Source organism: Streptomyces kronopolitis (assembly GCF_050953795.1).
GTDB classification, from domain to species: Bacteria; Actinomycetota; Actinomycetes; order Streptomycetales; family Streptomycetaceae; genus Streptomyces; species Streptomyces kronopolitis_A.
Window position 1 is genome coordinate 7,347,368 of record NZ_CP191850.1, and the last position, 114,677, is coordinate 7,462,044.

The 114,677-nt window shown below is 72.9% G+C and carries 94 protein-coding genes and 1 pseudogene (1 of these 95 cut by a window edge); 41 read left to right on the top strand and 54 right to left on the bottom strand.

Annotated elements, in window-relative coordinates; all coding sequences use genetic code 11:
• Positions 1-40 precede the first annotated feature (40 nt).
• Complete coding sequence (locus tag ACQP17_RS32505) at positions 41-1,024, top strand: MASE1 domain-containing protein (protein WP_433860067.1); 984 nt, start codon at positions 41-43, stop codon at positions 1,022-1,024.
• A gap of 25 nt (positions 1,025-1,049) precedes the next feature.
• Here the strand turns inward: ACQP17_RS32505 and ACQP17_RS32510 are convergent, their stop codons facing one another.
• Positions 1,050-2,111: an ATP-dependent DNA ligase gene (locus ACQP17_RS32510; RefSeq protein ID WP_433859505.1), complete on the bottom strand. Its 1,062-nt coding sequence runs from the start codon at positions 2,109-2,111 to the stop codon at positions 1,050-1,052.
• A gap of 102 nt (positions 2,112-2,213) precedes the next feature.
• Between ACQP17_RS32510 and ligD the strand changes: the two genes are divergently transcribed.
• From ligD to ACQP17_RS32530, 4 genes are all read left to right on the top strand, one after another.
• The gene (gene ligD, locus ACQP17_RS32515) at positions 2,214-3,227 is read left to right on the top strand and encodes a non-homologous end-joining DNA ligase (RefSeq protein ID WP_433859506.1); all 1,014 of its coding nucleotides are present in this window, start codon (positions 2,214-2,216) and stop codon (positions 3,225-3,227) included.
• Between the two features lie 139 nt (positions 3,228-3,366).
• Positions 3,367-4,995: an MFS transporter gene (locus tag ACQP17_RS32520; protein ID WP_433859507.1), complete on the top strand. Its 1,629-nt coding sequence runs from the start codon at positions 3,367-3,369 to the stop codon at positions 4,993-4,995.
• Positions 4,992-6,218, top strand: coding sequence for a PP2C family protein-serine/threonine phosphatase (locus tag ACQP17_RS32525; RefSeq protein WP_433859508.1), 1,227 nt, complete (start codon positions 4,992-4,994; stop codon positions 6,216-6,218). Before ACQP17_RS32520 ends, ACQP17_RS32525 begins: the two co-directional genes overlap by 4 nt.
• Complete coding sequence (locus ACQP17_RS32530; protein ID WP_433859509.1) at positions 6,215-6,658, top strand: hypothetical protein; 444 nt, start codon at positions 6,215-6,217, stop codon at positions 6,656-6,658. The genes ACQP17_RS32525 and ACQP17_RS32530 overlap by 4 nt, the downstream gene beginning before the upstream one ends.
• Before the next feature lie 58 nt (positions 6,659-6,716).
• Here the strand turns inward: ACQP17_RS32530 and ACQP17_RS32535 are convergent, their stop codons facing one another.
• On the bottom strand, positions 6,717-8,267 hold the full coding sequence (locus ACQP17_RS32535; RefSeq protein ID WP_433859510.1) for an AMP-binding protein: 1,551 nt from the start codon (positions 8,265-8,267) through the stop codon (positions 6,717-6,719).
• Between the two features lie 433 nt (positions 8,268-8,700).
• On the opposite strand from ACQP17_RS32535, the gene ACQP17_RS32540 reads away from it, so the two are divergent.
• Both ACQP17_RS32540 and ACQP17_RS32545 read left to right on the top strand, forming a co-directional pair.
• Positions 8,701-10,785, top strand: a complete 2,085-nt coding sequence (locus tag ACQP17_RS32540; RefSeq protein ID WP_433859511.1) for a SpoIIE family protein phosphatase — start codon at positions 8,701-8,703, stop codon at positions 10,783-10,785.
• Between the two features lie 313 nt (positions 10,786-11,098).
• Positions 11,099-12,553: an APC family permease gene (locus ACQP17_RS32545; RefSeq protein ID WP_433859512.1), complete on the top strand. Its 1,455-nt coding sequence runs from the start codon at positions 11,099-11,101 to the stop codon at positions 12,551-12,553.
• A 56-nt stretch (positions 12,554-12,609) separates the two neighbouring features.
• Here the strand turns inward: ACQP17_RS32545 and ACQP17_RS32550 are convergent, their stop codons facing one another.
• Positions 12,610-12,939 (bottom strand): hypothetical protein, encoded by a 330-nt coding sequence (locus ACQP17_RS32550; protein WP_433859513.1) that lies wholly within the window; start codon positions 12,937-12,939, stop codon positions 12,610-12,612.
• 450 nt (positions 12,940-13,389) lie between these two features.
• On the opposite strand from ACQP17_RS32550, the gene ACQP17_RS32555 reads away from it, so the two are divergent.
• The 3 genes from ACQP17_RS32555 to ACQP17_RS32565 all read left to right on the top strand — a co-directional run bounded on the left by ACQP17_RS32555 (position 13,390) and on the right by ACQP17_RS32565 (position 17,127).
• On the top strand, positions 13,390-16,098 hold the full coding sequence (locus tag ACQP17_RS32555) for a SpoIIE family protein phosphatase (RefSeq protein WP_433859514.1): 2,709 nt from the start codon (positions 13,390-13,392) through the stop codon (positions 16,096-16,098).
• Between the two features lie 49 nt (positions 16,099-16,147).
• A complete protein-coding gene (locus ACQP17_RS32560; protein ID WP_433859515.1) occupies positions 16,148-16,543 on the top strand; it encodes an SHOCT domain-containing protein in 396 nt (131 codons plus the stop codon).
• Between the two features lie 353 nt (positions 16,544-16,896).
• Positions 16,897-17,127 carry a hypothetical protein gene (locus ACQP17_RS32565; RefSeq protein WP_189102053.1) on the top strand — a complete coding sequence of 77 codons (231 nt, stop codon included), beginning with the start codon at positions 16,897-16,899 and terminating at the stop codon, positions 17,125-17,127.
• 109 nt (positions 17,128-17,236) lie between these two features.
• Here the strand turns inward: ACQP17_RS32565 and ACQP17_RS32570 are convergent, their stop codons facing one another.
• On the bottom strand, positions 17,237-18,064 hold the full coding sequence (locus ACQP17_RS32570; RefSeq protein ID WP_433859516.1) for an alpha/beta fold hydrolase: 828 nt from the start codon (positions 18,062-18,064) through the stop codon (positions 17,237-17,239).
• Between the two features lie 70 nt (positions 18,065-18,134).
• A complete protein-coding gene (locus ACQP17_RS32575; protein ID WP_433859517.1) occupies positions 18,135-18,467 on the bottom strand; it encodes a hypothetical protein in 333 nt (110 codons plus the stop codon).
• 281 nt (positions 18,468-18,748) lie between these two features.
• Between ACQP17_RS32575 and ACQP17_RS32580 the strand changes: the two genes are divergently transcribed.
• Positions 18,749-19,966: a cytochrome P450 gene (locus tag ACQP17_RS32580; protein ID WP_433859518.1), complete on the top strand. Its 1,218-nt coding sequence runs from the start codon at positions 18,749-18,751 to the stop codon at positions 19,964-19,966.
• A 41-nt stretch (positions 19,967-20,007) separates the two neighbouring features.
• Here the strand turns inward: ACQP17_RS32580 and ACQP17_RS32585 are convergent, their stop codons facing one another.
• From ACQP17_RS32585 to ACQP17_RS32605, 5 genes are all read right to left on the bottom strand, one after another.
• On the bottom strand, positions 20,008-21,207 hold the full coding sequence (locus ACQP17_RS32585; protein WP_433859519.1) for an MFS transporter: 1,200 nt from the start codon (positions 21,205-21,207) through the stop codon (positions 20,008-20,010).
• 78 nt (positions 21,208-21,285) lie between these two features.
• A complete protein-coding gene (locus ACQP17_RS32590) occupies positions 21,286-23,091 on the bottom strand; it encodes a M4 family metallopeptidase (RefSeq protein WP_433859520.1) in 1,806 nt (601 codons plus the stop codon).
• Between the two features lie 475 nt (positions 23,092-23,566).
• Complete coding sequence (locus tag ACQP17_RS32595; RefSeq protein WP_364874143.1) at positions 23,567-23,857, bottom strand: hypothetical protein; 291 nt, start codon at positions 23,855-23,857, stop codon at positions 23,567-23,569.
• A 378-nt stretch (positions 23,858-24,235) separates the two neighbouring features.
• Entirely contained in the window at positions 24,236-24,487 is a 252-nt protein-coding gene (locus tag ACQP17_RS32600; protein ID WP_364874141.1) for a hypothetical protein, read from the bottom strand.
• Positions 24,488-24,670: 183 nt separating this feature from the next.
• Complete coding sequence (locus ACQP17_RS32605) at positions 24,671-25,828, bottom strand: PP2C family protein-serine/threonine phosphatase (RefSeq protein ID WP_433859521.1); 1,158 nt, start codon at positions 25,826-25,828, stop codon at positions 24,671-24,673.
• A 389-nt stretch (positions 25,829-26,217) separates the two neighbouring features.
• Here ACQP17_RS32605 and ACQP17_RS32610 point away from each other — a divergent pair, with 389 nt between their 5' ends.
• On the top strand, positions 26,218-27,144 hold the full coding sequence (locus tag ACQP17_RS32610; protein ID WP_433859522.1) for a DMT family transporter: 927 nt from the start codon (positions 26,218-26,220) through the stop codon (positions 27,142-27,144).
• A 21-nt stretch (positions 27,145-27,165) separates the two neighbouring features.
• On the opposite strand, the gene ACQP17_RS32615 is transcribed toward ACQP17_RS32610, so the two are convergent.
• The 7 genes from ACQP17_RS32615 to ACQP17_RS32645 form a co-directional block, all read right to left on the bottom strand.
• Positions 27,166-28,599 carry an aminobutyraldehyde dehydrogenase gene (locus tag ACQP17_RS32615; protein WP_433859523.1) on the bottom strand — a complete coding sequence of 478 codons (1,434 nt, stop codon included), beginning with the start codon at positions 28,597-28,599 and terminating at the stop codon, positions 27,166-27,168.
• Positions 28,592-29,905 (bottom strand): flavin monoamine oxidase family protein, encoded by a 1,314-nt coding sequence (locus tag ACQP17_RS32620; RefSeq protein ID WP_433859524.1) that lies wholly within the window; start codon positions 29,903-29,905, stop codon positions 28,592-28,594. Before ACQP17_RS32620 ends, ACQP17_RS32615 begins: the two co-directional genes overlap by 8 nt.
• Positions 29,906-29,984: 79 nt before the next feature.
• Entirely contained in the window at positions 29,985-31,094 is a 1,110-nt protein-coding gene (locus ACQP17_RS32625) for an ABC transporter ATP-binding protein (RefSeq protein ID WP_433859525.1), read from the bottom strand.
• A gap of 5 nt (positions 31,095-31,099) precedes the next feature.
• Complete coding sequence (locus ACQP17_RS32630) at positions 31,100-31,945, bottom strand: ABC transporter permease (protein ID WP_189102029.1); 846 nt, start codon at positions 31,943-31,945, stop codon at positions 31,100-31,102.
• Entirely contained in the window at positions 31,942-32,844 is a 903-nt protein-coding gene (locus tag ACQP17_RS32635; protein ID WP_364874129.1) for an ABC transporter permease, read from the bottom strand. Before ACQP17_RS32635 ends, ACQP17_RS32630 begins: the two co-directional genes overlap by 4 nt.
• Position 32,845: 1 nt before the next feature.
• A complete protein-coding gene (locus tag ACQP17_RS32640) occupies positions 32,846-33,979 on the bottom strand; it encodes a polyamine ABC transporter substrate-binding protein (RefSeq protein WP_433859526.1) in 1,134 nt (377 codons plus the stop codon).
• Positions 33,980-34,121: 142 nt separating this feature from the next.
• On the bottom strand, positions 34,122-35,273 hold the full coding sequence (locus tag ACQP17_RS32645; protein WP_433859527.1) for an aromatic ring-hydroxylating oxygenase subunit alpha: 1,152 nt from the start codon (positions 35,271-35,273) through the stop codon (positions 34,122-34,124).
• Positions 35,274-35,614: 341 nt separating this feature from the next.
• On the opposite strand from ACQP17_RS32645, the gene ACQP17_RS32650 reads away from it, so the two are divergent.
• The 8 genes from ACQP17_RS32650 (at position 35,615) to ACQP17_RS32685 (ending at position 43,722) form a co-directional block, all read left to right on the top strand.
• The gene (locus ACQP17_RS32650) at positions 35,615-36,025 is read left to right on the top strand and encodes a hypothetical protein (RefSeq protein WP_433859528.1); all 411 of its coding nucleotides are present in this window, start codon (positions 35,615-35,617) and stop codon (positions 36,023-36,025) included.
• Positions 36,022-37,296 carry an NADH-ubiquinone oxidoreductase-F iron-sulfur binding region domain-containing protein gene (locus ACQP17_RS32655; RefSeq protein WP_433859529.1) on the top strand — a complete coding sequence of 425 codons (1,275 nt, stop codon included), beginning with the start codon at positions 36,022-36,024 and terminating at the stop codon, positions 37,294-37,296. The genes ACQP17_RS32650 and ACQP17_RS32655 overlap by 4 nt, the downstream gene beginning before the upstream one ends.
• Positions 37,297-37,308: 12 nt before the next feature.
• On the top strand, positions 37,309-37,500 hold the full coding sequence (locus tag ACQP17_RS32660; RefSeq protein WP_433859530.1) for a ferredoxin: 192 nt from the start codon (positions 37,309-37,311) through the stop codon (positions 37,498-37,500).
• A gap of 2 nt (positions 37,501-37,502) precedes the next feature.
• Positions 37,503-39,590, top strand: coding sequence for an acetate--CoA ligase family protein (locus ACQP17_RS32665; RefSeq protein WP_433859531.1), 2,088 nt, complete (start codon positions 37,503-37,505; stop codon positions 39,588-39,590).
• Positions 39,568-40,791 (top strand): acyl-CoA dehydrogenase family protein, encoded by a 1,224-nt coding sequence (locus tag ACQP17_RS32670; RefSeq protein ID WP_433859532.1) that lies wholly within the window; start codon positions 39,568-39,570, stop codon positions 40,789-40,791. Before ACQP17_RS32665 ends, ACQP17_RS32670 begins: the two co-directional genes overlap by 23 nt.
• Before the next feature lie 46 nt (positions 40,792-40,837).
• Positions 40,838-42,010 (top strand): acyl-CoA dehydrogenase family protein, encoded by a 1,173-nt coding sequence (locus ACQP17_RS32675; RefSeq protein ID WP_433859533.1) that lies wholly within the window; start codon positions 40,838-40,840, stop codon positions 42,008-42,010.
• A 114-nt stretch (positions 42,011-42,124) separates the two neighbouring features.
• Positions 42,125-43,006, top strand: a complete 882-nt coding sequence (locus ACQP17_RS32680) for a 3-hydroxybutyryl-CoA dehydrogenase (protein WP_433859534.1) — start codon at positions 42,125-42,127, stop codon at positions 43,004-43,006.
• Between the two features lie 29 nt (positions 43,007-43,035).
• Positions 43,036-43,722, top strand: coding sequence for a TetR/AcrR family transcriptional regulator (locus ACQP17_RS32685; RefSeq protein WP_433859535.1), 687 nt, complete (start codon positions 43,036-43,038; stop codon positions 43,720-43,722).
• A gap of 37 nt (positions 43,723-43,759) precedes the next feature.
• Here the strand turns inward: ACQP17_RS32685 and ACQP17_RS32690 are convergent, their stop codons facing one another.
• The gene (locus ACQP17_RS32690; RefSeq protein ID WP_433859536.1) at positions 43,760-44,749 is read right to left on the bottom strand and encodes a D-cysteine desulfhydrase family protein; all 990 of its coding nucleotides are present in this window, start codon (positions 44,747-44,749) and stop codon (positions 43,760-43,762) included.
• A gap of 215 nt (positions 44,750-44,964) precedes the next feature.
• On the opposite strand from ACQP17_RS32690, the gene ACQP17_RS32695 reads away from it, so the two are divergent.
• The 3 genes from ACQP17_RS32695 to ACQP17_RS32705 all read left to right on the top strand — a co-directional run bounded on the left by ACQP17_RS32695 (position 44,965) and on the right by ACQP17_RS32705 (position 49,788).
• Positions 44,965-45,516: a MarR family winged helix-turn-helix transcriptional regulator gene (locus ACQP17_RS32695; RefSeq protein ID WP_433859537.1), complete on the top strand. Its 552-nt coding sequence runs from the start codon at positions 44,965-44,967 to the stop codon at positions 45,514-45,516.
• Entirely contained in the window at positions 45,513-48,131 is a 2,619-nt protein-coding gene (locus ACQP17_RS32700) for an MFS transporter (RefSeq protein ID WP_433859538.1), read from the top strand. The genes ACQP17_RS32695 and ACQP17_RS32700 overlap by 4 nt, the downstream gene beginning before the upstream one ends.
• Before the next feature lie 196 nt (positions 48,132-48,327).
• Positions 48,328-49,788, top strand: coding sequence for an SDR family NAD(P)-dependent oxidoreductase (locus ACQP17_RS32705; protein WP_433859539.1), 1,461 nt, complete (start codon positions 48,328-48,330; stop codon positions 49,786-49,788).
• Positions 49,789-49,905: 117 nt separating this feature from the next.
• Here ACQP17_RS32705 and ACQP17_RS32710 read toward each other — a convergent pair whose 3' ends face one another.
• Positions 49,906-51,930 carry a M3 family metallopeptidase gene (locus tag ACQP17_RS32710; protein WP_433859540.1) on the bottom strand — a complete coding sequence of 675 codons (2,025 nt, stop codon included), beginning with the start codon at positions 51,928-51,930 and terminating at the stop codon, positions 49,906-49,908.
• Between the two features lie 205 nt (positions 51,931-52,135).
• Between ACQP17_RS32710 and ACQP17_RS32715 the strand changes: the two genes are divergently transcribed.
• On the top strand, positions 52,136-52,570 hold the full coding sequence (locus tag ACQP17_RS32715; RefSeq protein ID WP_433859541.1) for a CBS domain-containing protein: 435 nt from the start codon (positions 52,136-52,138) through the stop codon (positions 52,568-52,570).
• Positions 52,571-52,719: 149 nt separating this feature from the next.
• On the opposite strand, the gene ACQP17_RS32720 is transcribed toward ACQP17_RS32715, so the two are convergent.
• A complete protein-coding gene (locus tag ACQP17_RS32720) occupies positions 52,720-53,784 on the bottom strand; it encodes a DUF2332 domain-containing protein (protein ID WP_433859542.1) in 1,065 nt (354 codons plus the stop codon).
• A 92-nt stretch (positions 53,785-53,876) separates the two neighbouring features.
• Between ACQP17_RS32720 and ACQP17_RS32725 the strand changes: the two are divergent.
• Positions 53,877-54,122, top strand: a pseudogene (locus tag ACQP17_RS32725) (methyltransferase domain-containing protein); the annotation flags it as partial.
• A gap of 140 nt (positions 54,123-54,262) precedes the next feature.
• A complete protein-coding gene (locus ACQP17_RS32730; protein WP_433859543.1) occupies positions 54,263-54,703 on the top strand; it encodes a cytidine deaminase in 441 nt (146 codons plus the stop codon).
• A gap of 165 nt (positions 54,704-54,868) precedes the next feature.
• On the opposite strand, the gene ACQP17_RS32735 is transcribed toward ACQP17_RS32730, so the two are convergent.
• A complete protein-coding gene (locus ACQP17_RS32735) occupies positions 54,869-55,561 on the bottom strand; it encodes a transglycosylase family protein (protein ID WP_433859544.1) in 693 nt (230 codons plus the stop codon).
• A 572-nt stretch (positions 55,562-56,133) separates the two neighbouring features.
• Here ACQP17_RS32735 and ACQP17_RS32740 point away from each other — a divergent pair.
• Positions 56,134-57,750 (top strand): FAD-dependent monooxygenase, encoded by a 1,617-nt coding sequence (locus tag ACQP17_RS32740; protein ID WP_433859545.1) that lies wholly within the window; start codon positions 56,134-56,136, stop codon positions 57,748-57,750.
• Positions 57,751-57,834: 84 nt separating this feature from the next.
• Here ACQP17_RS32740 and ACQP17_RS32745 read toward each other — a convergent pair whose 3' ends face one another.
• Positions 57,835-58,323, bottom strand: a complete 489-nt coding sequence (locus ACQP17_RS32745; RefSeq protein WP_433859546.1) for an EF-hand domain-containing protein — start codon at positions 58,321-58,323, stop codon at positions 57,835-57,837.
• Positions 58,324-58,628: 305 nt separating this feature from the next.
• Here ACQP17_RS32745 and ACQP17_RS32750 point away from each other — a divergent pair, with 305 nt between their 5' ends.
• Both ACQP17_RS32750 and ACQP17_RS32755 read left to right on the top strand, forming a co-directional pair.
• A complete protein-coding gene (locus ACQP17_RS32750; protein WP_433859547.1) occupies positions 58,629-59,054 on the top strand; it encodes a hypothetical protein in 426 nt (141 codons plus the stop codon).
• Positions 59,055-59,242: 188 nt separating this feature from the next.
• On the top strand, positions 59,243-59,974 hold the full coding sequence (locus ACQP17_RS32755) for a L,D-transpeptidase family protein (RefSeq protein ID WP_364874089.1): 732 nt from the start codon (positions 59,243-59,245) through the stop codon (positions 59,972-59,974).
• 99 nt (positions 59,975-60,073) lie between these two features.
• On the opposite strand, the gene ACQP17_RS32760 is transcribed toward ACQP17_RS32755, so the two are convergent.
• Together ACQP17_RS32760 and ACQP17_RS32765 are read right to left on the bottom strand one after the other, a co-directional pair.
• Positions 60,074-60,451 (bottom strand): thiol-disulfide oxidoreductase DCC family protein, encoded by a 378-nt coding sequence (locus tag ACQP17_RS32760; protein ID WP_433859548.1) that lies wholly within the window; start codon positions 60,449-60,451, stop codon positions 60,074-60,076.
• A gap of 140 nt (positions 60,452-60,591) precedes the next feature.
• Positions 60,592-61,095: a hypothetical protein gene (locus ACQP17_RS32765; protein WP_433859549.1), complete on the bottom strand. Its 504-nt coding sequence runs from the start codon at positions 61,093-61,095 to the stop codon at positions 60,592-60,594.
• Between the two features lie 337 nt (positions 61,096-61,432).
• On the opposite strand from ACQP17_RS32765, the gene ACQP17_RS32770 reads away from it, so the two are divergent.
• Entirely contained in the window at positions 61,433-62,257 is an 825-nt protein-coding gene (locus ACQP17_RS32770; RefSeq protein ID WP_433859550.1) for an SDR family oxidoreductase, read from the top strand.
• Positions 62,258-62,274: 17 nt separating this feature from the next.
• Positions 62,275-62,778 (top strand): metallophosphoesterase family protein, encoded by a 504-nt coding sequence (locus ACQP17_RS32775; protein WP_433859551.1) that lies wholly within the window; start codon positions 62,275-62,277, stop codon positions 62,776-62,778.
• A 25-nt stretch (positions 62,779-62,803) separates the two neighbouring features.
• On the opposite strand, the gene ACQP17_RS32780 is transcribed toward ACQP17_RS32775, so the two are convergent.
• The 11 genes from ACQP17_RS32780 to ACQP17_RS32830 form a co-directional block, all read right to left on the bottom strand.
• Complete coding sequence (locus tag ACQP17_RS32780; protein WP_433859552.1) at positions 62,804-63,313, bottom strand: mycothiol transferase; 510 nt, start codon at positions 63,311-63,313, stop codon at positions 62,804-62,806.
• 218 nt (positions 63,314-63,531) lie between these two features.
• Positions 63,532-63,972 (bottom strand): hypothetical protein, encoded by a 441-nt coding sequence (locus tag ACQP17_RS32785; protein ID WP_433859553.1) that lies wholly within the window; start codon positions 63,970-63,972, stop codon positions 63,532-63,534.
• A gap of 93 nt (positions 63,973-64,065) precedes the next feature.
• Positions 64,066-65,307, bottom strand: coding sequence for a cytochrome P450 (locus ACQP17_RS32790; RefSeq protein ID WP_433859554.1), 1,242 nt, complete (start codon positions 65,305-65,307; stop codon positions 64,066-64,068).
• Positions 65,304-66,023, bottom strand: a complete 720-nt coding sequence (locus ACQP17_RS32795; RefSeq protein ID WP_433859555.1) for a TetR/AcrR family transcriptional regulator — start codon at positions 66,021-66,023, stop codon at positions 65,304-65,306. The genes ACQP17_RS32790 and ACQP17_RS32795 overlap by 4 nt, the downstream gene beginning before the upstream one ends.
• Positions 66,024-66,326: 303 nt before the next feature.
• On the bottom strand, positions 66,327-69,194 hold the full coding sequence (locus ACQP17_RS32800; protein WP_433859556.1) for a condensation domain-containing protein: 2,868 nt from the start codon (positions 69,192-69,194) through the stop codon (positions 66,327-66,329).
• A complete protein-coding gene (locus tag ACQP17_RS32805; protein ID WP_433859557.1) occupies positions 69,184-71,100 on the bottom strand; it encodes an amino acid adenylation domain-containing protein in 1,917 nt (638 codons plus the stop codon). Before ACQP17_RS32805 ends, ACQP17_RS32800 begins: the two co-directional genes overlap by 11 nt.
• A gap of 1 nt (position 71,101) precedes the next feature.
• On the bottom strand, positions 71,102-73,018 hold the full coding sequence (locus ACQP17_RS32810; protein ID WP_433859558.1) for a non-ribosomal peptide synthetase: 1,917 nt from the start codon (positions 73,016-73,018) through the stop codon (positions 71,102-71,104).
• Positions 73,015-76,191 (bottom strand): non-ribosomal peptide synthetase, encoded by a 3,177-nt coding sequence (locus ACQP17_RS32815; protein ID WP_433859559.1) that lies wholly within the window; start codon positions 76,189-76,191, stop codon positions 73,015-73,017. The genes ACQP17_RS32810 and ACQP17_RS32815 overlap by 4 nt, the downstream gene beginning before the upstream one ends.
• Positions 76,192-76,339: 148 nt before the next feature.
• Complete coding sequence (locus tag ACQP17_RS32820; RefSeq protein ID WP_433859560.1) at positions 76,340-77,635, bottom strand: non-ribosomal peptide synthetase; 1,296 nt, start codon at positions 77,633-77,635, stop codon at positions 76,340-76,342.
• A 98-nt stretch (positions 77,636-77,733) separates the two neighbouring features.
• Positions 77,734-79,041 (bottom strand): MFS transporter, encoded by a 1,308-nt coding sequence (locus ACQP17_RS32825; protein WP_433859561.1) that lies wholly within the window; start codon positions 79,039-79,041, stop codon positions 77,734-77,736.
• A gap of 327 nt (positions 79,042-79,368) precedes the next feature.
• Positions 79,369-79,944 (bottom strand): TetR/AcrR family transcriptional regulator, encoded by a 576-nt coding sequence (locus ACQP17_RS32830; protein WP_433859562.1) that lies wholly within the window; start codon positions 79,942-79,944, stop codon positions 79,369-79,371.
• Positions 79,945-80,035: 91 nt separating this feature from the next.
• On the opposite strand from ACQP17_RS32830, the gene ACQP17_RS32835 reads away from it, so the two are divergent.
• Positions 80,036-81,178, top strand: coding sequence for an agmatine deiminase family protein (locus tag ACQP17_RS32835; RefSeq protein WP_433859563.1), 1,143 nt, complete (start codon positions 80,036-80,038; stop codon positions 81,176-81,178).
• Positions 81,179-81,251: 73 nt separating this feature from the next.
• Here ACQP17_RS32835 and ACQP17_RS32840 read toward each other — a convergent pair whose 3' ends face one another.
• Genes ACQP17_RS32840 through ACQP17_RS32855 form a run of 4 tightly spaced genes read right to left on the bottom strand, consistent with a single transcriptional unit; the run spans position 81,252 to position 86,809 of the window.
• Positions 81,252-82,073 carry a class I SAM-dependent methyltransferase gene (locus tag ACQP17_RS32840; RefSeq protein ID WP_433859564.1) on the bottom strand — a complete coding sequence of 274 codons (822 nt, stop codon included), beginning with the start codon at positions 82,071-82,073 and terminating at the stop codon, positions 81,252-81,254.
• 22 nt (positions 82,074-82,095) lie between these two features.
• Positions 82,096-83,427: an MFS transporter gene (locus ACQP17_RS32845; protein WP_433859565.1), complete on the bottom strand. Its 1,332-nt coding sequence runs from the start codon at positions 83,425-83,427 to the stop codon at positions 82,096-82,098.
• Positions 83,424-85,439: a PEP/pyruvate-binding domain-containing protein gene (locus ACQP17_RS32850; RefSeq protein ID WP_433859566.1), complete on the bottom strand. Its 2,016-nt coding sequence runs from the start codon at positions 85,437-85,439 to the stop codon at positions 83,424-83,426. Before ACQP17_RS32850 ends, ACQP17_RS32845 begins: the two co-directional genes overlap by 4 nt.
• The gene (locus ACQP17_RS32855; RefSeq protein ID WP_433859567.1) at positions 85,436-86,809 is read right to left on the bottom strand and encodes an ATP-grasp domain-containing protein; all 1,374 of its coding nucleotides are present in this window, start codon (positions 86,807-86,809) and stop codon (positions 85,436-85,438) included. Before ACQP17_RS32855 ends, ACQP17_RS32850 begins: the two co-directional genes overlap by 4 nt.
• 338 nt (positions 86,810-87,147) lie before the next feature.
• Here ACQP17_RS32855 and ACQP17_RS32860 point away from each other — a divergent pair, with 338 nt between their 5' ends.
• Together ACQP17_RS32860 and ACQP17_RS32865 are read left to right on the top strand one after the other, a co-directional pair.
• A complete protein-coding gene (locus ACQP17_RS32860) occupies positions 87,148-88,431 on the top strand; it encodes a PAS domain-containing protein (protein WP_433859568.1) in 1,284 nt (427 codons plus the stop codon).
• 190 nt (positions 88,432-88,621) lie between these two features.
• Positions 88,622-89,032, top strand: coding sequence for a hypothetical protein (locus ACQP17_RS32865; RefSeq protein WP_433860068.1), 411 nt, complete (start codon positions 88,622-88,624; stop codon positions 89,030-89,032).
• 137 nt (positions 89,033-89,169) lie between these two features.
• Here ACQP17_RS32865 and ACQP17_RS32870 read toward each other — a convergent pair whose 3' ends face one another.
• From ACQP17_RS32870 to ACQP17_RS32885, 4 genes are all read right to left on the bottom strand, one after another.
• Positions 89,170-89,535 (bottom strand): hypothetical protein, encoded by a 366-nt coding sequence (locus tag ACQP17_RS32870; protein ID WP_433859569.1) that lies wholly within the window; start codon positions 89,533-89,535, stop codon positions 89,170-89,172.
• Positions 89,536-89,823: 288 nt separating this feature from the next.
• Entirely contained in the window at positions 89,824-90,699 is an 876-nt protein-coding gene (locus ACQP17_RS32875; RefSeq protein ID WP_433859570.1) for an HpcH/HpaI aldolase/citrate lyase family protein, read from the bottom strand.
• Positions 90,700-90,704: 5 nt separating this feature from the next.
• Positions 90,705-91,778, bottom strand: coding sequence for an HpcH/HpaI aldolase/citrate lyase family protein (locus ACQP17_RS32880; RefSeq protein ID WP_433859571.1), 1,074 nt, complete (start codon positions 91,776-91,778; stop codon positions 90,705-90,707).
• Positions 91,779-91,989: 211 nt separating this feature from the next.
• Entirely contained in the window at positions 91,990-93,291 is a 1,302-nt protein-coding gene (locus ACQP17_RS32885; protein WP_433859572.1) for a glycosyl hydrolase family 28-related protein, read from the bottom strand.
• A 40-nt stretch (positions 93,292-93,331) separates the two neighbouring features.
• Between ACQP17_RS32885 and ACQP17_RS32890 the strand changes: the two genes are divergently transcribed.
• Positions 93,332-94,063, top strand: coding sequence for a CDP-alcohol phosphatidyltransferase family protein (locus ACQP17_RS32890; RefSeq protein WP_433859573.1), 732 nt, complete (start codon positions 93,332-93,334; stop codon positions 94,061-94,063).
• Positions 94,064-94,135: 72 nt separating this feature from the next.
• Here ACQP17_RS32890 and ACQP17_RS32895 read toward each other — a convergent pair whose 3' ends face one another.
• The 5 genes from ACQP17_RS32895 to ACQP17_RS32915 all read right to left on the bottom strand — a co-directional run bounded on the left by ACQP17_RS32895 (position 94,136) and on the right by ACQP17_RS32915 (position 100,957).
• The gene (locus ACQP17_RS32895) at positions 94,136-94,564 is read right to left on the bottom strand and encodes an adenylyltransferase/cytidyltransferase family protein (RefSeq protein WP_364874023.1); all 429 of its coding nucleotides are present in this window, start codon (positions 94,562-94,564) and stop codon (positions 94,136-94,138) included.
• Between the two features lie 22 nt (positions 94,565-94,586).
• Complete coding sequence (locus ACQP17_RS32900; RefSeq protein ID WP_433859574.1) at positions 94,587-96,128, bottom strand: fibronectin type III domain-containing protein; 1,542 nt, start codon at positions 96,126-96,128, stop codon at positions 94,587-94,589.
• Between the two features lie 91 nt (positions 96,129-96,219).
• Positions 96,220-97,782 carry an oligosaccharide flippase family protein gene (locus ACQP17_RS32905; protein ID WP_433859575.1) on the bottom strand — a complete coding sequence of 521 codons (1,563 nt, stop codon included), beginning with the start codon at positions 97,780-97,782 and terminating at the stop codon, positions 96,220-96,222.
• On the bottom strand, positions 97,779-99,458 hold the full coding sequence (locus ACQP17_RS32910) for a polysaccharide biosynthesis tyrosine autokinase (RefSeq protein ID WP_433859576.1): 1,680 nt from the start codon (positions 99,456-99,458) through the stop codon (positions 97,779-97,781). Before ACQP17_RS32910 ends, ACQP17_RS32905 begins: the two co-directional genes overlap by 4 nt.
• Positions 99,455-100,957: a hypothetical protein gene (locus tag ACQP17_RS32915; protein WP_433859577.1), complete on the bottom strand. Its 1,503-nt coding sequence runs from the start codon at positions 100,955-100,957 to the stop codon at positions 99,455-99,457. The genes ACQP17_RS32910 and ACQP17_RS32915 overlap by 4 nt, the downstream gene beginning before the upstream one ends.
• Positions 100,958-101,109: 152 nt before the next feature.
• On the opposite strand from ACQP17_RS32915, the gene ACQP17_RS32920 reads away from it, so the two are divergent.
• On the top strand, positions 101,110-102,351 hold the full coding sequence (locus ACQP17_RS32920) for a glycosyltransferase (RefSeq protein WP_433859578.1): 1,242 nt from the start codon (positions 101,110-101,112) through the stop codon (positions 102,349-102,351).
• A 37-nt stretch (positions 102,352-102,388) separates the two neighbouring features.
• Here the strand turns inward: ACQP17_RS32920 and ACQP17_RS32925 are convergent, their stop codons facing one another.
• The 3 genes from ACQP17_RS32925 to gmd are packed head-to-tail and all read right to left on the bottom strand — an operon-like array spanning position 102,389 to position 105,080.
• Complete coding sequence (locus ACQP17_RS32925) at positions 102,389-103,516, bottom strand: glycosyltransferase (protein WP_433859579.1); 1,128 nt, start codon at positions 103,514-103,516, stop codon at positions 102,389-102,391.
• Positions 103,513-104,070 carry a DapH/DapD/GlmU-related protein gene (locus tag ACQP17_RS32930; RefSeq protein WP_433859580.1) on the bottom strand — a complete coding sequence of 186 codons (558 nt, stop codon included), beginning with the start codon at positions 104,068-104,070 and terminating at the stop codon, positions 103,513-103,515. The genes ACQP17_RS32925 and ACQP17_RS32930 overlap by 4 nt, the downstream gene beginning before the upstream one ends.
• Positions 104,067-105,080 carry a GDP-mannose 4,6-dehydratase gene (gmd, locus tag ACQP17_RS32935; RefSeq protein ID WP_433859581.1) on the bottom strand — a complete coding sequence of 338 codons (1,014 nt, stop codon included), beginning with the start codon at positions 105,078-105,080 and terminating at the stop codon, positions 104,067-104,069. The genes ACQP17_RS32930 and gmd overlap by 4 nt, the downstream gene beginning before the upstream one ends.
• 177 nt (positions 105,081-105,257) lie before the next feature.
• On the opposite strand from gmd, the gene ACQP17_RS32940 reads away from it, so the two are divergent.
• Complete coding sequence (locus tag ACQP17_RS32940) at positions 105,258-106,202, top strand: GDP-L-fucose synthase family protein (RefSeq protein ID WP_433859582.1); 945 nt, start codon at positions 105,258-105,260, stop codon at positions 106,200-106,202.
• Positions 106,203-106,278: 76 nt separating this feature from the next.
• Here ACQP17_RS32940 and ACQP17_RS32945 read toward each other — a convergent pair whose 3' ends face one another.
• Positions 106,279-107,778 carry a sugar transferase gene (locus tag ACQP17_RS32945; protein ID WP_433859583.1) on the bottom strand — a complete coding sequence of 500 codons (1,500 nt, stop codon included), beginning with the start codon at positions 107,776-107,778 and terminating at the stop codon, positions 106,279-106,281.
• Positions 107,779-108,058: 280 nt separating this feature from the next.
• Here ACQP17_RS32945 and ACQP17_RS32950 point away from each other — a divergent pair, with 280 nt between their 5' ends.
• A complete protein-coding gene (locus ACQP17_RS32950; protein WP_433859584.1) occupies positions 108,059-108,736 on the top strand; it encodes an AIM24 family protein in 678 nt (225 codons plus the stop codon).
• 53 nt (positions 108,737-108,789) lie between these two features.
• On the opposite strand, the gene ACQP17_RS32955 is transcribed toward ACQP17_RS32950, so the two are convergent.
• A complete protein-coding gene (locus tag ACQP17_RS32955; protein ID WP_433859585.1) occupies positions 108,790-109,278 on the bottom strand; it encodes an alpha/beta hydrolase family protein in 489 nt (162 codons plus the stop codon).
• A 153-nt stretch (positions 109,279-109,431) separates the two neighbouring features.
• On the opposite strand from ACQP17_RS32955, the gene ACQP17_RS32960 reads away from it, so the two are divergent.
• The 3 genes from ACQP17_RS32960 (at position 109,432) to ACQP17_RS32970 (ending at position 113,349) form a co-directional block, all read left to right on the top strand.
• The gene (locus ACQP17_RS32960) at positions 109,432-110,181 is read left to right on the top strand and encodes a ribonuclease H family protein (RefSeq protein WP_433859586.1); all 750 of its coding nucleotides are present in this window, start codon (positions 109,432-109,434) and stop codon (positions 110,179-110,181) included.
• A gap of 88 nt (positions 110,182-110,269) precedes the next feature.
• Positions 110,270-110,632 carry a VOC family protein gene (locus ACQP17_RS32965; protein WP_364873996.1) on the top strand — a complete coding sequence of 121 codons (363 nt, stop codon included), beginning with the start codon at positions 110,270-110,272 and terminating at the stop codon, positions 110,630-110,632.
• A gap of 299 nt (positions 110,633-110,931) precedes the next feature.
• On the top strand, positions 110,932-113,349 hold the full coding sequence (locus ACQP17_RS32970) for an ATP-binding cassette domain-containing protein (RefSeq protein WP_433859587.1): 2,418 nt from the start codon (positions 110,932-110,934) through the stop codon (positions 113,347-113,349).
• Positions 113,350-113,388: 39 nt separating this feature from the next.
• On the opposite strand, the gene ACQP17_RS32975 is transcribed toward ACQP17_RS32970, so the two are convergent.
• Positions 113,389-114,677: the 3' portion of an FUSC family protein gene (locus ACQP17_RS32975; RefSeq protein WP_433860069.1), read on the bottom strand. Its footprint extends 895 nt past the window's final position; the window shows 1,289 of its 2,184 coding nt (coding positions 896-2,184); the start codon falls outside the window, past its right edge; its stop codon occupies positions 113,389-113,391.

Sequence of the window (114,677 nt, forward strand, 5' to 3'; positions counted from 1 at the left end):
GCGCCCGGTGCCCGGCCGCCGGCGTTGTCTGATGGCCGGTGTGGTGCGCACCGAGGAACTCCGCCGTCTCGCACCGGCAGCCCTGACGATCCTCGGCCTCGCCGGCGTCTACTACGCGTCCGCACGGATCGGCCTGCTGGAGCAGGTGGTGATCGCCGGCGCCCAGGTCACGCCGCTCTGGCCGCCCACGGGCATCGCGCTGAGCTGTCTGCTCCTGCTGGGCCTGCGGGCCTGGCCGGGCATCGCGCTCGGCACCTTCCTGGTCGTCGCCTCGATCAGCGCACTCCAGCCCTCCGTCATCGGCATCATGGCGGGCAACACCCTGGCCCCCGTGTGCGCCTGCTGGATGCTGCGCAGGGTGGGCTTTCGCACCGAACTCGACCGGCTGCGCGACGGGGTGGCGCTGGTCGGCCTCGGCGCGTTCGCCGGCATGCTGATCAGCGCGACGGTCGGCACCGGAACGCTGCTCCTGAGCGGGGTGCTGCCGGCCGGCGGCTTCTGGAAGACCTGGGCCGCGTGGTGGGTGGGCGACGCGATGGGCATCCTCGTCATCACCCCGCTGCTCCTCGCCTGCCGGACGCTGCGCCGGCCCCGGGACGTGCCCGGCTACCGCTGGGCCGAGGCCGCGATCCTGCTGGCCGGCTCGGTCGGGATCACGTATGTGGCGGTCTCCAGCGAGCTGTCGCTGCTGTTCCTGGTCTTTCCGCTGATCGTGTGGGCGGCGCTGCGCTTCCAGCTGGCGGGCGCGGCCCCGATCGTGCTGCTGGTGTCCGTGCTGGCCATCACCGCGGCGAACGGCCGCCGGGGACCGTTCCAGGGCCAGAGCCTGCTGGAGGCGATGATCAACCTCCAGGCCCTCAACGCGTCCGCGGCGCTCACCGCGCTGCTGCTGTCGGCGATCATCGCCGAGCAGTACAGCATCCGCCGCAAGATCGAGTACGCCTGCCGGGAACTCGCCGAGGTCGTCGACCGCCTCGCGCCGGGGGAGACCCGGCGCCGCTGGCCCCCGGACACCGACCGCTGAGCGGGTCGCGCCCGGCACGGGGACGTCAGTCCCGCAGCAGCTCGCCCAGGTCGTAGTGCACCGGCTCCTCCAGCTGGGCGTAGGTGCAGCTCTCCGGCGTACGGTCCGGGCGCCAGTGACGGAACTGGGCGGTGTGCCGGAACCTGTCGCCCTCCATGTGGTCGTAGGCGACCTCGCACACCCGCTCCGGGCGCAGCGGCACCCACGACAGGTCCTTGCCGCCGCTCCAGCGGCTGGGCCCGCCCGGCATCCGCCGCGAGGCGTGCGCCGCCTCATCGGCCCACTCGCCCCACGGATGCCCCGCGGCGTCCGCCATCCGCAGCGGCGCCAGCTCCTCGATCAGCGCCCGCCGCCTGGCCATGGGGAACGACGCGCACACCCCGACGTGCTGGAGGTGCCCGGCGTCGTCGTGCAGGCCCAGCAGCAGGGAGCCGACCACCGGCCCGCTCTTGTGCAGCCGGTACCCCGCGACCACGCAGTCCGCGGTCCGGGCATGCTTGATCTTGAACATGGCGCGGTCACCGGGCCGGTACGGCAGATCGAGCGGCTTGGCGACCACCCCGTCCAGCCCCGCGCCCTCGAACTGGGTGAACCAGCGGCGCGCCAGCTCCTGATCCGTGGTGGCGGGCGCGGTGTACACCGGGGCACGGGCCGGGCGCAGCGCCTCGACCAGGGCCTCCCGGCGCGCCGCCTGTGGCTCGTGCAGCAGCGTGGCGGAGTCCAGCGCCAGCAGGTCGAAGGCGACGAGCGAGGCGGGCGTCCGCTCGGCGAGGGTGCGGACCCGGGAGTCGGCCGGGTGGATGCGCTCCAGCAGCTCCTCGAAGTGCAGCCGGCCGTCATGGGCGATGACGATCTCGCCGTCCAGGACGCAGCGCCGCGGCAGCTCGGCCCGCGCCGCCGTGACCACTTCGGGGAAGTAGCGGGTGAGCGGCTTCTTGGTACGGCTGGCGATCTCGACCTCGTCGCCGTCGCGGAAGACGATGACGCGGAAGCCGTCCCACTTGGCCTCGTACTGCATGCCGGCGGGAATCCTGGTCACCAGCTTCGCGAGCATCGGGGAGACCGGGGGCATCACGGGCAGGTCCATGCCCCGATCCTGACCGCCGGCGGCGCTTCCCGCGCGCCGGACGCGGGCGGCACACCGCGCTCCCGGCGCGCGGCGCCGCGGCTCGGAACCTAACGTGGAGTCATGGCCGGAGGCGGAGCTGTCGAGCTGGACGTCGCGGGACGCACGGTGCGCCTGTCGAACCCCGACAAGACGTATTACCCCGAGCGCGGCTTCACCAAGATGGACGTCGCGCAGTACTACCTCGCCGTCGCCGACGGGGTGCTGCGGGGCCTGCGCGACCGGCCCACCACCATGCAGCGCTTTCCCGACGGCGTGGAGGGCGAGTTCTTCTACCAGAAGCGGGCGCCCAAGGGACTGCCCGACTGGCTGCCCACCGCCCGGATCACCTTCCCCAGCGGGCGGTTCGCCGACGAGATGTGCCCCACCGAGCCCGCGGCCGTGCTCTGGGCGGCCAATCTGGGGTGTCTGACGTTCCATCCGTGGCCGGTCCGCCGGAACGACACCGAGCACCCCGACGAACTGCGGATCGACCTCGACCCGCAGCCCGGCACCGGCTTCGCCGACGCCGTCCGGGTCGCGCACGCGCTGCGGGAGCTGCTGACCGAGCACGGGCTGCGCGGCTGGCCCAAGACGTCCGGCGGCCGCGGGGTGCACGTCTACGTTCCGCTGCGGCCGCACTGGACGTTCACCGAGGTCCGGCGCGCCGCCATCACCGTGGCCCGGGAGCTGGAGCGCCGGATGCCGGAGCAGGTGACCTCGGCCTGGTGGAAGGAGGAGCGCGGCGAGAAGGTCTTCGTGGACTACAACCAGATGGCCCGGGACCGGACCATCGCCTCCGCCTACTCGCTGCGCGCCCGGCCGCGGGCGACCGTCTCCACCCCGCTGCACTGGGACGAGCTCTCCGACGCGGCGCCCGAGGACTTCGACCTGCGGACCGTGCCCCCGCGGTTCGCGGAACTCGGCGATGTGCACGCCGACATGGCCGACCACGCCTTCGGCCTGGAATCCGTCCTGGAGGCCGCGGACCGGCAGGAGCGGGACGAGGGGCTGGGGGACCTGCCCTATCCGCCCGACCATCCGAAGATGCCGGGGGAGCCGTCCCGGGTGCAGCCGAGCCGGGCCCGCAAGCGCTGACACCGCCGGCGCCGGACAGCCCGACCCGAACGGCCGTACCCGCCCACGCCGCGCGCGACCGCACCGGTCGCGCCGTCCGGGCACCGGGAGCCCCGACCGCCCCTTCCCCGGCATGCGCCCGCCTCCCTCGGACGGGAACATGTCGCACGTGGCGCACGACAGGAACGCACCGGAGGCGACGGCCCGGCGCGCGCCAAAGGCCGGGCGGGACGCGGGGACGGGAGCGGCGCAGCGGACGCTCTCGCTGGCCGCCATGCTCTTCGCGGTGTCGATGACCTTCATCGACCAGACGCTCGTGTCCCTCGCCGCGCCGCGGATCGCCGAGGACCTGGGCCTCACCGCCGCCGGCATCCGATGGGTCGTCAACGCCTATCTGCTGGCCCTCGCGGCGTGCTTCGCGCTGGGCGGGCGGCTGGCCGATCTGCTCGGCCACCGCCGCATCATGCTCGTGGGCACCGTGATCTTCCTCCTCGCCGCCGCGCTGTGCGGCGCCGTGCCGCACGGGGACGCCGCCCTGGCCTGGCTGGTCGTGTGCCGGGCCGGGCAGGGTGTCGGCGCGGCCCTGATGTTCCCCGCGGCGCTCGCCGTGGTGGGCATGGTCGTTCCGGCCGCGCGCCGGAGGCGGTCGCTGGCCCTGTTCTTCGGGCTGTCCGGCGCGCTGACCGCGATCGGACCGGTCCTCGGCGGCTGGCTCACCACCTGGACCTGGCGGGCCGTCTTCTGGGTCAACGTGCCGGTCGCGGTGGTCGCCGTCGTGCTGACACTGCTGGCGCACCTCCCCGACGACGCCCGCCGCGGGAGCCTGGACGGGCGCGGTGCGCTGTTGCTCGCCGCCGGTACGGTCCTGAGCGTGCTGGGCCTCCAGCAGGCCGGCACCTGGGGCTGGGCCGCCCCGGCGACCTGGGCGTGCACCCTCGGCGGGCTGCTGGTGCTGGTGGTCTTCGTCCGCTTCGAACTGCGCACCCGCCACCCGCTGCTCGGCCTGCGGGTCTTCCGCGACCGCGCCTTCGTCGCCGATGTCGTCGTGCTCTTCTTCGCGATGACGGCGTTCGTGCCGGTGTTCTTCTTCGCCTCGGTCTACGCACAGGTCGCCCTGGGCTCCTCGCCGAACGAGGCCGGGCTGTATCTCCTGGTCTTCTTCGCGGGTTTCGGCGTCGCGGCGCAGCTCGGCGGATGGATCCTCGACCGGCACGGCGCCCGGACGGCGCTGCGGGTCGGCACCGCGACGGCCGCCGTGGGCTTCGCGCTGTGGGCGCACGAGATGACGGACCTGTCGCTGAGCGCCCAGTGGCCCTGGATCGTGCTGGCCGGAGCCGGCATCGGACTGCTGCTCGCGCCCGCCTCGACCGACGCCGCCGGCCGGGCGGCCGGTGTGTCCCGCGGCGAGGCCGCCGGCGTCACCCGGACCGTCCGCAGCTACGCCGCCGGCCTGGGCCTGGCCGTCCTGGGCACGGTGCTGGCGCACGTCACCACCGACCGGATCGTCGAGAGCCTCAAGGACCGCGGGCTGTCCACCGCCACCTCCCGCGAACTGGCCCACGGCCTCACCGGCACCCTGGCGGGCCAGGGCGGCCGGCCGCCGTCCGGCGACGCGGCCTCGCGGCTGCCGCCCGAGGTGCTGGACGCGGTGCGCGGGGACTTCGCCGAGGGCAACCGGGCGGTCTTCTACGGCATGGCCGCCGCGCTCGCCGTGGCGTTCCTCTGCGCCCATCTGCACCCCGGGACCCGGCGCGCACCGGACCCGCCCCCGGGCACGGGGCGCACATGAGCCGCGCGGAGATCGACTACGCGGCGGTGTTCCAGGCGCTGCCGGGCGGAGTGCTGCTGCTCACCCCGGAGTTGGTGATCGCCGAGGTGAACGAGTCGCTGCTGCAGCGGGCCGGCCGGGAACGCGACCAGCTGGTCGGCCGCCACCTCTTCGACGCGTTCCCCGACAACCCCGACGACCCCGGCGCGACCGGGATGCGCAACCTGCGGGCGTCCCTGGAGCGGGTCTTGGCCACCGGCCGGTGCGACACCATGGCGCTGCAGCGCTACGACGTCGAACCGCCCGGCCGGCCGGGCGTGTTCGAGGAGCGGTACTGGAGCCCGGTCAACGCACCGGTACTCGGCCCCGACGGAGAGGTGCGGCTGATCGTGCACCGGGTCGAGGAGGTCACCGAGATCGTCCGGGCCGGTGCCCGCCACCACGGCGGCGACCGGGAACGGATGGAGGCCGAGCTGTTCCGCCGTGCCCAGGAACTCCAGGAGGTCAACGACCGGCTGCGGCGCTCCCACGACCGGGAGCGGGAGGTGGTGCTGGCCCTCCAGGACGCGATGCTGCCCGCGCCCCGGCTCGTGGGGCACCACCGGGCGGCGGTGCGCTACCGGCCGGCGGTCGGCGCGCTCAATGTCTGCGGCGACTGGTACGACCTGGCCGAACTGCCCGGCGACCGGATGGCGGTGGCCGTCGGCGATGTCGTCGGCCACGGACTGGACGCCGCCTGCGTCATGGGCCAGCTGCGCAGCGCGCTGAGCGCCGCGACCCGGGTCACCGGGGGACCGGCCCAGGCCCTGGAGGTGCTCGGAATCTACGCCCGGTCGGTGGAGGGCGCCGAGTCCACCACCGCGGTGCAGGCGATCATCGACTGGCCCACGCACACCCTCGCCTACAGCAGCGCCGGCCATCCGCCGCCGGCCCTGCTGCACCCGGACGGCACGGTGGAGCTGCTGGACGGGGCGACCGACCCGCCGCTGGGTGCGCGCCCCGAGCATGTGGCCCGGCCCGAGGCGGAGGTGGCCTTCGAGGACGGGGCGGTGCTGGTCCTGTACACCGACGGGCTGATCGAGCGCCGCCACGAGGACATCGACGCCGGCCTGGCGCGGCTGGCGGCGGCGCTCACCCGGCACCGGGGCGCCGGCGCCGAGGAACTGGCCGACGCGCTGCTGGTGGAGCTGTTGCCGCCCAGCGGCGCCACCGATGACGCGGCCCTCGTCATCCTCCGGCTGTGAGCGCCGCGAAGGGCGGGACGGCGGGCCCCGATCCGTTAGCGCGACTGGAGCAATTCCGGGGGCCGTTCGAGTGGCTGTTCGTAGTGTCTGCGGGGTTTTGGCCGGTGCGCGGTACTCATCGATTGTCCGATTTCCTGCCAAACAGGAGAAACGCAATGCGCAAGTTCATAGGTCGCTCCGTGGCTGCTGCGGCGATTGCCGCCGCCACCGTTGTCCCGCTCGCCGGCATCGCCTCTGCCGCCCCCCAGGCCGACCACGGCCGTAACCACCACCGCCAGAACTGCCACCACCGTGGCTTCGACCGCGGCTTCGACGGCGGTCGCCGCGGTGGTTTCGGCCGTGGCGGCTTCGGCAACTTCGGCGGCTTCGGCCGTGGTGGCTTCGGCTTCGGCGGGCTGTTCGGCTTCCCGTTCGGCTTCGGTCTGCTCGGCATTCTCTGACCGGAAGCAGAACAGACGGGCCGTCGTGGCGCTCAGCTGCGGCGGCCCGTCGCTGCGGTCATCCGGCGGTCCCGGCCTCCTGCTCGGCCTGCCGGCGCAGTTCCTTCTTGTCCGGCTTTCCGGCGTCGGTCAGCGGCAGCGCCTCGACGAACGTCAGCCGTGCGGGCTCGTACATCGCGCCGCGCTCGGTCCGCACCATGGCGCCCAGCTGCGCGGCATCGACGGTGCTCCCCGGCGCCCGGACGACGACGGCGTGCACCCGCTCCATGCGGTCGGCGTCCCGGACCCCGAACACGGCGCTCTGGTGCACCTGCGGGTGGGAGTTGAGCAGGTCTTCCAGCTCCGTGGTGTACACATGGCCGCCGACCACGACGATCATGTCCTTGATCCGGTCGACGATGGTCAGGTAGTTCTCCTCGTCGAGGAAGCCGATGTCCCCGGTGTGCAGCCAGCCGTCCCGCAGCACCTCGGCGGTCAGTTCGGGCTGCTTCCAGTACCCCTGCATGATCATGTCGGAGCGGACGCAGACCTCGCCGTGCTCACCGGCGGGCAGGTCGCGGCCCGCCTCGTCGCGGATCGCCACCTCGACGTCCGGCAGCACCTTGCCCGCGGAGCGCAGCCGGTCGGGGCGCTCGGGGTCGTGGTCCTCCGGGGCGAGCGTGCTGATGCCGCCGGCCTCGTTCTGCCCGTAGCCCTGCATCAGCACCGGGCCGAACATCCGGATCGCGTCGGCTATCCGCGCCGGGGACGCCTGGCAGCCGCCGTACGTCACCATGCGCAGGCTGGAGGTGTCGGTGTGCTGCGCGTCCGGGTGGTCCATCAGCTGGTAGAGCAGCGGCGGCAGCAGGAACAGCTCGGTGATGCGCTCGCGTTCGATGGTGGCGAGCGCGGTCGCGGGGTCGAAGTCGTCGAGCAGGACGACGGTGCCGCCGGCGTGCAGGGTGCTGTCGGCCATCACACCCGCGGCGTGCGCGAGGGTCGTGCAGACCAGCTGCCGGCGCCCGGACTCCGGCTCCTGCCGGAGCACTCCGTGGAACCAGCGGGCCTGTGTGAAGGTCGTGCAGATGCCCTTGGGGTGGCCCGTGGTGCCGCCGGTGTGGCGGATGGTGCACACGTCGTCGAGCCGGGCCCGGCTGGCGAACGGCTCGTCGGACTCGCCGGCCGCCAGCTCCAGCAGATCGGCGCCGCCCTTCTTGGCCGGACCGAGCACGAGCACGTCCGGCACCGGTGCCAGCGCGGTGACCTCGGCGGCCCGCTCGGCCATGCGCGGGTCGACGATCAGGGCGCGGGTCTCGACATCGCGGACGATCGCGGCCTGGGACTCGGCGGACAGCTTGGTGTAGAGGAAGTTGACCCGGGCGCCGAGCAGATTGGCGGCGTAGCGGGCGGCGAGGGTCTCCGGGAGGTTGCCGCTCAGCAGGGTGACGGTGGTGCCGCGGTCGACGCCGCGGGCGCGCAGGGCGCGGGCCAGGCGGTGGACGAGGGCACGGAACTCACCCGCGGTGACGCGACGGCCCTGGTGGACCAGGGCCTCGCGCGTCGGGTCGGCACTAAGGACATCGAGGTTCTCCTCCACGTACGTGCGGAAGGTCTGGGCGGTGCTGGACATGATGTCGGGCTTCCTCCTGACGCCGGCGGGCGCGGTCCTGTGCGCCGTTGCGGTCTCGTGCACTTGGTTGCTGCAGGCAACCAGTTGTTCTCAGCGTAGACCCTGGAGATCAACAACTCAAAGTCGGCAAGGCGCGGGCACCGCCCGTGCGGCCCGCAGGGGGCCGGAATGCGGCCGCGGCCCGCCGTTTCGCCTGCGAACCCGGCCGGAAACCTCACGGTGAATATCGTCAACACGGTCGCCGACCTGCGAACGGCGTCGGATAATGCTCCCTCGCGCACGGGTCGCGGCCAGCCTGCGGATCTCGCTCTCCCTGCAGGTCCGTCCCGTGTCGAGAGATGATGGAGAACAGCGGAAGCACAGTGAGATTCGGCCGATGTACGGAGAGCGCCACGGCTGTCGGTCCGCGTTGACCGGCGGAAGGAGTGCCTGGATGGGTGCGACCGACGCGTTCCCCGAAGGTGCGGCCCGCCTGGGGGCCGCACCGGGGCAGCCTGGCGGCCTGCTGGACGTGCTCGGCGTGGCCGCCGTGATGCTGGACGCGGACGGACGGATCACCCTGTGGAGTCCGCAGGCCGAGGCACTGTTCGGCTGGAGCGCCGAGGAGGCGCTCGGCCGCTCCGCCGCGCAGCTGCTGGTCGGACCGGAGCACTTCGATCTGGTGCTGAACCTGTTCACCGAGGTCATGGCGGGCGGCGAGAGCTGGGCGGGGGTCTTCCCGGTCCAGCTCAAGGACGGCAGCACCCGGCTCGTCGAATTCCGCAACATGCGGCTGCTGGACGAGCGCGGCGAGTCCTACGCCCTGGGCATCGCCACCGACCAGACCGTGCTGCGGCGGGTGGAGCGCGATCTGGCGCTGTCGGTGCGCCTGGTGGCCCAGTCACCGATCGGCCTGGCGGTCCTGGACACCTCGCTGCGCTTCGTCATGGTCAACCCCGCGCTGGAGCGCATCAACGAGCTGCCGGCCGACCGGCACATCGGCCACGAGGTCCGCGAGGCCCTCTCCTTCCTGGACACCGACACCATCGTGGCCAGCATGCGCGAGGTCCTCGACACCGGTACGCCGATGCTCGACCAGTTCACCCTGGGGCGCACCGCCTCCGATCCCCACGCCGACAAGGCCTGGTCGGTGTCGTATTACCGCCTGGAGGACGCCCACGGCCGGGTGCTGGGGCTGGCCACCTCGGTCGTGGACGTCACCGAGCAGCACCGGGCCGCCACCGAGGCGGCCCGCGCGCGCAGGCGGCTGGCCGTCATCGCCGACGCCTCCGCCACCGTCGGCACCACCCTCGACGTCGACCAGACCGCGCACGAACTGGCCGACGTCATCGTCCCCGAACTCGCGGACCTGGCCGCCGTCGATGTCCTCGACGCCGTCCTGGACGGGCGGCGTCCGACCTCGCTCGCCCGTGGCGGCCCGGCCCGCTTCCGGGCGCTCGCCGTCTCCACGGCCTACTCCACCGAGGCCGCCCGCGCCGCCGACCCCACCGGTCAGATCGCCTCCTACGAGGCCGACCGGCTGATCACCCGCTGCGTGACCGAGGCGCGCCCGGTCCTCGTCTCCCAGGTGGACGAGGACGACCTGCCGCACATCGCCGCTGACCCGCAGGGCGCCGCCCTGCTGAAGAAGGCGGGGCTGCACTCCTATCTGGCCGTCCCGCTGATCGCCCGGGGCGAGGTGCTCGGCGCGCTGTCGCTCTACCGCGTGCGCAACCCGGAGCCGTTCGACGAGGACGACGCGGTGCTGGCCGTGGAACTGGCCGCCCGGGCGGCGGTCTGCATCGACAACGCGCGGTCCTACCAGAGCGAACGCCGCACCGCGCTCACCCTCCAGCGCCATCTGATGAACCACCGGCCACCGCAGCCCACGGCCATGCAGATCGCCTACCGCTACCAGCCCGCCCAGGCGGCCAGCGAGGTCGGCGGCGACTGGTTCGACGCGATACCCGTGGCCGGGGACAAGACCGCGCTGGTCGTCGGCGACGTCATGGGCAGCGGCATCAACGCCGCCGCCACCATGGGACAGCTGCGCACCACCGCCCGCGCCCTGGCCGACCTCGACCTCGACCCGGACGAGGTGCTGCGCCATCTCGACCACATCGCCGTCGGCCTCGACCCGGCCTTCGCCACCTGTCTGTACGCGGTGTACGACCCGCACCGCACCGAGTGCCGGGTCTCCGTCGCCGGGCATCTGCCACCGATCGTGCTGCGCCCGGACCGGCCGCCCGAGCTGCTGGACCTGCCCACCGGCGCGCCGCTCGGCGTCGGTGGCGTCCCCTTCGAGCGGACCACCGTCCCGCTGCGCGAGGGCGATCAGCTGGTGCTCTACACCGATGGGCTGATCGAGACCCGTGACCAGCCGATAGACGCCCGTCTGGACACCCTGCTGGAACTGCTCACGGAGCCCGAGCAGGATCTGGAGGTGCTCTGCGACCGTCTGCTGGCGGCCCTGCGCGACGAGCACGACCACGACGACGTGGCGCTGCTGATCGCCCGCGTGCACACGCACAAGGAGTGAGGCGGGGGGCACGGATCCGCCGGGACCGCAACGGATTCGGCGGTGCCCGCGAGCCTCTCCCGCCGTCCCGTCGGGCCGCGATATCCGCTTGGATTAGGCACTCAGATCATGGATAAGCGTTCCAAGTAGCGGGCGATGCTGCGGATTTCGTTGTCTCACCCTGTTAACGGGGTCTTGACGGGAGTCGTCGGCAGGGGTTGTATTCGGTCACCAAAGCGGACACGTGGTTGTCCGGGTTCACTCCGCTTTGCGGCGTTCCCCCCATATGCAGCACCCCTCATGCCGCCAGCACCGATGGGATACGGATACCGATATGCCCTACACGCCTGTTGCCCCCGCAGCGCCTGAGCGGGACACCCGCGCGGTGACCGAGGGGGACACCGCGACCAGCCCCAAACTCACCCGGTCGATCGGTGTGGTCGGCGGCACCCTGCTCACGCTGTCCTGTCTGACCCCGGCGTCCTCGCTCTTCGTGATCGTTCCGGACTCCTTCGCCACCCTGGGCACGGGCACCGCGCTGACCATCGCCATCGCGGCGCTGCTGTGCGTCGGCGTGGCCTTCACCTACTCCGAACTCGGCACGCTGATACCGAGTTCCGGCGGCGAATACGCCATGGTCGGCACGCTCATGGGCCGCCTCGCGGGCTGGCTGGTTTTCATACTCTCGCTGATCGTCGTCATGATCGTGCCACCGATCATCGCGCTGGGCACCGCCGACTATCTGGCCCCGATCGTGCATCTGGATCCGCAGTGGACCGCCGCCGCGGTGATGCTGCTGGCCACCGCCATGGGGCTGCTCGATCTGCGCGCCAACGCCTGGATCACCGGCATCTTCCTGGTGCTGGAGGTCGTCGCCAGCGCGGTCGTCGCCTTCCTCGGCTTCACCCACACCCAGCGGCCGGCGTCCGTCCTCGTCCACCCCGTCATCGACGCCGGCAACGGGCACAGCGCCGCGGTCACCGGGGGTCTCATCGTGGCCGGACTGGCCACCGCGCTCTTCATCCTCCAGGGCTTCTCCACCGCCGTGTACCTGGCCGAGGAGATGGACAACCCACGCCGCAACGTCTCGCGCACCGTGCTGTGGACCCTCGCCATCGGCGCGGCCGTCGTCCTGATCCCGGTCATCGCCATCACCCTGGGCGCCCCCGACCTGAAGACCCTCGGCGCCGGTGACGTCGCGGGCATGGTGCAAGACTGGAGCAACTCGGGCGTCGGCACCTTCGTGAGCCTGTGCATCGCCCTGGCGATCATCAACGCGGCGATCGTGATGGTGATCCAGAACTCCCGGGTGGTCTTCTCCTCGGCGCGCGACGCCGCCTGGCCCACCCCGGTCAACCGCGTCTTCTCGCACGTCGGTCGGCGCTTCGGCTCCCCCTGGGCGGCGACCCTCGCGGTCGGCGTGCCCGGTGCGGCCCTGTGCTTCGTCAACCTCGACACCCTCAGCGAGGTCACCGGCGTGGCCGTCGCCGCGATGTACGTCTTCGTCGCCCTGGGTGCCCTGGTCTCGCGCCGCGGCGAGCACAAGCACCGGCTGGCCTGGCGGATGCCGCTGTGGCCGGCGATCCCGGCGCTGCTGATCGTGGTGCTGGCGTGGGTGCTCTACCAGCAGAGCACCAAGAGCCTGGCGATCACCGGCGCGATCGTGGTGGCCGCGGCCGGGTACTGGCTGCTCTACCTGCGCCCCCGCCAGGAGACGCACTGGGTGATCTCGGTGCCCGAGGACGAGCAGGCCCCCGCCGTGACGGCGGTCGCGCCGCCGGTCGGATAGAGCCGCAGGCCCCCTGAACCGCCCGCCCGGCGCGCTTGCCCGGGCGGGCCTTCTTCTTACCGCCCGGAGAGCGCGAGCGCGTCCAGCAGAAGGCATACGTGGTCGACGGCGTCCCGCCCGGCGGGGCTGTCGGCCACCGCCGCGTCGTCGAGCAGGCGGGCGGTCTCGTCCAGCAGCTTCAGCAGCCGCTCGTGCAGCCCGGCCGGCGGTTCCGCGTGCGCAAGGGCGGCCCGGATCTGCTCGCTCGTGAGCGGCACACCGGTTTCGAGGAAGCGGTACAGCGACACGGCGGCCCGCCGGTCGGTGTCACTCGGCTTCCACAGCCCGAGCGCGTGGTGGTCGATGAGCGCGGCCGCCTCGGCACGGATCTCCTCGGGAACATGCATGCCCACGAACGTCTCATACCGTCCGGCCCGCCCCTGTCACGGCAGGGGGCACCCCCCTACCACCTCCGCGGCGGATCCGCTCGCCTGGCGAGCGCGGCTGACCAGGCATATCGTGCTTACGCCGGACTCACACGGGCCATCGGTGCCGATCAGGCAAGCGCCCGGCCCTGTGGGAAGAGTTACATGAAGCGTCCGGACCCTGGGCGATTTGTTCCCTGTGCCGCGGCGCCTCGCGAGCGCCGCGTATGTCCTCTTCGTCGAAGAGGTTCGCATATGCGTACCAGTAAAACCTACCCGGGAGACTTTCCGCCCTCTGGCGCCCGGCCCCGGATCACGGGACGATCCTCTGACAGCCCGTGAGGCCGCCCGGCAGCAGCGCGGGCGCTCGACGCTGCTGCGCTCCGCATCGCGCGGCTCGCCCACCGTATGCGGGAGGTGTACAAAGAGGACATGGCCGGACGCTACGGCCGCCCGCGTTCGGTTCTCAGGATGCGAACTGTCGCAGGCCAGGTCTTTCTCCTGCAGGTGGCGATCGTGGTGTTGCTCGTCGCCGCCGCCATCGCGGCCCTCGTGCTGCAATCCAGGGCCGACGGAGACCGTGAGGCCCGCAACCGGTCGGTGGCGGTCGCGGAGGCCTTCGCGAACGCGCCGGGCATCGAAGCCGCCCTGCAGAGCGCCGATCCGACCGCGGTACTGCAGCCGCGGACGGAAGCCGCGCGCAAACGCTCCGAGGTCGACTTCATCGTCGTGATGAACACGCAGGGCATCCGCTACACCCACCCCATTCCCAACCGCATCGGCAAGAAATTCGTCGGCACGATCAAGCCGGCGCTGGCCGGCGGGGTGGTCACCGAGCGGATCACCGGCACCATCGGGCCCCTGGTACAGGCCGTGGTGCCCGTCTTCGGCCACAACGGCAAGGTCATCGGGCTGGTCTCGGCAGGGATCACCGTCAATCGCGTCAGCGGCGTCGTCGACAACCAGTTCCCGCTGCTGTTCGGCGCCGCGGCGGGTGTCCTCCTCGTGGCCACCGGCGGCACCGCACTGGTCAGCAGGCGCCTGCGGCGGCAGACCCACGGCCTCGGCCCGGCCGAGATGACCCGGATGTACGAACACCACGACGCGGTGCTGCACGCCGTACGCGAGGGCGTGATCATCGTCGGCGGGGACGGCTGTCTGCTGCTCGCCAACGACGAGGCGCGCCGGCTGCTCGCCCTGCCGTCCGAGGTCGAGGGGCGCCCGGTCACGGAGCTGGGACTCGACCCCGCCACCGCCCATCTGCTGGCCTCCGGCCGGGTCGTCACCGACGAGGTCCACCCCGTCGGCGACCGGCTGCTGGCCGTCAACCAGCGCTCGACGGACCAGGCCGGCGGACCGCCGGGCAGCGTCACCACGCTGCGCGACACCACCGAGCTGCGGGCCCTCACCGGCCGGGCCGATGTGGCCCGCGGCCGCCTCAAGCTGCTCTACGACGCCGGTACGGAGATCGGCACCACCCTGGACGTGGTGCGCACCTGCGAGGAGCTCGCGGAATTCGGCGCCTCGCGCTTCGCCGACATCGTCACCGTCGATCTCGGCGAGGACGTGCTGATCGGCGAGGAGCCGACCGCTCCCTCCGGCGCGGCCGTGGAGATGCGGCGCACGGCGCTCAGCGGCGCGCCGCCCGAGAGTGGCCTCTACCCCGTCGGCCGGCTGATCCGCTTCGAGCCGGCCACCGCCCTCGGCGCCAGCCTCCTGAGCGGGCAGGCGGCCCTGGAGGCGGATCTGGCGGCGTTCACCGGCTGGCACCTGCAGAGCCCCGACCGGGCGAGACGGATAGTCGCGCACGGCATCCACTCCAGGATCGCGGTGCCGCTGCGGGCCCGCGGCGTCATCCTCGGCGTGGCCATCTTCTGGCGCTCCAACGTGCCCGAGCCGTTCGAGGACGAGGACCTGTCCGTCGCCGAGGAGCTGGTCGCGCGGGCCGCGGTGAGCATCGACAACGCCCGCCGGTACACCCGCGAGCACACCATGGCCGTCACCCTCCAGCGCAGCCTGCTGCCGCGTGCCCTGCCGGAGCAGAACGCGGTCGAGGCCGCCTACCGCTACCTGCCCGCCCAGGCGGGGCGCGGCGGACTCGGCGGCGTCGGCGGCGACTGGTTCGACATCATCCCGCTGCCCGGCGCCCGGGTGGCGCTGGTCGTCGGGGACGTGGTGGGGCACGGACTGCACGCCGCCGCCACGATGGGACGGCTGCGCACCGCGGTCCACAACTTCGCCAACCTGGACCTGCCGCCCGACGAGATCCTCTGGCACCTCGACGAGCTCGTCACCCGCATCGACCAGGACGAGGGCGCCGAGGGCTCGGTCACCGGCGCCACCTGCCTCTACGCCATCTACGACCCGGCGTCCGGGAACTGCACCATGGCGCGTGCCGGGCACGTCCAGCCCATACTGCTGCGGCCGGACGGCACCGCCGAGATCGCCGACGTGCCCGGTGGCCCGCCCCTCGGGCTCGGCGGGCTGCCGTTCGAGACCTGGCACCGGCAGCTGCCCGAGGCGAGCCGTCTGGTGCTGTTCACCGACGGGCTCGTCGAGGACCGCAACCGCGACCTCGACGAGGGCATGGCGCTGCTGAGCCGCACGCTCGCCGACCACCCCGCGCGGACGCCGGAGGAGACCTGTGAGGCCGCACTCGGCGTGCTGCTGCCGGAGCGCCCCAGCGACGACATCGCCCTGCTCGTGGCCCGCACCCAGGTTTTGGACACCGCGCACGTCGCCGAGTGGGAGGTGCCGCCGGACCCCTCGGCCGTCGCCCACATACGCGCCACGGCGGTCCGCAAGCTGATCGAATGGGGCCTGGCGGACGCGGCGTTCACCGCCGAGCTGATCCTCAGCGAGCTGGTCACCAACTCCATCCGGTACGCGGCCGGCCCCATCGGTGTGCGGCTGATCCGCGACACCGCCCTGATCTGCGAGGTCTCCGACCGCAGCAGTACCTCCCCGCATCTGCGGCAGGCCGCCACCACGGACGAGGGCGGCCGCGGCCTCTTCCTCGTCGCCCAATTGGCCGAACGGTGGGGGACGCGCTACACCGCCGGCGGCAAGGTGATCTGGACGGAACAGGCGCTCACCGGCGTCGATCTGGTCGCGCTGGACGTCGACCTCGACGATCCTTGAGGTGAGGGACGGATGAGCTCGGGGCTACCGGCGTCACGAGGAGGCCGCGATGGACTACCCGCTGCTCAACGCGTTCTGGACGATGTGCCTGATCTTTCTGTGGGTCCTCTGGCTGATCCTGCTCTTCAGGATCATCGGTGACATCTTCCGGAGCCGTGACATCAACAACTGGGCCAAGACGGGCTGGCTCGTCCTGGTGATCGTGCTGCCCTTCCTGGGCGTCTTCATCTATGTGATCGCGCGCGGCCACGGAATGAGCGAGCGGGAGTACGCGCAGGCCGAACGGCAGCAGAAACAGCTGCAGAGCTACCTCCGGGACACCGTCGCGACCGGCGACGAGACCGCCCGGCACGCGGATTCCCTGGCCAAGCTCGCCGAGCTGAAGAACCACGGGGACATCACCGAAGAGGAGTTCCAGAAGGCCAAGGCGAAGGTACTCGCCTGACCTGACCGGGAGGGCCACGTCGCGGGAGTTCCTGCCGCGGCCCGGGCCGAACCGGCGACGGGCGGGTCATCCCTTCGGGGCGAGCGTTCCGCGGTGCGCGGACGCCCGCCCCGGAGCGGTGCCGGGGGGTGCGTCAGGCGGTGAACAGGCCTTCCAGGTAAGGGTCTTGCTCGATGCTGCCCTCCCTGCGGGAGCGGCGGGGCGGGAGTCGGGGCCGGACACCCGTCGGGTAAAAACCAGGCAAGCCGTTACGCCGACTCGCGTAATTCAGGTTGAAGTGGGTTTTGGGAGGTTCTGCGAAGGTGATCACTGAAAAGGTCGATATACCCCTTTGATCCTCCCAAGGAGCAGACATGCGCATTCGCGCCGCGATCGCAGCCAGCGCCCTGGCCACCACCATCGTCATGGGCGGTGCGAGCGCCGCCCTGGCCTGCAACAAGGGCCACCACCACAACAACCACGGCCGCGGTCACGGCCACCACGCCGCCTGCTGGCTCTCGGCGGGCGTCCTGGACCGTGTCGGCCCCGTCTTCAGCGAAGGCTGCGAGCGCAGCGGCTGGGGCTTTGACGGCCGCCGGAGGTAATCAAAGCTGACGGCCGGCGCCGGCCGACACGACCTCGGGTCGCGTCGGCCGGCGCCGGTCTGTGTGTGCGGCCGCGCGCCGGACCCGTTCCTCCGGCCGGGGCGCTCGCTCATCCGTCGAGGAACGCCAGCAGATCGGCGTGGAAGTCGTCCTTGTACGAGCCGACGGCGAACAGGCCGTGCGGCGCACCCGGATAGATCTTCAGCGTGGCGTCCTTCACCAGCTTCGCCGACTTCTGACCGGAGGCCACGAACGGCACGATCTGGTCGTCGTCGCCGTGGATGATCAGGGTGGGGACATCGAACCGCCGGAGGTCCTCGGTGAAGTCGGTCTCCGAGAACTGCCGGACACAGTCGTACGACGCCTTCAGCCCCACCTGCATGCTCCAGAGCCAGAACGCCTCGCGCACGCCCTGGGAGACGGCGGAGCCGTGCCGGTTGGCGCCGTAGAAGGTCTCGCTGAGGTCCTTGTAGAACTGCGACCGGTCGCCGGCCACCCCCGCGCGGATCCCGTCGAAGATCCCCCGCGGCAGCCCCTCCGGGTTGGCCTCGGTCTTGAGCATCAGCGGCGGCACGGCACCGAGCAGGACCACCTTCGCGACCCGGCCGGTGCCGTGCCGGCCGATGTAGCGGGTCACCTCGCCGCCGCCGGTGGAGTGCCCGACCAGCACCGCATCCCGCAGGTCCAGGGCGTCCATCAGCTGCGCCAGGTCGTCCGCGTAGGTGTCCATGTCGTTGCCCTGCCAGGGCTGGCCGGAACGGCCGTGGCCCCGGCGGTCATGGGCGACCGCCCGGAAGCCGTGGGAGGCGACCAGGTACAGCTGGTCGTCCCAGGCGTCGGCGTTGAGCGGCCAGCCGTGACTGAACACGACGGGGCGGCCCGTCCCCCAGTCCTTGTAGAAGATCTCCGTGCCGTCGGTCGTCGTGAGGGTGGGCATGGCGTGGTGGGTCCTTTTCTGCCGTTGGTCGGTGTACGGACAGGGGGCGCGGAGCGCCGGGCCGCGGTGGTCAGCAGCGGTCGGCCGGCGGCGCGGAGCCCCGGCGGCGCCGGGCGCTCGCGACGAGCGCCGCGCCCGCCACCACGGTCAGACCGGCCATCGTGCCCAGGCCCATGAAGACCAGCGGCTTGGTGGGCGTCGTCTCCGGGGCGGAGCGCGCGGGGACCGCGGCGGTGAACACCGGCGCGGCGAGGTGCCGTTGACCGGCGGCCGGTACGCGGACCGCGGCCCGGTGCGCGGCGGCGGCCGGTCCGGCGGCGCACCACATCGCGAGGAGGGCCACGGCGAGGACCGGCCCGAGCCGGTACCGGTTCAGGGGGCCAGGGGCGGAACGTGCGGCCATGCGTCTCTCACTTCTCCGTCTCCACGAGGAGGCGGCCGGATCGGGAACTGCCGGATCCCAGGGTTTCCGGCCACCGCCCCGGTGGCGTGCCCACGGCGGCAGGAGAGTGAAGGTGGCACGCCATCCGGGTGGCGGCAGGCCCCGCCGGGTGTCCGGCGGGCGCACGGCCCCGGGGCCCGCCCCGCCCCGCGCCCGGGCGCTCTGGACGGAGCCCGCCGCGCTGCCCTAGCGTCACGAACCGTCCGAGCCCGCTCCGCGCCCACCACAGCCGAGGACGTGTCGTGACCACCATCCCGTCGCCGCCCGACATCCTGTCGCCGCAGTTCGCCGCGGACCCCTACCCCGCCTACCGGATCCTGCGCGCGCACTACCCGCTGTTCCACGACAAGGGCACCGACAGCTATCTGCTCTCCCGGTACGAGGACGTGGCACGCGCCTTCCGCGACCCGGTGTTCACCACCGACAACTACGCCTGGCAGCTCGAACCGGCGCACGGCGGCCGGACCCTGCCGCAGATGAGCGGCCGTGAACACAGCGTCCACCGTGCCCTGGTGGCCCCCGCCTTCCGGGGCCGGGAGCTGCGGGAGACGTTCCTGCCGGTCATCGAGCGCAATGCCGAGGAGCTGATCGACACCTTCCGTGACGCGGCGGAGGCCGATCTGGTCGCGCAGTTCGCGACCCGCTTCCCGGTCAACGTCATCGTCGACATGCTCGGCCTGGACCGCGCCGACCACGACCGCTTCCACGGCTGGTACGCGTCCATCGTCGGGTTCCTGGCCAACCTCGCCCAGGATCCCGAGGTCGCCGCGGCCGGCCGGCGCGCCGGTGCGGAGCTGCGGGCCCATCTGCTCCCGTTCCTCCGCGCACGGCGTGCCGCACCCGGCGACGACCTGCTCTCCACGCTGTGCACCGCCGAGATCGAGGGCACCCGGATGAGCGAGGGGGACATCACGTCCTTCGTCAGCCTGCTGCTGGCGGCCGGCGGCGAAACCACGGACAAGGCCATCGCCGCCGTGATGCGCAATCTGCTGGCGCACCCGGACCAGTTGGCCGCCGTACGCGCCGACCGCTCGCTGATCCCCGCGGCCTTCGCGGAGACCCTGCGCCACACCCCGCCGGTCCAGATGATCATGCGGCAGCCGGCCGCCGATGTCGTCCTCAGCGGCGGCACCGTTCCCGCCGGCGCCACGGTCACCTGCCTGATCGGCTCCGCGCACCGCGACGAGCGGCAGTTCTCCCGGCCCGACGCCTTCGACGTCTTCCGCACCGATCTGACCCCCGCCACGGCCTTCAGCGCCGCCGCCGACCACGTCGCCTTCTCCCTCGGCCGGCACTTCTGCGTGGGCGCCCTCCTGGCCAGGGCCGAGGTGGAGACCGCCGTCAACCAACTGCTCGACGCGTTCCCCTCGATGGCGTTCGCGGACGGCGCGGCCCCCGCCGACGTGGGTGTCTTCACCCGCGGACCGCAGCGGCTGCGGGTCCGGCTCGGGCCCCGGTGACGGGCCGTGACAGGTCCGGCGGGCGCCGGGCCGGATGACGGTCAGTCGTCGTCCGTCGGCGGCCGCCGCAGGACGTAGAGCCCGACGGCCACGGTCACCACGATGACGCAGGCGGAGAAGGTCAGGCCCGCGCCGCGCAGCCCGAGTGTGAGGGTGAGCGCGCCGACGCCGACGACCGGCAGCGAGATGCCGAGGTAGGCGACGAGGAAGAAGGCCGAGATGGTGCCGCCGCGGTGCGCGGCCGGTGCCGCCCGGCCCACCGCGGTCAGCCCGGCGCGGAACGCCAGGCCCTGGCCGACGCCGCCGCAGACCGCCCCGGCGATCAGGACCGGCAGGGATTCCACGGCCAGCGAGGTGGCCACCAGCACGAGGCCCACCACCAGCACCAGACAGCCGCAGGGCAGCGCCCGGCGGGTACCGATCCGCTCCGTCAGGGACTGGCCCGTGGTGGACCCCAGGAACACGGTGAAGACGATCAGCCCGTCGAGGGCCAGGTTGTGCACGCCCAGGGTCTGGCCGAGGAAGCTCGGCGCCACGGCGGTGAACAGGCCCAGCAGCGAGAAGCCGGCGAAGGCGGCGACGGCCGAGGGGGCGAAGACGCCGCGGACCTCGGGTGGCAGGTCCAGGCCCTGCGGCCGCAGGGATCGGGGGCGGTGCGGCCGTGCGACGGTCTCCGGGAGCAGCCAGGTCGCCACGGCCGCGACGGCCACCAGCGCGAGGTGCACCACGAACGGCAGCTTCAGCGGCCAGGGGGCGTACTGGGCCAGCAGGCCCGACAGCAGCGGGCCGCAGCCGAGACCGCCCATGTTCGCGGCGGTGGCGGCGAATCCCGCCCGCACCTCCTGGCCGGGCGCGGCGAGTTCCAGCACCGTCGCGGTGGCGGCGCCGCTGAACAGCCCGGCGGCGAAGCCGGACAGCACCCGCCCGAGCAGCAGCATCGGCAGCCCGCCCTCGAAGAGGAAGCACAGGGCGCTCGCCGCGGACAGCCCCAGCGCGACCAGCAGCACCGGGCGCCGCCCCACCTCGTCGGAGACGTTGCCCGCGAGCAGCAGCACCGTGATCACACCCAGCGCGTACACCGCGAAGACCACGGTCACCATCAGCTCGGAGAACCCGAGCTGGGCGCGGTAGAGCCCGTAGAGCGGGGTGGGAAGCGTGGTGCCGGCCATGCCGACGGCGAACACTCCCGCCGCGACCGGGTAGCCGAGCCGCCGTCCGCCGCCCGTGCGATCAGTGATCATGGGCTCCAACGTAGCCGGACGCGGAGCGTGGTGCCCCCGCGGCGTGCGGGGGCACCACGCGTGCCCGGACCCGGAGGATCAGTGCCGGGCGGAGGGCGAGTTGGCCGCCGTCACGTTCACCGCGGACCAGGCCTTGTTCACCGTCTTGTACTCGGTGCTGGAAGCGCCGTAGAGGTCCTTGGCGGCGTGCAGGGTGGCGACCCGCGCGTCATGGAAGTCGGTCGTGGAGACCATGTACCGGGTGAGCGCCCGGTAGAAGATCGCCGTCGCCTTGGTCCGCCCGATGCCGGTCACCTTGGAGCCGTCGTGGGTGGGGGAGTCGTAGGCGACACCGCCGAGGGTCTTCTTCCCGCTGCCCTCGGCCAGCAGGTAGTAGGCGTGCGAGGAGATGCCGGAACCGGCGTGCACCTCGGTGTCGTAGGCCGCCTTCGACCAGTAGTCGACGGTGCCCTCCAGCTTGTCCAGGGAGGGCTTGTCCAGACGGCGCAGGAACTTCTGCTGGAGGCCGAGCTTCTCGCCCATCAGGTAATTCGGCGGGTTCTTCGGGTTGTTGGCCGAGAACTCGACCGCGCTGCCGAAGATGTCCGCCAGCGACTCGTTGAGGGCGCCCGGCTCGCCGTACTGGTTGCCCTCCTCGTCGACGCGGGTGGCCCGGAGCTTGGCCGTCGCGTCGACCACGCCGTGCGTCAGCTCGTGGCCCGTGACGTCCAGGACGACCAGGGGCTTGGCGAACGTCGCGCCGTCACCGTCGCCGTAGAGCATGCAGCCGCAGTCGGACGACCAGTAGGCGTTGCCGACCTTCTTGCCGAAGTGCACCAGGGCGTGGGCCCCGCGGCCGTCGTTCTTGATGCCCTTGCGGCCGAACGTCTTCTTGTAGAAGTCGAGCGTGCTGGTGATGCCGTACTGGGCATCCACGGCGGCGGTGGCCCGGCTGCTCGTGGTGCCGTTGCCCCAGCGGTTGGTGGCGCTCGTGAACGCCTTGCCGGCGGAGAACTTCTCCAGCTCCTTGTTGCCGGCGTCGCGGGTCTCGGTGTTGCCGCGGGTGGAGTCCTTGAGGGTGAAGGACTTCTTCGCCGTCCGGGTGGTGGACAGCGGCACCTTGCCGACGAACAGCGACGAGCCGGTGCCCTTGGCCGCGGCCGGGTAGCCGGGGGTCGCCGCCGCCTCGGGGCTGACGGGCGCCGCGGGAGCGGCCAGCCCGGTCGAGGGGTTGAGGTGCTCGCCCCGAGCGCGCAGCTTCTTCTGCAGCGCGGGCGACAGGAAGGAGTCGTTGGCCGGGGTGTTGCTGAGCACCGCCCCGGTCGCCGCGTCGAGGATGACGGTACGGGCACCGTCGGCCTCGGCGGTACGGCTGTCGTCCACCTGCACCTGGTAGGCGAGCGTGGTCCGGTCGTCGCGGGCGTCCACGATCAGTTCGGCCTCGCCGGCCTGGCCCTTGGCGACGCCGGCGGCCTTCGACTGCGCCTCGCGGGCCGACAGCTTCGGGTCCGTGTCGGCCACGTCGACCTGGTGGCGGTAGGCCCGGGTGACGCCCTCGTACGCCGACTTGGCGGTCAGGTGGATGACGAGGTCGCCGCCGAGCACCGGGAGCCCGCGGTGGGTCCGGACGAAGCGGACGTGCTGCCGGCCGTCGGGGTCCACGAGGGTGTCCGTGGCCTTGAGGGTGTCCTGCTTGCCGACGCCGGTGGCGGCGGCGTGCGCGACGGCGGCGTCGCGGGCGGCGTTGACGACCTTCTGGAGGGAGGACGTCGCGGCGGGCGCAGCGGCCGGTGCGTTCTCGGTGGTGGCGGTGGTGGCGCTCGCCACCCCCGCGGTGAGCGTCGCGGCCGTCGTCACGGCGACGGCGATCGCCAGACGGTGTCTGCGTATGTGGGGTCTACGCACAGCTAGAGGTCCTTAGCGCTGTGGGGGCGGCCGGTGGTGCCAACCGCCCGTACGCGCAGTGCTGTTGTGCACCACGGGGGCCGTGGGGCCCCGCGCAAACCCTGGTATGTCTGGCATGGGCATGTAAAGAGAAATGATCAGTATGCGAGATTCCTGGGCGAAATTTGACAATTGATCAGCTTTGAGTAGCTGCAAGGTGACCAACTGTGCTCTCTGGAGAGAGACATCAGAGGGCGGGAATTGGTTGCTTCCGCGTCGCAGCGAACTGTGGGCTGTTAAAGGGAGGCCGCCGCCGGGGTGGAGGCTCACGAAAAGAGCCGCCGGGGTGCACCCGTGCGCCGCCGGGAACTCGCCCGCGGGCAACGGGATCTCATGACTCCGCTCCCGGCCTCGTCAGGGCGAGGCGGGAGCGGAGTGCGGGGAGTGCGCGGAACGGCGTGGGGTGGCCGGCGGGCCCGTCAGCGGCGAGCCGCGGTCACTGCTGGAAGAGTTCGTCCAGTGAGGCCTCGGCCCGTTCGCCGCCGCGGGCGGCCTCGACGACGGCCTGGTGGAAGGAGCGGCTGGCTTCCTCGGAAGCGCACGGGACGGGGCTGCCGGCCATCGTGTACCAGTCGGTGGCCCCGGTGTACTGCACGGCCACGTGGGCCAGATTCTCCGACCAGGTCGTATGGATGGTCAGATCGCCGTTGATCACGCCGATCTCCGCGGTGTGAACCGCGCCGGGTAGCGCGTGGATCCCGACAGTGGTCCAAGATGCCCAGGTCATGGTGGTCCCCTCGGCGACAAGGGCCCCGGCTGGCGGCCGGGCGCGGTGACTCAAGTTTGGCACCGGTGGTCCGGTAGCGCACCGCATGCGGTGCCACGGATTCCGCTCGGCGCACCGGAACCACGGCGGCCGCGGCTCTCACCTGCCGCCGGTTGCTGTGGGCACGCACACGTCACCGTCCGTGCCCGGCGGGAGGGCGGCGTGATCCGCCCCGAAGCCGGGTGAGCGGCGCGGCTGCCCGCACGGGCAGTTGGCCGCCGGGCCGGGGGCGGTGCACCGGGGACCGGCCCGTGGCGCTCCGCCCGCACGAGCCGTACCGGGGTCCGTGCGAAGGGCGCCGACGGCCGGGCCGGAGGCCGGCGGCGCGGGGGCGGAATCTCAGTCGATGACCGTATGGAAGAAGGTGACGGCGGCGCCGAAGGCCGCGCCGCCGACGAGCGTCGCGGAAGCCGGGGTGCCGCCGTTGACGAAGGTGAGTACCCCGGCGCCGATGGCGGTGAGGGCGCCCAGCAGAAAAATCACGGCGGCGCGCTGACTCAGCAGGGTTGATCTGTTGTCGGACACATCAACTCCGATCTGCGCGGGAGCGAGGAATCGCTCGGTGCGGATGCTGATGCTCTTACTGATCATCTCATCCTTCTCCCGGCATTTTCGGTAGCACACGAGGAAATTCCGAAAAGCCCACGGAAAGCAGCAACGCGGCGCTGTCCGGGGCGTGTCGCGGCACATCCACTTGCCGGGCCAGGTCGCGTCCGCGAACGGCCGCCACCGCTGCCGACGGCCGTCGATCGCCGCCCGGGACAGGCGGATCGCTCAGGTCCCTCCTCGCCGCCCCCGGTCGGCGCCCGGCGACGGTCCGCCGTTGCCGCCGTTGCGGAACCTGCGGCGGCCCTCCGCCTGCCGGCCGATCGCCAGGACCGCCATGTCGTCGTCGCGGGGCCCGCCGGTCCAGCGCTCGACGTCCCGCACCAGCACGTCGATCAGATCCTGCGGGCCGCGGAAGGGGCCGCGGCCCGCCAGCTGTTCCGCCGGGTCGTAGAACGTGCCGGTACGGTCGCGGGCCTCGGTCACCCCGTCGGTGACCAGCAGCAGGGTGCTGCCGGCCGGGAACGGCCAGTCGGCCGGCGAGGTCCGCGGCCCGCCCAGCGTCCCGATGCCCAGGGGCAGACCCGGATCGCGGGCCTCCAGGGGACGCACCTCGCCGTCCTGGCAGAGGTAGGGCGCCGGGTGACCGCAGTCCAGCATCCGCAGCCCGCTGCCGCCCGGGAGGACTTCGCAGATCAGGGCCGTGATGAAGCCCTCCAGATGATTCTCCTCCGAGGTCTGCTCGCTCTCCCGCAGCAGGGCGCGCTCCATCCGGTCGGCCACCGCCGTGAGGTCCGGTTCCTGCTCGGCCGCCTCGCGGAAGGCGCCCAGCAGCACGGACACCGCACTCACCGCGCCCAGCCCCTTGCCCCGTACGTCGGCGATCAGCAGCCGGACGCCGAACGGGGTGCGCTGCACGGCGTAGGCGTCCCCGCCGATCCGGGCCTGGCTCTGGGCGGCCTGGTAGCGGGCGGCGACGGTCAGCGGGCCGATGCGTTTCGGGGGCGCGGGCAGCACGGCGAGCTGGGCGGCCTCGGCCACCGTACGGACGACGTCCAGGCGGCGTCCGTACCGGGCGATCACCCGGTTGACGCCGATGCCCATGAGCGCGGCGAAGACGGTGTTGATGAGCTCCACGTACCCGACGACGTCGCCGGCGGTGCCGTCCTTCACCGTCAGCACGAAGACGCCGACGATGATGACGGCGCCGATCGTCAGGGTGTGCCGCAGCGAGAGCAGCGCACCGGCCGTCACGCTCGCCGCGATGAGCATCGGGTCACCCCAGTAGTCCGCGGGCGAGAACAGGTCCCAGAGGAGTCCCGCGACGACCAGGACGGTCGGCACGAACTCGACGTAGCGGGGCCACTCCGGGGACGGACGGGACATGGGGATTCCTGATCGGCCCTTCCTGACGCGTGGGCACCGCCGTGCCGGCCGGCCCCGCACGCGCGGCGGCGCCGGGGGCCGGCGGTGTCCGCCCGGGGGCCGGTACCCCGTGCGGTGCGCTGACGGCCTTCAGCCTTCGGCCCGCGGCCCCGCCCGGCCACCCGGACGGCCCGAACGTGTGTCATCCCGTTGCTGCCGGGTCCGCCGCGCCCGCCACTCCGGTGACCACCGTCCAGCTCAGCGAATGCGGCCGCCCGGTGTCCGTGTCGCCGGTGCACCGGCGGTGGCTGCCGATAGCGTCGAAGCCCACCACGGCGCCACACCGCCCCGCCCGAGGACCGGCGCGGCACCCCTCCCGGTGGCCGGGTGCCCGACGAGGAGGTGGGCGCGTGGCCCCATGGCCGTCCGTGGTGTTCGCGCTGCTCGCGGCGGCCAGCAACGCGCTGGCCACGGTGCTCCAGCGGCGCGCGGCCCGTACCGTCCCGCTGTCCGCCGGGCTGCGCCTGGGACTGCTCGTCGATCTGCTGCACCGGGCCGTCTGGCTCGGTGGGATGCTCGCGGTCGTCGCCGCGGCGTGCTTCCAGGCGCTGGCGCTGTCGCAGGGGGCGCTGTCGGTGGTGCAGCCCCTCTTCGTGCTGGAACTGCCGCTCGCGCTGCTCATCGGCCGGGTGCTCCTCGGTGGACGGATCCCCCGCAGCGGCTGGGCGGGGGTGGCGCTGCTCGTCGTCGGACTCGGCTCCGCGCTCGCCGCCGCCGCGCCCACCATCGGCACCGCCCACGCCCCGTTCGGCCGCTGGGTGCCTGCCCTCGTGGTCTGCGCCGGGGTGATCGCGGCGGCCGTCCTCGCCGCTCTGCGCCGGGGCGCGGGCGGTGTACGGGCGGCCTGCTTCGCGGCCGCCACGGCCGTCGCCTACGCGCTCACCGCGGCCCTGATGAAGGACGCGACCCACGCCTGGCAGACCGGCGGCCCCGGCGCGTTCTTCACCGCCTGGCAGACCTACGGCTTCGCCGTGGTCGGGATCATGGCCATCTTCCTCCTGGAGAACGCCATGCAGTCGGGCCCGCTGACCGCCTCGCAGCCGGTGCTCACGCTCGGGGACGCGCTGGTGAGCCTGTCGCTGGGCGTCACCCTCTACGACGAGCGGGTACGGACCGGCTGGTGGCTGCTGCCCGAGGCGCTGGGCGTCGCCCTGGTCCTGTGGGGCGCGATGCTGCTCTCCCGCGTCGCGCTGGCCCGGGATCTGACGGGTGCGCAGGACACTCCCGCCGCGGCGTCCGGCGGGAGCGCCGCGGAAACCGAGCCGCCGTGCCCCTGAGGGGGCGGCCCGGCCGCCGGCTCACAGCATGACGTGCTTGACCTGGGTGTAGTCCAGCAGGCCGGCCAGGGACAGATCGCTGCCGTAGCCGGAGTGCTTGACCCCGCCGTGCGGCATCTCCGAGACGGTGGTGCCATGGGTGTTCACCCAGACGATCCCGGAGTGCAGCGCCCGGGTGGCCCGCATGGCCCGCCCGTGGTCGCCGGTCCACACGCTCGCCGCCAGACCGAACCGGACCCCGTTCGCCAGCCGCAGCGCCTCCTCCTCGTCGGCGAAGGGCTGCACGGTGACGACCGGACCGAAGATCTCCTCCTGCACGATCTCGTCGTCCTGCCGCACCCCGGCGACCACCGTGGGCTCGTGGAACCAGCCCGCCCGGCCGAGCGCGGACCCACCCGTCACCACCTCGGCGTGCGACGGCAGACGGCTCAACAGGCCCTGTACAGAGGCAAGTTGGGTCTCGCTGTTGAGCGGGCCGTAGTCCGCCGGGGCCCCGTCGGGCGGCCCGGTGCGCAGTGCGCGTGCCCGCTCGGCGAACGCGGCGACGAAGGCGTCATGGCGCCGCCGGTGGACCAGCAGCCGGGTGGGGGCGGTGCAGTCCTGCCCGGCGTTGAAGTAGGCGACGGCCGCCAGTTCGGCCGCGGCGGCCTCGACGTCCACATCGTCATGGACGAGCACCGGGGCGTTCCCGCCCAGCTCCAGATGGACCCGCTTGAGGTCCGCGGCGGCGGTGGCGGCGATCTCCCGCCCCGCCCGGACGCTGCCGGTGACCGCGATCAGCCGGGGCACGGGGTGCGAGGTCAGCGACCGGCCGGTGTCGCGGTCACCGCAGACCACGTTGAGCACCCCCGGCGGCAGCAGCTCCGCCGCGATCCGGGCGAGCAAGGCGGTGGACGAGGGGGTGGTGTCGGCGGGCTTGAGCACACAGGTGTTGCCTGCCGCGAGAGCCGGGGCGATCTTCCACGCGGCCATCATCAGCGGGTAGTTCCAGGGCGTGATCTGGGCGCAGACCCCGACCGGTTCGCGCCGCAGCACCGAGGTGCGGCCCTCGGTGTACTCGGCGGCGGCCGCCCCCGGGAGGTTGCGCGCCGCCCCCGCGAAGAACCGGAAGGTGTCGGTGACCGCGGGCAGTTCCTCGGACCGGAACAGCCCGGGCGGCTTGCCGGTGTCCGCGACCTCGGCGGCCACCAGGGCGTCCGCGTGGTCCTCGATCGCCTCGGCGATGCCCAGCAGGGCCCGCTGCCGCTGGGCGGGGGTGGTCAGCGACCAGCCGTCCAGGGCGCTCTGCGCCGCCGTGCAGGCCGCGTCGGTGTCGGACGGCCCGGAGCGCGGCGCGCTGCCGTGCACCGCGCCGGTGGCGGGGTCGACGAGCGCCATCAAGGCGCCGGAGGCCGACGGCCGGTCGGCCCCCGCGATGTGGTTGAGGACGGGGGAGGGGGCGGCCGGCTCAGCCATGGCGCAGCACCTCCCGCGCCGCCGCGCGCCCGGTGCGCACCGCGCCTTCCATGTAGCCGGCCACCCACTGGTCCGACCCGCAGACGTAGAAGGGCGGTTCATGGGTGCCGTGCAGCGGGCCGACCGCCATCACGTCGCCGGGGCTCCAGTGCGTGACATAGCCCTGGGTCCACGGGTCGGTGCCCCACATGCGCAGATACGACGTGAAGGGCTGGAGCGCCTCCGGTCCGTAGAGCCGGGCCACATCGGACAGCAGCTCCTGGTCGCGGACCGCGGCGGGCATCCCCAGCAGGACGCCGTAGCGCTCCGGGGGGATCAGCGCGGACAGGATGCCCTCGCTCTGCGGCCAGGTGCTGCCGAGCACCCCCTCGCACTCGGAGAGGCCGTTGAGGTCCAGGCTGCGCCAGAACGGCTTGTCGTAGGCCGCCGCGAACTTGGCGGCGACGGCCTGGCGCTGACGGTGCAGCGAGGAGAGGCGGGCCTGCGAGACGCCGGTGATCGCCACCGAGCGGAGCGGGCCCACCGGCAGCGCGCTGACCACCGCGTCCGCGGTCAGCGTCTCCCCGCCGGCCAGGCGTACCCGGCAGCCGTCCGGGCGCACCGCGACCTCCGCGACCGGCGCCGAGAGGCGGAGGCGGTGGCCGAGTTCCGCCGCCATCCGCAGTGCCACGGTCGCCGAGCCCTCGGCCACCCGCAGCCCCTCCCAGTCCTCGTAGGCATAGGGGTCGTCACCGGGGACGGCGGCGTGCTTGCGCAGCGCGGCCAGCAGCGAGGTCCGCTCGTAGGAGCCGCTGGCCAGGGCCAGTTGACCGATCTCCCAGAGCCGTACGACGGCCGGACTCGCCCCTTCGCCGCGCAGCCAGGCGCCGACCGACAGCCGGTCGAGTGCCGCGGCGTCCGGCAGGGACCAGGGGTCCTCGGGGTCGACGGTCCGGGCCAGCGCCACGAACGCCTCGGTGACCTGCTCGTGGCAGGCCTGGTCGCCGGGGCCGAACCAGTGCGGCGGGTCGCCGGCCGAGACCCCCTCCGCGGTGGCCCGCGCCATCCGGCCGGGCTCGGCGACGTAGCTGGGGACGAGGGTCAGGCCGAGCTCCGCCGCCAGCGTGCGATAGGCGGTGTGGGCCCGGCCGACCACCTCGCCGCCGAGCTGGACCAGCCGGCCGTCGGGCAGCACGGCCTGTTCGACGCGGCCGCCGACCCGGTCACGGGCCTCGACGACGAGCACATCGGCGCCCGCCGCGCTCAGGTCCCGTGCCGCGGCGAGTCCGGCGAGGCCGGCGCCGAGCACGATGACGTCGTGGTTCATCAGGGAACGATCCTTTGCAGTCGGTGGGGCGGCGGAGGGCGGCCGGAGCCGGCCCGGCGGACCGGACCGGGCCGGGCGGCTACTGGAGGACCAGACAGTGTTCGGGCCGCCAGCCGATCTCCACGCTCTCGCCGCCGCACCAGCGGTCCTCCATGCGGGAGCGGTCGGTGTTCTGCTCCAGCACGGACACCGTGACGTCGGGGGCGAGTTCGATCAGATACGTGGTGGTGGGGCCGGAGTAGACGGTCTCGCGGACCACTCCCCGCACCAGCGCCATGCCGGGTTCGAAGTCGGAGAGCCAGATCTTCTCCGGCCGGACCGACAGGCTGACGGCGGCACCGTCGGCGACGCCGCTGCGCGGACCGACCGGCAGGGAGGGGCCGCAGTCGAGGACCACCTGCCCGTCGCGGTAGGTGCCGGGGACGAGGTTGGACGTGCCCATGAAGGAGGCCACGAAGCGGCTCGCGGGGTGTTCGTAGACGTCCTCCGGCGTGCCGCACTGCTCCACCCGGCCCTCGTTCATCACCGCCACCCGGTCCGACATGGTCAGGGCCTCGTCCTGGTCGTGGGTGACGAAGACGAAGGTGATGCCGACCTCGCGCTGGATCTGCTTGAGCTCGACCTGCATCCGGCGCCGCAGTTTGAGGTCGAGCGCGGCCAGCGGCTCGTCCAGCAGCAGCACCTGGGGACGGTTGACCAGGGCGCGGGCCAGTGCCACCCGCTGCCGCTGCCCGCCGGAGAGCGTGCCGGGCTTGCGGTCGCCGAGCCCGCCGAGCTGCACCCGCTCCAGCATGGCCGCCACCCGGGTGCGGATCTCGGCCCGGGCGACACCCTTGCGCTTGAGGCCGAAGGCCACGTTGTCGGCCACCGAGAGATGGTCGAAGAGGGCGTAACTCTGGAAGACCGTATTGACGTTGCGCTTGTCGGGAGGGAGGGCGGTGACGTCCTCGCCGCTCAGCAGGACGGTGCCGGCGCTGGGGTCGGTGAAGCCGCCGATCATTCGCAGCGAGGTGGTCTTGCCGCAGCCGGACGGGCCCAGCAGGGAGAAGAACTCACCGGGTGCGATGTCCAGACAGAGGTCGTCGACCGCGGTGGAGCTGCCGTAGGTCTTGCTGATCCGGTCGAGCCGGACCGCGGGCGGGGCGCCGGCCTCGGCCGCATCGGCTCGTGGGGTGTCGATGGAGGTCATGGGTGTCACTTCCCGGAGAGCAGATCGAGGCCACCGCGGCGGCCGAAGAGCCGCGGGATGGCCAGGGCGAGCGCGATGAGGCCGATGGAGCCGGCCAGCATCAGCGTGCCGACGGCGTTGATGGTGGGCTGCACCCCGAACCGGATGGCGGAGTAGATCCGGACCGACAGCGGCTGCGGGTCCACGCCGGTGGTGAAGTACGCCAGCACGAAGTCGTCGAAGACCAGGGCGAAGACCAGCACCGCCGAGGCCAGGATGCTGGGCAGCAGGGCGGGCAGGGTCACCAGCCGCAGGGCCTGCCAGCGGGTGGCGCCCAGATCCATCGCGGCCTCCTCGACCTCCGGGTTGAGGGCGGCGATCCGCGAGCGCAGGATCACCGTCACATAGGAGATGGAGAACGTGATCTCCGCGAGCATGACCGTGCCGGAGGACAGGGTGATGCCCATGCCCTTGAAGAGCAGCATCGCGGCGACCCCGGTGACGATCTCCGGGGTGATCAGCGGCACCAGCATGATCAGGCCGGCCAGCGACCCCAGCCGGGTACGGCAGCGCACCAGCCCCAGGGCCAGCGCCACCCCGAGGAGCACCGAACCGGCCATCGCCACCAGGGAGATCCGCAGGCTCATGCCGAGCGACTCGATCAGCACGTTGTCGTGGAAGAAGGCGGTGTACCAGCGCAGGCTCAGGCCCTTGAAGACGGTCAGGGACTTCTGGGCGTTGAAGGAGAAGAGGACGACCACCCCGATGGGGAGGTAGAGCAGCACGAAGAAGACGGCGGTGACCGCGAGGGCGAGCCGGGGGCGGCGGTCGGTGCCGCGGCGGTGCCGGCGGTGCAGGGGGCGAAGTGTCATCGGGCGGCCTCCGCCTCGTCCTTGCGGGTGCGCCGCAGGTAGCCGAGCATCCCGAGGAACAGCACCGCCATCATCAGCATGGTGAGGGCGGATCCCAGCGGCCAGTTCTGGCCCGCGAAGAACTTGTCCTGGATCAGGTTGCCGATCATGATCTGGTCCGGTCCGCCCATCAGCTGGGCACTCACGAAGTCCCCCATGGCGGGCAGGAAGACCAGGACGGCGCCGGCGGCCGCGCCCTGCCGGGTGGCCGGGAGGGTGACGAAGAAGAAGGTCCGCAGCGGCCCGCCGTACAGGTCGCGGCCTGCCTCGATCAGGGAGAGATCCATCCGCTCCAGCGCCGCGTACAGCGGGATGATCATGAAGACGATGAAGCCGTAGACCAGCCCGGCGATCACGCCGACGCCGCTCTGCAGGATCTTGGTGTGCCCGTCCGCCAGCCCGACGGCGCGCAGTGCCTTCAGCACCGGGCCGTCGTCGGAGAGCACCACCGACCAGCCGTACATCCGCACCAGGTAGTTGGCGAAGAACGGCACCACGATCGCGGCGATCAGCAGATGCTTGAAGCGGCCGCCGTGCAGCGCGATGCAGTAGGCGACCGGGTAGGCCACGACGAGGCAGACGGCGCAGGCGATCAGGGCGAACACCAGCGACCGCAGCAGCACGATGCGGTAGGCGGGGTCGGCCAACGCCGTGATGTTGTCGAAGTTGAGGCCGAACCGCGGGTTGCCGAGCGGGTCGGTGGTGCCCAGCGCCAGGGTGGCCACCAGGATCAGGGAGGCGATCAGGAACCCGGTCATCCACAGGGTGCCGGGGAGCATCAGCCAGGTCCACAGCCGGGTGCCGGACGCGGAGCGGCGGCGCGGGGGCCCGGGTGGCCCGGAGGGGGTGCGTAGTGCCATGTCAGCCGGCTTTCACGTGGGTCCAGGCGGTATCGCGGGCCTGTTCGCCCTTGGGCGAGGCATTGCGGAAGAAGAGATCGGCCTTGAGGTCGTCGGGGGAGACCAGGCAGTGCGGGAACGGCCGTACCAGCGCGGCGTAGACGTCCTCGCTGCCGTGGACCGGCATGGGGTAGCCGATGTACTGGACGTTCTTGCGGACGTTCTCGGGCCGGAGCATGTAGTCGATGAAGAGCATCGCGGTGCCGGGGTGGCGGGCGTTGGCGGGGACGGCGTAGCAGTCCGAGTTGATCGGCGCGCCCTCGCGCGCCACCTCGAAGCCGAGCACGGAGGGGTCCTTCGCCTGCCCCAGCATCGCGGCCATGTCGCCGCTCCAGGCCTGGGTCATCGCGGCGTTGCCGTTGAGCAGGTTGTTGTAGCTGTCGCTGGAGAAGCCGCGCAGCCGGGGGCGGAGGCTTTGCAGCGTGTCGGTGATCCGGGCGAGGTCGCGTGCGTCGGTGGTGCCCAGGTCCAGGCCGAGCTTGAGCGCGGCCATGCCGAGCACCTCGTCGCGGTCGTCGAGGACGAAGACCTGGTTCCTGGCCCGGTCGTTCCACAGGTCGTCCCAGGAGCCGGCCAGGTCGTCGCCGATCCGGTCCTTCCGCCAGCCGATGCCGGTCTTGTACATGGTGAAGGGGACGGTGTGCGCCGAGCGGCGGTCGTACCAGGGATCGGCGAAGTACCGGTAGTGGTCGAACACCGCCCCGCTGTTCTTCAGCCGGGAGTGGTCGATGCGGCGCAGCCGGCGTCCCTGGGTGAGGCGCTGGGCCCATTTCGCGGTGGGGAAGATGATGTCGTAGCGGTTGCCGGCGTTGAGCTTGGCGGCCATGCCCTCCATCGAGTCGAAGTTGGACTGGATGACCTTGACGCCGTATTCCTTCTCGAATCCGTCGAAGACGGCCGGGGCGACGAAATCCGCCCAGTTGAAATACACCAGGTCACCGTCGACCTTGACGTCGATGGGCCGGTCCGGGTCGCCGAAGGCGTTGCGGTCCTCGGGCAGAAATCCGCACCCGGCCAGGCCCAGGCCGAGGCCCGCGGCGAGGCCCGAGCGCAGCACCGCACGGCGGGAGGGGGGTGGGGTTTCCTCGGGGGACATGGGGTCCTCTCCGTAGGGTGGAGCTGTTCCAGGGCACGGTCACGGGGACACGGAGGCCCTGTTCTCCGTGCGGGACCAACAGCCGTGGCGCGTGGCGGCGCGCCGTGGGGGACGGCTGGTACAGCTGCCTCAGCCGCGGGGGTCAGCGCATCGCGCCCCCGAGGTCGCTACGTATCCGGTCGGCGAACCAGCCGACCGCGGCCTCCCGGCGGGACAGGGGGCCCGGCTCGAAGCCCGGTGTGCCGAGCCCCTTTTGCACCCGGCCCACCAGTTCCACGTCCTCGTCATTGGTGATCCAGCCGATGTGGATGTTGAGCCGCCGGGCGAGCCGGGTGCGGGCACTCGTCCCGCGGCGGGTGTAGAAGGCGCCGGGGACCGCGACCCGGTCGACCGCCGTGGGTATGGCGGTCCAGGCAAGCACATGGTCGGGGTAGAAGTCGATGAGTGTGTTGGGGTAGATCACCGCGTACCGCCAGACCCGCCGGTCCGCCTCCCGCAGCCCGGGCATGGGGGCGGCGAGACGCTGGTAGAGCCGCTCGGCCCAGTTCGAGGACGGTTTGTCCCGCAGCGGCGAGGCGAAGAGCGCGTAGGACCCGGCGGTCTCGCAGGTGTAGCCCTGGTAGTCGAGCAGCCGCATCAGACCGGGGTGGGCGACCGGGACGTGATACCCCTCCAGGTAGTTGTCGACCGCGACCTTCCAGTTCGCCGGCTGCACCTCGGCGCCGGCCACATCGTGGATGCGGCCGCGGCCCACCGGCACCAGGTCGGCGTCCACGTAGTGGCCGACGGCCTCGGCCAGCCCGGCGCACTGTTCGGCCAGCGGCACCGCGTCCGGGTCGAGGTTGGCGAAGACGAACCCGAGGAACGACTCGACCCGGACCGGGAAGAGGCCGAGCGCCGGCTTGTCCAGGCACGGGATCTGACGGGCCTCGGGGGCGCCGACCAGCCGCCCGTCGAGCTTGTACGTCCAGCCGTGATACGGGCACCGGATGGCCTTGCCGGACGGTTCGGGGGCGGAGACCAGGCGGGTGCCCCGGTGCCGGCAGACGTTGAGATGTCCGGCAAGGGTGCCGTCCTCGGTGCGCACGACCAGTACCTCGCGGTCGGCGACGGTGGCGGCGAGCCGCGCGCCGGGGCCGGGGAGATCGGATTCATGGCACACGAGCTGCCAGGACCTGGCGAAGATGTGCTGCGTCTCGGCGGCGACCAGAGCCGGGTCGGTGTAGTAGCGAGCGGCCAGGGCCTGCCCAGGGGTGTCCTGTACGGGGACCGTCGTGGTGGCTTCGGGGCGCATCGGGTCACTCCTCCATGCCGCACGGGTGAGCGGTCGAGGCGGTGGCGGCCGAGGTGAAAGGCCCGTACCGGTGCGCCGGATCCCGTGCTGACTAATTGGTCAGTCAGATTGCTGGCGAGTGTCGGCGAAGTCAAGACTTGTGTCCTGACTAATTGGTTAGTTAGTCTAGTGGAAGCGCCGCTCCGGTGCTCCGCCGCACGGATCTCCGGACGCGAGCGACATCCCCCACACCCCGATCCGCCGGCCGGCCGCCGCAACGGCACCGCGCCACGGCACCGCCGTACCCGGCCGCCCGGCCGTGCGTACGACACCGGCACCCCACCCTCTCCCCGGAGGCACGCATGAGCGGTCGTCGGAGCCTGGTCTGGCTAGGGCTCACCCCCGAACCGGAGCGGGAGCTGCCCGGAGCCGTCGCGGCCCTGCGCAGCGGCACGGCGGATGCGACCCACACGTCCGCCGAGGTGGCCACGGCCGAGCGGCTGCGCGTGGAACGGCTGATCCTGCACGGCACCGAGCAGCGCTGGCTCCGCTACCTCGCCGAGGTGACCGGACTGGTGACGGCCGTCGCCGGCGGCACCCGGCCCGGCGACCGGCGGGCCGCACTGCGGGCGGCCGAGGTCGTGCTCGACCACCACCGGATGCTGATCGGCCTGCCCGGACGGGGCTACGGCCGCACGGCAACGGACCGCAGAGCCCTGGAAAGCGCGGTGCGCACCCTGCGCACCGCCCCATCGGACGGAGACCGAGGATGACCCGGATCGACTCCCTGACACCCCGGGAGACCCCCGGAGTGCTCGGCGCCGCGCCGGGCGTCACCGAGGACGCCGAGGCGTACGAGGCCACCGGCGGCTACCGCACGAGGACCGCACCGGGCGAGCTGCTCGCCCGCGTCGAGGCCGCCGGGCTGCGCGGCCGCGGCGGCGCCGGCTACCCCACCGCCATCAAGCTGCGCGCCGTCCGCGACGCCGGGGAACCCCCCGTCGTCGTGGCCAACGGCGAGGAGGGCGAGCCCGGCTCGGTCAAGGACCGCTGGCTGCTGCGGGCCCGCCCGCACCTGGTCCTGGACGGGCTGCTGCGGGCCGCCGAGATCACCGGTGCCCGGCGCGGCTATGTGTACCTCTCCGACGACACGGCGGCCGCACGGGTGCGCCACGCGCTCGACGAGCGGCCGCCGCGGCTGCCCGTGGAGGTCGTCGAGACGCCCCACACCTACGTCGCCGGGGAGGAGTCCGCGGTGGTCCGACGGATCAACGGCGGCCCCGCCCTCCCCACCGCCAAACCGCCCCGCCCCTACGAGGAGGGCGTCGACGGCGCCCCCACCCTCGTCGCCAACGTCGAGACCCTGGCCCGGATCGCGCTCATCGCCGCCCGGCCGGACGGACGCCACCACACCGCGCGCAGCACCCTGGTGACGCTCGCCGGTGCCGGCACCGACCCGCTGCTCGCCGAGGTCTCCTACGGCCGCACCCTGCGCACCCTGGCCCGGGCCCAGGGCACCCCCGAGCCGGCCGGCGTCCTCATGGGCGGGATGTTCGGCGGGCTGATCGGGCCGCACTTCCTCGACCTCGCCCTGGACCCCGACACCCTCGCCACCGCCGGCACGTCCCTGGGCTGCGGCGCGATCCGCTTCCTCGGGCCCGACGAGTGCCCGGTCTCCCTCGCCTCCGCCGCCCTCGCCCACCTCGCCGCCGAGAGCGCACGGCAGTGCGGCATCTGCGTCACGGGCACCGGCTCGATCCGCGACGAGGTCGGCTCCCTGACCACCGGCACGGCCGCGCCCGGACTGGTCTCCCGGCTGCACCGCCGGGTCACCGCACTGCCCGGCCGCGGCGCCTGCGGACTGCTGGACGCCGCGGCCGGCACCGCCCGCAGCCTCCTGCAGGTCTTCCCGCACCTCGTCCGCTCCCACCTCGACAGCCCCTGCCCGTCCTGCGCGGCGCCCGCCGCCCCGCTGACCGTGTCCGTCCCGGCCGTCGCCGGCCGCACCGTGCCCCGCCCGCGCTCCGCCCCCTGCCCCCGCTGAAAGGACGCCCCCGTGAAACTCCGCCTCGACCCCACCCGCTGCCAGGGCTACGGCCTGTGCCAGGAACCCGCGCCGGACCTCATCGACATCGACGAATTCGGCTATGCCTCCGTCGTCGCCGATCCCGCACCGGGCGCCTCCGAGGACGCCGCCCGGGCCGCCGTCGACGCCTGCCCCAACTCCGCACTGCGCCTGGAGAGGTGACCATGGGACGTGATCTGTCGGCCCTGTTCGACCCGAAGTCGGTCGCAGTGGTCGGTGCCAGCAACGACCCGGCCAAGTACGGCCACGCGGTCGCCGCCCAGGCACTACGGGCCCCCGAGCGCCGCCCCGTCCACCTCGTCAACCGACGGGGCGGCACGATCCTGGGGCGCACCGCGGCCACCTCCCTCGCCGAGATCGGCGAACCCGTCGAACTGGTCGTGATCTCCGTACCGGGCAACGGCTTCGAGGCCGCCGTCGACGACGCGCTGGCCTGCGGCGCCCGCGCCGTCGTCGGCATCACCGCCGGCTTCGCCGAGACCGGTCCGCCGGGGCTCGCCCGCCAACAGGCCCTCGCCGCGAAGGTCCGCGCCGCCGGCGCCGTCCTGGTCGGCCCCAACTGCCTCGGCATCGCCGACAACACCACCCAGCTCTACCTCGCCTCGGACCGCTTCGCGCCCGGCGGGATCGCCCTGCTCAGCCAGAGCGGCAACCTCGCCCTCGAACTCCAGCTCCGCTGCGCCCCGCACGGCCTGGGCTTCTCCCGCTTCGTCTCGTTGGGCAACCAGGCCGACGTCACCCTCGTCGACCTCGTCGAGGACGCCGCCCGGCACGACGCCACCCGGGCCATCGCCGTCTACGCGGAGGACTTCGGCGACGGCCGCGCCTTCGCCGAGGCCGCCGCCGCGGCCGGCAAACCGGTGGTCCTGCTCACCGCCGGGCGCGGCACCGCCTCCGCCCGCAGCGCCCAGTCGCACACCGGCGCCCTGACCACCTCGGCCGACGTCGTGGCCGCCGCCTGCCGCGACGCGGGCGTCGAACTGGTCGCCACCCCGCACGAGATGACCGTCGTGCTCGCCGCGCTGAACGGCACCCCGCGCGCCGGCCGCGGCCGCACCGCGGTCTGCACCGACGGCGGCGGCCACGGCGCCATCGCCGCCGACGCCGCCGAATCCGCCGGGCTCACCGTTCCCGAACTCGGCACCGCCGCCCAGGAGAAGCTCTCCACCCTGCTGTGGGAACAGTCCGCGCTGCGCAACCCCGTCGACCTGGCCGGCATGGGGGAGCAAAACCCCCACTCCTACGGCGACACCGTCGGCGCGCTGCTCGCCCTGGACGAGGTCGACGCCGTCCTGCTGACCGGATACTTCGGCGGCTACTCCGCGGCGACCGGCGGCCTGGGCGGACCGCTCGCCGAGAGCGGCACCGCCGGCGGCGGCAGCGCGCTCGCGGCCGGCGAGCTGGAGACCGCGCACCAGATGGCCGGGCACGCCGCGCGGCACGCCAAACCCCTGGTGGTGCAGTCGATGTTCCCGGACGCGCCCAGCTGCCGGACGCTGGCCGAGGCGGGCATACCGGTGTTCGCCGCCTCCGAGGACGCGGCCCGGGCACTGGCGGCCATGTCCGTGCCCGAGGCGGCCGGACCGCGGGGCCTGCACCCGCTGCCGCCGGCCGCGCCCCCGCTGCGCGACTCCGGCTACCACGGCCTGCGCGCGCTGCTGACCGCCGCCGGGGTGCCGTTCCCCGCGGCCCGGGAGATCACCGACGAGGCCGGACTGCTGGCCGCAGCCGAGGAGTTCCCCGGCCCCTACGTCCTCAAGGCGCTGCACCTCCTGCACAAGTCCGACGCCGGAGGGGTCGCGCTGAAGCTGCCCGACCGGGACGCGCTGCTCGCCGCCCACCGCGAGATGCACGCCCGGCTCGGCGCCGCCTCCTACTCCGTCGAGGCGATGGCCGATCTGACGGACGGCGTCGAACTGATCGTGGGGGTCAACCGCGACCCGCGGTTCGGTCCGGTCGCCATGGTCGGGCTGGGCGGCGTGCTCACCGAGGCGCTGCACGACGTCGCCTTCGCCCTGGCACCCGTCTCCGCGGCCCGCGTCGAGCAGCTGCTGGAGGGGCTGCGGACCGCCGCGCTCCTCAAGGGCGTGCGCGGCCGCCCCCCGGTCGACGTGGCCGCCGCGGCGGCCGTCATCGAGCGCATCACCACGTTCGCCGCCGCCCACCCCGAGATCGCGGAGATCGAGATCAATCCGCTGCTCGTCCGCCCGGACGGAGCCCTCGCCCTCGATGCCCGCGCCGTACCGGCCTGACGCCCCGCCCGCCGTCCCGGAGGACACCATGGACTTCCGCTACACCCCCCGACAGGCCGACCTCAAGGCCCGCGCCGCCGCGTACACCGAGTTGCTGTACCCCTACGAGGACCAGGCCGAGGAAGCCGGCGGACCGCTGCCGGCCGACACCGTCCGCGAGTTGACCCGCGCCGCCATCGACGCCGGTGTCTACGCCCTCAACATGCCCGAGAAGTGGGGCGGCCCGGGCCTGTCCCTGCTCGACCAGGTCATCGTCGAGGAGGAATTCGGCAAGGTCACCAACTGCCTGTGGGACATCCCCTGGCGGCCGGCCAACGTGCTGATCCACGGCACCGAGGCGCAGCGGGAGAAGTATCTGCTCCCGGTCATCCGCGGCGAGCGCTTCGACGCCTTCGCGGTGACCGAACCGGGCGCCGGCTCGGACCCCTCCTCGGGTACCAGCACCGCCACCCGGACCGACGGCGGCTGGCTGCTGAACGGCGAGAAGTGGTTCGTGACCTGCGGCGACATCGCCGACTTCCTGCTGGTGCAGGCCGACGCCGGACCGGAGCGGGCGGCCACCCTCTTCTTCGTCGACAAGCAGGCACCGGGCGTACGGATGACCCGGGTCCCGCGGTTCATGCACTCCGCCGTCAACGGGCACCCCGAGTTCACCTTCACCGATGTCTTCGTGTCCGACGACGACGTCCTCGGCGGCGTCGGCAACGGCTACGAGCTGACCAAGGAATGGTTCACCGACGAACGGCTGATGATCGCCGCACGGACGACCGGGGCCGCCGAACGGGCCCTGCAACTCGCCCGGGACTGGGCGGTCGAGCGCCGGCAGTTCGGCTCGCCGATCGCCGATTTCCAGCTGGTGCAGGGGATGTTGGCGGACTGCGCGGTGGACATCGCGGTCAACCGGGCCTACACCCACCAGGTCGCCTGGGAGGCCGACCAGCCCGAGACCGACCGCAAGACCCTGCACGCCAAGGCCTCGACGGCCAAGCTCGCGGCGAGCGAGGCCGCCGGGCGGGTCATCGACCGCTGTGTGCAGATCTTCGGCGGGCGGGGCTACGACCGCTCCTACCCGGTCGAGCGGCTCTACCGCGAACTGCGGGTGGACCGCATCTGGGAGGGCACCTCCGAGATCCAGCGCCTCATCATCGCCAACGAGCTCATCAAGCGCGGCACCCGCGCCCTCGACCTGCCCCTCCCCTGACCCGCGGCCACCCCCGACCGGTTTCCACCGACCCCCGAGGACTGACATGGACTTCCGCCTCACCCCCCGACAGGCCGACCTCAAGCGCACCGCGCGCGAGCTCACCGAGACCCTCACCGCGTACGAGACCGACTGCGAGGAGAACAACGGACTGACGGCACAGGACCACGCCGCCATCCGCGACGCCGTCCTCGCCAGCGGCCTGCAGGCCGTCAACATGCCCCGGGAGTGGGGCGGCGCGGGCCTGACCATCCTGGAACAAGCCATCGTCCAGGAGGAGTTGGGACAGCTCACCGGCGCGCTGTGGGACACCGTGTGGCGCCCCGCCAACGCGCTGCGCTTCTGCACCCCCGCCCAGCGCGAGCGCTACCTCGAACCGGTCATCCGCGGTGAGCGCCGCGACTGCTACGCGGTGACCGAGCCCGAGGCCGGCTCCGACCCGCAGAACCTGGCGACCACCGCCACCCGCACCGACGACGGCTGGGCGCTGAACGGCGAGAAGTGGTTCGTGACCGTCGGCGACCACGCCGACTTCATGATCGTCCTGGCCGCGGCCGGCGAGGACCGGGCACCGACGCTGTTCCTCGTCGACAAGGACACCCCGGGCATCGAGATGACCCGGGTGCCCCGCTTCATGCACACCTTCGTCTACGAGCACCCCGAGTTCACCTTCACCGACGTGCGGGTGCCCGAGGACGCCGTCCTCGGCGGCCTCGGCCAGGGCTACGACATCACCCGCTCCTGGTTCACGGAGGAACGGCTGATGATCGGGGCCCGCACCACGGGCGCCGCCGAGCGGGCCCTGCGGCTCGCCCGGGACTGGGCGGTCGAGCGCCGGCAGTTCGGTTCGCCGATCGCCGATTTCCAGCTGGTGCAGGGGATGTTGGCGGACTGCGCGGTGGACATCGCGGTCAACCGGGCCTACACCCACCAGGTCGCCTGGGAGGTGGACGAGGGCACCGTCGACCGCAAGACCCTGCACGCGAAGGCGGCCATCGCCAAGCTCGCGGCGAGCGAGGCCGCCGGGCGGGTCATCGACCGCTGTGTGCAGATCTTCGGCGGGCGGGGCTACGACCGCTCCTACCCGGTCGAGCGGCTCTACCGCGAACTGCGGGTGGACCGCATCTGGGAGGGCACCTCCGAGATCCAGCGCCTCATCATCGCCGGCGAACTGGTCAAGCGGGGCACCGGCGTGCTGCAGATACCCACCGGCACCTGACCCCGCCCCGGTGTGCCCCGGCCCCGCCGGCCGGGGCACACCGGCCCCCCGCACCGCTGCACCACGGCGTGGCCACCGCGCCGTGCCACCCCGTACGCCCACCGAGGAGGACCGATGTCCGCACCCGCCGTCGAAGAAGCCGCCGTCGCACGCGTCGGAGTCGTGGGCTGCGGCCTGATGGGTTCGGGAATCGCCGAGGTGTGCGCCAGGGCCGGCCGGGACGTGACCGTCGTCGAGACCGGAGCCGCCGCCGCGGACGCCGGGCTCCGCCGGATCGCCGCCTCCCTCGGACGGGCCGCCGAGGCCGGGAAGCTCTCCGCCGAGGACCGGGACGCCGCGCTCGCCCGCATCACCGTCACCGCGGACCTGGCCGCACTCGCCGACCGCGATCTGGTCGTCGAGGCCGTCGCCGAGGACGAGACCGCCAAGCTCGACGTCTTCGCCCGGCTGGACCGGGTGGTGCGCCGGCCGGACGCCATCCTCGCCACCAACACCTCCTCGCTCCCCGTCATCCGCCTCGCCGCCGCCACCGCCCGCCCCCAGCAGGTCATCGGCCTGCACTTCTTCAACCCGGTGCCGGTGCTGCCGCTGGTCGAGCTGGTGCCCTCGCTGCTCACCGGCGAGGACACCGCCCGCAGGACGGGCGCCTTCGCCGCCGGGGTCCTGGGCAAGGAGGTCGTGCACGCCGCGGACCGCGCCGGGTTCATCGTCAACGCCCTGCTCATCCCCTATCTGCTGGACGCGGTACGGATGACCGGGGCGGGCACGGCCTCGGCGGTCGACATCGACCGGGGGATGCGGCTCGGCTGCGCCCACCCGCTGGGCCCGCTCGCGCTGGCCGATCTGATCGGCCTCGACACCACCCTGGCCATCGCCGAGTCGCTGTACGCGGAGTTCCGCGAGCCGCGCTACGCACCGCCGCCGCTGCTGGCCCGGATGGTCGAGGCGGGCCGCCTGGGCCGGAAGTCGGGCCGCGGCTTCCACCACTACCCGTGAGCAGCGGCCACCGACGAGCAGTGGAGACGATGCGGGAAGATGGAGCGGGACGGGGCAACGCCGCGCCCGCCGACACCAGCGACACCGACCCGGGGAGCACTCACGTGGCCAAGGCCGAACGCACTCTCGAAACGCGGGAACGCATCCTTGCCGCCGCGTGCGAAGTGATCGCCGAGGTCGGCTTCGAAAAGATCCGTATGCGGATGATCGCCGAACACGCCGGGGTGTCGACGGCCCTGCTCCACTACCACTTCGAGAACCGCGAACGGCTCTTCGCCGAGGCGATGACCCATTCCTTCGGGCAGACCGGCACCGAACTCGAACGGGACGCCGACACCGTGCCGGCCTCGGTGGTCCTGGCCCGCATCCTGCACAACATGCTGCCCACGGACCCGGAGCTGCGGCAGGACTGGCGGCTGTGGCAGGAACTGTGGGTCCGCGCCCTGCGCGACGAGACCGCCCAGCAACTCGCCGTCGACCTCTACGACCAGCTGCACACCTGGCTCGCCCAGGCCATCCGGCGGGGCATCGCGTCGGGCGAATTCCACGACTGCGACGTCGACGCGACCAGCACGCTGCTGCTCGCGCTGAGCGACGGTTTCGGCATCCGGCTGATGCTGGGCGACCCCAGGATCGATCTCCCCGCCGCACAGGCCGCCATCTGGCGGGCCGTCGCGGGCACCCTCGGCGTCCCCGAGACCTTCCCCGCCATCTGACCCCGGGCCGGGGCGCCGCGTACGGGGCCGGCCGCGGCTACGGCGCCAGGACCGTGAGCGCGTCCTGCGAGCGGGCGACGGCGGTGGCATGGCCGAACAGGCCGGGCAGTCCGCCGGAGTGCAGCAGCACGGTGCGCCGCCCGGGCGCCACCGAGCCGTCCCGCACCGCCGCCCGCAGCCCGGCCAGCGCCCGCCCGGTGTAGACGGGGTCCAGCGCGAGCCCCTCCGTACGGCCCGCCAGCGTCAGCGCGTCCATCGACTGCTCGGTCAACGTGCCGTAGCCGGCGCCGACTTGGTCGTGCCGCAGCCGCAGCGCCTCGGGGGAGTGGACGGTGCCGGACAGCCCGGCGACCAGCCCGGTGACGGTGCCCGCCGGATCGTCCACCGCCCCGCAGTCGACCCCCAGCACCCGGTCGGGGCCGAGGGTGTCCACCAGGCCGGCCATCATGCCGCCGGAGCCGAGCGTGACGACGACGGTGTCCAGGTCCGGTGCCTGGTCGAGCAGTTCGCGCCCGCACTCGGCGTAGCCGTACGCGCCCACCGGGCTGGAGCCCCCCAGGGGGATCACGCAGGGGACGGCTCCCCGCTGCCGGAGTCCTTCCGCCACCCGTTCCGCCGCGGCCGCCAGCTCCGCGCCCCGCACCTTCCCGGCCCATACGACCCCGGCCCCGAAGAGGCCGTCCAGGACGAGGTTCCCGGAGGCCGACGAGCCGGGCGAGCCGGCCAGCACCAGCACCACGTCGAGTCCCAGCCGGGCCCCGGCCGCCGCGGTCAGCCGGGCGTGGTTGCTCTGCGCGGCGCCGGTGGTCACCAGCGTCGTGGCGCCCTCGGCGAGCGCCGCGCCGCACAGCCACTCCAGCTTGCGCACCTTGTTCCCGCCGCCGCCGAGCCCGGTGAGGTCGTCGCGCTTGACCCAGAGGTCCTCCGCGCCGAGCCCCAGCGCGCGGGCCAGCCGCGGCGCCGGTTCCAGCGGGGTCGGCCACGTCCCGAGCTCCGCCCGCCGCCGTGCGCCGTCGCTCACACCCATCGTCGGCATCCTTCCGTCCGCCTGTCCCTGCCGGTCCGCGGCCAGCGTGCCATGTCCCCGGGGCCGGCGGGGCGGCGCGGCCGGAAGAGGGCGCTGCCGGGCTTCTTCCCCGGATGCCGAGGGTGGTACGACGTGGCCGGTTCCAGCCGCTATGCTTGCTGGATACAAGCAATGTATTCAGCGGGCCGACGACATCACCGCGAAGGATCACGACGATGAGCAAGGGCACGGTCCACACCTGTGACCGGGCTGCCGCGCAGGTCACCGCCTCATCGAGGCTGGAGGAGGCCGCCGCCGGACTGGGGACGGAGATCGTCCGTTTCTCCCGGCTGATCGCGGCGTGGAAGCAGCGCGCGAAGACGGACGGCGGCGCGGCCGACCGGGTGCTGCTGGCCAGGCTGGTGGTCGGCGGCGACCAGCGGGCGACGGATCTGGCCGCCGACGCCTTCCTCGACCTGTCGACCGTCAGCCGTCAGGTGCGTTCGCTGGTCGAACGGGGCCTGGTCACCCGGCGCCCCGATCCGGAGGACCGCCGGGGCTCGCTGCTGGCGGCGACGGACGCCGGGCGGGCCGCTTTCGCGCAGTACCGCAGTCAGCGCGACGCCGAACTCGCCGCGCTCCTTGAACCGTGGACGCCCCAGGACCGGGCCGATCTGATCCGGCTCCTGGGCCGCCTCAACGAGGACATGGCAGAACGACAACACACACGGCTGGGTCCCGGGGGAGACCAGGGCGCCGCCGTGGAGCAGGGAGACACACGTACATGAGCACAGCCACCTCTCCACCCGAGGCGTCAGCCGGGGCGATACCCGCCCCCGGTTTCCTGAGTCACCGTCAGATCCTGACCATCCTCAGCGGCTTGATGCTGGGGATGTTCCTGGCCGCCCTCGACCAGACCATCGTCAGCACCTCGATCCGGACCATCGCCGACGATCTGCACGGCCTCAGCCAGCAGGCCTGGGCGACCACCGCCTATCTGATCACCTCGACGATCGCCACCCCGCTGTACGGCAAGCTGTCCGACCTGCACGGCCGCAAGCCCTACTACCTGGCCGCGATCACGATCTTCGTCGGCGGCTCGGTGCTGTGCACCTTCTCCACGTCGATGACCGAACTCGCCGCCTTCCGCGCCGTCCAGGGCCTGGGGGCCGGCGGTCTGATGTCGCTGGCGCTGGCGATCCTCGGTGACATCGTCCCGCCCCGGGAGCGCGCCCGCTACCAGGGCTACATGCTCGGCACCTTCGCCACCTCCAGCGTGGCCGGACCGCTGATCGGCGGAGCCCTGGCCGGTCAGGACCAGCTGCTGGGCATCACCGGCTGGCGCTGGGTCTTCCTGGTCAACGTGCCGATCGGCATCATCGCGCTGTTCGTCGTCGCCAAGGTCCTCAACATCCCGCACACCCGGCGCGACCACCGCATCGACTGGTGGGGTGCGGTCACCCTCTCGCTCGGTGTCGTGCCGCTGCTGCTCGTCGCCGAGCAGGGCCGGGAGTGGGGCTGGGACTCGGGCCGGTCGATCACCTGCTATGCGATCGGCGTGGTCGGCATCATCGCCTGGATCTTCGTCGAGCGGCACATCGGGGACGACGCGCTGATCCCGATGCGGCTGTTCCGCAACGGCACCTTCAGCAAGACCAGTGTGATGTCCGTGCTGATCGGTATGGGCATGTTCGGCGGGATGCTGATGATCCCGCAGTACCTCCAGATCGTGAAGGGCGCCAGCCCCACCAAGTCGGGTCTGGAGATGCTGCCGCTGATGGCGGGCATGCTGATCGCCTCGGTCGCGACCGGCCAGATCACCGGCAAGACCGGCCGCTACAAGCTCTTCCCGATCATCGGCACCGCGCTGATGGTCGCGGCGATGCTGCTCTTCCACTTCCGCGTCCAGTGGGACACCCCGCTGTGGCAGACCATGGTCTACATGCTGCTCTTCGGCCTCGGCCTGGGCGGCTGCATGCAGACCCTGGTGCTGTCCGTGCAGAACGCGGTGCCACCGCGGGACATGGGCGTGGCCACCTCCTCGGCCACGTTCTTCCGGCAGATGGGCGCCACCGCCGGTACCGCGATCTTCCTGTCGGTGCTGTTCAGCACGGTCGGGGAGAAGATCTCCTCGGCGTTCAAGGACGCCGTGCACACCGAACGGTTCCAGGCCGCGCTGCACGACCCCGCGGTGCTGCACGACCCGGCCAACAAGCCCGTGCTGGACATGCTCCAGCACCCCGGCAACGGCAACTCCTCGGGCGTGCTGAGCGACTCGTCGTTCATCCAGCAGCTCGACCCGCGGCTGGCGGAGCCGTTCAAGCGCGGCTTCGCGGACTCGATGCACACCGTGTTCCTGATGGGCGCGGTCGTCGTGGCGCTCGCCTTCGTGCTGATGTGGTTCATCAAGGAGATGCCGCTGCGGCAGCTCTCCGGCCTCCAGGCACGGGCCCAGGCCGAGGCGGAGGCCGACGCGGCCGCGCGTCCCGCCGAGGGCGCCGCGGACGGCGTCGAGGAGGCCGCGACGGCGCTCGACACCGCGGATCCGCTCGCCGCGGCCGCACCGGCCGCTGCTCCGGCGGACCCGCCCGCACCCGTCCTCACCAAGTCCCCCGCGGGCTCGGCGACCGGCGCGATAGGTCCCGAGATCCGCGGCACGGTGCGCGACGGCGACGGCAGGCCCGTGGACCGGGCCGCGGTCACCCTGATCAGCGTCGGCGGCCGGCAGCTCGGCCGTGCCTCGACCGGGGCCGACGGAGGCTACTGCCTGCCCACGACGGGCGCCGGCACCTACGTGCTGATCGGCTCGGCCGGGGCCCGCAAGCCGCAGGCCGCGACCGTCGTGGTGGGCGAGGAGCCGATCGCCTTCGACCTGACCCTCAGCGGCGCCGCCGGCCTGTCGGGCGAGGTCCGCGAGGACAAGGGCGACGACCCGGTGCCCGGCGCGCTCGTCGTGGCCACCGACGTCCGCGGCGAGGTCGTGGCGTCGGGGGCGGCCGGCCAGGACGGCGGCTTCGCCTTCGCCGAACTGAGCCCGGGCAGCTACACCCTGGCCGTCAGCGCCGAGCACCACCGGCCCGCCGCCCTCCAGGTGGAGGTCGTCTCCGGCGGCCGCAACTGGTACGAGGTCCGGCTGACGCCCGGCGCCCAGGTCCGGGGCACCGTCCGCACGGCACACGGCGGTCCGGTGGACGACGCCCGGGTGACCCTGCTGGACCCGGCGGGCAACGTGGTGGGCACCGCCACCAGCGGCCGGGACGGTGAGTACGTCTTCACCGACCTCGACAGCGGCGACTACACCCTGATCGCCAGCGGCTACCCGCCGGTGGCGACCCCGCTGACCGTGGGGGCCGCGGGGCACGGTGAGTGCGACATCCAGCTGGGCCACGACCAGGTGACGTGACGCCCGAGGGGTGAGACGCAGTCGAGGGGCCCGGCGCTACCGGCGCCGGGCCCCTCGGCCGTGACCCGCGCGGGGCGTGCTCCGGCCGGCGGCCACGGCCCGCGCGCCCGCCGGGTTTGGCGCTGCCGCCCCCGGCTACGTACAGTTCCGCCGAAGCATAAATAGAACACACGATCCCAGGGAAGCAGCAGCGTCGATGACGGTGACCGAAACAGGCATGGCCGCGGACGCGGGTATCGAGGCGGAACGGATGGCGGTCTGCCTCAGCGTGCTGGAGGAACTCGACGCGCTGCCCCTCGACCACCCCGACGCCATCGCCATCCGCCGCGCCACCGCCGGGATCTACCGCAAGGTGAAGCAGCGCCGCCGGCAGGAGCGCCGGGCGGCCAAGACCGCCAACGACAGGGCGGTGACCGCGGCCACCGCCACCGGCGCCCCCGACCGGATCGACGACGAGACGCAGGGCCTGGCCCTCAGCAGCTCCGTGACGACCGAGATCGCCGGCATCCTGGAACGGCCCCGCTCCTGCTACACCTGCAAGAGCCGCTACGTCCAGGTCGACGCCTTCTACCACCAGCTCTGCCCGCCCTGCGCCAAGGAGAACCGGGCCCGCCGCGACGCCCGCACCGACCTCACCGGCCGGCGCGCGCTGCTCACCGGCGGCCGGGCGAAGATCGGCATGTACATCGCGCTGCGGCTGCTGCGCGACGGCGCCCACACCACCGTCACCACCCGTTTCCCCCACGACGCCATCCGCCGCTTCAAGGCGATGCCGGACAGCGCGGAGTGGCTGCACCGGCTGAAGATCGTCGGCATCGACCTCCGGGACCCGGCGCAGGTCCTCGCGCTCGCCGACACGGTCAGCGCCGACGGCCCGCTCGACATCCTGATCAACAACGCCGCCCAGACCGTCCGCCGCTCCCCGGAGGCCTACGGACAGCTGGTCGCCGCCGAGTCCGCGCCGCTGCCCGCCGGGGAGCTGCCCGCCTCGGTCGTCCTCGGCCACTTCGGCAGCGGCGCCCCCGCCGCCCTCCCCGCCGTCACGGCCGGCTCCGGCGCCCTGACCGCCGAGGACATCACCGCGCTGGCGCTGACCACCGGCTCCGCCACACCCGCCCGGATCGAGGCGGGCACCGCGATCGACGCCGGCGGGCTCGTCCCCGATCTGCACGCGACCAACACCTGGATCCAGAAGGTGGACCAGGTCGACCCGGTCGAGCTGCTGGAAGTCCAGCTGTGCAATATGACCGCCCCGTTCCTGCTGGTGAGCAGGCTGCGCCCGGCGATGGCCGCAGCCAGGGCCCGCCGCAAGTACGTGGTCAACGTCTCTGCGATGGAAGGCCAGTTCAGCCGCGGCTACAAGGGCGCCGGGCATCCGCACACCAACATGGCCAAGGCGGCGCTGAACATGCTCACCCGCACCAGCGCCCAGGAGATGCTGGACACCGACGGCATCCTCATGACCGCCGTCGACACCGGCTGGATCACCGACGAGCGCCCGCACCCCGACAAGATGCGCCTGGCGGACGAGGGCTTCCACGCCCCGCTCGACCTGGTCGACGGCGCGGCCCGGGTCTACGACCCGATCGTCCGCGGTGAACTCGGCGAGGACCTCTACGGCTGCTTCCTGAAGGACTACGCCCCCGCGGCCTGGTGACCCCCCGGGCGTCCGCCGCGGCCGTCATCCGGCCGGACGCCCGCGTGGCGGTGCCGCCTCCCGGTCACCGGGAGGCGGCACCGCGGCGGCCTTCGTGCCGCCCCGCGCCCGTAGCGCTCAGCCGGCCAGCCCGTGGCGCTCCAGCAGCGGCTCGATCCGTGGGTCCCGGCCGACCACCGCGCGAAACGCCCCGAGCACGTCGACGCTGCCGCCCCTGCTCAGCAGCTCCCGGCGGAAGATCTCCCCGCTCTCGCGCACCGTCTTCCCGTTCTCCCGGAACCAGCGCACGGCGTCGGCGTCCAGCACCTCCGCCCAGCGGTAGCCGTAGTACCCGGCCGCGTAATCCCCGTGGAAGACATGGGCGAAGTAGCCGGTGCGGTAGCGCGGCGGGATCGCCGCCATCGCCAGGCCGTGCCGCTGCAGGGTGGCGGCCTCGAAGACCTCGGCTGCGTCCTCGGCCGGCACCTGGTCGGGGGAGAGGCTGTGCCAGGCCCAGTCGAGCACCGCGGCCGCCTGGTGCTCCACCATCCGGAACCCCGCGCCGAACGCCTCCGCCTCGCGCAGCCGGGCAGGGAGTTCGGGCGGCATCGGCTCACCGGTGACGTGATGCCGCGCATAGCGCGCCAGCACCTCGGGCCAATCCGCCCACACCTCGTTGACCTGGGACGGGAACTCGACGAAGTCCCGCGGCACCTGGGTGCCCGACAGCGACGGGTAGCGGACATCGGAGAGCAGGCCGTGCAGCGCGTGCCCGAACTCATGGAACAGCGTGTGCACTTCACGCCACGTCAGCAGCACCGGCTCGCCCGCCGGCGGCTTCGCGACGTTCAGATTGTTGACCACCACCGGCCGGTGACCGAGCAGCCGGGACTGCGCGACCAGCGCGTTCATCCAGGCACCGCCCCGCTTGGACGCACGGGCGTGGAAGTCGCCGATGTACAGGCCCAGCGCACTGCCGTCGGCGTCGTGCACCTCGAAGACGCGGGCGTCCGGGTGGTACGCCACCAGGTCGGGGCGCGCGGTGAACGTGAGGCCGTAGACCAGCCCGGCGGCGTGGAAGACGCCGTCGTGCAGCACGGCCTCCAGTTCCAGGTACGGCCGCAGCTCCGCCGCGTCGAGGCCGAAGCGCTCCTTGCGCACCCGCTCGGAGTAGAACTGCCAGTCCGCCGCGCCGATCTCGGCGACGCCGGCCGCCTCGGCCAGGGCGGCGCCCTCCCGCTCGGCGTTGGCGACGGCGGGAGCGACCAGCCGGCCGAGCAGATCCTCGACGGCGTCGGTGGTGCCGGCGGTCCCGTCGGCGACCTCCCAGGCGGCGTGGCTGGGGTAGCCGAGCAGCGCGGCGCGCTCGGCACGCAGCCCGGCCAGGGCGACGGCCACCGGGCCGTTGCTGTCCGCGCCGCGCCGCAGCGAGGCGGTCAGCAGCCGCGCGCGCAGGGCGGGATCGGTCAGCGCGGCGAGCTCCGGCTGGTTGGAGACGTTCTTCATGCTGAGCACGAACTTGCCCTCGTGCCCGAGCGCATCGGCGTTCCGGGCGGCGGCCGCGATCTGGTCCTCGGACAGCCCGGCCAGCTCCTCGGCACGATCCAGCACCAGCGCGGCGGCCGCGTCGGCGGCCCGCAGATTCCGCGCGAACTCGGTGCACCGGCCGGCGATTTCGGCATTGAGCGCCCGCAGTCGCTGCTGCTGTTCCGGCGCGAGCCGGGCACCCGCACGCACCCGGCGGGTGTGCCGGCGCTCCAGCAGCATCCGCTGCTCCGCGTCCAGCCCGAGCTGCTCGCGCTGTTCGTGGAGCGCGTCGAGCCGGGCGAACAGCGCGGGGTCGAGCAGCAGCGCGTCCTCGTGGGCGGCCAGCCGTGGCGTGATCTCGGCCTCCAGCGCCTGGGTCTCGTCATCGGTGTCCGCGGCGGCCTTGTTGAAGAACACCCGGCTGACCCGGTCCAGCACGGCGCCGCTGCGCTCCAGCGCCACCACGGTGTTCTCGAAGGTCGCCGGCTCGGCGGCCGCGCCGATCGCCGCCACCTCGGCCAGTTGCTCGTCCATGCCGCGGACGAAGGCGGGCAGATAGTGCGCGCTGCGGATCCGCGCGAAGGGCGGCAGCTCGTAGGGCAGATCGCTCGGCGCAAAGAAGGGATTCGACGTCACGTCCGCCGACCTTACGCCCGGCACCCGGCCCGGGTCCGGCAGTCACCCAGGAGAACACCTTGTGCGCGCCGGTAGTTGAGAGGGAAAGGGTTCGTCGGGCCCTGTGTCGCACTCCGCATTCCGCCCCGCTCCCGGGGAGCGACGCCGGACCATCCGTGATGTGATCGAAGGCAAGGGGAATCACACTCCTGAGACAGGAGGAATCATGGCCGGCAAGCTGCGTGCGCGGGACATCATGTCCGGCGGAGCGCACTGTGTAGGAGCACACGAATCCCTGCGGGACGCGGCGAAGATGATGCGGGAGCTGGACGTCGGCTGCCTGCCCATCTGCGGCGACAACAACAAACTGACCGGGCTGATCACCGATCGTGACATCGTTGTCTCGTGTTGTGCCGACGGGATCGATCCGGCGACGGTGCAGGCCGGTTCCATGGGCGGACGGCTGCACTGGATCGACGCCGAGGCGGACGCCACCGAGGTGCTGCGGACCATGGAGCAGCAGCACATCAAGCGCCTGCCGGTGATCGACGTCAAGGGCGGCCACCAGCTGGTGGGAATGATCACCGAGGCCGATCTCGCCAAGAACCTCACCGACGAACAGATCGCGGAGTTCGCCACCCGCGTCTACGCAACCGCCTGACGCGGGAGGAACTGCCTGACCCGGCGCGGCTCCGTCCGACCGGCGCGCCCGCGTCGTACCGGTCCGCGTCCGCGTCGCACCGGTCGTGGCCCAGTCCGTCGCGCCCCGCCGACGCCAACAGGCCTACGTGCCGGCCGGGTTGGAGCGGCTCACCGTTCCGCGAGCCACGACAGCAGACGGCCCCGCGACCAGCAGCGGCCGACGGCCTCGGTGTGCCGGGCCGACCGGTCGAGGACCGCCAGGCCGATGATGCTGTGGCCGGAGGCGCGGCGATCGCCGAGCGTCGGGATCGTCGGCGCGACGCCGACCCCCTCCGCCGACACCCACGCCACCGGCCGGTCGGCCGCCGCCTCTTCGAGGCGGCGCAGGAAGCGCTGACGGTCCTCGGGCGGGAGCTGCGACAGCGCCCACGTCGTCGTGACGACAGGCAGGGCGTCCGCGGGCACCCGGGCGAAGGCGTCGGGCAGCATCGCGACGGCGTCACCGCGCAGCAGCAGCGGAGGCGCGGTCGCCGCCAGCGTCATCTCCGCTTCGAGCCGCGCGCCCCGCTCCGGCCGATCCGGCCACAGGCAGGCACGCAGCCATCGGGCGTCGTCGGCATCGGTCACGTCGAGCGGGTCGACGTCGACGCCGATCCGGGCGACGACCTCGGGCACCGACCGCGTCGGCAGGGGCCGGTCTCCCACGAGTGAAGCCGTCATCCGCACGGGAGAGGACGGGTCGCCCAGCGACTGTCCGTTGCTGTACGTGATCCCCACGCGATCGACCTGGAGGCTGAGCCCGGCGGAGCAGCCCACGTCGATCAGCCCGACCGCCGCCGCACCCACCCGGCGCGCCGCTTCGGCGACGGCCGGATACAGCACGGGTCCGTGTCCGGTCTCGTCGGACCGCGTCGTACGGCGCGCGGCGAGGGACGCGACCGAGTCGGCCATCCGCACCAGGGTGTCGAGTGCCGCCCCGGCGGCGGCGTCGCCGTCCGCAGCGGCATAGGCGGCGGCAAGCTCCGGGGCGCGCCCGGCGAGGGCGAGGTCGTGCAGCGCGGCAAGGATCACCGTGGGGTGCCGCCTGCGCCCCGGCACCGCCTGAAGGGCCCGCAGCGCCTCGTCGGACTCGCTCAGGGCGACGGCGACCCGCTCGTACAGCGGCGACGTTCCGGCGGCCTCGACCTCACCGAACCGCCGGTACATCCGGGCGAGTCTGCCGGTCCTGTCCACGAGTGGGGCGCTTCCTCCCGTCGGCTGCGATGTCCCTGCGATGCTAGCGGGAGCGCGGACGACCGTCGGCGAGAAGTGGAGACGCGAGCCGGATGGCCACGGATCGCTGGTGGGACGACACACGGACGTTCTACGACGCCGTCGCCGTGCCCTACGCCGACTACGTGCGCCACCTCCTGGAGCGCACTCCCGAAGAGCGCGCGGTCCTGGCGCAGTTCGCCGAGCGGGTGAGCGCCGACGGCGGCGGGCCGGTCGCGGATGTGGGCTGCGGGCCGGGGAGGATCACGGCCCACTTGCGACATCTGGGGGCGGACGCCTTCGGGATCGACCTGTCGCCGAGAGCACGCTCGGCGGAATGCTCCTCGCGCACCGCCGGTCCGACACCCGGTGAGGCCGTCCCGCCCCGGGAAACTCACCTGACGCGGAGGGGCGCGCGGGCCATGCTGGTGCGCGACGTAACCTGACGAAGGACGAGAAGATGACCACGCAGCACCGGCCCGTCGACCGCGAACTCATCGAGGCCGCGGCGCACGTCGCGCGTACCCGCTGCCGGGGTGACAACCACACGGTGGCGGCCGCGGCCCGCGCCCGGGACGGCCGGATCGTCACGGCGGTGAACGCCTACCACTTCACGGGCGGCCCCTGCGCCGAACTGGTCCTCATCGGCACGGCAGCCTCCCAGGGCGTCTACGAGCTGGACACCCTCGTCGCCGTGGGCGACCGCGACCGGGGAGTCCTTCCCCCGTGCGGCCGGTGTCGTCAGGCCCTGCTCGACTACTTCCCCGCCCTTGAGGTCATCGTCGGTGCGGGCGACCGTGTCCGCACCGTCCCTGTCGCCGACTTGCTTCCCGAAACCTACGTCTGGGCCGACCACCAGATCGATCAGCTCGACGTCCGGCCGGCCGCTGACCCCGGGTAACGGGATCCGCATGCGCCGACATCCCGTGCGTGCCGTGAACGCACCTGACGGTGGCTCGTCCGACCGGGCGAGCCACCGTGCCGTTCAGGAGCGGAGTGTCAGGTGATTTCCCCGGTCGGAGCGCCGGCCGCCGGGCCGGGGAAATCCCTTGCATTCAGGCGGTGTTCAGTGACCGGCTCGCCGCGGTACGGCCAGCCGCATTCCGGGGAAGATGAGGTCCGGATTCGTCCCGATCACCTTTCGGTTCCACCGGTAGAATTCCTGCCAGCCGTATCCGTGTGCAGAGGCGAGGCCGCTCACCGTGTCCCCGGCGTTGACGACGAGCGACCCGCCGGTACTCCGATGGGGCCCCTCTTTGTGCCGCTTTTCATGGGTCTGCGGATGCCGTACCCGGCTGTGGGCCGACGCCCCCGCGTGCCGCTTCGGGGTGAGGTGTGCGCTGCCGGTCCGTGGCGCGCTGTGCCGGGTGGCCGAGTTGAGGCCCAGGGAGGCCGAGCAGGCCGGCCAGGCGCCCCAGCCCTGTCGGGCCAGCACCCGCTCGGCGACCCGGATCTGCTGGGCCCGGGTGGCCCGTGCGGCCCGTGACGCGTAGGTGCCGCCGCCGAACGAGTGCCAGGTGGAGTGCGCGAGTTGCAGCCCTCCGGAGAAGCCGTTCCCCGTGTCGATGCGCCAGTTTCCTCCGCTCTCACACCCGGCCAGACGGTCCCAGGCTCCGCTGCCCCGGGCCTCGGCCGGCTGCCCGGCCGTGAGGTTCAGTGCACCGGCCGCCAGCAGGACGGCCGCCGCGGTGATGCTCCGGATACCGTGGCCGCGGAATTCATTCCGGGCCGCCGATTCCGATGCCTGACGAAATTCCATGCGGGTACTCCCGTCGCCCGCCGCGCAGTTGCCTGGCGGCATCTGAGGAAACCCGGCGCCTTATTGGTGTGCTGTTCGAGTCGCACTCGAACCGCATTTCCGTACGGCGCCGTGAATTTGACGGGGACGAGACAACCATGCCCCGCGTTGGCCCCGGCAGAGCGCGCGGTAGCGCCGTCGCCGTCCGCCTTGCCCCCTTGCCGTCGGTGCGCGGCCGTGCCTGCGTGCGGCGCGGCTGATCAGACGGGCCGGGGCGCACCGCTCCCGTCCGAGGCGCATGACACCCACGGGCGCCGCGATCACCTGCCCGGCCCCGGGGTGTCCGCCGAGCGCATCCGGCGCACGTGTTGCACGCGCTGCGCAGGTCCGCACGCACCGCGCACGGGCGCCGGCGCGAGGCAACGACCCGTCCCGGCCGGGTACGGCAACCGGGGCGAGCAGCCACGTGTACGAAGGGAGAGCCCCCTCCACATCGCAGCCCGGCCCCTGTGCCCTCCCCCTCCGCGAAATGGACAGCCGCACCGGCCTGTGCTGCATTGGACACAAGTGCGTCTCTCGACAGGAGGCAGGCCGTGGCCGACGTGGAGGTGCTGGTCGTGGGGGCCGGGCCGGTCGGGCTGACGGCGGCCGGCGAGCTGCTGCGCCGGGGGGTGGCGTGCCGCGTCATCGACCGGCTGCCCGCGCGCCAGCCCTACGCCAAGGCGGTGGGCATCCAGCCCAGGACGCTGGAGATCTGGGACCGGATGGGGGTGGTCCGGGAAATCCTGGCGGCCGCGGCGCCGATGTACGGCCAACTGCTCTACGTCAACGGCATTCAGCAGGCGCGGGTGGAGCTGACGCTGCCGCCGGAGGTGCCGTACGGCTTCGCGGTGCTTCCGCAGAACGACACCGAACGGATCCTGGAGGACGTGCTCGTGCGCGCCGGGGGCCGGATCGAACGCGGCACCGAGCTGGTCGGCTTCGAGGAGCACGCCGACGGGGTCCGGGCGGATCTCGTGCTGCCCTCCGGCGCACGGGAGCAGGTCGGCGCCCGGTACCTCCTCGGGTGCGACGGCGCGCACAGCGTCGTCCGCAAGATCCTCGGGTGCGGCTTCGAGGGAGCCGCGCTGCCCGAGGAGTACATGCTCGGGGACGTCGAGGTCGACTGGGAACTGCCGGCCGGCTACGCGATCCGGTCCATGCACCGGCGCGACGGGCGCACCGACGACCTGCTGGTGTGCATCCCGCTGCCCGGCCGCAACCGCTACCGGATGTCGATGCTCGTCCCGCCCGAACTCTCCCGCGCCCAACCGGACGGTGAAGTGGGCGTGGCGCACGGCCTGGAGGGCGGCCCCGCTCCCGGCCTGGACCACCTCCAGGCGGTGTTGGACCGGCTCGCGCCCGAGCCCACCACCGCCTCCCGCCTGCGCTGGTCCTCGGTCTTCCGGATCAGTCACCGTCTGGTGGACCACTACGGAACGGACCGGGTGTTCCTCGCGGGGGACGCCGCCCACATCCATCCGCCCACGGGCGCCCAGGGCATGAACACCGGCATCCAGGACGCCTGCAACCTCGCCTGGAAGGTCGCCATGGCGGTGCGCTCGACGGCGAGTGCGCAGCTCCTGCGCAGCTACGAGGCCGAGCGCCGCCCGGTGGGCGAGGAGGTGGTGCGGCGGACGGTGCGGCACGCCGCCGCCGGCATCCAGGCGGATCCGGACGACCCGTCGACGCTGATCCTGCGCGAGGCCCAGCTCCTCGTCGGCTACCGGGGCAGCCCGATCGTCGGCCCGGACCCGGTGTCGCCGCTGGGCCCGGCGCCCGGCGACCGGGCGCCGGACTGCGGGGGCCTGCGCTTCGGCCTCACCGCCTTCCCGTCCCGCCTGTTCGATCTGTTGCGCGGCCAGGAGCACACCGTGCTGCTCTACGCGGACCGGGAGGCGCAACTGGCGCCGTGCGAGGAGGCGGTGGCGGCGGCGCGGAGCGCGGCGCACGGCCGGCTGGACGCCTGGGTGATCGTGGCTCCGCACACCTCGGCGGACGGCCTGTCGCTGCCGGTCGTCGAGGATGCGCGGGGCGAGTTCCGGGAGAACTACGGCGCGGCCGGCGGTGCGGGGTTCGTCATCCGGCCCGACGGTTACGTGGCCGCGCGCGCTGCGCGGATGAGCGGGCCGGAGCTGGTGTCCGGTCTCGCGGCGGTCTTCCGGCCCTGAGCGGCGGGGCGGCTCGCGTCGGCCCGGCCGGAGCGGCCGTCCTGCGTCGCCGCCGACGGTCGCTCCCGGTGCCACCGCTGACGGCTACTCGCTGACCGCGGCCTGCCAGGCCGCGACCTTGAGCCGGCCCTCGCCGTTCTGGTCCAGCGCCGAGAAGGCCGCGTCCGCCTGGGCGGCCGAGTACCCCGCAGCCTTGTGCAGTGCCGCGAAGTCCTCCCGGCTGACCATGCCGTCGCCGTCGGTGTCGGCCAGGGCGATGGTCGCGGCGATCGACGGCCCCACGACCGTGCCGATGGCTCCCGACGTGGCCGCGCGGGTGAACGCCTTGATGAACTGCTCCCGGTCCAGGCGCCCGGCGCGGTCCACGTCGGCCAGGTCGGCGAGCTGCTCGAAGGTGTGGCGCATCCCCGTTCGCAGCGCCGCCGCCTTGTCCGAACTCTCGGGCTCGCCCACCGCGTCCGCGAGGATCCGGGCCCGCTGGGTGAAGTCCTGGGCGGTCAGATAGCCGTCGCCGTCCGTGTCGTACGTGGTGAAGCGCTGCTCGTACTCCGCGCGCAGGGCATCGGTGATCATGGGGCGTCCCTTCTGTGCGAGGTGCTCCTGGCGGAGCCTGGGGCGGTGGCTCTCCGCGGGCGCCACGAAGAGCCACCATGGGCACATTAAGTGACTGACTTGTTGCGGATGGTCATCAGTCGGTGTGTCCGGCGTGGCTTCCCGGGCGGCGGTGTGTCCGGCCGCATGCGAATGAATATTCGGTTCGGTCGGTGAAGATCACGTATAATCCCGAGCCAAACCGCATATCTGTCGCAGTCACCCGTACAAGTGGACATGTCTCCTCCGCTCTGGCCGGGGCGGCTGCGTGGGGGGAAGGAAACCCGATGAAGTCATCCCGTCTCCGGCGCCGCCTGGCCGGCACCGCGGCCGTCACCGTCCTGGTCGGCGCCGGTGCGCTGGCCGCGGCGCCGGCCGCGTTCGCCAAGGCCAACGTCCTGGCGATCGACAAGGTCGCCCTGCACGCGCCGGGCCTGCAGGTGAAGGTCACCTACTCCTGCGACCCCGGCATGAACCACCAGCTGGTCGCCAACGTCGCCAAGGTCTCGACCGGTCACGACGTCACGGAGGCCGCCGGGACGATCAAGAAGGACCAGCTCATCTGCGACTACGCCGACCACACGGTGCAGGTGCACCTCAAGGTGGCCGAGGGGTCGCACTTCGGCAAGGGCGACAAGGTGAAGGCCGGCGTCTACTACTTCGACGACGACGGCTTCAGCTACGCGCGGCAGGAGACCGTCGCGGTCCTCTGAGCATGACGCCTCCCGGCGGACGGCAGGCCCGTCCGTCCGCCGGGAGGCGCCGCCGCGGGGAGCCGGGGCGTGTGGATCACGGTCGCCGGGGGGCGCGTGGTTGCCGTCGGGGGAGCGCGGTGACGCAGGAGATATTTCGGGTCGGTCACGCCTGCAACCGGCGGGTCGGGCAAACAGTCCTACCGGGCATGAAAAGACGACTGAACCTGCGTGTGCGGCGGTCCGCCACCGGCCGCCGGGTGGGCGCCGCGCTCGCCGTCACGGCACTGACCGTTCCGCTGACGGTGGCCTTCGGCTCCACGGCCCAGGCCGCCACCGCGTCCTCGTGCACCGCCGCCCGCGGGCCCTACCAGAAGCAGGCCGAGAAGTTCCTCGGCCGTCCGGTCGACGGCCGGCAGTCGGCCGCCGACTGCCGGGCGATCCGTGACTTCCAGACCAGCCACGGCATCTCCCCGAACATCGGCTACGCGGGCCCCGTCACCTGGGGCGTGATGCAGGTGGTGGCGCAGCAGAAGGCCGCGGGCACCAACCCGAACAAGGCGCACAAGTGCCCCACCACCAAGGGGCGGATAGCCTGCGTCGACCTGACCCGCCAGATCAGCTGGGTCCAGGACGGGTCGAAGCTGGTGTACGGGCCGGTGCCGATCCGCACCGGTCGCGACGGTTACGAGACCCGCACCGGCGCCAAGAAGGTCTACTGGCGCGACCTGCACCACTACTCGACGCTCTACAACGTGGCCATGCCCTACAGCCAGTTCTTCGACGGCGGCCAGGCGTTCCACTCCATCAGCGGCAGCGTCTGGTCCGCCCCCGGCTCGCACGGCTGCGTGAACATGCGCACCGGCGACGCCAAGAAGTACTGGTCCCTGCTGAAGAACGGCGACGACGTCTACGTCTACGGCCGTAAGCCCGGCACCTGATCCGGCCGGGAAAGGGGAAGCGCCCGATGGCGGAGGGCCACCGGGCGCCGAGCCCGCCGCACGCCGATCGGACCTGATGGGTCCCGGACGCGTCCCGCCCTAGCGGGAGGAGGGCATCGCGCAGGCCGCCGTGCCGCCCGGCAGCCGGTGGCGGTTGCGGGCGATCAGGCGGTACACGCCCTGTGCCGGACGGCGCAGGGGTGGGAGGGTGAGCAGCGCACCGACGACGGGCCACCCGCCGCCGCAGCGCAGCAGCAGCTTCGCGACGGCCTGGGCACCACCGTGCACCTCTCCGCCCGGTGTCACCCACAACACCTCCTGTTCCGCGCGCTGTTGGGTGACGCCCAGCCCCGCGAGATCGGCGAACTGCCAGGGCGTGGCGGTACAGCGTGGGCGCAGCCGGCGTTCGGCGAACCGGACGGCGGACGTGCAAAAGGCGCAGTCGCCGTCATAGACAAGTACGGGCTGCCGCTGCATTTCCCGTCACCCCTCGCGCGGTCGGAATCCAGGCGTACTTCCGACGACCATGGTATTCGTCTCGCCGCGCAAGGAATGGCGGGTGGCTGCGGTTTCGGTTTCCGGTTCCGGTGTTTACTCCGGTGATTCCCCGGCGCCGGTCAGCGGGCCAGCAGCGTGTACAGCGCCATCGGCGTCACATAACCGGGCCAGCGGCCGTCGGCGAAGAGATGCACACCGGCGTCCTCGTAGCACTGGTCGACGAGTTGGGAGCAGATCATGTGCCGCGTGCTGGCGACATAGCGGCGCAGCCCCGGAAGGGGAAGGTGGAACCGGTGCGCGGCGATCGCCAGATAGTCGAGGAAGCTGTACGGCACCCCGGTGTAGCGGGTGGCCGCGGCGCAGACGGCGGCGCGCTGCCGCTCGGTGAGCCGCTCCGGGCACACGTAGCGGACCTCGGCGCCGGCGTAGGTGTCGAGCGCCACGATGCGCGCCCCGCCCGGCTCGGCCTCCAGCAGCCGGTCGCCGGGCAGGACCAGAAAGGCGTGTTCGTAGTCGGCGAAACCGTCTCCGTTGATCCATTGTCCGAAGCGGATCAACCGGCCGGTGACGCCGGATATGCGGGTGAGTCCGATGTCGCCGGGCAGGGGGTGGGTGTGCTTCATGAGCAGCTCCCGGGAGCCAAAGGGGGGTCTCGGGGTTCATACCCGCCGGGACTTCGCCCGGACCGTACGGTGACGCGGCGCAGCCGAATTCCGGCCGCCGCCGGAGCGGACGCGGAACGTCACGAATCCCCTCGGTACGCCGAATATCGAATGCCGAATGAGGAATGCCGTGGGAATGCGGACGGAGTGCAGGAGGCCGCCCTCGCCCCGATTCCGCCCGAATCGGGCTTCTCCCTGCGGCAGATGGCAGAGGGTGAGGGGCAGCGGGCCTCCGGCGGGGTAGGGGTCACCGGACCGGGAAGCGGGCCGGACGGCCGAGCGGGAGGAGTGCGCGCAGATGGGTACCGCGGAGAGCGAACACCCCCAGGAGGCGTCCCCACGCGCCGCCGCGGCGGCCGGGGGCAATGGCCGGATGCCGCTGTCGGGCACGGTGGCGCTGGTGACCGGCGCCTCCAGCGGCATCGGTGCGGCCACCGCGCTGGCGCTCGCCCGGGAAGGCTGCGCCGTCGCCCTCGTCGCCCGCCGCGCCGGGCGGCTGGACGAGCTGACGCGGTCCCTCGGCGCACACGGCGGCACGTCCCTGGCGCTGACCGCCGACCTGCGCGACGCGGCACAGCCGGCGGAGACGGTCGAGCGGGCCGTGGCGCACTTCGGGCGACTGGACATCGTGGTGAACAACGCGGGCTTCGGCGCCCGCGGCCCGCTCGCGGACAGCGATCCCGAGGACTGGGACCGGATGATCGACCTCAACGTCAGGGCGGTGCTGCGGATGTCCCGTGCCGCGCTCCCGCATCTGCTGCGTGCGGCGGAGCAGGGGCCGCGCGGGGTGGCCGACCTGGTGAACGTCAGCTCGGTGGCGGGCCGGGTGCCGCGCAAGGACAACAGCGTCTACTCGGCCACCAAGCACGCGGTGTGTTCCTTCAGCGAGGCGCTGCGCCGCGAGGTGACCGGGCGTCAGCTGCGGGTAGGGCTGGTCGAACCGGGGATGACCACGACGGAGATGACCCGCGGCGGCGGTCAGGCCGCATCGGCCCACGGGCTGCCGCCGGAGCGCTGGCTGCGGGCCGAGGACATCGCCCGCTCCCTCGTCTTCATGGTCACGCAGCCGGCGCACGCCGCGGTCAACGAGATCATGGTGCGGCCGACCGCCCAGGAACACTGACCGCCGAGGAGAATCCCGTGCGTCTGCTGCTCGTCTCCGACACCCATCTGCCCCGGCGCGCCAAGGTGCTGCCGCCGCAGCTGCTGGACGAAGTGCCGCGCGCCGATGTCGTCGTGCACGCCGGTGACTGGGTCGACGCCGCGACCCTGGACCTGCTGGCGGACCGCGCGGCCCGGCTGATCGGGGTGTACGGCAACAACGACGGCCCGGAACTGCGCTCCCGGCTGCCCGAGGTGGCCCGCGCGGAACTGGGCGGCGTGCGGCTGGGCGTGGTGCACGAGACGGGCCCGGCGCAGGGGCGGGAGCGCCGGTGCGCCGCACGGTTCCCGGATCTGGATGTGCTCGTCTTCGGCCACAGCCACATCCCCTGGGACTCCACGGCCGGTGAAGGGCTGCGCCTGCTGAACCCGGGCTCGCCGACCGACCGCCGCCGGCAGCCGTACTGCACCTACATGACCGCCGAGATCGCGGCGGGCCGGCTCACCGCGGTGGAGCTGCACCGGCTGCCGCCGCGGAGCTGAGGCCGCAGGTCCGCGGCGGCGCCCCTCAACGGCCCAGCAGGCCGCGGACGTAGGCGGCCTGCCCGGCGTGCTGGAGGTCGTCGGCGACCACGCTGACCAGACGGATCCCCAGCGTGACGGGCGGGGTCCAGGCGCGGTCGATGACCCGCTTCATGTCCTTGTCGTCGATCCCGGCGAGGTACTGCACGGTGTTGTCGTGCACCGCGCCGTGATAGCCCGTCAGCAGCTCTCCGTCCAGGTCCCGTACGGCTGCCACGTCCTTCGTGGAATGGGCGAAGCCGGTGTCGTCGGCGGCGAAGGGGAGCCCGAAACGCTCGTACCAGCCGTCCGCGGTCCAGACCTGCTCGGTGCCGGCCACACCGGCCAGATGGTCGTCCTGGATGCGGGTGAGGTGCCAGACCAGCCAGCCGATGGAGTTGGCGTCGTCCTCGGGGCGGGTGCTGAGGTCATCGGGGTCGAGCCCGCCGACCACGTCCTCGACGACCTCCTGGATCCGGCCGAAGGCATCGACGAGCAGGTCCGTGCTGGCGTTCATACAGGGCTCCTTTGCGGCGACGGAGGTCTTCGCGCGGAAGGTCCGCGGCTGCCGGTACCGGTGACCGCTCCGCGCGCTCCGGCGGCGGTCGCACACCCGGCGGGCGCCGGCTCCGGCAGTTCCCCCATGGTCGCAAGCCGGCCGGAGGAATCGGCGGGGGCAGGCCGACGGGCGGCGTTTTCCGCGGCGTACCGAACTCGTTCGGCCGGGGCGGTGCCCTAGGGAACGGCGGCGGGAGCCCGCACCAGCAGGTGGCGGTGGACGAACGGTCCGAGGAGGGTGATGACGGTGGTCAGCCCCGCCGCGACGGCCAGGTCGGGGTGGGTCATCGAGCCCTGCAGCAGCCAACTCGCGCCGAGCGCGAGGGCGACCAGGGCGACCTTGGCGGCGGCCAGCCGGACGAACGACAGCCGGAGCCGGCGCTGCGGGCGCCGGGCGGCCCGGCGGCCGCGCGCCAGATGCAGCAGCGGCGCGCCGACGAACAGGACGACCAGCAGTTTGGCGGCGTGCTCCCACAGCGGTGCGCCCTGGTTCCAGGCCCAGATGCCGCCCATCACCAACCCGGCGACGAGATAGAGCCGGGCGATGTCCCAGGGCGGGGCCGACAGACCGGACGGACCGGGAGGGCCGGGCGAGGAGGGGCGCTCGGGCGTGGGCAAGGGGCCTCCGAGGGTCACTCGTACGAGGGCGGGCGGGGCGCGGTCGCCGGTGCGGTGGCACCGGACTTCCGCGCGACGGCCGGGTGCGGCGGGTCAGCCGAGCCGGAGCGGAAGCCGGCTCAGCCCCCGCAGGGTGATGTGGTCCTTCCACTCGGGCTCGCCGGCCAGCCGCAGCCGTGGGGCGCGGGCCAGCAGCGTCCGCAGGGCGATCTGCGTTTCGAGGCGGGCGAGCGGTGCGCCCAGGCAGAAGTGGATGCCCTGGCCGAAGGCGAGGTGCCGCGGGGGTGTGCGGCCGATGTCCAGCCGCTCGGGGCGGCCGTACGCCGCGGGGTCGCGGTTCGCCGCGCCGATCAGCAGCAGAAGCGTGGTGCCCGCGGGGACCGCGACGCCGGCGACCTCGGCGTCCTTCAGGGCGTAGCGGAGGGTGAGCTGGACCGGTGAGTCGTAGCGCAGCAGCTCCTCGACGGCGTTGTCGATCAGGTCCGGCTCGCTGCGCAGCCGCGCCAGCTGGTCGGGGTGGCGCAGCAGGGCCAGGGTGCCGTTGCCGATCAGGTTGACGGTGGTCTCGTGACCGGCGATCAGCAGCAGCGTGCAGGTGGCCAGCAGCTCGTTCTCGGTCAGCGCGTCGCCGTCGTCGTCGTGCACGGTGACCAGCGCCGAGAGCAGGTCGTCGCCCGGTGCGCGGCGGCGCTCGACGACGAGTTCGCGCAGGTAGTCGGTGAACTCGCGGCGGGCACGCGCCTCTTGTTCGGCGGCGCCGGGCGGCAGCAGGAAGTCGGGGACGAGGGCACGGGCGACCGCGTGCGACCAGGTCAGCATCCGGTGGCGGTCGGCCGTGGGGATGCCGAGCAGTTCGCTGATCACCGCCACCGGCAGGGGAGTGGCCAGGCCCTCGATGAGGTCGACCGGTCCCGGCGCGCGCTCCATGGCCGTGCACAGCTCCTTGGTGAGCTGCTCGATCCGCGGGGCGAGAAGCTCCACCCGCCGGCGGGTGAAGGCCTGGGCGACCAGGGCCCGCATCCGGGTGTGGTCGGGTGGGTTCAGACCCAGGAAGCCGCGTACCGGATGGCCCTCGTCATCGACGAGTACGGCCAGGGACGGGCGGTCCCGCTCGGCGAACCGGGGGTCGTCGGCCTCCGGGTGCCCGAACCGTCCGTCGCGCAGGACCGCGGCGCAGTCGTCGTAGCGGGTGAGCACCATCAGCTGCTCGTCGAGCCGGGCGAGCGGGGTCCGTGCCCGCCAGCGGGAGTAGAGGGGGTAGGGGTCGGCCTGGTGCCGGGGGTCGAGCAGGTCGTGCAGAGACGGCAGGGCGGCCGTGGCGTCGACGTGGGTCATCGGTTCTCCTCGGGCCGGTCGGCGGCCGCGTCGGCCGCGGCCGCGGTGTCGTCCGTGGTGCCGGGCCCCGGGCCACCGGCGGCGGCCTCGGCCGCGATCCCGGCGAACAGCCACTGCATCGCTTGTCCCAGCAGTGCGTCGGGCACGCCGGCGGGGTCGATCCGCCGCTGTCGCAGCAGCCCCTGGAAGAGCGCCATCGCGATGGTGGCCACCGCGTCGGCGGGCGCAGCGCCCCGCACCCCGTTGTGCTCCAGCGCCTGGACCATGAGGGCCTCCAGTGCGGTCCGGGGGCCTCGAAGCTCCTCGGCCAGCGTCTCCATCAGCGGCGGGTGGCGCACCGCGTAGAGCCAGAATTCGGCCTGGAGCGGCGCGAAGTCCGGGTCCTTGTCGGCGGCGTTCGCCAGCAGCCGGCCGAGCGCGGGTCCCGGGTCGTCGCCGGCCTGGGCGTCCGCCATGATCTTCGTCGCCCGGGACACCTGCTCGCTCGCGCGCTCCTTCAGCAGCTCCACGAACAGCCGGTCCTTGCTGCCGAAGTTGGAGTAGACCGCGCCGATGGAGAACCCCGCGGCCTCGGCGATCTCCTCCACGGAGGCGCCGGCGAACCCCTTGCGCGCACACGTCCGCGCCGCCGCGTCGAGCAGCAGGCGCCGGGTGCGGGCCTTGGTCTCCGCTCTGGTCGGGCGGCGCGGGGGGGTGCGGTCGGCATCCGGGCTCATGCCTTCCACACTAGGCATATCGTCCACTATGTCAATAGCGAGCGATATGTGAAGGGCTCGGGGCGGGTCGGGCAGGGCGCGACGCGGCGGGCTCCGGCGGCGGGTCCGGACCCCGCGGGACGGCCGGTGACCTGCCCGGATCCGTCCGGTGCGGCCCCCGGCGGGTGGCGCGGGCGGCCGGATACGGCAACGCCGCGGGCGACGCCGGAGCGGCGTGCACCCGCGGCGCGATGCGGCGGCGCGGTGAGGCAGTGCGGAGCGGACCGGTGCGGGACCGGTCCGGCCGCGTCGGTCGGCCGCGGCTCAGTTCTCCTCGGGGCCGACCATGGCCGCCAGGACGGCACGCCAGTCCTCGCCCGGCTGCTCGGCCAGGGACGGGGCCAGCCGTCCGGAGCGGTAGTGCCAGCGGTGGTCGAGGTCCGGGTGGACCTCGTCGGTGTCCCGGATCTCGCTGTCGCTGCCGAGCAGTACGGTCAGCTCCGTGGCGAGGTCCCGCCAGGAGACGTGTCCGCTCACGGCGTTGGCGACACCGTGCACGGGGGCGTCCAGGCAGGAGACCACGGCCCGGGCCAGCGCCGCGGCGTGCACCCAGGCCGCGCCGTACCAGTCGTGACCGCCGGTGCCCGGCCGCGGCAGGTCGATCGGCCGGCCCTCCTGCGCGGCCTGGAAGAGCAGACCGGTGGCGCCCCAGCGCAACTGGTCCCGCAGCCGCTGGTGGGCCCCCCACACCAGGGGGGAGCGGACGGCGCTCGCGCCGCCCCGGCCCCCGGCGCCGGCGGCCCGCAGCAGCAGCCCCTCACAATCGGCCTTGGCCTGTCCGTAGGCGCTCAGCGGCGCCTGGGGCGCGGACTCCTCGGCCACCCATGCGCTGCCGGGATGCCCGTAGGCGTCCACGCTGCTGACGAAGACGAACGGGCCGCGCGACCAGGCGCCGATCATCGCCGCCATCGCCGTCACATCGACCTCGGGCCGGGTGAAGGTGCAGGCCGCGTGGATCACCGCGTCGGCGCCGTCGACGGCCTTGCGCAGCGAGTCCAGGTCGCCGAGATCACCCTCGATGACGTCCACGCCCTGCGCGGCGACCAGATGCGCGGATTCGGGGCGGGCCAGCGCCAGCACCGGCCGCCCGCGGGCCGCCAGTTCCCGCAGCACGAACGCGCCGACCCCGCCGGTGCCGCCGGTGACCAGGACCGTGCCCTCACGAGTGCGACGCGGGCGGGAGGGGGCGGCCGCCGTGGCGGCGGCCCGCTCCGCCTCGCGGGCGTCCAGCAGCGCGGTGACCGCGCGCGGGGTGCGGGCCTGCATGATGTCCAGGCCGGTCAGCGGCAACGTCAGCGCCTGGCGCAGCCGTTCGGCGAGCTGCACGGCGACCAGCGAGTGGCCGCCGAGCAGGAAGAAGTCGTCGTCCGGCCCGGAGGTCTGCCCCAGCAGGGCGGCGAAACCCTCGGTCACCGCCTCGGCGTGTGCACCCTGCGGAGCGGGCGCCGACGGCAGGCCCGGCAGCCGGGTCGTGTCGACCGTGCCGGCTGCCGTGCGCGGCATGACGTCCAGCAGGGTCACCGCGGCCGGCACCAGAGCGGGGGCCAGCGACGCGCGCAGATGGGCGCGGAGCACGGCCGGTGCCGGGCCGCCGGTCTCCCGCAGCACGGCGTAGGCCAGCGACGGGCCGACCGCCGGTTCGACGACGACGGCCTCGGCCACCTCGGGGTGGGACCGCAGCAGCGCCTCGGCCGGGTGCGCGTGGGCCTCGCCGCGGCGGGCCGGCGGCTCACCGGGCATCCGGGACAGCCGCAGGCCCGGGTCCGCGGCGACCGCGGTGAGCAGGGCCGCGTGGTGCGCACCGAGCGCGGTCGCGGCGTCCTCGTCCAGCGCGGTCCGGCTGTACTGGACCAGCCCGGCCGGCTCGGCACCGTCCACCAGGCCGAAGGACAGGTCGAACTTCGCCTCCCCGGCGCTGATGTCGACGTACTCGCCCTCGGTACCGGGCAGTTGCAGGGTGGTCGGGGTGCCCAGGACATCCGCGGTCACCCGGACCAGCGGGGTCCCCTCGGCGTCACGGGCGGTGGCGCCGAGCCGCTCCAGGATCAGGTCGAACGGCACCTCACGGCCCTGCTGGGCGTCGAGCAGGGCGTCGCGTACACGCTCCACCAGCGTGCCGAACGTCGGGTCCCCGGCGGTGTCCACCCGGACCGGGAGGGTGTTGACGCACAGCCCGACCAGGCCGCGCATGTCGGGGCCCTGCCGGTGGGTGCCGGCCACGCCGATCACCAGGTCGTTGCGGCCGGTGAAGCGGTGCAGGGCGGCGAAGGCGCCGGCCAGGGCCACGGTGAAGAGGGTGGCCCGGTGTTCCTGGCCCAGTGCGCGCAGCGCGGCCGGCACGCCCGGGGCGAGCGCGACGGTGCGGGTGGCGGCCGGGCGGTCACCGGCGTCGGCGGGCGGCTGCGCCGGCCGCGGCAGCGGCAGCGGGGAGGCGCCGCCGAGCCGCTCGGTCCAGTGGGTCAGCCCCTTCTCCAGCCGGTCGGCGGCCGCCTGCTCGCGCCGGGCGAAGTCCGCGTACTGCGGGGGAGCCGGCGGCAGGGCGGCCGGCGAGCCCTCGGCGGCGGCCGTGTAGAGCTGGTTCAGCTCGTCGGCCACCGTCTCCAGGGACGGTCCGTCGATGGCGATGTGATGGAACGTCAGCAGCACGGTGTGGTCCTGCGGTCCGTGCCGCAGGACCAGGGCGCGGGGCAGCGGCCCGGCCGCGAGGTCGAACGGCCGGTGGGCCTCCTCGGCCAGCAGCGCGCCGGCGCCGTCCTCGCCCGTCTCCACGAGGCGCAGTGCGACGGTCTCCGGCGCCGGGAGCACCTCCTGGTACGGCTCACCGTCCCGCTGCCCGTAGCGGGTGCGCAGGATCTCGTGGCGGCCCACCAGCGCGGTCAGCGCGGCGGCCAGCGCGTCCGTGTCGAGCGGGCCGCGCAGCCGGGTGGCGAACGGCACGCTGTACGAGGCGCCGTCCCGGCCCAGCCGGTCCATCAGCCACATCCGGCGCTGGGCGTGGGAGAGCGGCGCCGGACCGCGCCGCTCGGCCTCGGCCTCGGCCCCGGCGGCGGGCGCCGGGCGGGCGGTGCGGGAGCGGGCCCGGCGCAGCAGCTCCTCCTGGAGCGCCGCGGCGGTCGGGGAGTCAGCGGACATCGGTGGCCTCCGGGGCGCCGGGGCGCAGATCGCTGTGGGCGGCCAGCAGCGCACGCTCGACGAGCGCGGCGTGTCCGGCCACCGTGGGGGCGGCGAAGAAGTCGGCGAGCGTCAGCTCCACGCCGAGGTCCTCGCGGAGGTCGTCGGCGACGGCCAGCGCGAGCAGCGAGTGCCCGCCCAGCGCGAGGAAGTCGGCGTCCGCGCGGGCGACTTCGCGCCCCAGCGACCGGCTCCAGATCTCGGCGACGGCCTGCTCCAGCGGGCCGAGCGGCCCGGCCGGGGCGTCGGCCCCGCCGTCGGCGACGAGGTCCCGCAGCGCCCGGCGGTCGACCTTGCCGGACGGGGTGAGCGGCAGCGCCTCGACGCACTGGATGTCGTCCGGGATCAGATGTGCGGGCAGGACGGCGCTGAGCGTCTCGCGCAGCGCGTCCGGGCGCGGCACCGGGCCGGGCGCGGCCACCACGAACGCGGCCAGCCGGGCGTCCTCGGGGGTGGGGTGCAGCACGGTCACGGCGGCGTCCGCGACCTCGGGCCGTTCCCGCAGGGCGTGTTCGATCTCGCCCGGCTCGATCCGGAAGCCGCGGATCTTCACCTGGTCGTCGGTGCGCCCGTGGAAGTCGAGCGTGCCGTCCGGCCGCTGGGAGACGAGGTCACCGGTGCGGTAGAGACGTCCCCGCCCGGGCAGGTCACGGAAGCGTTCGGCGGTCAGCTCCGGCTGTCCGGTGTAGCCGTGCGCCAGCCGGCTGCCGCCGATCCACAGTTCGCCGCGGGCGCCGGCCGCGACCGGCTGCCCGGCGTCGTCGAGCAGGTGCACACTCGCCCCGGCGATCGGCCGGCCGATGGGCATCGGGCCGTGGCAGTCGGCGGTGGTGACGCGGTGGGCCGTGGTGAAGGTGGTCGCCTCCGTCGGTCCGTAGCCGTTGATCAGCTCCAGCCACGGGAAGGCGGTCAGCACTTCACCGGCGTGGTGCGCGGACAGCGCCTCGCCGCCCACGACCACCGTGCGCAGCAGCGAGAAGATCCGCGAGCGCCGGCCGGCCAGCTGGTGGAACAGCGCGGTGGTGAAGAAGGCGACGGTGACGCCGTGACTCTCCACCTGCCGTGCCAGGTCCTCCAGCGACGGCCGTTCGGTGGTGCACACGACCACGGCGGCGCCGTTGGCCAGGGCGCCCCACACCTCGAAGGTCGAGGCGTCGAAGGTCATCGGCGAGTGGAAGAGCACCCGGTCACGGGCGGTCAGGGTGAGATACGAGGGGTCCAGCAGCAGCTCGGCGATCGCCCGGTGCCCGATCGCCACGCCCTTGGGGCGGCCGGTCGAGCCCGAGGTGAACATGGTGAACGCCGTGGCGTCCGGGCCGAGTTCGGCGGCGGCGAGCGCGTCGCCGCCGAGCAGCGGCTCACCGGGCAGCGTCAGGGTGGCCCCGGCCGGCGCCACGGATTCGAGCAGCTTGCGGTCGCCGACCGTCAGCGTGGCGCCCGCGTCGGCGGTCAGCGCCTCGGAACGGGCCCGCGGATGGGCCGGGTCGAGCGGCACGCACCCGGCGCCGGCCCACCACAGCGCGAGCTGGGCGACCACGGTGCGGGCGGAGCGGGGCAGCAGCAGCGCCACCGAGTCACCGGGACGCACGCCGTTCTCGCGCAGATGGGCGGCGAGCGCCCGGGCCGACGCGACGAGCTGCCCGTAGGTCAGCGTGGTGTCGCCGTCCGCCACCGCCAGGGCGTGCGGGGTCCGTTCGGCGTGCCAGGCCACCAGGGCGGCCAGCCCGGCCTCGGGGGCGGGCCGGCCGGCCGGCGGGACGGGCCCGGTGCGGTCACCGGACGGGGTGCGCTCGTGCGGCAAGGTGCCTTCGGTGAGCACGGGGCCCTCCTTCGGGGCGTCGGGGACGTACGGGGTGCGGGTGGTCATCTCAGGCTCCCGCCGCCTGCGTGCGGGCACGGCGCTCGTCGATGAGCCGTGCCACGGCGCGCAGGTCGGGCTGGCGGAGCAGCTCGGGGGCGCGCAGCCGCACCCCGCTCTCCTTCTCGATGACGGTCAGCAGCCGGGCGGCGACGATCGAGGTGCCGCCGGCCTCGGTGAAGTTCTCCGCCAGCGAGATCCCGGGACGGGCCAGCAGATCGCGCACGGCGTCCAGCAGGAGCCGTTCACCGGGCGTGGCGTCCGGGTCCGGTGCGGCGGCGGCGCCGGCGTCCGGACGGGCACCGGCCGCGGCCGCCGCCTGCCGGGTCAGCTCGGCCCGGTCCACCTTGCCGTTCGCGTCCAGGGGGAAGGCGTCCACGAGCCGTACGTCCGAGGGCACGGCCTGTTCGGGCAGCCAGGCCCGCAGGGCGGGCAGCAGCGACTCCGCCGTGGGAGCGGCACCGGCGGCCGGGCGGACGTACGCCACCAGCCGGGTGCGGCCGTCGGCGGTACGCGGCGCGGTGACGACGGCGCTGAGCACCGCCGGGTCCTGCTCGAACGCGGCCTCCACCTCGGCCGGTTCGATCCGGACACCGCTGATCTTGACCTGGTCGTCGAGCCGGCCGAGGAACTCCAGCTGCCCGTCGTCGAGCATCCGCACGCGGTCCCCGGTGCGGTACAGGCGCTCCACACCCGGCAGGGCGAGGCCGTCGGGCACCGCGGTGAAGCGGCGCGCGGTCAGCTCGGGGTCCAGGTAGCCGAGCGCCAGACCGCTGCCGCCGATGCGGAGTTCGCCCTCCGCGCCGTGCGGCACCGGCCGGCCGTCGGCGTCGGTGACGAGCACCGTCACGCCGGGCAGGGGCAGGCCGATCGGCGGGGCGGACTCCACGTCCACCGCGCCGTCGCCGGCCGGCATGCTGTGCACGGTGGAGACCACGGTGGCCTCGGCCGGACCGTAGGCGTTGTGGACGGTGGTGGTGACCTCCGCGCCGGGGCGCCGGCGCATCCGGTCACCGCCCACCACCAGATGACGCAGCTTCAGGTCGGCGGGCCAGGGCCGCTCCAGCAGCGGCTCGGCCATCGGGGTCGCCGCGACACCCACGGTCACCCCTGCCGCACGCCACCAGTCGGCCAGCACCACCGGGTCCCAGCGGACGTCGTCCGGAGCGGGGATCAGCGTGGCCCCGGACGTCAGCCCGGCCCACAGCTCCATCAGATGCGGGTCGAACGCGACACCGATCAACAGGGACTGCCGGTCGCCGGGGGCGAGGCCGGTCGTGGCGCGGTACCAGTCGAGAAGCGTGCCGAGCGCCGCCTCGCCGACCGCGACCGCCTTGGGACGGCCGGTGGAGCCGGAGGTCAGCACGGCGTAGAACGTCTCGGGGGGCGCGGTGCGGGCCGCACCGGCGGGCGCGGCGAACGCCGCCACCACGCGGTCCGCGGCGTTGGCGCCCGCGCCGGGCAGCACCAGGTCCCGCAGCTCCGCCGAGCGGTGCCGGGGCGGCAGGACGTCGGGGTCGCCGATCAGACAGACGACGTTCAGGTCCTCGGTGACGGCGGCGGTACGGCGCTCACCGGGGCGGGGCCCGAGCGGCAGGTACACGGCACCGAGCCGGGCCAGCGCCACGGCGCACGCCACCAGGGCGGCCGAGCGGTCCAGGCAGACGCCGACCAGGTCACCGGGCCGCACCCGGTCGCGCAGCGCGGCTACGACCTCATCGGCGGCGAGGTCGATCTGCTCGTACGTCCACAGGTGCGGCCCGTCGGCCACCGCGGGCGCCTGCGGGGTGCGCCGGACCCACTCCGTGTAGCGGGCGAGCACCCCGCTCCCGCCGCCCTCGGGGAGGGCGGGGCCGTGGGCGATGCTGAGCGGGCGCCCGTCCGCGGTCTGCGCGGCGGGGGCCGGGGCGGTCATCGGCTGGGTCATCGGGACTCCGTCACGGGGGTCGAAGCGGCGGGAGCGGGGACGGCGGCGGTGCCCAGTGCGCGGGCCTGGTCGGCCAGCACCGGGTTCTGGAACAGCAGCCGCAGCGGCGGGCGCTTGCCCAGGCGCGGTTCGAGCCAGGCGGCCAGCTCCGCGGCCAGCAGCGAATGGCCGCCGGACCGGAAGAAGTCCGAGGACTCGTCGAAGCGGCTGTGGCCCAGCGCCGCGGACCAGCCCTCGGCCAGCAGTGCCGTCATCGGGTCGGACGGCGCCAGCGGCTGCACCTCGACGCTCTCCACGGCAGGCGTGGCCGGCTCCAGCGTGGCGGCCCGGCGGGTGAGCGCGGTGCGGTTCGGCTTGCCGCCGGCCAGCCTCGGCATGGTGTCCAGCAGCGCCCAGCGGCCCGGTACCAGGGCGCTCGGCAGCCGGCTGCTCAGCTCCGTGTGCAGCGCCTGCTCGTCCCACGGCGCACGCTCGTCGGCGCGCTCCAAGAAGCCGACGAGCCGGGGCCCGCCGGAGGCCTCGCGGTCCAGCACGACGGCGACGGACCGGCCGCCGAGCGCGGCCGAGGCGGCCGCCTCGACCTCCTCCAGCTCGATGCGGTAGCCGCGCAGCTTGATCTGGTGGTCGCGGCGGCCCAGGAAGTACAGCAGCCCGTCGCGGCCGCGGTAGCCGAGGTCGCCGGTGAGGTAGACCCGCTCACCGCCGAGGGCCTCGACGGAGACGAACCGTGCGGCCGTGGCCTCGGGGTTGCCCACGTAGCCCTCGGCCAGCCCGGCGCCGGCGATGGCCAGTTCCCCGACCGCGCCGTCGGGCAGCGGCCGGTGCCGTTCGTCCAGGACGTGGACCCGCTCGCCGGGCAGCTCGGTGCCCAGCGGGATCTCCCCGCCGGCCGCGAGGCCCTCGCGGGTGATCTCGTGAACGGTGGAGCTGATGGCGGCCTCCGTGACGCCGTAGACGTTGAGCACGGTGCTGTCGGTGTCCGCCAGGAAGGCCTGCAGCACGTCCGCCGGGAGGCGCTCACCACCGAGCACCAGCAGTCGCGGCGCCCACTGCCCGTCGCGCAGGGCGGGACGCATCTCCTCACGGGTGGCGAGGAAGTAACTGGTCGGCAGGTTGGCCACGGTGACCCGGGCGGCGATCAGCAGGGCGGCCAGCTCGGCGCCGGTGGGCACCTCACGGTCCGGAGCCACCAGGCACGCCCCGGCGTACAGCGACGGCAGCACCTCCTCCAGGGCCACGTCGAACGACGGCTGGGCGAAGAGCAGCACCCGGTCGCCCGCGGCCAGCCCGAACCGCTCGGCCGCGCCGGTCAGATGGTTCTCCAGCGCCGCCCGGCCCACCGCGACGGGCTTGGGGATGCCGGTCGAACCGGAGGTGTGGATGATGTACGCGGCACCGGGCACGACCTCGGCCGCCCGGGCGGCCGGCAGCTTCTCGGCGTCGACGGTGGCCGTCGGCAGGCCGTCCGGCACGGTGACGGGGGAGTCCGCCGAGGTCAGCACGAGCGCCGGCGCGAGCCGGTCCAGCAGCAGCGACAGCCGGGCCTGCGGGTCGGAGGGCGACAGCGGGCAGTACACCGCCCGGGTCCGCAGACAGGCCAGCAGCGTCACGACGGAGTCCGCGCCGCGCGGCAGCACCGCGGCCACCGGCTGCCCGGCCGTCACTCCGGCGGTCCGCATCCGTTCGGCGAGCGCGCTCACCCGCTCGTCGAGATCGCCGTAGGTGAGCCGGCGGGCGCCGATCAGCAGCGCGGGCAGCGACGGGTCGTGGGCGGCGGCCGGGTCCAGCGGGTCGTGGCCGGACCGCGGCGCGGGGGCCGTGAGGGCCGGCGGCACGGGCGGCGGCGCCAGCTCCGCGAGGGCCGTGCCGGGCGCGTCGAGGTAGGCGCGCAGCAGGTCCAGGAAGCGCCCGGCGAGCAGCTTGGCCACGTCCTCGCCGAACATGTCCTCGTCGTAGTCCCACACCAGCGTCATCCCCGGCGCGCCGTGCCGGACGCTGACACCGCGCCGGTCGTCCGGCAGCAGCACCACGTCCAGGTCGAACCGGGTGGTGCCGGTGTTGAAGCCCTCGAAGAGGGTGATTTCCAGGCCCGGGACGTCGATCTCGGGCAGCTCGGCGTCGTGCGCGCTGAACATGACCTGGAACAGGGGGTTGTCGGCGCCCGAGGTGTGCAGCCCGAGCGCGCGGGTCAGCTCCTGGATCGGCACCTCCTGGTGCGGCAGCGCACGGAAGAGGGTGTCGGTCACCTCGTCCATGGACTCCTCGGCCGGGGCGGCCGGGTCCAGCCGGAGCGGGAGCGGGATGGTGTTGACGAACATGCCCACCGCGTCCTCGAAACCGCGCGGGCGGTTGCCGACCGCGGTGCCGACCACCATCTGCGTGCGGCCGCTGTGGCGGCGCAGCAGCTCGGCGAAGAGCCCCAGGAGGGTGGCGAACGGCGTCAGCCCGCGGTCGCGGGCGTGCGCCCGCAGCTGCTCGGCGAGGTCCGCGCCGATCGACTGCCGCAGCTGGCCGCCGTGGTGGCGGCGTCGCGAGCCGGGCCGGGTCAGACCGGGCAGCGGCATGTCGTAGGACAGGTCGCGCAGTTGACCGGTCCAGAACTCCAGGCCCTCGGTGCGCTGTGCGCTCACCTCGTCGGCGGACCGGGATCGGACGTGGTCGGCGTAGGAGGACGCGGACGGCAGCTGCACCGGCTCGCCCAGGACGTGGCCCCGGTAGACGGAGAACACGTCCCGCAGCAGGATCGCGAACGAATGCCCGTCGTGGATCAGGTGGTGCTCGACGTGGATGAGCCGGTGCCGGTCGTCCGCCAGCCGGACCAGCGTCCAGCGCAGCAGCGGCGCCTCATACGTGTCGAGCGGGGTCTCCGCCTCGGTGCGCAGCAGCTCCTGGAAGGCGGCCTCCGGGTCCGGAGCCCCGCTCAGGTCGACCGTGCGCAGCCGCGGGGCGCAGGCCTCGGCGACCCGCTGCCCCGGCATCGCCCCGGCGACGGCGACGAGTTCCAGCCGCAGCCCGGCGTGCCGGTCGAGTGTGGCGGCGAGACCCAGGCGCAGCGCCTCGGCGTCGAGTGTGCCCCACAGATCGAGTGCGGCGGTGAAGTTGTAGGCGCGGCTGCCCGGTTGCACCTGTTCGTGCAGCCAGACGATCTCCTGCGAGGAGGAGAGCGGAAGCATGGGCGATCCCTGAAGGTTGTCGGGTCGGGTGTGTTTCTCCGGCCGGAGCATGGTCGGGCCCGGCCTGGGGTGCGCGGAGCGCGCCGCGGGTTGTGCGGCGGCTTCGGCGGAGTCGTGGGGTGGGAAGGGGCGGGGCCCCGGTGGCGGATCAGCCGGCCGTCGGGGCCGGGGTCCGCAGGCTGTCGGCGAGTGCGGCGAAGGCGCGCTCGGCGGTGAGGTCGGGCACGAGGGTGCGGTCCCACACCATCCGCAGCCCCAGTTCGGCCCCCTGGGTGACGGAGACCGCGAAGGGCCCGCGGACCGCCCGGCCGTCGACGTGGACCTCACGGCCCGTCACTCCGGCCAGGCTCAGCGGGGGATGGCGCCGGGAGTCCTCCACGGTCAGCAGGCCGTCGAGCCGTCCGCTCCAGCCCGAACCGGCCGCCCGGGCGGCGTGCACCACGGCGTCGAAGGGGGTGGCGGCATGGTCCAGGTCGTCCCACCAGTCCCCGGCCGTCGCGGCCGGGTCGGGCCGCTGCCCGGTGTCGGTCGGGAAGACCACGGTGTTCAGGAAGCAGCCCAGCACCGGCGCGGCACCGGAGGGCCGGCCGCCCCACGGGTAGCCGATCGGCACCACCGGACCGCTGCCGTACAGGACCGCGGCGGCCGCCCGGCAGGCGTCCAGCAGCTGCGGGAAGGGCGCCCCGCCGTCGGGCGCGGGCAGGTGCACGGTGGCCGAGCCGCCGGGCGGGGTGCCGGGGGCCTGCGCCGCAGGCTGCGGCGCGGGGGCCGCCTCGCGCACGGTGCGCAGCCGCTCGCCCCAATACGCCATCGCCTCCGGCGAGCCCGCGCGCTCCTCCGCGGCGAGCTGCAGCAGGACGGCGTCCCGGTAGGCGGTCAGTTCGGCCTCGGTCTCGGCGGGGGAGGGGCCCTCGGCGCCGGTGCCGCGGTCGTAGGCGGTGCCCAGCTCGTCGGCGAGCCGGGCCAGCGACTGGCCGTCGCAGGCGAGATGGTCCAGGACGACGGCGAGCACCTCCTCGGTCCCCTGCGGGCCGTCCGGCACCAGGAACAGCCGCAGCGGTGCGCCCTGCGTGTCCCATTCCGCCAGGGCACGGCGCAGCACGGCCGCCGCGTCCTCGCCGGGCGCGCACGCCAGGCGGAGGACGGGGACCTGCGGCTGCTCCAGGCGCAGCGCGGGGGTGCCGCGCTGCACGGTGGGCCGGGACCGCAGCACGGGGTGCAGTGCGGCGAGCCGGTTCGCGGCCGCCGCGAGGCGGTCGGTGTCCACCGTGCCGCGCGGGAAGGCGAAGAACATCGGCACGAGGTCCGGCCGCCCGGCGGGGTCCATGGCACGCACCAGCGCGAAGCGGCGCTGGGCCCCCGTGACGGGCAGCAGGACCGGGGCCCCCTCCCCGGCGTCGAGTCGCCGGAAGCGGGCCAGATACTGGCTCGTGATGCTGGGCACCGTGATCCTCTGTGTCGTGACTGACCCGCATCACCGGAGCGCGATGCGGGGGGAAAACTGCCGAACGGGGGGGGAGGGGAGGGAAGAGACGGTCGGCGTCAGCCGAGCGTGGCGGCCTCGGCCGCGTCCGCGGCTCCGGGCCGCGCGGCGTCCTCGTCGGGGCCGGCGGGCAGATCCCGCATCCGGCGCAGCGGGGAGAGGAGCAACGGGAGCGGTACGGCCAGGAATCCGGCCGCGCACCACACGAGCGCCGTACGGGCGCCGAAGGCATCGGCCAGCGCTCCGCCGGCCAGGGCTCCGAGCGGCAGGGTGCCCCACATCAGGAACCGCAGGGTGGCGTTCATCCGGCCGAGCAGCCGGGGTGGGCACAGGGACTGACGGAAGCTCACCTGCGCGACGTTGTAGACCACGGCGCCGAAGAAGACCACGCCGGAGCCGATCGCGAAGAGCACCGCTCCCGCACCCCGGCCGGACAGCGGCCACAGCAGCGCGAACGGGCCGGTGACCAGTGCGGACAGCCAGATCAGCCGGGCCTGGCCGAGCCGGGCGGCGAGCCGGCCCGCGCACAGCGCGCCGGCCAGCCCGCCCACCGCGGAGGCGGACAGCACCAGACCGACGACCCCGGGCGCCAGCCCGAGCACCCGGACCAGGAAGACGGACTGGGTGGCCATCAGCGTCGCGGTGAAGAAGTTGCCGAGGCCGGTGGTGAAGGCGATCACCCGCAGCAGGGGGTGGGCGAAGACGAACCGCAGCCCCTCACCGATGTCCTTGCGCAGCGAGGCGTCCGGTACGGGCTCCGGACGCTCCTCGGGCCGCTTGATGGCCCACAGGAACAGCGCGGAGAGCGCGTAGCCGGCCGCGTCGGCGGCGATGGCCAGGGCGGCTCCGAGCAGCTGGACGAGACCGCCGCCGAGGCCGGGTCCCGCCACCTGTGCCGTGGAACGGATGGTCTCCAGCGCCCCGTTGCCCGAGACCAGTTGGTCCTTGGGCAGCAGCTGGGGCAGGTAGCTCTGGTGGGCCACGTCGAAGAACACCGTGGCCACGCCGGTGACGAGGGCGACCAGGTAGAGCTGAGCCATCGTCAGCACACCGGCGACGCCGGCCAGCGGGATGCTGGCCATCGCCACCGCGCGCACCACATCGGCCCGGATCATCAGCGGCAGCTTGCGCATCCGGTCGACCCACGCCCCTGCCGGCAGCCCGACCAGCAGGAACGCGGCGGTTTCGGCGGCGGTGAGCAACCCCACCTGGAAGGCGGGGGCGTTGAGCTCGAGCACGGCGACAAGGGGCAGGGCGACCAGAGTGACCTGGGCGCCGAGCTGTCCGGCCGCGGCACCGGCGAGCAGAAGGCGGAAGTCGCGGATGCGCAGCGGGCCGCTGGCCGCGGGTCGGGGTATGGCGGGCATGCCAAGGACCATGGCTGAACGGTCGATCAGCGGTCAAAACCCGATGCACACTTTCGGTCGCTTTTCTTCACCAATTCGCCACCACGACAGAAAATTCTTCATCAGATCCTGGTGTCCGCCGGATGACCAACACGCGCCGTACCCGCTCTGAAATGGGAAGCTGTCGCGCACGCCGGGCAGGAGGGAGCGGTCGGGTGCGGAGAGTGACGTGACGGAATCCGACCGAAAACAGTCGTCGATGTCCGCTTATTGACCGAAGCATTCGATTCACCCGCTATGACGTGCGGTGCAGCGGCTCCCGGCGGGACGGTGCGCGCCGCCGGGAGGTCAGGGCTGCCCGAGCTCCACCCGGACGGCGCCGCGCACGAGTTCATGGGCGCGCTCCAGCGTGGTGGTGCCGCTCAGCCAGCGCTCGCTCAGGCCCTCGACGAGTGCGGAGAGCCGTTCGGCCGCCGCCGTCGGGTCGGCCTCCGGGGCGGCGGTGCCGGCGGCCTGGGCCCGGCGGATCAGATCGGCGAGGTCCTCGATCCAGTCCCGGGTCGCGCCGGCCAGCAGCTCGCGCAGATCCGGGTCGAAGACGGCGGTGGCCCGCAGCTCGCCCCAGGCCGCGCTGTTCTCCCTGACCTGGGGGATCTCCTGGAACTCCAGCAGCAGCATCTCGGTGAGCTGGGCGAGCGGGGCGTCGGAGGCGTCCAGGGCGGCGTCGGTGTAGCGGATCGCCCGCCGGTTGATGAACTCCAGCGTGCGTCGCAGCAGCCCGGCGCGGTCCTTGAAGTGGTAGTAGATCAGCGCGGTCGAGACGCCGGCCTCGGCGGACACCTGCTCGACACGCAGTCCGCGCACCCCGCTCCGGGCGATCAGCCGGGCGGCGGCTTCGAGGATCTGGGTGGGGCGGTCCGGCATCGAGGCTCCCGGGTGCGAGAAATCAACTGTGGCTCGGCTCCGATCATGCCTTACGCTGGTACTGACTAAAATTTCAGTCAGGAGGATTCCGGTGGAGATATCACGACGTCAGACCCTGCAGGCGGCGGCCGCCGCCGCGGTCGGCGGAGCACTGACCGCCTGTAGTGGCGCGGACGCGGCCGGGGCGGCGCCCCGCACGGACCACGCGGCGGCCGCCGCGGCCGCCCGCCCGGCCGGCCGCTGGCGGCTGCCCGAGGAGACCCACCCGCACGCGGCCACGTACATGGCCTGGCCCACCCGGGAGATCTGGGGACCGGACGTGACCGGCGTCCGCGACGACATCGCCCGGATCGCCCGGGCCATCGCCGAGTGCGAACCGGTCACCCTCCTGGCCAACGAGCGGGAGGCGACGGCGGCCCGGCGGGCCTGCGGATACGGCGTGGAGGTGCTGCCGACCCCGGTCGACGACCTGTGGATGCGCGACAGCGGACCGGTCTTCGTCGTCGGCCCCGAGGGCGTCGCCGGCGTCGACCTCAATTTCAACGGCTGGGGCAAGAAGCAGGAGCACGGCCGCGACCGGCACGTGGCCCGCACGGTCCTCGCCCATGAGCGCCTCACCCGGATCACGGCGCCGCTCACCGCCGAGGGCGGCGCCCTGGAGACCGACGGCCGGGGCACCCTGCTGGCGACGAAGAGCTCGCTGCTCAACGACAACCGCAACCCCGGCCGGTCCCGCGAGGACATCGAGCGGGCGCTCAAGGACCTGTTCGGCGTCTCCCGCGTGATCTGGGCGAAGGGGGTCAAGAACAAGGACATCACGGACTATCACATCGACGCGCTCGCCCGCTTCGCCGAGCCGGGTGTCGTGGTCATGAGCACCCCGGCCGCCGGCGCCCCGCGCACCCCCTTCACCGCCGCCTACGAACAGGCCCGCACGGTCCTCGACGGGGCCGTCGACGCCCGGGGCAAGCGGCTGGAGGTCGTCGAGCTGCCCGAGCCGTCCGACATCGGCCGCCACGGCAAGGACTTCCTGGCCTGCTATGTGAATTACTACGTCGCCAACGGGGCCGTCATCATGCCCCGTTACGGCGACCGGAGGGCCGACAGCCGGGCCGCCTCCGTCGTGGGCGACCTGTACCCGGGGCGCAAGGTCGTCCAGCTGCCGCTCGACCATCTCGGCGAGGGCGGTGGCGGCATCCACTGCGCCACCCAGCAACGCCCCCGGGCCGTCTGACACCACCCACCCGCACCGGGGCCCCGCCGCGAGGGCGCCCCGGACCGCCCGGCCGCCCGCGCTCCGTGCCCGGTCAGCCGTTCCGGTCCGGGGCGGCCCGGTCGGTCCGCCAGCCCCAGGCGGTGAGCATCCCGGGGGAGAGGCCGGCGCCCCCGGGCGAGGCCAGCTCCTGCCGGGCGCGCGCGATCTGCGCCGCGTCCACCCGCCCCGTCGCCACCATGGCGTCCTGTGTCCGGTCCCAGGTATCGGCCCAGAACCGGCTGAGCGGGCTGTCCGGCGCCAGCGGCGGCGCGTGCATCTCGGCACCGACCCGGTTCAGCCCTTCCTCCCGCAGGAGGTAGGGGTAGTCCGGCACCCAGGAGGTGTCCGTGCCGATGGTCTCCCGGAGCGCCTGCCACATCGTGCGCATGACCGTGGAGTACGGGGTGGCCGGTGCGCCCGCGGACGTCAGGTCCACGGCGTCGCTCAGCACCAGCACACCACCGGGCGCGAGCAGCCCGGCCAGGGTGGCGATCATGCGGCGCCAGCAGCGCAGATGCATCAGCACGAACCGGGCGTGAACCAGCTGGAAGCGGCCGGGATCGAAGCCCGGCGCGGTGATGTCGGCGCTCAGGGCCGACAGGCCCGGGGTGTCCCGGGCGGCGAGGAACCGGGTGTCGCGGTCCACCGCGAGGACCGTCTCGACCCCGGCCGACTCCAGCAGCCAGCGGGACAGGGTGCCGGTCCCCGCGCCGACGTCCAGACAGTGCCAGCCGGGGCCGGCGCCCAGCGCCGTCAACCGGGCGGTGCTCACCCCGTCGTAGGCGAGGGCCCCCAGATCGATGCGGTCGGCCTCGCCGGTCTCCTCCGGGCGGAACAGCCCTTCGCCGTACCGCCCGGCCTCCTTACCGCGCACCTCCTCAGTATGACGGCGCCGCTCAGGGGTTTCCTGCCGTGGTGACCAGCTCCGGCACCGGCTCCGCGTCCGGCGCCTTGCGCCGGCGCCCCGGAGCCCGCCGCAGCACCAGGTGCAGCACGACCATCACGACCCCGGTCACCAGTGCGCTGTGCCACAGCAGGTCGTCCAGCCGGTCCGCCGAGAGGTAGGCGCCCGCGGCCACCGCCGCCAGCGCGCACACCCCGCGGTCCACGATGCTCTCCACCGACAGCAGCGTGGCCCGCGGCGCCCCCGCCGGGATCGCGTCGTTGACCAGCTTGCGCTGCAGCGGATAGGCGAAGCCGGTGACCGCGGCGAACACACACAGCAGGGCGATCACGGCCCACGGCCCGCCCAGGGTGCTGCCCGCGAGCGCCGCCGCCATCGCGAGGCTGAGCAGCGACACCCACGCCACCGGCGAGAGCCGCGAGCCCAGCCACTGCGGACGGGCCGAGGCCACCGCCTCCGCCACGGTCATCGCGGCCAGCACCCCGCCGGACGAACTCTCGGAGATGCCGTGGTGCAGCAGCACCGGCTGGAAGAGATTGACCTGGCAGATCCGGGAGAGCGTGAAGACGGCGACGCCCTGGAGCATGAGCAGACCGAGCCACGGGGTGGCCCACACACAGCGCAGCGCCTTGGTGGCATCGCGCAGGAACGCCAGACCGTCGCGCGGCGCCCCCTTGGCCCGGGCCGGGTTGCCGGCCCGCGCCGCGGCCTGCCGCGGCAGCACCACGGCGCAGACCAGCGACCCCGCCGCGCTCGCCGCACTGAGGAGGTACGGCGCGGGATGCGCCAGCGCCATCAGCGGCCCGACCAGCGGCCAGCACAGCACCTTCGCCGCCAGCCCCCACGCCCGCGCCTGTCCCTCGGCCTTCAGGTAGTGCTCCCCGGCGCCCTCGGCCGCCAGACCGTCGTAGAGATAGGCGCTGGCGGCGCCGGAGGTCAGCGAGCGGCCGGCCGCGATGGCCAGGAAGTGCACCAGGAACCCGGTGTAACCGGGGGACAGGACCGGGGTCAGGTTCGCCGCGGTCATCACGACGGCACCGGCCCGCAGGCAGTTGCGGGCCCCGATCCGGTCGGCCACGATCCCGGTCGGGATCTCGAAGAGGCAGAACGCGACGTAGTAGATGCTCTGGATGCCGAAGATCTGCCCGTCGCTCAGACCCGCCTCACGCTGGTAGGCGTAGAAGACCGGCATCCACCACAGCAGGTTGAACAACAGCTGGAAACCGTTGTTGAGCCCGATGATCCGGCGGGCCCGCGGCGTCAGGGACGCACCGCCGGCCTTTGAGCCGCGGGCGCGCCGCAGACGGGTGAGGGGGCCGCTCACAGGGCGTAGGGGCGGATCTGGACCAGGCGGAAGTCCCCCTGATCGGTCATCAGCCACTCGATGTCCAGAGGGTGGTCCACGTCGTCGTCGCTGAAGTGCGACTGCAGCAGCCGCCCGGCCAGCGCCAGCTGTGCCAGCCCGTCCCGGGTGGTGCCGGGCAGGTCCCGGCCCGACGAGCCCAGCGCGACGGTGCGGCCGCCGCCCTCGACCGTGTTGTACAGGTACTGCAGCGGCAGCGTCGTGCCGTCGACGACCGTCTCCGGTGAGCCGGGGGAGCAGTTGAGGTAGACGTTGCGGAAGTCCTCGCGGCGGGTCGGGTTGCAGGTCACCAGGACACCGCCGAGATCCGCCGGCACGTACTGCTGGATGATCACGCCCATGTAGGTGTCGTCCAGCGAGATCCCCGCCTGGTGCCGCAGCCGGACACTGCGCGGCGACAGCAGCGAGGCCCACACCTGCCGCACCGCGTCCAGGAGTTCCTCCGCCCCGTGGACGGTGGTGATCGAGTCGTAGACCCCGGCCGCGGAGAACCCGGGCAGATCCTCGGCGTTGGAGGACGAACGGACCACCAGACGGCTGCCGGCGGCGGGACCGTCGGGCAGCGCCAGGGTGATCTGCCGGGTCACGTCCTCGGGCATGGGGGTGTTGCGGATGAGGTGTTGCAGATGCAGACAGAGCGCGTCCAGCACGTCGACGGCGTCGAGTTCGAGGGCCATCTTCAGCTTGCCGATGCCCTGCTGTACGGCCGGGGAGGAGGTCAAGAAGCGGTGCTGGAGCGCGAACGGCAGGGCGATGCCCTCGGGCGCCGCGATCACCCCGCTCACGAAGTCGGCCGCCGCCGCCCGCAGTTCACCCTCCGCCGGCGGTCCGGCCAGGCCCAGGCGCGCCGCGAGATGGCCGTAGAGGTGGTCGCGCGGCGGCCTGGGCTGCCCGTAGAAGGCCGTGAGGTCGACGCTGCGGCTGTCGAGGATGTGGTGCAGCTCGCCGAGGTTGGCGGCCTTGGTGCCGTAGCGGTCGTGGTCGGCGCGGCGCAGCCGGTGCAGGGCCAGCGCGGGCACGTCCTCCAGGAGCGGCGGCTCCATCCGGATGCGCTGCTGGTGCCAGGTAGGGGCGTCCAGGTCCGGGGCGTGGGCCAGCGGGACGAGGCTGATCTCGTCGTCCTGCACCCGGTAGCGGACCCAGGCTCCGTCCAGCGCGTCCCGCTCGACGAGGCGGTCCAGGTCGCGCACGATCGCGTTGGGGATGCCCCAGCCGGAGGCCAGCACATTGGTGTGCGACAGCGGCGTCCCGGGCGAGGTGTTGAGGAAGCCCGCCACCCGCGGGACGTCGTCGGGCAGGCACGGCATGGCCACGATGTCCGACCAGCCGAGTTCGCCGGCCACCGCCGCGTACTCCTCGGAGGTACGGAAGTAGCGCAGCCGCCCGACGGCCTCGCCGGGGTTGAGCGCGGTGCGGGTGCGGTTGCCGAACAGCTCGTGGCCCAGGATCCGCGGCACCCGCACGTCGCTGATCGCGGCGAGTTCCTGCTCCTGCCCGTGGTTCGCTGGCTTCAGCAGCAGCGGCAGCCGGCCGTCGACCCGGTGGCGGACGAAGGTGTAGAACTCCTCCAGCAGCAGGCCGTTCATGGTGTCGGCCTCGGTCGTCTCCAGCACGAGGAACGGCCGCTCGCGGCCCTCGGTGTCCTCGTCGGTGTGCAAGGAGAGCACGCCCAGCAGGAACCGCCGCTCGGGGTCCATATAGACCGAGGCGTTGAAGGCGTCCAGTCCGGAGTCCAGGTCCGCCAGGTCCATCCCGAGGACCCGCAGGGCGATGTAGTTGACGTGGAAGGGGTGGACGGCGGTGTCGAGCAGGTGCCAGGTGTTCTCGGTGCGGTCCACCACGACCTTGAGGTAGGGGTGGCCGGCCAGCACGCCGGAGATGCTGCGGAACAGCGGCAGCGAGAGGTTCTCGCCGATGACGGTGCGGTCGGTGACCGGCCCCGGTGCGCCCGAGGGCAGGACGGTGGTGGTCATGACTGCGCCTCCATGATGCCGTCGGTGGGCAGGATCCCGGGCAGCGCGTCCACCAGGGTCCGGAAGTCGCGCAGCACCGTCTCCGGGTCGGTGGCGGACAGCAGACACAGCGCCGCCATGGTGTTGGCGCCGGCGGCCGGGTCGTACACCGGCACCGGGGCCCCGTCCGGCAGTGAGTTCTCGGCGACCACCGACAGATGACTGCCGACGCTGAGCGGCACGGCGTCGCGCACCGTCGGGAAGTCCCAGACCCGCTGGTCCGGCCACGCCTCACCGTCACCGTCGACGGCCAGGACGACCAGGGAGCCGGCCGCGCCGCGCGCCTCCAGCGGAGTGCGGACCTCCTCGGGCCAGGACACGGCACGGCCCAGGAGGTGGTCGGTGAGCATCCCGATGAGGTCGAGGCCGAAGACCTCCTCGATCTGCGGCACGGTCATCGCCCCGCCGAACCGGGCGGCGGTCTCGATCACCCACATCTGCCCGTGCGCCCCGAGCTTGATCTCGGTGTGCGTCCCGCAGGTCTGCAGCCCCAGCGCGTCGACGGCCTCACGGGCCAGGTCCACGATGCGCCGCTGGGCGTCGTCCGGCAGCGCCGCGGGAGTGATCCCGGCGCGCTCGGTGAACGGCTCCACCGTCGGCATCCGCCCGCTGAGGCAGACCGGGCGGAAGTCGCCGTCCACGACGACGCCCTCGACGCTCACATAGTCGCCCCAGCCCTCCTGCTCGAACCAGTCCGCCGCGGTGCCCGGCACGATCTCCTCGACGAGGAAGTCCGCCCCGGCCCCGGCGACATGGAGTTCGGCGTATCCCAACTGCGCGGATTCGGCCATCACCTCCCGCGCCCGCTCCCAGGCCGACGGCACCTCGTCGGGCGCGCGCAGCGTGCGGTGCGCGGTGGATCCGGCGCTCCAGGCGGCCTTCAGCAGCAGCGGGAAGCGCAGCGTGGCGGCCGCGTCGCGCAGATCGCCCTCGGAGGCGACGGGCCGGAACCGGGGCTGGGATATGCCCCGTTCCTCCCATGTGCGGCGCATCATCCGCTTGTCCCGGGCGAGGGCACAGGAGGTGCCCGCCCCGGAGAGCCCGAGCTTCTCGCAGGCTTCGGCGACCGCGACCACCGCGTACTCGGAGAACGTCACGACGGCGTCCGCGCCGACGGCCTGGGCCCGGGAGACGATCAGGGACACCAGATCACGCCGCTCCGCCTCGGAGGGGCTCAGCACCGAATCACACAGCCGGTCCACCGACGCGGCGACGGTGGGCGGAAGCGCGCTGAGCGCCAGCAGGTGCACTGCCGACCGTGCGGCGACCCGTGACAGGGCATACCCCAAGGGCGGTCCACCCTTGGCATATACGAACAGCACCTTGCTCACTGGAATCCGACTCCTCTTCATCGTCAAACGGGCAGGAACCATGGACGGCTGAAGGCGCGTGGACCACGTCGTCCACACGCCGCCTCCAAGCGAAGCAGCCGTGCGGGACCTTGTTCCCCGGATCGGGCCGACATCGCTCAGGCAAATGCCAGAGTTGCGGATATGGTCGCTTCGCCGTGAAGGTTCCGTGATGCCGTAGGGCCGCCGTGTGGCACACCGTTGCCCGGCCCGCCGTGAGATCGGCCGAGAACCGGGCATGCCGCACAACGCTGAGGGACACGCATGGCGGTGACGCGCCGTGCACATCCGTTGAACTCTTCCTTGCAGAGGGGCCCGTCGTGGACGAGACCAGTCTGAAGTCGCTGCTCGAAAACCTTCCGGTGTCCTGGTGGGAGGCCGACCGTGAATTGCGGGTGATCGACAGCGGCGGCGGGGCCTTCGATGACACGAGCACCGCCCAGCGCTTCCTCGACGCCGTGCGCGCGGAGCTTCCCGAGCCCGCCGCACCCACGGAAACAAGCCATTGGCAGGCCCAGTTCGACGGCCGCACCTTCGATGTCAACTGGCCCCTCGGCGTGCCCCGGCAGGGCCGCTCCCGCGGGCTGGCCGTGGAGGTCGGCACGCGGACGCCCGACCCCCGCCGCTACGACGCCTTCGCCGACCTCGCCCCCGCCGCGGCCTTCATCCGGGACGCGAGCGGGCGCTACCTGTGGACCAACCACGCCTACGCGCACCTCTACGGCACCACACCGGAGAGCATCATCGGCAGATCCGTCACCGACGTCGACGGCCCCGACGACGCGGCCCAGGTCCTCGCCCTGGACCGGGAGGTGCTCGCCCGCGGCAAACCGGTCCGGCACACCCTGACCTACCACCGCTTCGACGGCGGCAGCGGACACGCGGCGGGTCACCGCTTCCCCGTCCTGGAAGACGGCCAGACCTGTGTGGCAGGCATCTACATCGACATCAGCGACTACACCCGGGCCCTGCACCAGCGCCACGAGGCCGAGGAGCACCTGCACGCGCTGCGCGACCAGAGCGGGCTGCCCTGCGCCCTGATATCGGCGGGCGGACGCATCCGGCAGGCCAGCGCGGCCGCCGCCGAACTCCTGCAGACCCGGCTGTCGGACCTCGTCGGCCGGCGCGCGCACACACTGTTGGCGCCCGCCCCGGAATTAACCGGCCTGCGGCGCAGCTGGCACGACCTGATCGCACGCCGCAGCCGGCGGATCCAGACCTCCGCCCTGTTCGTGGACGCCCGCGGCCGCCAGCGCCGCGCCCGGCTGCATCTGACGACCGTGGGCCGCAGCGCGGGCCGCGCCAGCAGCGTCTGGGCGGTCGTCACCCACCAGGGCATCGCGCACGAGTCCGGTCCCGCACTGACGGCCACGCAGGTGCGGCTGCTGTCCCTGCTGGCCGCCGGCCACAGCAACGCGGAGATCGCCGGCTCCCTGCACCTCTCCCGGCAGACCGTCGACTACCACCTCAGCCGGCTGCGGGACCTGCTGGACGCACCGACCAGACCCGCCCTCGTCGCCCGCGCCTACGTCCTGGGCATCCTCGCGCCGCAGACCTGGCCGCCCCGCTCGGCGACGGCCTGCCATCCGCACAGCGTCACCTGACGGACGTACCGCACCGCCCGCGGCACCCCGGCCCGAGCCCGTGCCGGGCGGGAGCTGTTGGGCCACCCGGTGGATTGTGGGCGGCGGGTGGTTTGCTCCCGCGGGTTGAACGAGACTCCCGGACGCCGACGGCAGGACGATACGTCTGCACCGGACGGATGCGGAGGCGAGGAGCGACGTGAGAAGTATCGTGCAGGCAGGAACCATCGTCGGGACATGCGGGCTGATGATGCTCGGCAGCGGGACGGCGCAGGCCGTGACGCTCCCGGGCGACTCACTGCTCTCGGCGGTGGCGGACGCCGACATCGGCACGGTGACCGGCACGGTCAACGGGGTGCTCTGCAACAACCGCCTCGGCCAGATCCACTACCGGTCGCCGCAGCTCGCCTCGCCCCACTCCTGCATCAACGGGCCCGTGAACAGCGGAAACAGCCTGAACAGCGGCAACTTCTTCAACCACGGGAACCCGAACAACAGCGGCAATCTCTCCAACACCAACGGGTCGACCAACAGCGCCGACTCCGCCACGGGTGCCGCGTCGGGCAGCAACAACAATGTGCAGCGGGTCATCGGGGGCCTCGGCGGTCTCTTCCGCCGCTGACCCGGGGACGGCGCGGCCTACCGTGCCGTCCGTGAGCGGCCCGGTGGGCGCCCGGCGAAGGTGCCGGGCGCCCACCGTCGCGCTTGCTGCCGCGCGGGCCCCGCGTGCGTGCGGGCCCGCAGGGGCTCAGCGCACGGTCACAGCGTCTGCTCCCCGTCACTGCCGAGGTGCTGCTGGTTGTTGCTGCTCTTGGTGGCGGTGCCGGTCGTCCCACCGGTGTCGGAGTTGGTGTTGGCGTTGGTGTTGGTCGGGCTGCCGCTGTTGCTGACCGTGCCGGAGACGTTGACGTTCTGCGCCCGGCCGGGGTTTCCGCTGAGCACCGGACCGTTGACGCAGAATCGGGCCCGGTGGCCGCAGTGGAACTTGGCGTCGAAGCGGGCGACGGTGGTGCTGTTCGAGACCCCGTCCCCGCCGGACCCGGCCCATGCCGGGGCCCCGCCGGCGGCCAGGAGCAGGCCGCAGGCTCCTGCGATCACGGTGTGGACGCGTGCCGTGTTCTTCACTGTGTGCACCTCATGGTTGGTACCCGGGATCTTGCTATCCCGGATGCCCCGCACCACCAGGGGCGGGCAACCTCCGGCACCCGTGATTCACCCTGTCCGATGAGTGGATTCACCGCGACGGCCCCCGGAGCCGGTCGGACGCGTGACGGCCGGGTGCGTGAGGACCGGTACGTGACGGCCGGGGCCGGCGTCACCACAGCGCCGGCCCCGGCCCTCCCCCTCCTCGGCCGGCGGCTCCAACAGACCGCCGGCCGAGAGCATCTGACATGCCGTCGGATCAGATGACGCTCACTCGCGTCCGGCGACCGCGTCGGCCAGGGCGAGGATCCGGCGGGCGTCCTCGACGTGCAGGTTCTCGATCAGCCGCCCGTCGACGGTGACCACGCCGCGGCCCTCGCGGGTGGCCTCCTCGAAGGCGTCGATGATCCGCCGGGACCGGGCGATCTGCTCCGGCGACGGCGCGAACACCCGGTTGCACGGTGCCACCTGCGACGGGTGGATCAGCGTCTTGCCGTCGAAACCGAACTGCCGCCCCTGCACACACTCGGCCTCGAAGCCCTCGGCGTCCTTCACGTCGTTGTAGACGCCGTCCAGGATCACCTTGCCGGACTCCCGCGCCGCCAGTAGCGCCAGCGACAGCCCGGTCAGCAGCGGGGCCCGGCCGGGGACGTGCTCGGCGTGCAGCTCCTTGGCCAGGTCGTTGGTGCCCATCACCAGAACGGTCAGTCGTTCGCCGGCGGCGGCCACCGCACGGGCGTCGAGCATCGCCCGCGGTGTCTCGACCATGGCCCAGATGGCCGTGTGGTCCGGTGCGCCGGCCGCCTCCAGCGCACGCTCCACGGCGCGCACGGTGTCGGCGGACTCCACCTTGGGCACCACCACGGCGTCCGGGCCCGCCTCGGCCGCGGCCCGCAGATCGTCGTCGTGCCAGGCGGTGCCCGGGGCGTTGACCCGGATCGTCACCTCGCGGAAGCCGTACTCACCACTGGCCGCGGCGGCCGCCACCCGCTTGCGGGCCTCGGCCTTCGCGTCGGGCGCGACGGCGTCCTCCAGGTCGAGGATGAGCGCGTCGGCGGGGAGGGACTTGGCCTTCTCCAGTGCGCGTTCGTTGGCGCCGGGCATGTAGAGCACGGAGCGGCGCGGTCGCAGGATCGCGTCGGACATGGGACTTACTCCTCGTTCTGCCGGGTCTCGGCCGCCGCGTAGGCGTCACGCAGTTCGGGGTCGCGGGCGGCGAGGGCCTCCGCGAGTTCGACGACCACCCGGCACTGCTTGTAGGTGGCGTCGTCCTGCATCTTGCCGTCGATCATCACCGCGCCGGTGCCGTCGCCCATGGCGCCGATGACCTTGCGGGCCCAGGCGACGTCGGCGGGCGCCGGCGAGAAGACCTTCTTGGCGAGGCCGATCTGTACCGGGTGCAGGCTCCAGGCGCCGACGCAGCCGAGCAGGAAGGCGTTGCGGAACTGGTCCTCGCAGGCCGTGGTGTCCTTGATGTCACCGAACGGCCCGTAGAACGGCAGGATGCCGTGCGCCGCACAGGCGTCGACCATGCGCGCCAGGGTGTAGTGCCACAGGTCCTGCTGGAAGGTCGCCCGCGGTGCGGTGCCGTCCTCGCCGTGCGGGTCCTCCCGGACCAGGTAGCCGGGGTGTCCGCCACCGACCCGGGTGGTCTTCATCCGGCGGCTGGCGGCCAGGTCGGCGGGACCGAGCGAGATGCCCTGCATCCGGGGGCTGGCGCCGGCGATCTCCTCGACGTTGGCGACGCCGGTCGCGGTCTCCAGGATGGCGTGCACCAGGATCGGCCGCTGGATCTGTGCCTTCGCCTCCAGCTGGGCGAGCAGCCGGTCGACGTAGTGGATGTCCTCGGCGCCCTCCACCTTCGGCACCATGACGACGTCCAGCTTGTCGCCGATCTCGGTGACCAGCGTCAGCAGATCGTCCAGTGCCCACGGCGAGTCGAGGCTGTTGATCCGGGTCCACAGCTGGGTGTCGCCGAAGTCCGTGGCCTTGGCGATCTTCACCAGGCCCGACCTGGCCGCTTCCTTGCGGTCGGCGGCGACCGCGTCCTCCAGATTGCCCAGCAGGATGTCCACGGTGGGCGCGATCGACGGCACCTTCGCGGCCATCTTCTCGTTGCCCGGGTCGAAGAAGTGGATCATCCGGGACGGCCGGAACGGTACCTCGCGGACCGGTGTCGGCGCCCCGACGGCCAGCGGGCGGAAGAAATCCTTCGGAGAGCGCATGCAGTCTCCCTGGTCGGCTCACAGGACGGGCCGCCGCCGGGACTCCGGCGGTGCCATTCGGGCCTCACTCTAGGCCCGCACGGCAGTAACGCTACTGGCCAGTACGTGTGCCGTTGATCACCGTCGGCGATCGGGGCGCCCGGCGCGGCGGATATCCGGGCCGGTGTGTTCCGGGCGGGCCCGGCACGCGCGGCCCGGCCCGCCCGGCACGTCAGGACCCCAGGCAGTCGACGAAGCTCACCCGGTCGCCCGAGCCGGCGATGAAGTCCTGCTGGGAGTGATTGCGGAAGTGGCACATGTCGTAGCGCGCCCGGGGGCCCGCCCCGCCGGTGCCGTCCGGCTCGTAGGAGTGCTGCCCCGACAGCTGGCACGAGTCGTAGCGCACCAGCGGGCCGCGCGCGCCGATGCGGTAGCGGTGCGGGCGGCTGTCCTGCGCGAACGACTTGAAGGCGTTCGCGGTGTCGTCGCAGTCATTGAAGTGCACCGTGCCGCTGTCCCAGGCGCAGTCCATCACGACGGTGTCCGGGGTGCGCACCTCGAAGCGGATGTCCTCGGCGTGGAAGCGCTGGACGGAGTCGTGGTGCGGACCGCGCGGGAAGCGGAAGAAGGTGCTGGTGCGCCCGTAGTCGGGGGACTCCTCGGGGCGGCTGCCGGTGACGATGTAGGAGCCGCCGCGGCAGGTGATGGAGCCGCCGTAGGGGAACTCCAGGAAGTTGCCCCAGGAGTACTCGACCTTCATGTCGTTGAACCAGTAGTTGAGGAACTGGTCCTGCTGCTTGCGGCTCAGCGAGTTCTGCGACAGCCCGGAGTACAGGAACGCCTTGCGGTAGGCGCCGCCCACCCGGCAGGCGTCCCAGCGCATCTCGGAGTTGGTGTTGCTGCCGTCGAGCGCGACCCCGTAGGTCCACTCGCCGGTCCACTCGCACTCGGTGAACCGGTAGTCCTGCGCCTGCCCCGTCGAGTACGAGTAGAAGAACGAGGCGCCGGGGGTGCCGCAGGCGAAGCCGAGCTGCTCGAAGGCCACATTCGCCCAGCTGTCCTCGTTGCGGCACAGATAGGCGTCCTCGGCCCGGTGCGGCGCGAAGATCAGCTGGGTCATGCGCTTGCCGGCCCCGCGGAACCGTAAGCCGTTGGCCTTGAGCTTTCCCTTACGGGCGTTGAGCAGCGCGTCGGGGGCACGGATGAGGTAGGTGCCGGCCGGTATGTCGACCACCGTCCGGCCGATGTGGTCCCACACCCGGCCGGCCGCGTAGGAGTACGCGCGGGCGAACGCCCGGCTGTCGTCGGTGCGTCCGTCGCCCTTGGCACCGCAGTCCGCCACCACGTCGATGACGTCCTTGCCCTTCGGCTTGTGGCCGGTGACCACCGGAGCCCCGGCGTCGTCGGAGGTCTGCCGGTCGGCAGGCGGCGCCGTGTCGCACCCGGACAGGGCGCCGGTCAGCGCGGCGGCCGTGCCCGCCAGCAGTGTCCGGCGGGTGGCGCCACCGGTTGACGGAGAGGTCCTGCCTGCCATGATGTTGCTCCTTCGGGGGTCCATTCATCAGGTGGGGAATATGAGTCAGTTCGGATATGCGATCAGACAGCTGTCGGCGGCCCAGAAATCCGCGAAGGGGGTGTCCCTGTACTCGCGCTATGTGAACCGTCCGGCCGGCCGGATACTGGCCGCCGCGGGCTACAGCATGAAACTGACACCAAATCAGATCACCCTGATCAGCGGGGCATTCACCTTCGCCGGTGTCGTCATGATCGCAGTGCTGCGCCCCTCGCCCGCCGCGGCCCTCGGCATCTTCGCGGCGCTGGTCGTCGGATTCGCGCTCGATTCCGCCGACGGGCAGCTCGCCCGGCTGACCGGGACCGGAAGTGCCGCGGGGGAGTGGCTGGACCATGTGGTCGACTGCGCCAAGATGCTCGCCCTCCACATGGCCGTGCTGCTCTCGTTCTACCGCTACTTCGGATTCTCCGATCCTCGGTATCTGTTCCTTCCCATCGCGTTCCAGTTCACCGCGGTGATGGTCTTCTTCGGCGGGATCCTCACCGAACAGCTCAAGCGCGCCGCGCGGCTGCGGAACGACGCGGACGGCCCGGCGCCCGCGGCACCCGCCTCCACCCTGCGCTCCGTCGCCCTGCTGCCCGTCGACTACGGGGTCTTCTGCGCGGTTTTCCTGCTGTTCGGCAGCCGGGAGGTGTTCGTGGCGCTGTACTGCGCGCTGCTCGCCGCCCATGTGCTCTTCATGGTCGCGTTCCTGGTCAAGTGGTACCGCGAGCTGTCCGCCCTCACCCGCTGACGGGCGGCGGCACCCGCCCACCGGGCGAGCCGATGCGCCGGCCTGGACGAGATGCCAGGCCGGCGCGTCAGCTCACGCCGAGTCCGCGAGCCCGTCAAGCACCTTGCGCAGCAAGGAACTCGACGTGTGCACGGTGTAGGGGAAATAGATCACATCGACCCCGACCGTCGCGAAGTCCTTTTCGAGCTTGTCGCCCTTGGCCGTTCCGCGCCAGTCGTCGCCCTTGAAGATGACGTCGAACCGCACCTGCTGCCAGGTCTCCAATTTGTCGGGCACCGTCTCGACGAACGCCGCGTCCACGAACCGGACACTGCGTACGATCTCCAGCCGCTCGGTGAGCGGAACAACCGGTGACTTTCCCTTGGCCTGGACCGCCATTTCGTCCGAGACCACGCCCGCCACCAGATAGTCGCACTGGCTTTTGGCGTGCCGGAGAATGTTCAGGTGCCCGACGTGGAAAAGGTCGTAGACCCCGGGCGCGTAACCTACTCGGTGCGTCATATACCCCCCACTCGGTATACGGTCAGTTCCTGGCCGTCACATAGACCGGCCCATTGCGTCCCGACACGTTGGTGCCGTCGGTGACCTCGATCGAGTAACGGTGCTCGGACCCCGGGTCGACGGTGTCCGTGTAACTCATGTCGGGCCGGTTCCAGTAGCGCGAGTCCTGGCTGACCGAGGTCAGGTAGACACCGTCGCGGTAGATCTTGTAGGTCAGCACCCCGTTGTCGCGGTCCCACGAGGCCTTCCACTTCAGCGTGACCTTCCCCCGGGACCCGCTCGCGCCGCTGAGCAGCGGCACCTGCGGCGCCCCGGTGTCCGGACCGGCCGCGAACCGGGTCAGGCCCTGCTGCGGGGCGTCGTTGACGGTGGTGAACTCGCCGCCCGCCCACAGGATGCCGTCCGCCATGGTCATCGTCCGCGGGCCGATCTGCTCGCCGATCCCGTCGTTGGTGTCCGGGAACCACGGCAGGATCGTCTTGTCGGAGATCGACTGCGCCAGGAAGTGCTGGCGGTTGCTGATGTCCGTGAACCCGCCCGGGGTGTTGGAGCAGTCGTGCGCGTGCGAGCCGCTGTAGAGGACGCCCTTGTACGGCAGCACGGTCTGGGTGGCTCCCAGGCAGGTGTCCTTCCAGAGCTGCGCGCCGTCCGAGAGCCGGCCGGCGGCCCGGCCGTCGAAGACCCCGCCGCCGGTGCCCTCGGCGCCCAGATAGAAGTTGGTGCCGTCGTTGGCGAGCGCCTTGACCGCGGAGCGGCTGGGGATCCAGCCGGTGAAGGAGTCGACCACCTTGCCCGTGGTCGCGTCCAGCCCGGCCAGCGCGTGCACGGTGAACAGGCTGCCGTTCACCGAGGTGAACCGGCCGCCGATGATGACCTTGTTGAGCTTGGGCGCGACCGTCAGGGCATTGACCGCCGGTGTGGGGTCGTTGCCCACCGAGGAACCACGGATCGTCGCCTTGAACGGCAGCAGGGTGCCGTCCGGCCGCAGCGCGGCGACCCGCTCGCGGGTCTGCCCCTGGACCGTGCCGAACCCGCCGCCGATGTAGACGGAGTCGTCGGTCACGTCGATGGCCCGCACGGTCGAGCTGACCGTCGGTTTCCAGTCGTCGCCGATGGTGCAGTCGGCGGTGTTGAGCGAGGCCGTGTTGGACCGGCCCACCGGGCCGGCCTTGCCGAACGAGCCGCCGATGTAGATCGTCGAGCCGTCGGGCGAAGCCTTCATGGCGCGGATCGTGCCGGTCCCGCCGGTGAACGCCGGAGCGCACGGCAGCGGGGCACCCGTCTTGGCGTCGAACGCCGCGAAGTTGGTGCGGGCCAGCTCACCACTGGCGCCGGGCGCGGTGCCCGGCGGCCGGATGTGGCTGAAGGTGCCGCCCACGTAGACGATCCCCTTGGCGTAGGCCATGGACCACACGATGCCGTCGGTCTGCCAGGTGCTCAGCGGATCCGCGGTCAGGGTGGTTTCGCCGGTGGCCTGAGCGGGACCGGCGGCGAGTGCTGCCGACGCGGTGCCCAGCACCGCGGCGGCCAGCAAGAGATGGGCTGATTTGTTTCTTTGGCGCACAGGTCCCCCCTGGAAGCATGGCGCGATTGGAATTGTCAGGATAGGGAGCGGGAACCAGACGCGTTCTGTGCGGAAATGGTCCCGATGTTCCTCACGAGTTTCCCGAACCGCGCTTGCGCAGCGCTCCGAAGAACTCCCCTACCCCCAGCGGCAAACGATAGCGCCAGACGGCCGCGCCGAAAGCCCCAATGGCTAAAACAATTCCCAAGACAGCACCGGGAACGCGGTCCCCGTAAAGCGTCCGCAGGGCGAACACCGGGAGCGCCACCGTCCCGGCGGCGATGACCGCGGCGTGGACGTACCCCCGGTCGACGGTGCGAAAGCCCAGCCGGTAGCGGGCCAGCAGCGCCGAGGCGACGTTGTCCACCACGATCGCCAGCCCCCAGGACACCGCCGCCCCCAGGACCCCGTACCGCGGCACCAGCCATACCCCGCTGCCCAGTTGGACCACGAAAGCGGCGCCGGCGACCACCAGATTCCAGACACTTCGCCCGGCCATCAGCAGGACCGTCTGCGCGTTGCCGACGCCCACATTGACCAGGCACGCCACCGCGACCGTCAGCAGCCCCGCCGAGCCGCCGCCGGCGAACCCCGGGCCGAACAGCGAGAGCACGGTCCCCGGGAACGCCGCCAGGACCACGAACACCGGCCAGGAAAACAGCGCGATCCAGCGGGTCGACAGCCGGTGCAGCCGGTGGGCCCCCGGCTCGTCGCCGCCCGCCAGCAGCCGGCTGATCTGGGGAGCCACCGCCAGCCGGATCGCCAGCTGGAGCAGTGTCCCGGCGGTGACCAGCCGTCCGATCGCCGTGTAGATGCCGGCCTCGGTGCCGCTGCCCAGCACCGACAGCAGGATCACACCGATCCACACCGCGGTGATGTCGAAGACCGAGGACACCGCGCGCGGCCCGGCGAAGGACCAGAACTCCCGTGACTGCGACGGCGGTCGGCCGCTTCCCGGATGCCGGCGAAGGGACCGGCGCAGCGACACCCAGGCCGCCACCGCGCCCAGCACCCCGGGCGCGAGCCAGGCCGCCGACAGCCCGGTCACGCCCGGCGCGAGCAGGACCAGGGGCACCGCGAGCAGCACCCGCAGCGCCGGTTTGCCGATCTGCTCCACGCCGACGAACGGCACCACCGAGCCGTACCCCCGGGTGGCGCCGAGCAGCACCAGCGCCACCGTCGTCACCGGCAGGAAGACCGCGAACAGCCGCAGCAACAGCACGGCCTGACCCGTAGGCAGGTCGGGCAGCAGCCAGCCGGCCAGGCCGGGGGAGCACCACAGCACCGCCGCCCCCGCGGTGCTCGCCAGCAGCGTCGGCAGGACCGCGGTCCGCAGCAGGGCCGGCACACCGGCGCCACCGCTGAGTTCCAGGTCCCGGGAGACGAACCGGACCAGCGCGGTGTCGGCACCCAGCTTCAGCGCGTTGCTCAGGATGGTGAAGGCCGCGACGCCGGTGAAGACCGCGCCGGCTCCGCGGGCCCCCAGACCGTGCGTGACGACGGCCACCAGGACGAACCCGAACAGGGCGTTGGCGGCCGAACCCGCCAGGCCGAACACGCTGCCGCGGGCCGTGCCGGCGACCGCGCCCCCGGCCGCCGCGGACCGCGCGGGGGCCGGGGGCGCCGACGGGCCGGCCGGGCCGATGGCCGTCACCTGCGGAGCGTGGTGGTGTCGGCGTCCAGGGGCGATCCTGCGACCGGCGCCGAGCCGGTGCGGGGCGCCGGGCCGGGCACCGGCGGCGGGGTCGCCGCGGCGGCCCGCGGGCGGCCGCGGCCGCGCTTGCGGTGGGTCGGCCCGCCGTCCGACAAGCGGCGCAGCGCCGGCCCGTGGCTGCCCTTGTCCAGCACGGCACCCAGGATGTGGCCGCCGGCCCCGGTGATCAGCTCCCACACCCGGTCCAGATCGTCGCGGCGGACCTCGTTGAGATCGCAGACCACCACCACGCCGGCCGCCTGCTTGGCAACGGCCAGGCCGTCCGCGTGCGCGAGCAGCGGGCCGGTGACGACCACGACGTGTTCATCCGGGCCCGACGGCGCGTTCAGCAGCCGGGCGAACTCCGCGGAGGCCAGTGCCCGGGCGGGGTTGGGCACCTCGCGGCCGGGCAGCAGGTCGAAGCGCCCGTCGACGCCCGCGTCCACCGCGAGCCGCTCACCGTTGGCCCAGCCGCCCGGCACCGGACGGCCGTGACCGGGGTGCACCGGCAGCTGCCGGGCCAGCCCGGGGGTGCGCAGATCGGCCTCGACGAGCAGGATGTCGCTGCCGATCTCGGCGAACGCACCGGCCAGGTTGACCGCCACGGACACGGCGTCGGAGTGCTCCCGGGGCGCGACGACCAGCAGGCTGCCCCGCCCGGCGAAGCGCTGGTCGTGCGCCAGCCGGAAGGCGATGGTGCGATAGGCCTCCGCACGGTTGCCCCGGCCCGCCCGGCCGACCTCCAGCACCCCGGTGCCGCCCTGCCGGCGCGGCAGGATGCCCAGCACCGGCGCCCGCAGATTGTCCTGCACATCCGCCACCGACCGCACCCGCGGCTCCAGCACCGAACGCACCCAGGCCGCCAGAATGCCCAGCACCATACCGACCACCGCGCCGGTCAGCAGCATCATCGCCAGCCCGGGGCTCGACGGGAAGGCCGGCGGGTCGCCCTTGCGGACGATGTCGCCGGGGGTGGTGTCCAGGGACTTCAGACTGGAGATCCGCCCCTGCAGATCCGCTATCTCCGACACCAGATTGCTGCGCTCGGACTCGTCGGTGGCCCGCCCCCCACCGCCGCCGGCGTTCGCGATCCGCCGGTCCAGCACCTTGCGCTGGTCCTGCAGGGGCTTCAGCTCGTCGCCGAGCTTGCTCACGGTCTTGTCGATCCGCTTCGTCGCGGCGTCCTGCCGGTAGTCGAGATACGCCTGCACGAACGCGTTGACGAGATCGGAGGCCCGGTCCGCGGAGTCCGCGCTGTACTCGAACAGCAGGGTCTGGGTCTCGGGCGGATTGCTCACCCGCAGATCCCGCTGGAGCTTGGCCGGGTCGGTGCTGATCCGCAGGGACTTCGCCGCACCGGCCGCGACCGAGGCGCTCTGTGCGATCTGCCGCTCGGTGCCCATGCTGATCTGCTTGTCCGCCGAGACACCGCCGGCCTCGAAGGGGGCCGTGCTGATCGCATGCACCACCACCTCTCCGGTGGCCGTGTACGTCGAGCCGCCGAGCACGGACACGGCGGCGCCGCCGAGCATGCCCAGGAGCAGCCCGAGCACCAGCAAAGCGCGATAGCGGAAGAGCTGGCGCAACTGGTCACGGATCTGGTCCGGCTCCTCCGCGGGCTCGTCGAAGACGCTCACGTACGTGCTCCTCCTGTGGGTAGCGACAAGGCATCGCGACGGGGCCGGGGCTCCGGTGCGCTCGCGGTCGGTGCCGCGGACGGCGGCAGGGCCCGCCGTCCCGCCTTACGGGTGATCAGAAGTGGGATGCACACCAGCAGCGCCAGCGGACCCACGATGGCCATGAGACTGCCGCGCAGCAACACCAGCTGGTAGAAGCCGAACGCCGGCACCACCAGCGCCGCGAGGGTGCCGCGGTGGCGCCGCAGCCGGTGGCGCAGGTCGTCGACGCGCCGCCCCACCGCGCCGATCAGACCGAAGACGGCGATGACCGACGGGAAGCCCGCCCACATGTAGGTCTCGACCCACAGCGGCGCGGACAGATTGGTGAACGTGTAGCCCGCGTGCCGGGCGAGCAGGATCCCCGCGTCGTCGGGCTTGCCGGGCCAGGCGGCGCGCGGCACGAAGAACAGGGGCGGCCCCAGCGCCGCAGTCGGGGTGAAGCCGTGCGTGCGGACGTAGTCCACACCCGTCTCGACCTGCTGGAAGGCGTCGTAGTCGCCGTTGGAGGTGAACTGCTCGGCGAGCGAGACCACCTTGACCGGCTCCCGCTTGTCGTAGCGGAAGTAGTCGCTGTACGGGAAGACCACCAGCACCACGGCCGCCACGCCCGCGGCACCGAGCCGGAACGCCCGCGGCCCGCGCAGCCAGGACGCGCTGAAGAGCAGTGCCAGCAACACCGTCCCGGCCCAGAACCGCGGCTGGCTGATGGGGTTGTTGACGGTGACGTTCACCGCGACCAGCAGCGGCAGCAGCAGCCACCGTAACCCGCGCAGCGTCCGGTCACCGGCGGTGAACCGCGGCACGTGCACCAGCGCCACCAGCGCCCAGAACGCCGGCACCGACAGCGCCCAGGCGGCCATCGCCCGGTCCGCCGAGGCGGCCGGCTCCGCCGCGGCCGCCGCCTCGTTGGCCGCCTGCCGGCTGAGGAAGAACGCCGACAGCCCGCCCTGACCGGGGATCAGCACGACGGCCAGCAGCAGCGCCAGACCGCACAGCAGCAGCACCCGTGCCGGCGACAGCCGCCGGGCGAGGAGGGGTTCGAGGACCGTGGAGGTCCGCGCCGACCGCCACCTCGCCACCGCCGATCCGCCGCTGTAGGCGAGCAGTCCCGCCTCCACCACGAGGGTGGTCAGGAACGCGGTGTGCGCGTCGACGACGAACCCGCGCGGATAGGCGTCCGTCGCGAGCATGGCCAGCGGCGCCAGCCCCAGCCACACATACGAGAACAGCCAGAAGCCGAACGCGATCAGCCGGGCCCGCACGTCCGTCAGTACCCGCGCCAGCGCCGCACCGGTGTGCACCACCACCACGCACTGCACGGCGAGCGCGGCACCGAACCGGGTGTCCGTGGACTGCAGGATCAGCACCGGAAGCAAGACCACCAGCAACAGCGCCCAGCACCCGAGCGCGGCGAGACCACGCACCGGCCGCTGAGTGCCCCATGTCCCGGGCATCATCGGCCCACCTCCCCCCAACTCCCCACCACCAGGCACAATCTAAGGGACTTCGGGAAACAAGGTCGCCTTCGGGACACAATCGCAACCCAATTCACAGCCCGCGGCCCCCGGCGGCCTCCTACGATGACGGCACATCCAGAGGGGGGCCAGTCGTGGAAGACTCGTTCGCAGGCCGGTGTGTGCTCGTGGTCTCGACCAACTACGCACCCGAACACACCGGCATAGGACCGTACTCGACGCAGATCGCCGAGCATCTTGCCGCGTCCGGAGCGGACACCCATGTCCTCGCGGGCATGCCGCACTACCCGGCCTGGCGGGTGGCGGAGGAATACCGCGGCCGGTGGCGGCTGCGGGAGCGTCGCTGTGGGGTGACCGTCCACCGCCGGCGCCATCCCGTGCCGTCGCGTCAGACCGCCCTGCGCCGGGCGCTGTTCGAGGCCGGGATCCTCGCGCACGGCCTGGTGGGACCACCGCGCATCCGACCCGATGTGGTGCTCAGTCAGATGCCGAGTCTGGCCGGGGGAGTGCTGGGCGGGCGGCTGGCGCGGCGGGCCGGGGTACCGCACGTGGTGGTCGTGCAGGACCTGATGGGCGCCGCCGCCGAGCAGAGCGGTATCCGCGGCGGGGGCCGCGCGGCGGCGGCCGCCGGGGCGCTGGAGGCGCGGATCCTGCGCGGCGCCGAGGTCGTCGGGGTGGTGCACGAGTCGTTCGTGGACCGGGTCACGGCGATGGGGGTGCCGCGTGAGCGAGTGCATGTGGTGCCCAACTGGACGCATGTGAAGGGACCCGGCGGCGACCGGGCCAAGACCCGGGCCCGACTGGGGTGGCAGGCGGACGAGACGGTGGTACTGCACGCCGGCAACATGGGGCTCAAGCAGGGCCTGGAGGTGCTCGTCGAGGCCGCCATGCTCGCCGACCAGGAAGCGGCACCGGTCCGCTTCGTGCTCATGGGAGACGGAAATCAGCGTGCCCACCTGCAAGCGCTCGCCGCGGGCTGCTCCGCGCTGACCTTTCTGCCGCCGGCCGGCGCCGGGGAGTTCCCCGAGGTGCTCGCCGCCGCGGATGTCCTGGCGGTGACCCAGAAGGCCTCCGTGCTCGACATGAGTCTGCCGTCCAAACTGACCTCGTACTTCATGACCGGGCGGCCGGTGATCGCCTCGGTGGCCGCCGAGGGGGGCACCGCCCAGGAGGTGCTTCGGGCGGGTGCCGGTGTGCTGGTCGCGCCGGAGGACCCGAAGGCCCTGCTGGCGGAGGTGCGGGCGCTCGCCGCCGACCCCGGGGAGGCGTCCCGGCTGGGCGCCCGCGGTCCGCAGTACGTCGAGGAGCGGTTGAGCAGCCGGGCCGGACTGGAGCGGATCACCGCGCTGCTGCGGCGGGCGACGGCCGGCCGGTGACCGCGGGCGGCGGGGGCCCGGCCCCCGCCGCCCCACGTCATCCGGCTCCCGGCCGGGCGAGCAGTGCGTACCACTCCTCCAGCCGGTCGCCGACCGCCGGGAGCGAGAACTCCTCCTCGACGGCCGTCCGTCCCGCGCGGGTGACGCGCTCGCGCAGCGCGGCGTCCTCCAGCAGCCGCAGCACCGCGTCCGCCAGCTCCTCCGGCGAACCGTCGGTCACCAGCGCGGCCCCGCGTGCCCGGAGCGCGGCGGCGATCCCGCAGCGCTCCGTGCAGACCACCGGGGTCCCCACCGCCAGCGACTCCAGCACGCTCATCGGGAACGGCTCCTCGACGCTGGGCAGCACGTACACGGTGGCCCGTCCGGTCCGCCGCACGGCCTCGTCGTGCGCGAGCGCACCGCCGTACGTCACCACCTCACCGAGCCGCTCCTCGGCGATCAGCCGGCGGACCTCCGCGAGGCGCCCCTCGTCCGAACCGTGCAGGGTGAAGGACACCTCGGGCCGTTTGCCGTGCACCAGCGCCGCCATCCGCACGAAGGCCTCGGGGCGCTTACGGGTCTGCAGCCGGGCCAGGAACAGCACGTCCGTCGTGCCCCGCTCCTCGTCGTCGGCCGGCCGGACCCGCACCCCGTTGGGCAGCCGGACCAGCCGTGGCCCGCCCGGACCCAGCACCTGCCGCAGCCCGGCCTCCTCCTCGTCGGTGAGCACCAGCGCGGCGATCGCCCGGCGCAGCAGCGGGACGTAGACCCGGTCGAAGAGCCGGGCCACGGCCGAGCCGCGGGGCTGGACCATGCCATGGGTCTGCACCACGAAGGGGCGGCGGCGCAGCACGGCCACCACGAGCGCGGCCAGGGTGACCAAGTCGCGTCCGGCGTGCAGATGGAGCGCGTCGGCGCGCCCCGCCCGGCGCCAGAGCACCGGCAGCAGCCCCGGGTGGAACTGGCCCAGGAAGCCCTGCCCCGGCACCAGGGTGTGGGCGGGCCGGGCGCGCAGCGGCACCCCGTCCACCGTCCGTGGAGGTGCGCCGTGGCCCCGCCACAGGGACACCAGCTCCACCTCGTGCCCCCGGGAGGCGAGTTCGCCCAGCTGCCCGGTGGCCACGCTCACCGGCCCGCCGTACGCCCCGTCGTCGCTGACCAGGGTCACGACGTGGGTGATCCTCATCCGGCACCCCCGGTGGTGTGCACGGCCCCGGCCGGCACATCGCGGTGGGCGACCACGCCCGCGCCGACGACCGCGCCCTTGCCGACCGTGACGCCGCGCAGGACCACGGCACGGGCGGCCACCCAGGCGCCCTCCTCCACGCTGATCGGTGCGTTGTCGAACTCGAAGGTGGGGGAGCGGCGTTGGTGGCTTCCGGTGCACAGCACGGCACCCTGTGAGACGCAGACGTCATCGGCGATGCGGATCGGCTCCAGGTTGATCAGCCAGGCGTCCTCGCCCACCCAGACGTCGTCGCCGAGGGTCAGCTTCCACGGCCACTGCACCCGTACCCGGTGGCGGATCAGTACGCGCTGACCGACCCGGGCGCCGAAGGCCCGCAGCAGCGGGGGCCGCAGCCGCGGCGGGCACCACCACTTCATGAACACCAGATTGAGCACGGCGAACCAGGCCGCCTGGGTCAGCACCCCGCGGCCCTTGTCATAGCCCGAGCCGCTGAATCCGCGCAGGTCGCGGGCGGTGGCGGAGGCGGACCGGGAGGTGGCGGAGGCGGTCATCGGTCCACCCGCACCCGGTGTCCGGAGAGTTCGTCCTGGAGCTGGCGCACATCCGACTCGACCATGATCCGGGCGAGCTCGTCGTACTGCACCTTCGCCGACCAGTCCAGCAGGCTCTTCGCCTTGGAGGCGTCGCCGATCAGCGCGTCCACCTCCGAGGGCCGCTCGTACTTCGGGTCGAAGCGCACACTGCGCTCCCAGTCCAGGCCCACCGTCTCGAACGCGGCCCGGAGGAAGTCGCGTACGGTCGCGGGCACACCCGTGGCGACCACGTAGTCATCGGGCTCGTCCTGCTGGAGCATCAGCCACATGGCCTCGACGTACTCCGGTGCGTAGCCCCAGTCGCGGACGGCGTCGAGGTTGCCCAGGTAGAGGTGCTCCTGCAGACCCGCCTGTATGCGGGCCACCGCGCGAGTGATCTTGCGGGTGACGAAGGTCTCGCCCCGCCGTGGGCTCTCGTGGTTGAACAGGATGCCGTTGACGCCGAACAGGCCATACGCCTCACGGTAGTTGACGGTCGACCAGTAGGCCATGACCTTGGCGCAGCCGTACGGGCTGCGCGGGTGGAACGGCGTCGCCTCGTTCTGCGGCGGCGGGGTCGCGCCGAACATCTCCGAGGACGAGGCCTGGTAGAGCCGGGTGCGCACCCCGCTGGCGCGGATCGCCTCCAGCAGCCGCAGAGCGCCCAGACCGGTCACATCACCGGTGTACAGCGGGGCGTCGAAGGAGACCCGGACATGGGACTGGGCGCCGAGGTTGTAGACCTCGTCGGGCTGCACGTCGCGCAGCAGATTCACCAGCGCCACCCCGTCCGACAGGTCGACGTGGTGCAGCAGCAGCCGGCGGTCCGGTGTGTGCGGGTCCTGGTAGATGTGGTCGATGCGCTCGGTGTTGAAGCTTGAGGAGCGTCTCATCAGCCCGTGCACTTCATAGCCCTTGCTCAGCAGCAATTCGGCCAGATACGAACCGTCTTGACCGGTGATTCCGGTGATGACCGCGGTTTTCGGCATGGCTTCCCCCCACGAGAAGTGATGTGCATCGGGATCGAACGATGGATGTCCCACGCGGCGGCGGACCGCGGGGCGTGGACGCTACCGGCACCGGGGCCGGTCGTCGAGATCAAGAAGCGCCAGATATTTCCTGAAGTGGCCGGTGAGCGACCCGGATTGACTGCGACAATCCGCCCCATGAATGACTTGCTGCCCACACCTGCCCGTGTCTTCGTCGCGGGCCACCGAGGCCTGGTGGGTTCCGCCGTGGCCCGGCGCTTCGCCGACCGGGGCTACGAGGTGCTCACCCGTACCCGTGCGGAACTCGACCTGCGCGACGCCGACGCCACGGCCGCCTGGCTGCGCGCGGCCCGGCCCGACGCCGTCGTGCTGGCGGCCGCCAAGGTCGGCGGAATCATGGCCAACAGCACCTACCCCGTACAGTTCCTGGAGGACAATCTCAGCATCCAGCTCAGTGTGATTGCCGGTGCCCACCAGGCCGGGGTGCGCCGCCTGCTGTTCCTCGGATCGAGCTGCATCTACCCCAAGCACGCCGCCCAGCCCATCACCGAGGACGCCCTGCTGAGCGGGCCGTTGGAGCCCACCAACGAGGCGTACGCGATCGCCAAGATCGCCGGTCTGGTGCAGATCCGGTCCTACCGGAGCCAATACGGTGCCTCTTTCATCTCCGCCATGCCGACGAACCTCTACGGGCCCGGCGACAATTTCGACCTCGAGACCTCGCACGTGCTGCCGGCGCTCATCCGCCGCTTCCACGAGGCCAAGCAGCAGGGCCTGCCCGAACTCACCCTCTGGGGCACCGGAACGCCGCTGCGCGAGTTCCTGCACGTCGACGACCTGGCCGCCGCCTGCGAGGTGCTGCTGCGCCGCTATGACGGCGACGACACCGTCAACGTCGGCTGCGGCGAGGACCTGACCATCGCCGACCTCGCCTCCTGTGTCGCCGACGCGGTGGGCTACGAGGGACGCATCGCCTTCGACCCGTCCCGCCCCGACGGCACCCCGCGCAAGCTGCTCGACATCAGCCGGATGCGCGCCCTGGGCTGGGCACCCACCGTCCCGCTCGCCGAGGGCATCGCCCGGACCTACGAGGCCTGGCAGGCGGAGCCGGCCCCGGCGTGAGCGGGACCGGCCCGTGGGGTGTGTCCGGCGCCCGCCCTTCGGCGGGACACCGGACACACCCCACGACCCACGGCGGCTAGTACGCACCACGCCCGTCCACGACGGCCCGCACGGTACGCACCAGCACCCCTATGTCGCGGGAGTAGGACCAGTTGTCCACATAGCTCAGATCCAGCGCGACGGTCTCGTCCCAGGACAGGTCGGACCGCCCGCTGACCTGCCACAGACCGGTCAGTCCCGGCTTGACCGACAGCCGGCGGATCTCGGTCCCGTCGTACCGCTCGACCTCCTCGGGCAGCGGAGGCCGCGGCCCGACCAGGGACATGTGTCCCGCCAGGACGTTGAACAGCTGCGGCAGTTCGTCCAGCGAGAAGCGGCGCAGCAACCGGCCCACCGGCGTCACCCGCGGATCCCGCCGCATCTTGAACATCGCCCCGTCGTGCTCGTTGGACTGCTCCAGCGCGGCCCGCATCCGGTCGGCGGTGACCACCATGGTGCGGAACTTCCACATCCGGAACCGCCGCAGATCCCGGCCGACCCGGATCTGCCAGTAGAAGACCGGACCCGCGGTGGTGCACCGTATGGCGGTGGCCACCACGGCGAAGACCGGGGCGAGCAGCATGAGCAGCAGCAACGCCCCCAGCCGGTCGGTGGCCTGCTTCAGCAGGACCGGTATGCCCCGCCGCGCCGCCGGGTCGATGTGCATCACCGTGAGCCCCGCCGCCTTCGCGAGCCGGACACGGTGCTGTGAGACATCGATCAGGCCCGGAAGTATGGCCAGATTCCGGCCCCCGTCGTGCAGCGCCCAGGCCAGCCGCCGCACCCGCGCCGCCGACATCTGACGGCCCGGTGCCACGAAGACGAGATCGGCGCCGAGTTCGGCGGCACAGCCGAGCACCCGGTCCCCGTCCAGCGCCCCTTCGGGCGCGTCACCGTCGGACGCGAGCCGGTCGCACACCGGCAGCGCCGAATCGGTGGCCTCGTCCCCGACGAGACAGCTGCCGACGACGACATACTCGTGATCGGTGCGGTGCGCCAGCTCGGCCAGCACCACATCGACCGCGCCCGCCTCCCCGACGATCAGCACCCGTCGCAGCGCCTGCGCGCGACGCCGGATGGCCAGCAGATAACGGTGCGCGAGCTTGCGCCGCGCCACCCCCAGTGCAAGGGCGGGCAGCAGCGCCAGTACACAGATCTCGACGGAGAAATCGATCCGCGCGCCGACGCAGGCGACGGCGAGCACGCCCAGCATGGTCAGCCAGTCGCGGAAGACCGGCAGCACTGCGCCCGCACCGAGTTCATCCCGGGTGTATCGGTTCTTTGACGCCCCTACCGCCAGCCACGACATTCCGGCCAGCGCCGCCGTGAGCAACGGATGCGGCTGTCGCGTCGTGACACACAACGCGGCCACCGGCAGCAGCGCGCCGACCGCGTCCACCGCCAATGCCACCGGTAAGAGCCGTCGTTCGGTCGGCGTGTGTCTGCCTCCCCTGTCGTGTTCCGGCGCGCGATCCCACTTGGCTGTCCCGGCGGGTGACTCCATCACCCGTGGTCCGGCAGCTTCGAACAACCCCATGGCCCCCCACTTGGTCGTCCCCTCATTCCGGCGCAGCCGTCGCCCCCTGGCACAGACGACCGCCCCGTGTCGGACGTGACGCTAGAGCACGTTGCGCCTGACTGCTGTGGTTTACCTAATTTGAGTGTTCTTGTGTCCCATTGTTTACAAGCCAGAGAAGGCATGATCCGATTTCAGCCGCCCTGCGCGGCCGTCAACCTGGCGCCAGCGGCGAACCATGGGCGGCCGTCGGTTGACGCCTCCGGGTCACCCCGCAGCGCCCCGCCCTAGCATGCCCCTCATGAACAGTGATCTCTTTGCCCCCGGGAACATGGCGACGCAGTCCACCGCACCCGGCATGGTGCAACAGAATGCCAAGTCGCTCAAATACGCGCTGGACGGGGAGTGTTACGCGAGACAGGGCTCGATGATCGCCTACCGCGGCGATCTGCACTTCGAGAAGCAGGGGCAGGGCGTCGGGAAGTTCCTCAAGCGCGCCGTCACCGGCGAGGGGCTGGCGCTGATGGCCGTCCGGGGCCGCGGCGAGGTGTGGTTCGCGCACGAGGCCGCCAACTGCTTCATCATCGACCTCGCCGCCGGCGACGGCCTGACCGTCAACGGCCGCAACGTGCTGTGCTTCGATCCCTCCCTCTCCTACGAGATCCAGGTCGTCAAGGGCGCCGGCATGATGGGCGGCGGGCTCTTCAACTCGGTCTTCAGCGGCCAGGGCAAGCTGGGTGTGATGTGTGAGGGCAACCCCGTCGTCATACCCGTCTCCCCGCAGGCCCCGGTCTTCGTCGACACCGACGCCGTCGTCGGCTGGAGCAGCGCCCTGCACACCGGGCTGCACCGTTCGCAGAGCCTCGGCTCGATGCTCCGCGGCGGCTCCGGCGAGGCCGTCCAACTCCGACTGGACGGCGAGGGATTCGTCCTCGTGCGTCCCAGTGAACTCCGTCCGGAGAAGTCGGCCGGAAACTGACCTTGCGGCATCGGTTGCGGGCGTCGGTCCCGGGCCCCGGCCGCACGGCGCTGTCAGGCCCGCTGCCCCTCCGAGCCGGGCAGCCGGGCCTCCAGCCAGTCGAAGACCCGCTGCTCGACAAGCGCCCGGCCCGTGGGTTCGCAGTGCAGGTGCGCGCCCTCGGCCGCGGAGAAGGAAACCAGCTCCTTGGGGCCCGGCAGCGCGTCGTACAGGCGTCGCGAGGCACCGGGCCAGAAGTGCTCGCCCTCGGGTCCGTGAGGAGCAGAGGGGTGGCGATCCGGTCCGCCACGGGCGCCACCGTGCACCGGAAGACCTCGGTGAGCGGGGCGGAGGGAGACTCGACGCCGTACGGCTCGGCCCGCCGGCGCCATGTCGCGGACAGTTCCGGCGAGGCGGTGCTCGAAGGCGAGCGCGCGCGGCACCCAGTAGCCGCCCTGGCTGATTCCGGCCAGCGCGAGGCGCCGGGCGTCGATGTCGTCGCGGGCGGTGAGGAAGTCCACGACCGGCGTGATGACGTGTTCCCGGTCGGGCCGGAACGGCACGCCGCGCTGGCAGCGGCCCCGGACCGCCCCGGCGGGCCCGCGGCGGGGCGGAGACCTCCTGTTTCAGCGCAGGAGGCCGGTGTGCGGGCGCACGCCGGACCGGGTGCGCCCGCGGTCCGCGGCCGACTTGGCCCCGGCACGTCGTCACCTGGCATGATCGCGCGCATGGCTGAACGCGTGAGTGCCGCATGTGACGGCGCGTCGAAAGGAAACCCCGGGCCGGCGGGCTGGGCCTGGGTCGTCGCCGACGGTGCGGACACCGTCGTGCGGTGGGAGGCCGGGCCGCTGGGCACCGCGACGAACAACGTCGCCGAGCTCACGGCGCTGGAGCGGCTGCTGAGCGCCATCGACCCGGCCGTACCGCTGGAGGTGCGGATGGACTCGCAGTACGCGATGAAGGCCGTCACGACCTGGCTGCCCGGCTGGAAGCGCAAGGGCTGGAAGACGTCCGCGGGCAAACCGGTCGCCAACCAGGAGCTGGTGATGCGCATCGACGAGCTGCTCACCGGCCGGTCCGTGGAGTTCCGGTATGTGCCGGCGCACCAGGTCGACGGCGATCCGCTGAACGACTTCGCCGACCGGGCCGCGAGCCAGGCGGCGGTCGTCCAGGAGGCCGCCGGCAGCGACCTCGGCTCCCCGCAGCCGCCGGCCGCCCCGGCCGCCGCACGGCCCGCCGGCGCCCGCCGGAGCGGCTCCGGCGCCACGGCCGGAGCGGCCTCGTCACCGCAGCGGCGCGGCGCCGGCAAGACGGCGCGCACGCTGAAGGCCAAGTTCCCCGGGCGCTGCCGCTGCGGGCGCTCCTACGCGGCCGGCGAGCAGATCGCCAAGAACGACGAGGGCTGGGGGCACCCCGCGTGCCGCTCCGGCGCGGACGGCACGGCCCCGGCCCCGGCGGCCGGCTGACCCGGCGCGGCGGGGAAGCGCGGACTCCCCGGGCCGCGGCTACCGTGACGGCAGGGGCACCACCCCCACGACGTCAGGAGGGACCACCATGACCAGCTCGTCCACCCAGGGGATCAAGACCGTGCTGCACCCCGTGTCCGACCTGGCGGCGGCCAAGGAGGTGTACACCGCCCTGCTCGGCGCACCGCCGCAGGCCGACGAGCCCTACTACGTCGGCTTCGACGTCGAAGGGCAGCACATCGGGCTGGTGCCGGGTGGCGCTTCGCAGGGCATGACCGCACCGGTGGCCTACTGGCACGTGCCGGACATCGAGGCGAAGCTGGCCGAGGTGACCGCCGCGGGTGCCACGCTGAAGGACCCCGCCCGCGATGTCGGTGGCGGCCGTCTGGTGGCCACGTTCACCGACCCCGACGGCAACGTTCTCGGGCTGCTCCAGGACCCGCGGGCGTAGGGCCCGCTCCCGGCCGCCGTCCGTCCAGGGCCGGCCGACGACTCCCCCCGCCTCGGGGCCCGGCGCCCACGTCCGGGCCCCGAGGCGCGGGCGCGCGGTGCGGCGTGGCAGACCCCCCGAAGGCAGGCGGGCAGCGGCCCACGATCCCGGCCGATACCGCCGGCCGCCCGGACGGCGTACCGTGGCCGCGATCGCGCCGGCCGAGAAGCGCCGGCTCTCCTGCTCGAAGCCGGTCGGACCGAGCCGGGCGACGCCGACGGGGGCCGCGCAGCCGGCCCCGCATCACAGATGGACACACGATGAGCATGGCCACAGGGACGGACCAGTCGCCCGCGCCGCACGGTGCCGACAGCCACGATCTGATCCGCGTGCACGGCGCGCGCGTGAACAACCTCAAGGACGTCAGCGTCGAGATCCCCAAGCGCCGGCTGACGGTGTTGACCGGGGTCTCCGGCTCGGGCAAGAGCTCGCTGGTGTTCGGCACGATCGCCGCGGAGTCGCAGCGGCTGATCAACGAGACCTACAGCGCCTTCGTGCAGGGCTTCATGCCGACCCTGGCGCGGCCCGAGGTCGATGTGCTCGACGGGCTGACGACCGCGATCGTGGTCGACCAGCAGCGACTGGGCGCCGACCCGCGCTCCACGGTCGGCACCGTCACCGACGCCAACGCCCTGCTGCGCATCCTCTTCAGCCGGCTCGGGCAGCCGCACATCGGACCGCCCGGCGCGTTCGCCTTCAACGTCGCCTCGGCCCGGGCGAGCGGCGCGCTCACGGTCGACCGCGGCGCCGCGAAGACCAGGACGGTCAAGCAGACCTTCAGCCGCACCGGCGGCATGTGCACCCGCTGCGAGGGCCGGGGCGCGGTCTCCGACATCGATCTCACCCAGCTCTACGACGACTCCAAGTCGCTGGCCGAGGGCGCGTTCACCATCCCCGGCTGGAAGTCGGACAGCTTCTGGACCGTGCGGGTCTACGCCGAGTCGGGCCTCCTCGACCCCGACAAGCCGATCCGCAAGTACACCAAGAGGGAGATGCAGGACTTCCTCTACCGGGAGCCGACCAAGGTGAAGGTCGAGGGGGTGAACCTCACCTACGAAGGGCTGATCCCCAAGATCCAGAAGTCCTTCCTGTCCAAGGACAAGGAGGCGCTCCAGCCGCACATCCGGGCGTTCGTGGAGCGTGCGGTCACCTTCGCCACCTGCCCCGAGTGCGAGGGCACCCGCCTCAGCGAGGCGGCCCGGTCGTCGCGGTACGGCGGGATCACCATCGCCGACGCGTGCGCACGGCAGATCAGCGATCTCGCCGAGTGGGTGCGGGGGCTGTCCGAGCCGTCCGTCGCACCGCTGCTGGCCACGCTCCAGCAGACGCTCGACTCCTTCGTGGAGATCGGGCTGGGCTACCTCTCGCTCGACCGGGCGTCGGGGACGCTGTCGGGCGGCGAGGCACAACGCGTCAAGATGATCCGCCACCTCGGCTCCTCGCTCACCGACGTCACCTACGTCTTCGACGAGCCCACCACGGGCCTGCACCCCCATGACATCCAGCGGATGAACGCCCTGCTGCTGCGGCTGCGGGACAAGGGCAACACCGTGCTCGTCGTCGAGCACAAGCCGGAGACGATCGCGATCGCCGACCACGTCATCGACCTCGGCCCCGGCGCCGGTCCGGCGGGCGGCACCGTCTGCTTCGAGGGCACCGTGGAGGGACTGCGCGCCGGCGGCACCGTCACCGGCCGCCACTTCGACGACCGGGCCCGCCTCAAGGAGACGGCGCGCAAGCACACCGGCACGCTGGAGATCCGCGGCGCGACGACGCACAACCTCCAGGGCGTCGACGTCGACATACCGCTCGGGGTGCTCACCGTGGTCACCGGCGTCGCCGGGTCCGGCAAGAGTTCGCTGGTGCACGGCTCGCTGTGCCGGCGGCCGGAGGGCGACGGCGTGGGGGTGGTGTCGGTCGACCAGAGCCCGATCCGCGGCTCGCGGCGGAGCAATCCGGCCACCTACACCGGATTGCTCGACCCGGTCCGCAAGGCGTTCGCGAAGGCCAACGGCGTCAAGCCGGCGCTGTTCAGCGCCAACTCCGAGGGCGCCTGCCCGCACTGCAACGGCGCCGGCGTCGTCTTCACCGACCTGGCGATGATGGCCGGCGTCGCCACCCCCTGCGAGGAGTGCGAGGGGAAGCGGTACCAGCCGGCGGTGCTGGAGTACCGCCTCGGTGGGCGGGACATCAGCGAGGTGCTGGCGATGCCGGTGACCGAGGCGGAGGAGTTCTTCGGTTCCGGCGAGGCCCACCATCCGGCCGCGCACCGCATCCTGGCCCGGCTCGCCGACGTCGGGCTCGGCTACCTCAGCCTGGGCCAGCCGCTCACCACGCTCTCCGGCGGCGAGCGGCAACGGCTCAAGCTGGCCACGCACATGGGGGAGAAGGGCGGGGGCCGCTCCGTCCTGGTGCTCGACGAGCCGACCGCCGGTCTGCACCTCGCCGATGTCGAGCAACTGCTCGGCCTGCTCGACCGGCTGGTGGACGCCGGCAGGTCGGTCATCGTCGTCGAACACCATCAGGCGGTGATGGCGCACGCCGACTGGATCATCGACCTCGGCCCGGGCGCCGGTCACGACGGCGGACGGATCGTCTTCGAGGGCACCCCCGCCGACCTCGTCGCCGCCCGCTCCACCCTCACCGGCGAGCACCTCGCGGCCTACGTCGGCGGCTGACCGGCCCCGGTGTGCGGCCGGCCCCGGTGTACGGCCGGCTCAGGCGGCCTTGCCGCCGGGGCCGGCCACCGGCACGTCCAGCGGGCGGGCGATACCCACCACTCCCTCGTCGAGGCGCTGGAGATGGCGCAGCACGCGGAAGGTGACGGTGCCCGACTGCAGCGCGCCGGAGCCGGCCGTCTCCAGCATCGAGGCGATGCTGGCACCGGACTGGACCTCGCCCTCGGTGCTCTCCTCCAGCACCCGCGCCACGATCAGGTCGATGTTGTACGCGATCCGCCGGCCGGCCCGCTCCAGGCGCGGGTCGGCCGCGATGGTCTTGCTGAACGGCACGAGTTCCGCGGTCGCCGCCAGCGAACGGGCGTGATAGGCGGAGGTCTCCAGGAGCGCCACCAGATAGCGGGCGGTCCGCCGCCGCACCCGCAGCGGTGTGATCGGGTGGGTCAGCGGCTGGATGGAGCCGCGCAGTTCCTCCAGTGCCTCGTCCAGATCGCGCGCCTTGCCCAGCAGATCGACGGCGGGGCCGCCGCTGAGCTGCTCCACCGCGGCGGACACCACGTCCCGCAGGCGGACCAGCACCGTGCCCAGCAGTTCGTCGGTGCGGCGGTCGGTGTGCACCGGCAGCACCAGCACCGCACCGATGATCCCGCAGGCGGCACCCAGCGCCGTCTCCTCGATGCGCAGCACCAGCACATCGAGGCTGTAGGTGTTGAGCAGGGTGTAGAGCAGCCCGAGCATCGCGGTGACGAAGAAGGACATCAGCGCGTAGGACAGCGGCGCGGTGAAGAACATCCCGAAGATGCAGAGCAGCACCAGCGCGAAGGCGACCCAGGTGTGGTCGCCGACGAGTCCGGCCAGCGCGACACCGGCGATCACACCGAGCACCGTGCCCACCAGCCGGCGGTAGCCCTTGACCAGGATCTCGCCGGTGGAGGCGGTGTTGAGGAAGACCACCCAGCAGGTCAGCACGGCCCAGTACCAGCGCTGGCTGGACAGGAACTCGCCGCCGATCATGGCCAGCGTCGAGCCCACCGCGACCTGGAACGCGGCCCGGGTGGTGGGCCGTTGCAGGCCGGTGCGGTCGTCCGCCGGCTCCTCGGCCTCCTCGGCGACGACGATCGCCAGGTCCTCGGCGTCGAACTCCTCGCGCGAGCGGGTGGTGGCCGGGCTGTCGTCCGACTCGTCCTGCGGTCCGTCCAGCGCCAGCCGCAGACCCAGGACGGACCGCGCGGCCTCACCGAGACCGCGGAAGACGTCCTGGACGGCGGGCGAGGCCGGCGGGAGGTTGTCCTCGTCCCGGTAGCCGAGCAGCCGGTTGCGGACGTGCG

What these genes read in the sequence shown, in the direction of transcription:
- ACQP17_RS32880 (WP_433859571.1), bottom strand. Translation starts at nt 91,778, where the DNA reads ATGCGCTCTCCGAAGGATTTCTTCCGCCCGCTGGCCGTCGGGGCGCCG.
- ACQP17_RS32940 (WP_433859582.1), top strand. Translation starts at nt 105,258, where the DNA reads ATGAATGACTTGCTGCCCACACCTGCCCGTGTCTTCGTCGCGGGCCAC.
- ACQP17_RS32760 (WP_433859548.1), bottom strand. Translation starts at nt 60,451, where the DNA reads ATGCAGCGGCAGCCCGTACTTGTCTATGACGGCGACTGCGCCTTTTGC.
- ACQP17_RS32520 (WP_433859507.1), top strand. Translation starts at nt 3,367, where the DNA reads ATGTCGCACGTGGCGCACGACAGGAACGCACCGGAGGCGACGGCCCGG.
- ACQP17_RS32960 (WP_433859586.1), top strand. Translation starts at nt 109,432, where the DNA reads ATGATCGCGCGCATGGCTGAACGCGTGAGTGCCGCATGTGACGGCGCG.
- ACQP17_RS32815 (WP_433859559.1), bottom strand. Translation starts at nt 76,191, where the DNA reads ATGCTTCCGCTCTCCTCCTCGCAGGAGATCGTCTGGCTGCACGAACAG.
- ACQP17_RS32755 (WP_364874089.1), top strand. Translation starts at nt 59,243, where the DNA reads ATGAAAAGACGACTGAACCTGCGTGTGCGGCGGTCCGCCACCGGCCGC.
- ACQP17_RS32690 (WP_433859536.1), bottom strand. Translation starts at nt 44,749, where the DNA reads ATGGGTGTGAGCGACGGCGCACGGCGGCGGGCGGAGCTCGGGACGTGG.
- ACQP17_RS32925 (WP_433859579.1), bottom strand. Translation starts at nt 103,516, where the DNA reads ATGAGGATCACCCACGTCGTGACCCTGGTCAGCGACGACGGGGCGTAC.
- ACQP17_RS32825 (WP_433859561.1), bottom strand. Translation starts at nt 79,041, where the DNA reads ATGCCCGCCATACCCCGACCCGCGGCCAGCGGCCCGCTGCGCATCCGC.
- ACQP17_RS32765 (WP_433859549.1), bottom strand. Translation starts at nt 61,095, where the DNA reads ATGAAGCACACCCACCCCCTGCCCGGCGACATCGGACTCACCCGCATA.
- ACQP17_RS32535 (WP_433859510.1), bottom strand. Translation starts at nt 8,267, where the DNA reads ATGTCCAGCACCGCCCAGACCTTCCGCACGTACGTGGAGGAGAACCTC.
- ACQP17_RS32890 (WP_433859573.1), top strand. Translation starts at nt 93,332, where the DNA reads ATGAGTCAGTTCGGATATGCGATCAGACAGCTGTCGGCGGCCCAGAAA.
- ACQP17_RS32640 (WP_433859526.1), bottom strand. Translation starts at nt 33,979, where the DNA reads ATGTCCCCCGAGGAAACCCCACCCCCCTCCCGCCGTGCGGTGCTGCGC.
- ACQP17_RS32750 (WP_433859547.1), top strand. Translation starts at nt 58,629, where the DNA reads ATGAAGTCATCCCGTCTCCGGCGCCGCCTGGCCGGCACCGCGGCCGTC.
- gmd (WP_433859581.1), bottom strand. Translation starts at nt 105,080, where the DNA reads ATGCCGAAAACCGCGGTCATCACCGGAATCACCGGTCAAGACGGTTCG.
- ACQP17_RS32675 (WP_433859533.1), top strand. Translation starts at nt 40,838, where the DNA reads ATGGACTTCCGCCTCACCCCCCGACAGGCCGACCTCAAGCGCACCGCG.
- ACQP17_RS32650 (WP_433859528.1), top strand. Translation starts at nt 35,615, where the DNA reads ATGAGCGGTCGTCGGAGCCTGGTCTGGCTAGGGCTCACCCCCGAACCG.
- ACQP17_RS32875 (WP_433859570.1), bottom strand. Translation starts at nt 90,699, where the DNA reads ATGTCCGACGCGATCCTGCGACCGCGCCGCTCCGTGCTCTACATGCCC.
- ACQP17_RS32795 (WP_433859555.1), bottom strand. Translation starts at nt 66,023, where the DNA reads ATGAGCCCGGATGCCGACCGCACCCCCCCGCGCCGCCCGACCAGAGCG.
- ACQP17_RS32630 (WP_189102029.1), bottom strand. Translation starts at nt 31,945, where the DNA reads ATGACACTTCGCCCCCTGCACCGCCGGCACCGCCGCGGCACCGACCGC.
- ACQP17_RS32715 (WP_433859541.1), top strand. Translation starts at nt 52,136, where the DNA reads ATGGCCGGCAAGCTGCGTGCGCGGGACATCATGTCCGGCGGAGCGCAC.
- ACQP17_RS32600 (WP_364874141.1), bottom strand. Translation starts at nt 24,487, where the DNA reads ATGATCAGTAAGAGCATCAGCATCCGCACCGAGCGATTCCTCGCTCCC.
- ACQP17_RS32930 (WP_433859580.1), bottom strand. Translation starts at nt 104,070, where the DNA reads ATGACCGCCTCCGCCACCTCCCGGTCCGCCTCCGCCACCGCCCGCGAC.
- ACQP17_RS32685 (WP_433859535.1), top strand. Translation starts at nt 43,036, where the DNA reads ATGCGGGAAGATGGAGCGGGACGGGGCAACGCCGCGCCCGCCGACACC.
- ACQP17_RS32550 (WP_433859513.1), bottom strand. Translation starts at nt 12,939, where the DNA reads ATGCATGTTCCCGAGGAGATCCGTGCCGAGGCGGCCGCGCTCATCGAC.
- ACQP17_RS32595 (WP_364874143.1), bottom strand. Translation starts at nt 23,857, where the DNA reads ATGACCTGGGCATCTTGGACCACTGTCGGGATCCACGCGCTACCCGGC.
- ACQP17_RS32770 (WP_433859550.1), top strand. Translation starts at nt 61,433, where the DNA reads ATGGGTACCGCGGAGAGCGAACACCCCCAGGAGGCGTCCCCACGCGCC.
- ACQP17_RS32745 (WP_433859546.1), bottom strand. Translation starts at nt 58,323, where the DNA reads ATGATCACCGATGCCCTGCGCGCGGAGTACGAGCAGCGCTTCACCACG.
- ACQP17_RS32790 (WP_433859554.1), bottom strand. Translation starts at nt 65,307, where the DNA reads ATGACCCACGTCGACGCCACGGCCGCCCTGCCGTCTCTGCACGACCTG.
- ACQP17_RS32635 (WP_364874129.1), bottom strand. Translation starts at nt 32,844, where the DNA reads ATGGCACTACGCACCCCCTCCGGGCCACCCGGGCCCCCGCGCCGCCGC.
- ACQP17_RS32805 (WP_433859557.1), bottom strand. Translation starts at nt 71,100, where the DNA reads ATGACCACCCGCACCCCGTACGTCCCCGACGCCCCGAAGGAGGGCCCC.
- ACQP17_RS32565 (WP_189102053.1), top strand. Translation starts at nt 16,897, where the DNA reads ATGCGCATTCGCGCCGCGATCGCAGCCAGCGCCCTGGCCACCACCATC.
- ACQP17_RS32705 (WP_433859539.1), top strand. Translation starts at nt 48,328, where the DNA reads ATGACGGTGACCGAAACAGGCATGGCCGCGGACGCGGGTATCGAGGCG.
- ACQP17_RS32570 (WP_433859516.1), bottom strand. Translation starts at nt 18,064, where the DNA reads ATGCCCACCCTCACGACGACCGACGGCACGGAGATCTTCTACAAGGAC.
- ACQP17_RS32700 (WP_433859538.1), top strand. Translation starts at nt 45,513, where the DNA reads ATGAGCACAGCCACCTCTCCACCCGAGGCGTCAGCCGGGGCGATACCC.
- ACQP17_RS32645 (WP_433859527.1), bottom strand. Translation starts at nt 35,273, where the DNA reads ATGCGCCCCGAAGCCACCACGACGGTCCCCGTACAGGACACCCCTGGG.
- ACQP17_RS32625 (WP_433859525.1), bottom strand. Translation starts at nt 31,094, where the DNA reads ATGACCTCCATCGACACCCCACGAGCCGATGCGGCCGAGGCCGGCGCC.
- ACQP17_RS32695 (WP_433859537.1), top strand. Translation starts at nt 44,965, where the DNA reads ATGAGCAAGGGCACGGTCCACACCTGTGACCGGGCTGCCGCGCAGGTC.
- ACQP17_RS32620 (WP_433859524.1), bottom strand. Translation starts at nt 29,905, where the DNA reads ATGAACCACGACGTCATCGTGCTCGGCGCCGGCCTCGCCGGACTCGCC.
- ACQP17_RS32950 (WP_433859584.1), top strand. Translation starts at nt 108,059, where the DNA reads ATGAACAGTGATCTCTTTGCCCCCGGGAACATGGCGACGCAGTCCACC.
- ACQP17_RS32915 (WP_433859577.1), bottom strand. Translation starts at nt 100,957, where the DNA reads ATGATGCCCGGGACATGGGGCACTCAGCGGCCGGTGCGTGGTCTCGCC.
- ACQP17_RS32665 (WP_433859531.1), top strand. Translation starts at nt 37,503, where the DNA reads ATGGGACGTGATCTGTCGGCCCTGTTCGACCCGAAGTCGGTCGCAGTG.
- ACQP17_RS32615 (WP_433859523.1), bottom strand. Translation starts at nt 28,599, where the DNA reads ATGGCTGAGCCGGCCGCCCCCTCCCCCGTCCTCAACCACATCGCGGGG.
- ACQP17_RS32850 (WP_433859566.1), bottom strand. Translation starts at nt 85,439, where the DNA reads ATGACCACCACCGTCCTGCCCTCGGGCGCACCGGGGCCGGTCACCGAC.
- ACQP17_RS32560 (WP_433859515.1), top strand. Translation starts at nt 16,148, where the DNA reads ATGGACTACCCGCTGCTCAACGCGTTCTGGACGATGTGCCTGATCTTT.
- ACQP17_RS32895 (WP_364874023.1), bottom strand. Translation starts at nt 94,564, where the DNA reads ATGACGCACCGAGTAGGTTACGCGCCCGGGGTCTACGACCTTTTCCAC.
- ACQP17_RS32545 (WP_433859512.1), top strand. Translation starts at nt 11,099, where the DNA reads ATGCCCTACACGCCTGTTGCCCCCGCAGCGCCTGAGCGGGACACCCGC.
- ACQP17_RS32830 (WP_433859562.1), bottom strand. Translation starts at nt 79,944, where the DNA reads ATGCCGGACCGCCCCACCCAGATCCTCGAAGCCGCCGCCCGGCTGATC.
- ACQP17_RS32810 (WP_433859558.1), bottom strand. Translation starts at nt 73,018, where the DNA reads ATGACCCAGCCGATGACCGCCCCGGCCCCCGCCGCGCAGACCGCGGAC.
- ACQP17_RS32605 (WP_433859521.1), bottom strand. Translation starts at nt 25,828, where the DNA reads ATGTCCCGTCCGTCCCCGGAGTGGCCCCGCTACGTCGAGTTCGTGCCG.
- ACQP17_RS32655 (WP_433859529.1), top strand. Translation starts at nt 36,022, where the DNA reads ATGACCCGGATCGACTCCCTGACACCCCGGGAGACCCCCGGAGTGCTC.
- ACQP17_RS32965 (WP_364873996.1), top strand. Translation starts at nt 110,270, where the DNA reads ATGACCAGCTCGTCCACCCAGGGGATCAAGACCGTGCTGCACCCCGTG.
- ACQP17_RS32885 (WP_433859572.1), bottom strand. Translation starts at nt 93,291, where the DNA reads ATGGCAGGCAGGACCTCTCCGTCAACCGGTGGCGCCACCCGCCGGACA.
- ACQP17_RS32670 (WP_433859532.1), top strand. Translation starts at nt 39,568, where the DNA reads ATGCCCGCGCCGTACCGGCCTGACGCCCCGCCCGCCGTCCCGGAGGAC.
- ACQP17_RS32555 (WP_433859514.1), top strand. Translation starts at nt 13,390, where the DNA reads ATGGCCGGACGCTACGGCCGCCCGCGTTCGGTTCTCAGGATGCGAACT.
- ACQP17_RS32680 (WP_433859534.1), top strand. Translation starts at nt 42,125, where the DNA reads ATGTCCGCACCCGCCGTCGAAGAAGCCGCCGTCGCACGCGTCGGAGTC.
- ACQP17_RS32585 (WP_433859519.1), bottom strand. Translation starts at nt 21,207, where the DNA reads ATGATCACTGATCGCACGGGCGGCGGACGGCGGCTCGGCTACCCGGTC.
- ACQP17_RS32730 (WP_433859543.1), top strand. Translation starts at nt 54,263, where the DNA reads ATGACCACGCAGCACCGGCCCGTCGACCGCGAACTCATCGAGGCCGCG.
- ACQP17_RS32575 (WP_433859517.1), bottom strand. Translation starts at nt 18,467, where the DNA reads ATGGCCGCACGTTCCGCCCCTGGCCCCCTGAACCGGTACCGGCTCGGG.
- ACQP17_RS32540 (WP_433859511.1), top strand. Translation starts at nt 8,701, where the DNA reads ATGGGTGCGACCGACGCGTTCCCCGAAGGTGCGGCCCGCCTGGGGGCC.
- ligD (WP_433859506.1), top strand. Translation starts at nt 2,214, where the DNA reads ATGGCCGGAGGCGGAGCTGTCGAGCTGGACGTCGCGGGACGCACGGTG.
- ACQP17_RS32525 (WP_433859508.1), top strand. Translation starts at nt 4,992, where the DNA reads ATGAGCCGCGCGGAGATCGACTACGCGGCGGTGTTCCAGGCGCTGCCG.
- ACQP17_RS32970 (WP_433859587.1), top strand. Translation starts at nt 110,932, where the DNA reads ATGAGCATGGCCACAGGGACGGACCAGTCGCCCGCGCCGCACGGTGCC.
- ACQP17_RS32800 (WP_433859556.1), bottom strand. Translation starts at nt 69,194, where the DNA reads ATGTCCGCTGACTCCCCGACCGCCGCGGCGCTCCAGGAGGAGCTGCTG.
- ACQP17_RS32945 (WP_433859583.1), bottom strand. Translation starts at nt 107,778, where the DNA reads ATGGGGTTGTTCGAAGCTGCCGGACCACGGGTGATGGAGTCACCCGCC.
- ACQP17_RS32510 (WP_433859505.1), bottom strand. Translation starts at nt 2,111, where the DNA reads ATGGACCTGCCCGTGATGCCCCCGGTCTCCCCGATGCTCGCGAAGCTG.
- ACQP17_RS32780 (WP_433859552.1), bottom strand. Translation starts at nt 63,313, where the DNA reads ATGAACGCCAGCACGGACCTGCTCGTCGATGCCTTCGGCCGGATCCAG.
- ACQP17_RS32735 (WP_433859544.1), bottom strand. Translation starts at nt 55,561, where the DNA reads ATGGAATTTCGTCAGGCATCGGAATCGGCGGCCCGGAATGAATTCCGC.